Origin of the sequence: Actinacidiphila paucisporea (genome assembly GCF_900142575.1) — a bacterium.
Classification (GTDB): domain Bacteria; phylum Actinomycetota; class Actinomycetes; order Streptomycetales; family Streptomycetaceae; genus Actinacidiphila; species Actinacidiphila paucisporea.
In genome coordinates this window covers 55,581-155,350 of sequence record NZ_FRBI01000011.1, presented here as the reverse complement: position 1 = coordinate 155,350, position 99,770 = coordinate 55,581, and the positions used below count along the sequence as shown (strand labels likewise).

General features: G+C 72.2%; 84 protein-coding genes and 1 pseudogene (1 of these 85 only partly in view). 29 read left to right on the top strand and 56 right to left on the bottom strand.

The genetic code is table 11. The features are described 5' to 3' along the window. From BUE44_RS37520 to BUE44_RS37515, 3 genes are all read left to right on the top strand, one after another. A partial coding sequence (locus BUE44_RS37520) for a tetratricopeptide repeat protein (protein ID WP_159450271.1) occupies positions 1–564 on the top strand: 564 nt, incomplete at its 5' end. After that, positions 561–935: a hypothetical protein gene (locus BUE44_RS18360; RefSeq protein WP_073499737.1), complete on the top strand. Its 375-nt coding sequence runs from the start codon at positions 561–563 to the stop codon at positions 933–935. The genes BUE44_RS37520 and BUE44_RS18360, both read left to right, overlap by 4 nt. A gap of 29 nt (positions 936–964) precedes the next feature. Beyond that, positions 965–1,183, top strand: coding sequence for a hypothetical protein (locus BUE44_RS37515; protein ID WP_159450270.1), 219 nt, complete (start codon positions 965–967; stop codon positions 1,181–1,183). A 490-nt stretch (positions 1,184–1,673) separates the two neighbouring features. Here BUE44_RS37515 and BUE44_RS18350 read toward each other — a convergent pair whose 3' ends face one another. Further along, entirely contained in the window at positions 1,674–2,408 is a 735-nt protein-coding gene (locus tag BUE44_RS18350; RefSeq protein WP_073499735.1) for a DUF7873 family protein, read from the bottom strand. A 66-nt stretch (positions 2,409–2,474) separates the two neighbouring features. Beyond that, positions 2,475–3,743: a glycoside hydrolase family 10 protein gene (locus BUE44_RS18345; RefSeq protein ID WP_073499733.1), complete on the bottom strand. Its 1,269-nt coding sequence runs from the start codon at positions 3,741–3,743 to the stop codon at positions 2,475–2,477. Positions 3,744–4,134: 391 nt separating this feature from the next. Between BUE44_RS18345 and BUE44_RS18340 the strand changes: the two genes are divergently transcribed. Next, complete coding sequence (locus BUE44_RS18340) at positions 4,135–6,879, top strand: cellulose binding domain-containing protein (RefSeq protein ID WP_073499731.1); 2,745 nt, start codon at positions 4,135–4,137, stop codon at positions 6,877–6,879. Positions 6,880–7,013: 134 nt separating this feature from the next. Beyond that, positions 7,014–7,871 carry a 3-hydroxybutyryl-CoA dehydrogenase gene (locus tag BUE44_RS18335; protein WP_073499729.1) on the top strand — a complete coding sequence of 286 codons (858 nt, stop codon included), beginning with the start codon at positions 7,014–7,016 and terminating at the stop codon, positions 7,869–7,871. Between the two features lie 21 nt (positions 7,872–7,892). Here the strand turns inward: BUE44_RS18335 and BUE44_RS18330 are convergent, their stop codons facing one another. Next, positions 7,893–8,663, bottom strand: coding sequence for an ABC transporter ATP-binding protein (locus BUE44_RS18330; RefSeq protein ID WP_073499727.1), 771 nt, complete (start codon positions 8,661–8,663; stop codon positions 7,893–7,895). Positions 8,664–9,091: 428 nt separating this feature from the next. Between BUE44_RS18330 and BUE44_RS18325 the strand changes: the two genes are divergently transcribed. After that, positions 9,092–9,703: a TetR/AcrR family transcriptional regulator gene (locus tag BUE44_RS18325; protein WP_073499725.1), complete on the top strand. Its 612-nt coding sequence runs from the start codon at positions 9,092–9,094 to the stop codon at positions 9,701–9,703. Between the two features lie 14 nt (positions 9,704–9,717). On the opposite strand, the gene BUE44_RS18320 is transcribed toward BUE44_RS18325, so the two are convergent. The 8 genes from BUE44_RS18320 to infC form a co-directional block, all read right to left on the bottom strand. Next, positions 9,718–10,872, bottom strand: a complete 1,155-nt coding sequence (locus BUE44_RS18320) for a PP2C family protein-serine/threonine phosphatase (protein WP_079189851.1) — start codon at positions 10,870–10,872, stop codon at positions 9,718–9,720. A 526-nt stretch (positions 10,873–11,398) separates the two neighbouring features. Continuing rightward, on the bottom strand, positions 11,399–13,912 hold the full coding sequence (pheT, locus tag BUE44_RS18315) for a phenylalanine--tRNA ligase subunit beta (protein ID WP_073499720.1): 2,514 nt from the start codon (positions 13,910–13,912) through the stop codon (positions 11,399–11,401). Then, positions 13,912–15,033: a phenylalanine--tRNA ligase subunit alpha gene (pheS, locus tag BUE44_RS18310; protein ID WP_073499718.1), complete on the bottom strand. Its 1,122-nt coding sequence runs from the start codon at positions 15,031–15,033 to the stop codon at positions 13,912–13,914. The genes pheT and pheS overlap by 1 nt, the downstream gene beginning before the upstream one ends. A gap of 179 nt (positions 15,034–15,212) precedes the next feature. Continuing rightward, on the bottom strand, positions 15,213–16,415 hold the full coding sequence (locus BUE44_RS18305) for a sensor histidine kinase (RefSeq protein WP_073499716.1): 1,203 nt from the start codon (positions 16,413–16,415) through the stop codon (positions 15,213–15,215). Between the two features lie 42 nt (positions 16,416–16,457). Next, entirely contained in the window at positions 16,458–17,318 is an 861-nt protein-coding gene (locus BUE44_RS18300; protein ID WP_073499925.1) for a TrmH family RNA methyltransferase, read from the bottom strand. A 147-nt stretch (positions 17,319–17,465) separates the two neighbouring features. Next, on the bottom strand, positions 17,466–17,849 hold the full coding sequence (gene rplT / locus BUE44_RS18295) for a 50S ribosomal protein L20 (RefSeq protein WP_033178180.1): 384 nt from the start codon (positions 17,847–17,849) through the stop codon (positions 17,466–17,468). Between the two features lie 98 nt (positions 17,850–17,947). Then, positions 17,948–18,142, bottom strand: coding sequence for a 50S ribosomal protein L35 (gene rpmI / locus BUE44_RS18290; RefSeq protein WP_033178181.1), 195 nt, complete (start codon positions 18,140–18,142; stop codon positions 17,948–17,950). 109 nt (positions 18,143–18,251) lie between these two features. Beyond that, complete coding sequence (gene infC / locus BUE44_RS18285) at positions 18,252–18,923, bottom strand: translation initiation factor IF-3 (RefSeq protein WP_073499924.1); 672 nt, start codon at positions 18,921–18,923, stop codon at positions 18,252–18,254. A 355-nt stretch (positions 18,924–19,278) separates the two neighbouring features. On the opposite strand from infC, the gene BUE44_RS18280 reads away from it, so the two are divergent. Then, a complete protein-coding gene (locus BUE44_RS18280; protein ID WP_073499923.1) occupies positions 19,279–19,632 on the top strand; it encodes a DUF1844 domain-containing protein in 354 nt (117 codons plus the stop codon). A 58-nt stretch (positions 19,633–19,690) separates the two neighbouring features. Here BUE44_RS18280 and BUE44_RS18275 read toward each other — a convergent pair whose 3' ends face one another. The 4 genes from BUE44_RS18275 to BUE44_RS18260 form a co-directional block, all read right to left on the bottom strand. After that, the gene (locus BUE44_RS18275) at positions 19,691–20,473 is read right to left on the bottom strand and encodes an MIP family channel protein (protein WP_073499921.1); all 783 of its coding nucleotides are present in this window, start codon (positions 20,471–20,473) and stop codon (positions 19,691–19,693) included. A 150-nt stretch (positions 20,474–20,623) separates the two neighbouring features. Then, positions 20,624–21,358: an SseB family protein gene (locus tag BUE44_RS18270; RefSeq protein WP_073499714.1), complete on the bottom strand. Its 735-nt coding sequence runs from the start codon at positions 21,356–21,358 to the stop codon at positions 20,624–20,626. Further along, a complete protein-coding gene (gene mycP, locus BUE44_RS18265; protein WP_073499712.1) occupies positions 21,349–22,584 on the bottom strand; it encodes a type VII secretion-associated serine protease mycosin in 1,236 nt (411 codons plus the stop codon). Before mycP ends, BUE44_RS18270 begins: the two co-directional genes overlap by 10 nt. A gap of 214 nt (positions 22,585–22,798) precedes the next feature. Then, complete coding sequence (locus tag BUE44_RS18260) at positions 22,799–23,569, bottom strand: hypothetical protein (protein WP_200804456.1); 771 nt, start codon at positions 23,567–23,569, stop codon at positions 22,799–22,801. A 904-nt stretch (positions 23,570–24,473) separates the two neighbouring features. Here BUE44_RS18260 and BUE44_RS18255 point away from each other — a divergent pair. Further along, positions 24,474–25,676: an amino acid deaminase/aldolase gene (locus BUE44_RS18255; RefSeq protein WP_073499708.1), complete on the top strand. Its 1,203-nt coding sequence runs from the start codon at positions 24,474–24,476 to the stop codon at positions 25,674–25,676. A gap of 83 nt (positions 25,677–25,759) precedes the next feature. Here the strand turns inward: BUE44_RS18255 and BUE44_RS18250 are convergent, their stop codons facing one another. Next, positions 25,760–26,767: a DUF2510 domain-containing protein gene (locus tag BUE44_RS18250; RefSeq protein ID WP_073499919.1), complete on the bottom strand. Its 1,008-nt coding sequence runs from the start codon at positions 26,765–26,767 to the stop codon at positions 25,760–25,762. Positions 26,768–26,833: 66 nt separating this feature from the next. Then, positions 26,834–27,712, bottom strand: coding sequence for a LysR family transcriptional regulator (locus tag BUE44_RS18245; protein ID WP_235002239.1), 879 nt, complete (start codon positions 27,710–27,712; stop codon positions 26,834–26,836). 190 nt (positions 27,713–27,902) lie between these two features. On the opposite strand from BUE44_RS18245, the pseudogene BUE44_RS18240 reads away from it, so the two are divergent. After that, a pseudogene (locus BUE44_RS18240) lies at positions 27,903–29,027 on the top strand (TDT family transporter); the annotation flags it as partial. Here BUE44_RS18240 and BUE44_RS18235 read toward each other — a convergent pair. Then, on the bottom strand, positions 29,006–29,764 hold the full coding sequence (locus BUE44_RS18235; RefSeq protein WP_073499701.1) for a helical backbone metal receptor: 759 nt from the start codon (positions 29,762–29,764) through the stop codon (positions 29,006–29,008). The pseudogene BUE44_RS18240 and the gene BUE44_RS18235 overlap by 22 nt on opposite strands. Before the next feature lie 48 nt (positions 29,765–29,812). Here BUE44_RS18235 and BUE44_RS18230 point away from each other — a divergent pair, with 48 nt between their 5' ends. The 3 genes from BUE44_RS18230 to BUE44_RS18220 all read left to right on the top strand — a co-directional run bounded on the left by BUE44_RS18230 (position 29,813) and on the right by BUE44_RS18220 (position 32,570). Then, a complete protein-coding gene (locus tag BUE44_RS18230) occupies positions 29,813–30,751 on the top strand; it encodes a 5'-3' exonuclease (protein ID WP_073499699.1) in 939 nt (312 codons plus the stop codon). Between the two features lie 151 nt (positions 30,752–30,902). After that, positions 30,903–31,715: a polysaccharide deacetylase family protein gene (locus BUE44_RS18225; RefSeq protein WP_073499697.1), complete on the top strand. Its 813-nt coding sequence runs from the start codon at positions 30,903–30,905 to the stop codon at positions 31,713–31,715. A 135-nt stretch (positions 31,716–31,850) separates the two neighbouring features. Then, the gene (locus BUE44_RS18220) at positions 31,851–32,570 is read left to right on the top strand and encodes a FadR/GntR family transcriptional regulator (protein WP_200804455.1); all 720 of its coding nucleotides are present in this window, start codon (positions 31,851–31,853) and stop codon (positions 32,568–32,570) included. Positions 32,571–32,699: 129 nt separating this feature from the next. Here BUE44_RS18220 and BUE44_RS18215 read toward each other — a convergent pair whose 3' ends face one another. From BUE44_RS18215 to BUE44_RS18200, 4 genes are all read right to left on the bottom strand, one after another. Further along, positions 32,700–36,845 (bottom strand): carboxypeptidase regulatory-like domain-containing protein, encoded by a 4,146-nt coding sequence (locus BUE44_RS18215; protein WP_079189862.1) that lies wholly within the window; start codon positions 36,843–36,845, stop codon positions 32,700–32,702. 167 nt (positions 36,846–37,012) lie between these two features. Then, entirely contained in the window at positions 37,013–38,008 is a 996-nt protein-coding gene (locus BUE44_RS18210; protein ID WP_107415762.1) for a helix-turn-helix transcriptional regulator, read from the bottom strand. 112 nt (positions 38,009–38,120) lie between these two features. Next, positions 38,121–39,815 carry an MFS transporter gene (locus BUE44_RS18205; protein ID WP_073499691.1) on the bottom strand — a complete coding sequence of 565 codons (1,695 nt, stop codon included), beginning with the start codon at positions 39,813–39,815 and terminating at the stop codon, positions 38,121–38,123. Between the two features lie 176 nt (positions 39,816–39,991). Next, on the bottom strand, positions 39,992–41,650 hold the full coding sequence (locus tag BUE44_RS18200) for a cellulase family glycosylhydrolase (RefSeq protein WP_079189861.1): 1,659 nt from the start codon (positions 41,648–41,650) through the stop codon (positions 39,992–39,994). 356 nt (positions 41,651–42,006) lie between these two features. Between BUE44_RS18200 and BUE44_RS18195 the strand changes: the two genes are divergently transcribed. Then, positions 42,007–42,855, top strand: a complete 849-nt coding sequence (locus BUE44_RS18195; protein ID WP_073499689.1) for a siderophore-interacting protein — start codon at positions 42,007–42,009, stop codon at positions 42,853–42,855. 212 nt (positions 42,856–43,067) lie between these two features. Here BUE44_RS18195 and BUE44_RS18190 read toward each other — a convergent pair whose 3' ends face one another. The 3 genes from BUE44_RS18190 to BUE44_RS18180 form a co-directional block, all read right to left on the bottom strand. Then, positions 43,068–43,847 carry an ABC transporter permease gene (locus BUE44_RS18190; protein WP_073499687.1) on the bottom strand — a complete coding sequence of 260 codons (780 nt, stop codon included), beginning with the start codon at positions 43,845–43,847 and terminating at the stop codon, positions 43,068–43,070. Further along, on the bottom strand, positions 43,844–44,878 hold the full coding sequence (locus tag BUE44_RS18185) for an ATP-binding cassette domain-containing protein (protein ID WP_073499685.1): 1,035 nt from the start codon (positions 44,876–44,878) through the stop codon (positions 43,844–43,846). The genes BUE44_RS18190 and BUE44_RS18185 overlap by 4 nt, the downstream gene beginning before the upstream one ends. Positions 44,879–45,074: 196 nt before the next feature. Beyond that, positions 45,075–45,848: a PadR family transcriptional regulator gene (locus BUE44_RS18180; RefSeq protein WP_073499683.1), complete on the bottom strand. Its 774-nt coding sequence runs from the start codon at positions 45,846–45,848 to the stop codon at positions 45,075–45,077. A 266-nt stretch (positions 45,849–46,114) separates the two neighbouring features. On the opposite strand from BUE44_RS18180, the gene BUE44_RS18175 reads away from it, so the two are divergent. Further along, complete coding sequence (locus BUE44_RS18175) at positions 46,115–47,662, top strand: amino acid permease (protein ID WP_073499681.1); 1,548 nt, start codon at positions 46,115–46,117, stop codon at positions 47,660–47,662. Between the two features lie 209 nt (positions 47,663–47,871). On the opposite strand, the gene BUE44_RS18170 is transcribed toward BUE44_RS18175, so the two are convergent. Beyond that, entirely contained in the window at positions 47,872–48,396 is a 525-nt protein-coding gene (locus BUE44_RS18170) for a GNAT family N-acetyltransferase (protein WP_073499678.1), read from the bottom strand. Continuing rightward, positions 48,393–49,388, bottom strand: coding sequence for a hypothetical protein (locus BUE44_RS18165; protein ID WP_322940283.1), 996 nt, complete (start codon positions 49,386–49,388; stop codon positions 48,393–48,395). The genes BUE44_RS18170 and BUE44_RS18165 overlap by 4 nt, the downstream gene beginning before the upstream one ends. 424 nt (positions 49,389–49,812) lie before the next feature. Between BUE44_RS18165 and BUE44_RS18160 the strand changes: the two genes are divergently transcribed. Both BUE44_RS18160 and BUE44_RS18155 read left to right on the top strand, forming a co-directional pair. After that, positions 49,813–50,232 (top strand): ATP-binding protein, encoded by a 420-nt coding sequence (locus tag BUE44_RS18160; protein ID WP_073499674.1) that lies wholly within the window; start codon positions 49,813–49,815, stop codon positions 50,230–50,232. Continuing rightward, complete coding sequence (locus BUE44_RS18155; RefSeq protein WP_079189850.1) at positions 50,229–50,435, top strand: hypothetical protein; 207 nt, start codon at positions 50,229–50,231, stop codon at positions 50,433–50,435. Before BUE44_RS18160 ends, BUE44_RS18155 begins: the two co-directional genes overlap by 4 nt. 183 nt (positions 50,436–50,618) lie before the next feature. Here the strand turns inward: BUE44_RS18155 and BUE44_RS18150 are convergent, their stop codons facing one another. Next, positions 50,619–51,170, bottom strand: coding sequence for a TetR/AcrR family transcriptional regulator (locus BUE44_RS18150; protein ID WP_079189860.1), 552 nt, complete (start codon positions 51,168–51,170; stop codon positions 50,619–50,621). 203 nt (positions 51,171–51,373) lie between these two features. Here BUE44_RS18150 and BUE44_RS18145 point away from each other — a divergent pair, with 203 nt between their 5' ends. From BUE44_RS18145 to BUE44_RS18125, 5 genes are all read left to right on the top strand, one after another. Next, on the top strand, positions 51,374–52,168 hold the full coding sequence (locus tag BUE44_RS18145; RefSeq protein WP_073499669.1) for an urea amidolyase associated protein UAAP1: 795 nt from the start codon (positions 51,374–51,376) through the stop codon (positions 52,166–52,168). Then, positions 52,168–52,785: an urea amidolyase associated protein UAAP2 gene (locus tag BUE44_RS18140; protein WP_073499667.1), complete on the top strand. Its 618-nt coding sequence runs from the start codon at positions 52,168–52,170 to the stop codon at positions 52,783–52,785. Before BUE44_RS18145 ends, BUE44_RS18140 begins: the two co-directional genes overlap by 1 nt. After that, entirely contained in the window at positions 52,782–56,348 is a 3,567-nt protein-coding gene (uca, locus tag BUE44_RS18135) for an urea carboxylase (protein ID WP_073499665.1), read from the top strand. The genes BUE44_RS18140 and uca overlap by 4 nt, the downstream gene beginning before the upstream one ends. Before the next feature lie 291 nt (positions 56,349–56,639). Then, on the top strand, positions 56,640–58,271 hold the full coding sequence (locus BUE44_RS18130) for an allophanate hydrolase (protein ID WP_073499663.1): 1,632 nt from the start codon (positions 56,640–56,642) through the stop codon (positions 58,269–58,271). A 72-nt stretch (positions 58,272–58,343) separates the two neighbouring features. Next, entirely contained in the window at positions 58,344–58,928 is a 585-nt protein-coding gene (locus tag BUE44_RS18125; protein WP_073499650.1) for a hypothetical protein, read from the top strand. Positions 58,929–58,940: 12 nt separating this feature from the next. Here BUE44_RS18125 and BUE44_RS18120 read toward each other — a convergent pair whose 3' ends face one another. From BUE44_RS18120 to BUE44_RS18065, 12 genes are all read right to left on the bottom strand, one after another. Next, the gene (locus tag BUE44_RS18120; RefSeq protein ID WP_073499648.1) at positions 58,941–61,766 is read right to left on the bottom strand and encodes a DEAD/DEAH box helicase; all 2,826 of its coding nucleotides are present in this window, start codon (positions 61,764–61,766) and stop codon (positions 58,941–58,943) included. 85 nt (positions 61,767–61,851) lie between these two features. After that, the gene (locus BUE44_RS18115; RefSeq protein WP_073499645.1) at positions 61,852–62,739 is read right to left on the bottom strand and encodes a diacylglycerol kinase; all 888 of its coding nucleotides are present in this window, start codon (positions 62,737–62,739) and stop codon (positions 61,852–61,854) included. A gap of 19 nt (positions 62,740–62,758) precedes the next feature. Continuing rightward, the gene (gene tatC / locus BUE44_RS18110; RefSeq protein WP_073499643.1) at positions 62,759–63,682 is read right to left on the bottom strand and encodes a twin-arginine translocase subunit TatC; all 924 of its coding nucleotides are present in this window, start codon (positions 63,680–63,682) and stop codon (positions 62,759–62,761) included. Between the two features lie 104 nt (positions 63,683–63,786). Further along, the gene (gene tatA / locus BUE44_RS18105; protein WP_073499641.1) at positions 63,787–64,071 is read right to left on the bottom strand and encodes a Sec-independent protein translocase subunit TatA; all 285 of its coding nucleotides are present in this window, start codon (positions 64,069–64,071) and stop codon (positions 63,787–63,789) included. A 236-nt stretch (positions 64,072–64,307) separates the two neighbouring features. Then, a complete protein-coding gene (locus BUE44_RS18100) occupies positions 64,308–64,511 on the bottom strand; it encodes a hypothetical protein (RefSeq protein ID WP_073499639.1) in 204 nt (67 codons plus the stop codon). Positions 64,512–64,522: 11 nt separating this feature from the next. Beyond that, positions 64,523–64,768, bottom strand: coding sequence for a CpXC domain-containing protein (locus BUE44_RS18095; RefSeq protein ID WP_073499637.1), 246 nt, complete (start codon positions 64,766–64,768; stop codon positions 64,523–64,525). Between the two features lie 10 nt (positions 64,769–64,778). Beyond that, positions 64,779–65,735 carry a helix-turn-helix transcriptional regulator gene (locus BUE44_RS18090; RefSeq protein ID WP_073499635.1) on the bottom strand — a complete coding sequence of 319 codons (957 nt, stop codon included), beginning with the start codon at positions 65,733–65,735 and terminating at the stop codon, positions 64,779–64,781. An 81-nt stretch (positions 65,736–65,816) separates the two neighbouring features. Further along, positions 65,817–66,755 (bottom strand): helix-turn-helix transcriptional regulator, encoded by a 939-nt coding sequence (locus BUE44_RS18085; protein ID WP_073499632.1) that lies wholly within the window; start codon positions 66,753–66,755, stop codon positions 65,817–65,819. 81 nt (positions 66,756–66,836) lie between these two features. After that, positions 66,837–67,208 carry an FKBP-type peptidyl-prolyl cis-trans isomerase gene (locus BUE44_RS18080; protein WP_073499630.1) on the bottom strand — a complete coding sequence of 124 codons (372 nt, stop codon included), beginning with the start codon at positions 67,206–67,208 and terminating at the stop codon, positions 66,837–66,839. Between the two features lie 40 nt (positions 67,209–67,248). After that, entirely contained in the window at positions 67,249–68,277 is a 1,029-nt protein-coding gene (locus BUE44_RS18075; RefSeq protein ID WP_073499627.1) for an FKBP-type peptidyl-prolyl cis-trans isomerase, read from the bottom strand. Positions 68,278–68,441: 164 nt separating this feature from the next. Beyond that, complete coding sequence (gene pafA / locus BUE44_RS18070) at positions 68,442–69,803, bottom strand: Pup--protein ligase (RefSeq protein ID WP_033178209.1); 1,362 nt, start codon at positions 69,801–69,803, stop codon at positions 68,442–68,444. Between the two features lie 9 nt (positions 69,804–69,812). Further along, positions 69,813–71,060: an MFS transporter gene (locus BUE44_RS18065; protein WP_073499625.1), complete on the bottom strand. Its 1,248-nt coding sequence runs from the start codon at positions 71,058–71,060 to the stop codon at positions 69,813–69,815. A 116-nt stretch (positions 71,061–71,176) separates the two neighbouring features. Here BUE44_RS18065 and BUE44_RS18060 point away from each other — a divergent pair, with 116 nt between their 5' ends. Next, positions 71,177–72,232, top strand: coding sequence for a LacI family DNA-binding transcriptional regulator (locus tag BUE44_RS18060; RefSeq protein ID WP_073499623.1), 1,056 nt, complete (start codon positions 71,177–71,179; stop codon positions 72,230–72,232). Positions 72,233–72,468: 236 nt separating this feature from the next. Here the strand turns inward: BUE44_RS18060 and prcA are convergent, their stop codons facing one another. From prcA to arc, 5 genes are all read right to left on the bottom strand, one after another. Continuing rightward, positions 72,469–73,215, bottom strand: a complete 747-nt coding sequence (gene prcA / locus BUE44_RS18055; protein WP_073499620.1) for a proteasome subunit alpha — start codon at positions 73,213–73,215, stop codon at positions 72,469–72,471. A 65-nt stretch (positions 73,216–73,280) separates the two neighbouring features. Continuing rightward, positions 73,281–74,126 (bottom strand): proteasome subunit beta, encoded by an 846-nt coding sequence (prcB, locus tag BUE44_RS18050; protein ID WP_073499618.1) that lies wholly within the window; start codon positions 74,124–74,126, stop codon positions 73,281–73,283. A gap of 107 nt (positions 74,127–74,233) precedes the next feature. Next, positions 74,234–74,452, bottom strand: coding sequence for a ubiquitin-like protein Pup (locus BUE44_RS18045; protein WP_073499616.1), 219 nt, complete (start codon positions 74,450–74,452; stop codon positions 74,234–74,236). 122 nt (positions 74,453–74,574) lie between these two features. After that, positions 74,575–76,086: a depupylase/deamidase Dop gene (dop, locus tag BUE44_RS18040; protein WP_073499614.1), complete on the bottom strand. Its 1,512-nt coding sequence runs from the start codon at positions 76,084–76,086 to the stop codon at positions 74,575–74,577. A 93-nt stretch (positions 76,087–76,179) separates the two neighbouring features. Further along, entirely contained in the window at positions 76,180–77,946 is a 1,767-nt protein-coding gene (gene arc / locus BUE44_RS18035) for a proteasome ATPase (protein WP_073499612.1), read from the bottom strand. A gap of 241 nt (positions 77,947–78,187) precedes the next feature. Between arc and BUE44_RS18030 the strand changes: the two genes are divergently transcribed. Next, the gene (locus BUE44_RS18030) at positions 78,188–78,478 is read left to right on the top strand and encodes a ferredoxin (protein ID WP_073499610.1); all 291 of its coding nucleotides are present in this window, start codon (positions 78,188–78,190) and stop codon (positions 78,476–78,478) included. Positions 78,479–78,551: 73 nt separating this feature from the next. Here the strand turns inward: BUE44_RS18030 and BUE44_RS18025 are convergent, their stop codons facing one another. From BUE44_RS18025 to BUE44_RS18015, 3 genes are all read right to left on the bottom strand, one after another. Next, positions 78,552–79,148: a hypothetical protein gene (locus BUE44_RS18025; RefSeq protein WP_073499608.1), complete on the bottom strand. Its 597-nt coding sequence runs from the start codon at positions 79,146–79,148 to the stop codon at positions 78,552–78,554. A gap of 177 nt (positions 79,149–79,325) precedes the next feature. Beyond that, complete coding sequence (locus BUE44_RS18020) at positions 79,326–80,237, bottom strand: tRNA (adenine-N1)-methyltransferase (RefSeq protein WP_073499606.1); 912 nt, start codon at positions 80,235–80,237, stop codon at positions 79,326–79,328. Positions 80,238–80,321: 84 nt separating this feature from the next. After that, positions 80,322–81,542 carry a site-2 protease family protein gene (locus BUE44_RS18015; RefSeq protein ID WP_073499604.1) on the bottom strand — a complete coding sequence of 407 codons (1,221 nt, stop codon included), beginning with the start codon at positions 81,540–81,542 and terminating at the stop codon, positions 80,322–80,324. Between the two features lie 125 nt (positions 81,543–81,667). On the opposite strand from BUE44_RS18015, the gene BUE44_RS18010 reads away from it, so the two are divergent. Next, positions 81,668–82,540, top strand: a complete 873-nt coding sequence (locus BUE44_RS18010) for a RecB family exonuclease (RefSeq protein WP_073499602.1) — start codon at positions 81,668–81,670, stop codon at positions 82,538–82,540. A 20-nt stretch (positions 82,541–82,560) separates the two neighbouring features. Further along, positions 82,561–83,232, top strand: coding sequence for a response regulator (locus BUE44_RS18005; protein WP_073499599.1), 672 nt, complete (start codon positions 82,561–82,563; stop codon positions 83,230–83,232). An 88-nt stretch (positions 83,233–83,320) separates the two neighbouring features. Here BUE44_RS18005 and BUE44_RS18000 read toward each other — a convergent pair whose 3' ends face one another. The 8 genes from BUE44_RS18000 to metH form a co-directional block, all read right to left on the bottom strand. Next, entirely contained in the window at positions 83,321–84,916 is a 1,596-nt protein-coding gene (locus BUE44_RS18000) for an ABC transporter substrate-binding protein (protein WP_073499597.1), read from the bottom strand. A 26-nt stretch (positions 84,917–84,942) separates the two neighbouring features. Then, positions 84,943–86,298, bottom strand: coding sequence for an oligopeptide/dipeptide ABC transporter ATP-binding protein (locus tag BUE44_RS17995; protein ID WP_073499911.1), 1,356 nt, complete (start codon positions 86,296–86,298; stop codon positions 84,943–84,945). After that, complete coding sequence (locus BUE44_RS17990) at positions 86,282–87,343, bottom strand: ABC transporter ATP-binding protein (protein WP_073499595.1); 1,062 nt, start codon at positions 87,341–87,343, stop codon at positions 86,282–86,284. The genes BUE44_RS17995 and BUE44_RS17990 overlap by 17 nt, the downstream gene beginning before the upstream one ends. After that, positions 87,340–88,383, bottom strand: a complete 1,044-nt coding sequence (locus BUE44_RS17985) for an ABC transporter permease (RefSeq protein WP_079189848.1) — start codon at positions 88,381–88,383, stop codon at positions 87,340–87,342. The genes BUE44_RS17990 and BUE44_RS17985 overlap by 4 nt, the downstream gene beginning before the upstream one ends. Next, the gene (locus tag BUE44_RS17980; RefSeq protein WP_073499593.1) at positions 88,383–89,402 is read right to left on the bottom strand and encodes an ABC transporter permease; all 1,020 of its coding nucleotides are present in this window, start codon (positions 89,400–89,402) and stop codon (positions 88,383–88,385) included. Before BUE44_RS17980 ends, BUE44_RS17985 begins: the two co-directional genes overlap by 1 nt. 119 nt (positions 89,403–89,521) lie before the next feature. Beyond that, positions 89,522–91,102: an ABC transporter substrate-binding protein gene (locus tag BUE44_RS17975; protein ID WP_073499591.1), complete on the bottom strand. Its 1,581-nt coding sequence runs from the start codon at positions 91,100–91,102 to the stop codon at positions 89,522–89,524. A gap of 315 nt (positions 91,103–91,417) precedes the next feature. Beyond that, positions 91,418–92,134 carry an HAD family hydrolase gene (locus tag BUE44_RS17970; protein ID WP_073499588.1) on the bottom strand — a complete coding sequence of 239 codons (717 nt, stop codon included), beginning with the start codon at positions 92,132–92,134 and terminating at the stop codon, positions 91,418–91,420. Between the two features lie 224 nt (positions 92,135–92,358). Further along, positions 92,359–95,877, bottom strand: a complete 3,519-nt coding sequence (metH, locus tag BUE44_RS17965; RefSeq protein ID WP_073499586.1) for a methionine synthase — start codon at positions 95,875–95,877, stop codon at positions 92,359–92,361. 227 nt (positions 95,878–96,104) lie between these two features. Here metH and BUE44_RS17960 point away from each other — a divergent pair, with 227 nt between their 5' ends. From BUE44_RS17960 to BUE44_RS17945, 4 genes are all read left to right on the top strand, one after another. After that, positions 96,105–96,869 (top strand): IclR family transcriptional regulator, encoded by a 765-nt coding sequence (locus BUE44_RS17960; protein WP_073499583.1) that lies wholly within the window; start codon positions 96,105–96,107, stop codon positions 96,867–96,869. A gap of 193 nt (positions 96,870–97,062) precedes the next feature. Next, the gene (locus tag BUE44_RS17955) at positions 97,063–97,851 is read left to right on the top strand and encodes an MIP/aquaporin family protein (protein ID WP_073499580.1); all 789 of its coding nucleotides are present in this window, start codon (positions 97,063–97,065) and stop codon (positions 97,849–97,851) included. Between the two features lie 62 nt (positions 97,852–97,913). Beyond that, positions 97,914–99,470: a glycerol kinase GlpK gene (gene glpK, locus BUE44_RS17950; protein ID WP_073499578.1), complete on the top strand. Its 1,557-nt coding sequence runs from the start codon at positions 97,914–97,916 to the stop codon at positions 99,468–99,470. A gap of 15 nt (positions 99,471–99,485) precedes the next feature. Next, positions 99,486–99,770 carry the 5' portion of a glycerol-3-phosphate dehydrogenase/oxidase gene (locus BUE44_RS17945; protein ID WP_073499576.1) on the top strand. 1,326 nt of this gene lie beyond the right edge of the window, so the window shows 285 of its 1,611 coding nt (coding positions 1–285); its start codon is at positions 99,486–99,488; its stop codon lies beyond the right edge, outside the window.

The following is a 99,770-nucleotide window of genomic DNA, read 5'->3' as shown; positions in this document are numbered from 1 at the left end:
GAGCGGATCGGTGACGCCCGCTCGACGGCGATCACCTGGGGCCAGATCGCCGACATCCTCCAGCAGCGGGGGGAGGTCGACCAGGCACTGCGCATCCACCGCGAAATCACCCTGCCGGCGTTCGAACGGATCGGTGACACCCGCTCGACCGCGATCGCCTGGGGAAAGATCGCCTACATCCTCCAGCAGCGGGGCGAGGTCGACGAGGCCGTCGAATTACAGCGCAAGCGCTTGGAAGTCAATGAACGGCTTGGCGACATGGACGGCGTTGCGGCAGTCAACTGGGACCTTGCGCGCATCGATCTGAGTCGCCAGGATTTCGACGCGGCGGCGCCCAGACTGGTCGCCTCGTTCCAGCTCTTTCTGAAGCTTCAACGGCCGGACGGCATCGCGGTCGTCGGGACTGTCCTGGGGCAACTTCTGCTGGCCGCGGGTGACCTCGGGCAGGCCGGAGAGGTGTTTCGGACGAGCCGGGCCGCTGCTGCCAAGATCGGATTTGCAGACGCTGTTGACCACCTTGACGAGCTACTGAAAGCCACCGGCGACCGAAACGAGGAATCATGATCATCGAGTTCGTGGGAGTGGACGTCGAAGCCGCCGGGAAGAGCGTCGCTGCGTTGACCGCAGGCTGGGGCTATCAGCCCGCACCGACTCCGACAGCGGAAACGGCGACCGGTCCTGACACCAGGGGCGTCGATCCCGTCGCGGTGACGTCCCTGGTCGTGTCGATCCCATCCGCCATGCTCGCGGTCGCTGACATCGCCGACCGTATTCTCAAACGGCGCCGCGCCGGCGAACTCATCGAACGCGCCCGACAGCTCAACGCTCAGCAGGCGACGGTACGCCTCGTACGCGAAGACCGCTCCGTCGACCTTGCCGCTCTCACCCCCGACCAACTGCTGGACCTCATCGCCGACGAGCCTTCGGCAACCTGAAAGATGCCCGCCGTTGCAAGCCCCGCACGGTGACCATCGACGTCAGGCACCGCCGGGGCAACTCCCCCACGTCGAGCCCCGCCACCTCGGTCACCCCCGCACGGGCGAGTGCCGTGAACAAGTGCGAGGTGCCCGCGGGACCGTGGCACCAGGTGTACGTCACCGGCTCCACCTCCCGGCTCGACGGTGGCAGGGTGTGCGGGACGACGAAGCCGCCGTCCGCCAGCGAACCGACCGACAGCAGGTGATGGGCTCCCCGCACCGCGGCGCCGGACCGCTTCGCGGTCGGGAGCCGGTAGCACTACGCGTTGCGGGTATTTCGCCCGTCGGACGTCCTGGGAACGCGACGGGGCCCGGAGACATGTCCAGTCTCCGGGCCCCTGATGATGCCGCTTGCCTCACACGCCGGCACGCTTGAGGCCACAGGTCAGTTTGATGTCGTCTCGTCCTACCATTGAACTACCGGTGCGCGAAGAGCACCGGACCGGAGTCGAACCGGCACCTGACGACCCAGCCCATGGCCGGTTGATCCGGCGATAAGCGGCGAATGCTGAATCTGGAGCGAGAGTCTGAGATTGACTGCGGTCTGCCTCTGCCCTTGGGCTATCCCGGCCGGGAGTTGATGCCGGGAGAGGGATTCGAACCCCCACTGGAACCGCCTTCGTCACGACAAGGCTCAGCTTCAGCTCTGCGCTTTCCGCGCACCCTCCGCGCTCCCGCGGAGGGCATCTTGGGGGGTCACTGCGCGAACAGGTACCCGAACACGGCGTCACCGACCCGGCGGTCGACGACCTCCGAGGCGTTCGCCTCCTCGCGGGCGAACTTCACCGCCTGCTGCAACTTCTCGACGCGCTCCAGCAGTTCGTTCACCCGGCGCGCGGGCAACGCGCCGGAGAACTTGACGGTGGTCCAGTAACCGACCGGCACGTCCTCGTAGTACACCTCCACCTGAGCGGGGTGCTTCTCGGTCGCCTCGGCCTTCACGTGGTTGCGCGGGACCTTCTTGGTACGGATGGTGCGCACCGGCTCGGTCTTCCACGCGTCAGAAGAGGCGTCCAGGGCCCAGGACTCGGCGGCGTCCAGCACCGGCAGCTTGCGTACGAAGGTGTACAGGTCGGTGAGCGACTTCTCCAGGAACAGCAGGTACGAGACGGGTACCTCCCGCAGCAGCGCGTTCCCGTCGACCGTGACGTCAGCCCTGGCCTCGCAGTTGGCCCAGTCCTTGGTGGCCGTCACGTCGAACAGCCGGGTCAGCGCGGTGGCGGTCGCCCGCAGCACGCCTTCGGCCTGGATCTGCACCCGGGTGGCCTCGGGGGGCAGTTGCTCGCCCTCCTCGTCCTTGGGCTGGTAGGTCCGCGAGATCCCGGAGAGCAACGCCGGCTTCTGCAGGTCGTGATGGGCCGTGGTCAGCTCCTGCTGCGCCTTGGACTTGACGCCCTTCTCGACCGCGATGATCTGGTTCAGTTTTGCCACGGGCCGACCGTAACAGCACACCGCATACCCGTTCGACCGGTTTTCCCGGCTTCTCCGCGCCCGAACTCACGGTGTGCGCACCCGCGTCGGATAGTGGTCGGCTACCACCCGGCTCATCGCGCCGAGCGGGTCGGCGGCGACCTGGGTGGCGGAGAAGTAGACGTTGCCGCGCACCTGGGGGTGGTCGGCGTCGAAGCTGAGGTGCCGGGACAGCTCGGCCGGGTCCTGCCAGGCCGCGGGCTGGCCCGCGACCCCCACTTTGTAGAGCGCCTCGCCGACGTAGAGGCGCACCCGGGTGCCGGCGACGACGTCGGACCACCAGGGGACGAGCACGGCGTAGTCGGCGGCCGCGAAGCCGATGTTCCAGTACACCTGCGGGACGATGTAGTCGATCCACTCGCGCTGGACCCAGCCGCGGGTGTCGGCGTGCAGGTCGTCGTACGTCTGTACGCCCGCGGTCGTGGCCGAGCCGAGCGGGTCGGTGGCGGCGTTGCGCCAGACGCCGAAGGGGCTGATGCCGAACTGGGTGGTCGGGCGGATCGCCTTGATACGCAGGGCGGTCTCGTGCACCAGCAGGTCGGTGTTGCGGCGGCGCCACGCGTCGCGGTCAGGGAAGCCGGCGCCGTAGCGGGCGTAGGCGTCGTCGTCGTCGAAGACCTGGCCGGCGACCGGGTAGGGGTAGAAGTAGTCGTCCCAGTGGACGGCGTCGACCGGGTAGCGGCGGACCGCGTCCAGCATCGCGTCCTGCACGAAGCGGCGGACTTCCGGAAGGCCGGGGTTGTAGTAGAGCTTGCCGCCGTAGGCGACCGTCCACTCCGGGTGCAGCCGCGCCGGGTGGGTCGGGGCGAGCAGGGCCGGGTCCTCGCTGTTGGCCACCCGGTAGGGGTTGAACCACGCGTGCAGCTCAAGACCGCGGCGGTGGGCTTCGCGCACGGCCGTGCCCAGCGGGTCCCATCCGGGGTCGCGCCCCTGCGTCCCCGTCAGATACGCGGCCCACGGCTCGTACGGCGACGGCCAGAACGCGTCCGCTGTGGGCCGCACCTGCAACATGACGGCGTTCAACCGCCGCTCGACCGCCAGGTCGAGCAGCCCGAGCAACTCGCTGCGCTGGGCTTCGGGGGACAGGCCCGGGGCTGACGGCCAGTCCGTGTTCGCGACGGTCGCGATCCACATGCCCCGCAATTCCCTGCGGGGCATGTGGGGGTGGTGGGCCGCGGCCACGCCCGCGTCCGCGCCCGTCTCGGCGGTGACGGCGTGCGCCGCTGTCGGCAGCGCCGCCGACGCGGCCGTGGCGGCCGCGGCCAGTGTGAGCGTTCTCCGCGAGAGCCGTTCCATTCCTGTGCCTCCTGTGCTTGCGCCGTGCATCGACCCGAACCGTCCATCCCTGCCCGCCGGCTCTGCGGGGCAACCCACCGGACCCACGACAGGGCGCACGTCGCCACCGCCCCAACGGCCCATCCCGCACCACCCCGGACCACCGGCCGGCGGCCGGCCGAGCGCGCGGTTCCCCGCGCCCCCGGGGGCACCCCGGACCGCCCCGGACCCACCGGCCAGTGACCGGCCGAGCCCCAGCCGTAGGGGGTGCCGTCACCGCGGGCGGCGGGGAATGAGTGCAACGGGCGGGCTGCGCCCGACCGTTGGCAGCCAGGAATGCGAGCGCTATCATCGGACCTCTCGTGGGAGCGCTCCCACGACGTCCGCCCCCCACACCCGAGGACGTACCCCCATGCTTCGCAGACCCCTCGCCGCGCTCGTCGCGGCACTCTCCCTGATCGGCGGCGCCGTCACCGTCGCCTCGGCCACCGCGGCCGCCACGAGCGCGAACGCGAGGACCGGCGCCGTGGCGCCGGCCGCCGTCTCCGACACGTACAGCTGGAAGAACGTGCAGATCGGCGGCGGCGGCTTCATCCCCGGCATCGTCTTCAACCAGTCGGAGAAGAACCTCGCCTACGCGCGTACCGACATCGGCGGCGCCTACCGGTGGAACGAGTCGACCAAGTCCTGGACGCCGCTGCTGGACTCGGCGGGCTGGACCGACTGGAACAAGAACGGCGTGGTCAGCCTGGCCACCGACGCGCTGGCGCCGGACAAGGTCTATGCCGCGGTCGGGATGTACACCAACTCCTGGGACCCCGGCAACGGTTCGATCCTGCGCTCCTCGGACCGCGGCGCGACCTGGGCGGCGACCACGCTGCCGTTCAAGCTCGGCGGGAACATGCCGGGGCGCGGCATGGGTGAGCGGCTGGCGATCGACCCGAACAAGGACAGCGTGCTGTACTTCGCCGCGCCCAGCGGCAACGGGCTGTGGCGCAGCACGGACTCCGGCGTGACCTGGGCGAAGGTCACCTCCTTCCCCAACGCCGGGAACTACGTGGCCGACCCGTCGGACAGCACGGGCTACCAGAGCGACAACCAGGGCGACGTGTGGGTGACGTTCGACCCGCGCACCGGCACCAAGGGCGCCACCACGCAGACCGTCTACGTGGGCGTCGCCGACAAGGCCAACACCGTCTACCGCTCGACCGACGGCGGTGCCACCTGGTCCCGGCTGGCAGGGCAGCCCACCGGCTACATCGCGCACAAGGGTGTGCTGGACTCCGTCAACGGCTACCTCTACCTCGCCACCAGCGACACCGGCGGTCCGTACGACGGCGCCAAGGGCCAGGTCTGGCGGTACGCCACCGCGACGGGCACCTGGACCAACGTCAGCCCGATGTCGGACGCGGACACGTACTTCGGCTACAGCGGGCTGACCGTGGACCGGCAGCACCCGGGGACGGTGATGGTCACCGGGTACAGCTCCTGGTGGGCCGACACGCAGATCTTCCGCTCCACCGACAGCGGCGCCACCTGGACGCGGGCCTGGGACACGCCCAGCTACCCGACACGCAGCGACCGCTACACGATGGACGTCTCCGCCTCGCCGTGGCTGAGCTGGGGCGCCAATCCGGCGCCGCCGGAGGAGACGCCGAAGCTGGGCTGGATGACCGAGTCGCTGGAGATCGACCCGTTCAACTCCAACCGCATGTGGTACGGCACCGGCGCCACCCTCTACGGCACCGACAACCTCACCAACTGGGACACCGGCGCGAAGTTCGTGATCAAGCCGAACGCCAAGGGCCTGGAGGAGACCTCGGTCCAGGACCTGATCAGCCCGCCGACCGGCGCACCGCTGATCAGCGCCCTCGGTGACATCGGCGGCTTCCGGCACACCGACCTCACCGCCGTGCCGCCGATGATGTTCACCCAGCCGAACTTCACCACCACCACGAGCCTGGACTTCGCGGCCACCAACCCGAACACCATGGTCAGGGTCGGCAACCAGGACACCGGCGCGCATGTCGCCTTCTCCACCGACGACGGCGCCAACTGGTTCGCGGGCACCGACCCGTCCGGCGTCAGCGGCGGCGGTACGGTCGCGGCCGCGGCCGACGGCAGCGGCTTCCTGTGGAGCCCGCAAGGCACCGGCGTGCAGCGCACCACCGGCTTCGGCAACTCCTGGTCCGCCGCGAGCGGCATACCGACCGGCGCGGCGATCGGGTCCGACCGGGTGAATCCGAAGAAGTTCTACGGCCTGTCCGGCGGCAAGTTCTACGTGAGCACCGACGGCGGCGCGACCTTCGCCGCCACCGCCGCCACCGGGCTCCCGGCGGACAGCGGCAAGCTCAAGGCGCTGCCGGGCGCCGAAGGCGACGTATGGGTCGCGGGAGGCAGCGGCAGCACGTACGGGCTGTGGCACTCCACGAACTCCGGCGCGTCCTTCACCAAGCTGTCCAACGTGCAGGAGGCCGACAACATCGGCTTCGGCAAGGCCGCCCCCGGCGCGTCCTACCAGGCGCTCTACACCAGCGCGAAGATCGGCGGGGTACGCGGCATCTTCCGCTCCACCGACGCGGGCGCGAACTGGGTGCGGGTCAACGACAACGCCCACCAGTACGGGGTTACCAACAGCGCCATCACCGGCGACCCGCGGGTCTACGGCCGGGTGTACGTGGCGACCAACGGCCGCGGCATCATCTACGGCGACACCTCGGACAGCACCGGCGGCACCACCCCGCCCACCACTCCCCCGACCACCCCGCCCACCACTCCCCCGACCACCCCGCCCACCACTCCCCCGACCACCCCGCCCACCACTCCCCCCTCGACCGGGTCGTGCACGGTCGGCTACGCGATCACCAACCAGTGGCCCGGCGGCTTCCAGGCCTCCGTCACGGTCACCAACACCGGCAGCTCCGCGCTGAACAACTGGAAGCTCGGCTGGTCCTTCACCGCGGGCGAGAAGATCAGCTCGCTGTGGAGCGCGAACTACACGCAGAGCGGGGCGGCCGTGTCGGTCACCGCGCCGAGCTGGGCGACCTCGATACCGGCCGACGGCAACGCGGTCTTCGGCTTCGGCGGCACGGTCACCGGGTCCGCGGCGGTGCCCGCCTCGTTCACCCTGAACGGCGCAGCCTGCACCAGGGTCTGAGCGGCGGCCGGCCGGCGCGTACGGCCGGCGGCGCCGCGGGTGGGACCGGATCGCACGGTCCCACCCGCGGCGCCGGGTCCTGACACCGGTAACGTCTGTCCGGTAAACGTGAAGCTGCGCGAAGGGCTGGTCGAGTGAGTGACATCGAGCGCGTCGGAGTGGTCGGCGCGGGCCAGATGGGTTCCGGGATCGCCGAGGTCTGCGCGAAGGCGGGGCTCGACGTCCGGGTCGCGGAGACGACGGGCGAGGCGCTGGAACTGGGCCGGGCCCGGCTCACCCACTCGCTCGACAAGGCGGCGGAGCGCAACAAGATCAGCGGGGAGCAGCGGGACGCGGCCCTCGGCCGGCTGAGCTTCACCACGGACCTGGGCGAATTCGCCGACCGCGACCTGGTGATCGAGGCCGTCGTGGAGAACGAGCAGGTCAAGATGGACATCTTCCGGGTGCTCGACCAGGTGGTGACCCGGAAGGACGCGATCCTGGCGTCCAACACCTCCTCGATCCCGCTGGTCAGGCTGGCGGTGGCGACCTCGCGCCCCGAGCACGTGCTCGGCATCCACTTCTTCAACCCGGCGCCGGTGCAGGCGCTGGTCGAGCTGATCCCGGCGCTCACCACCGGCAGCGACACCCTCAAGCGGGCGGAACACCTGGTCACCGAGGTGCTGGGCAAGCACGCGATCCGAGCCCAGGACCGCTCGGGTTTCGTGGTGAACGCGCTGCTCGTGCCGTATCTGCTCTCCGCGATCCGGATGTTCGAGTCGGGCATCGCGACCCGCGAGGACATCGACAACGGCATGGAGATGGGCTGCGCGCACCCGATGGGCCCGCTGAAGCTGACCGACCTGATCGGCCTCGACACGGTCGCCGCCATCGCCGATTCGATGTACGCGGAATACAAGGAGCCGCTGTACGCGGCCCCGCCGATCCTCCAGCGGATGGTCGACGCCGGGCGGCTCGGCCGCAAGTCGGGCGCGGGCTTCTACCCGTACTGACGGCCGGCCTCCCCCTTCGTCTCAACTGCCGCCGGGGTGGGCCTCGTAGGCTTTGATGACCTCGTCGGTGGGCCCGTCCATCAGCAGTTCGCCCTTCTCCAGCCACAGCACCCGGTCGCAGGTGTCGCGGATGGAGGTGTTGTTGTGGCTGACCAGGAAGACCGTGCCGGCCTCCTTGCGCAGCTCCCGGATGCGTTCCTCGGAGCGGCGCTGGAAGGCCCGGTCACCGGTGGCCAGGGCCTCGTCGATCATCAGCACGTCGTGGTTCTTGGCCGCCGCGATGGAGAACCGCAGCCGGGCCGCCATACCTGAGGAGTAGGTGCGCATCGGCAGCGAGACGAAGTCGTCCTTCTCGTTGATCCCGGAGAAGTCGACGATGCCCTGGTAGCGCTCGTGCACCTCCTCCTGCGACATGCCCATCGCCAGGCCGCCGAGGATCACGTTGGTCGCGCCGGTCAGGTCGTTCATCAGCGCCGCGTTCACGCCCAGCAGCGACGGCTGGCCGTCGGTGTAGACCCGGCCGCGGTCCGGCGGGAGCAGGCCCGCGATGGCCTTGAGCAGGGTGGACTTGCCCGAGCCGTTGGAGCCGATGATGCCGATCGCCTCGCCGCGGTAGGCGGTGAAGGTCACGCCCTTGACGGCGTGCACGAGGTGGACGCTGGGCGCGCCCTGCCGCAGCAGGATGCGGCGCAGCGCCGCGGTGGCGTTGCCGTGGCCGGTGCCGGCGCCGTAGATCCGGTAGACCACGTGCAGGCCGTCGACCACGACGGTCGGTACTCCCGGCGGCGACACGGGTCGCGGACCGGTCGCCGGGCCCTCGCGTTCGGCTGGGCGCTCGGCTGCGTGCTCGGCTGTGCGCTCGGCCCCCCGGGGGACCTCCCGTGCGGCCTGCGGCCGCGCTGCGGACTTTCCTGCGGACTGTTCAGCCACGTCCGTACACCTCCTCGGACGACCGGAGGAACGCATATCCCGCACACCCCCGCCACACTCCCCCGACTCGGCACGAGCGGCCAGCGGCGGCCGGCCCCTGGGCGGTGCGGGGGCTGTGGCCGGCCTGACGTTGCCGGTCGAGGAGTGGAAATCGGCCGGTGCCGCCGACCGGGTGAGGAACCGGGCCTCGGGGTTCACGTTTCGCGAAGGAACGGTGCCGTTTCGTCGTCTCGACTGTAGGGCGCCCTACGGTCGGAACGCAACCGTTCCGTCGCGATACGCTCGCCCGTATGACCGCAGACTCCGCACCGCCCCGCAGGCCCCCCGCCGGTGCCGCCGTACTCCGGCCGGACGTCACCGAGGCGATCAGGGCCGCGGTCTTCGCGGAACTGGCCGAGACCGGCTACGCGCGGATGTCCATGGAACGCATCGCCCGGCGGGCGGGCGTCGGCAAGGCGGCGGTCTACCGGCGGTGGCGCTCCAAGCTGCCACTGGTCCTCGACGTCGTGCCCGCCGTCGCCGCCCAGGGCCTCCCGACGCCTGACACCGGGTCGCTGCGCGACGACATACGCGCCCTCCTCGACGTCAGCGCGCGGGCGCTGCGGCATCCCGCGGTCGCGCAGATCCTCCCCGACCTGCTGGCCGAGGCCGCCCGCAGCCCGGAACTGGCGGAATCGCTCCACGCCGCGCTGCGCGAGGCACACGGCGGCGTCGTCGCCGCCGTCGTCGCCCAGGCCGCCGCCCGCGGCGACATCCCCGCCGCGACCGACCCGGCTCTCGCCGTCGACCTGCTGGCCGGCCCCCTCTACTGGCGCCACGCCGTCCTCGGCACCGCCTACACCCCGCCCGAGCTCGACGCCCTGGCCGCGGCCACGGCGGCGGCGCTGGCCGCCGGGGCCTGAGCCACCCGCGCGGGCTAGCGCGGGGCGTCCACCTCGTGGTGGCACAGGGGAAGGGGTGTCAGAGGGACGGTGGTCCTGCGGGTCGGGGTCAGGACGACGAGTGCGATGTCGTCCGCGCGGTGTCCGCCCGTGTGGCGGACGATCTCCGCGCGTAGCCGGGCGATGACCTCGGTGCCATGGACGCGGCCGGCCCCCAGCGCGGCCAGGGTCTCCGGCAGCGGGAAGAAGCGGCCGGCGGTGTCGCGGGCGTCGGGGACGCCGTCGGTGTAGAGCAGCAGCCCCTCCCCCGGGGCCAGCCGGCCGCGGCACACGGTGACGTCCGTACGGAGCGGGTCGAACAGGCCCAGCGGCGGCAGCGGCTCGCCCAGCGCCAGCGGGCGGGGGTGCGGCCCCAGCACATACGGCGGTGGGTGGCCGCAGTTGACGGCGAGCAGCCCGCCGTCCTCCGCGAGCTGCACCAGCTGGACCGTCGCGAACTCCTCCGCCGTCGCCTCCTCGCCCGCCGCGCGCTCGCCCAGATGGCGGTGCATGGCGGCGTCGAGCCGGTGCACCACGCCGGCCAGGTCCGGCTCGTGGTGCGCGGCCTCGCGGAAACTCCCCAGCAGCGCTGCCACCAGGCCTATCGCCGGCAGGCCGTGCCCGCGCGCGTCCCCGATCAGCGCGCGCACGCCGAACGGGGTGGCCAGCACCTCGTAGAAGTCGCCGCCGACCCGGGCGCCGTGGCTGGCCGACAGGTAATCGCCGCTCACCGCCACGGCGCCGACCTGATGCGGCAGCGGACGCAGCAGTACGAGCTGGGCCGCCAGCGCGATCTCCCGGGTCCTGGCCAGCTCGGCATGCAGGAGGCTGCGGCGGCCCGCCGTCCACATGCCCACGGCTATCGCCGCCACCACGGTGCAGGCGGCTCCGGCCGCCGGGCCCGACACGGCCACGGAGTCGTCCACGAGGTCGGTGCCGAGTGCTGCCAGCGCGAGGGTGCCGCTCGCGAGGACCGCGCGGCGGCGCGCACCCGTCGCCACGCTCAGCGCCGGGGTCACCGCGAGCGCGGGCAGCACGTCGGTGCCCTGTGGCACCTGCCACGCCAGGACGCCCATCGCGGCGACCCAGGCCGCCGACAACGGCACCCAGGATGTGCGGCGCATGCCGCGGATGCTGCGCATCAAGCTCATGCGGCCGACCCCCTTGCGGCTCTTCGCTCCCCCGATTCTTGCGGGTGTCCGGGCGCCACGCCCGTCGTGTTCGGGGCGGTCACCCGATCGAGCGAATTCCCTCCGGGGGTTGGCCGAGGGGGGCTCGCCCTTGCGCTTTGCGTCGCCGCATTGCCCGTCCGGGGCTCGCTTCTTCCCCGCGGCCTCGGGGGGCGGGCCCCGTGCGGGGCTTGGCTGCCTGCCGGCGCGTCGCGGTTGGGCGCGCAGTTCCCCGCGCCCCTGGGCGGCTGCCCCCTGCGGGGCTCTTCCGCCTGCCGGCGCGTCGCGGTTGCGCGCGCAGTTCCCCGCGCCCCTGGGCGGCTGCCCCTTGCGGGGCTTGGCTACCTGCCGGCACGTGGTGGCTGGGCGCGCAGTTCCCCGCGCCCCTGGGCGGCTGCCCCGTGCGGTGCTCTTCCGCCTGCCGGCGCGTCGCGGCTGGGCGCGCAGTTCCCCGCGTCCCTGGGGGGCGCAGGAGGGGACCCGTGGGGGGGTCCCCTCCTGGGAGGGGTTAGGCGCCGCGGAGGGTGGCGTTGGTTTGGCGGGCTGCTGAGGCGACGGCGGAGTCGCGAGCCGCTGTGGCCTCGTCCGCGGTGAGGGTGCGGTCGGGGGCGCGGAAGCGGAGGGCGTACGCCAGGGACTTGCGGCCCTCGCCGATCTGCGGGCCGGTGAAGATGTCGAAGAGGCGGGCCGATTCGAGCAGCTCACCGGCTCCGGCGCGGAGCGCGGCCTCGACCGAGGCGGCCGGGACGTCGGCGTCGACCACGAGGGCGACGTCCTGCGTGGCGACCGGGAAGGTCGACACGCGCGGCCCGGTGGCGCGTACGCCGCCGGACGCCTCGACCAGGTCGAGGTTGATCTCCATCGCGCAGGTCCGCTCGGGCACCCCGAAGGCCTTGGTGACCCGGGGGTGCAGCTCGCCGGCGTGGCCGACGACCTGCTCGCCGGCCAGCAGGACGGCGCACCGGCCGGGGTGGAAGGGCGCGTAGCGACCGGCCTGCACGGTCAGCTCGACGCCCGCCTCGCGGGCGACCGTGCGGGCCGCCTCGATCGCGTCGGCCCAGGTCGCGGGGTGTCCTGGGCCCCACCAGCCGGGCCGTTCGCGCGCGCCGGCCAGCACGGTGCCGACGTGGCGGGGCTGGTCGGGCAGCGCGGCCTGCAGCGCGGCGATCTCCTCGTCGGTGGGCCGCCGGTCGACGGGCAGCCGCGGCGGCCGCACCTGCTCGGCGGCGGGCAGGAAGACCAGGCCGATCTCGAAGAGCGCCAGGTCGTGGGCGCCGCGCCCGGTGTTGCGCCGCAGCGTGGAGAGAAGGCCGGGCAGCAGCGTGGTGCGCAGCGCCGGCTCGGTGTCGTCCAGCGGGTTGGCGAGCCGTACCGTACGGCGCCGCTCGTCGTCCTCGTCGAGGCCGAGCTGGTCGAAGACCTCCGTGCCGATGAAGGGGTAGCTGAGCGCCTCGATGTAGCCGGCCCCGGCCAGCGCGCGGCCGACGCGGCGGCGCAGCAGCTGGGACTCGGTCAGGCCGCGGCCGGCGGGCGGCTGCGGCAGGGTCGAGGGCAGGTTCTCGTAGCCTTCGAGCCTGATGACCTCTTCGGCGAGGTCGTTGGGGTAGGACAGGTCGGGGCGCCAGGACGGCACGGTGACGGTCAGCTCGTCGCTGCCCAGGACGTCGCAGCCGATCTCCTGGAGGCGGCGTACGACGGTCTCCCTGCCGTAGTCGGTGCCGGCGACCCGGTCGGGGTGGTCGGCGGGCATCGTGATGACGCGCGGCTCGGTCGGCGCGGCGATCTCGGTGACGCCGGCTTCCGCGGTGCCGCCCGCCAGGCCGACCAGCAGGTCGACGGTGCGCTGGGCGGCGGCGGAGGTGGTGAGCGGGTCGGTGCCGCGCTCGAAGCGGCGGGACGCCTCGGAGCCGAGCTTGTGGCGGCGGGAGGTGCGGGCGATCGCGACCGGATCGAAGTGCGCGGCCTCGATGACGACGTCGCTGGAGCCGCCGTCGGCGATCTCGGTGTCCGCGCCGCCCATGACGCCGGCCAGGCCGATGGGGCCGGACTCGTCGGTGATGACCAGGTCCTCGGGGTCGAGGATCCGCTCGGCGCCGTCCAGGGTGGTCAGCTTCTCGCCGGGGTGCGCGCGGCGTACGCCGATGGGTCCGTTGATCCGGGACCGGTCGTAGGCGTGCAGCGGCTGGCCCAGCTCGAACATCACGTAGTTGGTGACGTCCACGGTGAGGGAGATCGGGCGCATGCCGACCTTCTGCAGCCGCCGCTGGAGCCAGATCGGGGAGACGGCCTCGGGGTCGAGGCCGGTGACCGTACGGGCGGTGAAGCGGTCGCAGCCGTCCTGGTCGGCGATCCGCACCGGGTAGCCCTCGCCGTTGTGCGCGGGCACGTCGAGCAGCGCGGGGTCGCGCAGCGGCACCCCGTAGGCGATGGCGGCCTCGCGGGCGACGCCGCGCAGCGACAGGCAGTAGCTGCGGTCGGGGGTGACGGCGATGTCCAGCACCTCGTCGACCAGTTCCAGCAGCTCGATCGCGTCGGCGCCGGTCTCGGACCCGGGCGGCAGCACGACGATGCCGTCGTGGTCGTCGCCCATGCCCAGCTCGCGGGCGGAGCAGATCATGCCGTGCGAGGTGTGGCCGTAGGTCTTGCGGGCGGAGATGTGGAAGTCGCCGGGCAGCACGCCGCCGGGCAGGATCACCACGACCTTGTCGCCGACGGCGAAGTTGCGGGCGCCGCAGACGATCTCCTGCGGCTCACCCGTCCCTCCCCCAGAGCCTCCGGCCTGGGAGGTACCCCCAGCGTCGCCGACGTCGACCGTGCAGAAGCGGATCGGCTTCTTGAAGCCTTCCAGCTCCTCGATGGTCAGCACCCGGCCGACGACCAGCGGGCCCTTGAGGCCGGCGCCGAGCTGCTCGACGGTCTCGACCTCCAGGCCGGCGGAAACGAGCTTGGCCTGGACGTCGCGGCCGGTGACTCCGGCGGGCAGGTCGACGTACTCCCGCAGCCAAGAAAGCGGGACCCGCATCAGATCTCCATCCCGAACGGGAGGGTGAAGCGCACGTCACCCTCGACGATGTCTCGCATGTCCTCGACGTTGTGGCGGAACATCATCATCCGCTCGATGCCGAAGCCGAAGGCGAAGCCGCTGTATTTCTCCGGGTCGACACCGCAGGCGGTGAGCACCCTGGGGTTGACGACACCGCAGCCGCCGAGTTCGATCCAGCCCTCGGAGGAGCAGGTGCGGCAGGGGCGGTCGGGATTGCCGACCGACTCGCCGCGGCAGACGTAACAGAGCATGTCCATCTCGGCGGACGGCTCGGTGAAGGGGAAGTGGTTGGGGCGCAGCCGGGTGGTCATGCCCTCGCCGAACAGCGAGACCACCATGTGGTCCAGGGTGCCCTTGAGGTCGGCCATGGTCAGGCCCTCGTCCACCGCGAGCAGTTCGACCTGCGCGAAGACCGGGGTGTGGGTGGCGTCCAGCTCGTCGGAGCGGTAGACGCGGCCCGGCGCGATCACGTAGACGGGCAGCTCGCGTTGCAGCAGGGCGCGGATCTGCACCGGCGAGGTGTGGGTGCGCAGGACGACGCCGGACTCGCTGCCGCCGTCGGGGCCCTCGACGAAGAAGGTGTCCTGGGTCTCGCGGGCCGGGTGGTCGGGCGGGAAGTTCAGCGCGTCGAAGTTGAACCACTCGGCTTCGACCTCGGGGCCCTCGGCGACCTCGTAGCCCATGGCCGTGAAGATGTCCTCGATACGGTCCGACAGCGTGGTGAGCGGGTGCCTCGCGCCGGCCGGGCGGCGGTCGTACGGCAGGGTGACGTCGACGGCCTCCTCGACGAGCACCCGGGCGTCGCGCTCGGCCTCCAGTTCCACCTGCCGGGCGGCCAGTGCCTGGTTGACCGCGCCGCGGGCCTGGCCCACCCGCTTGCCCGCCTCGGCCTTGGCCTGCGGAGGCAGGGCGCCGATCTCGCGGTTGGCGAGCGCCAGCGGCGAGCCGCCGCCGGTGTGCGCGGTCTTCACATGGGTGAGCGCTTCGAGGTCGCCGGCGGCCGCGATGGCGGCGAGCGCGTCAGCGCGCATCCGCTCGATCGCGTCGGGCTTGAGCGCCTCGACCTCGACAGGGTCGTACGACTTATTCGGTGCCGACATCTCTTCCCGTTCCGAAATGGATGATGTTGGGGGCGCCTCGCGTGCCGGCCTTCCGGTGGAGGCTCTGCCCGACCGGACACATGCCAGGGCACGAGTCTACTGGCGCCGCGGGGACCGGCGGTTTTCGCCCGCCCCGGGGGCAGCGTGCCCGACCGGGCCCGCGCCGGGGCGGTATCGCCTCAGGCCATGAAGGCGGGCGCCCCGACGGGCAGGACGAAGCGGAATTCGGCGCCGCCGCCCGCGGCCCTGCCCACGGCGATGGTGCCGCCGTGCGCCTCCACGATGCCCTTGACGATGTAGAGCCCCAGGCCCGTGCCGCCGCGTTTGCTGCCCCGCCAGAACCGGGTGAACACGCGGCTCATGGACTCCTCCGGAATGCCCGCTCCCTCGTCGCTCACGGTGACCGCCGTGCCGGTGGACCACCGGGCGCCGCTCGCGTAGGAAGCGCCGGCGTACGAGGGCCCCACCTCGATGGTGACAGTGCCCTCGCCGTGCCGCACCGCGTTTTCCAGCAGATTGCCGAGCACCTGGTCGATCTTGTCGGGGTCGGCCCACAGGGCGGGCAGCGGCTGCCCGACCCGCACGCTGAACCGGTCGGGCCGCTGGCCGGCCGCGACGTGCGCGTCGACGTGCCGCTGGACGGCGGCGGCCAGGTCGACGGGCTGGCGGCGCACTTCGAGGCGGCCGGAGTCGATGCGGGAGATGTCCAGGAGTTCGGCGATCAGCCGGGTGACGCGGTTGGCGTCGGCGTCGACGGTCTCCAGCATGAGCTTCTTCTGGTCGTCGCTGAAACGCTCCCACTTGGCGAGCAGCGTCGCGGTGAAGCCCTTGACGGACGTCAGTGGCGAGCGCAGCTCGTGGGCGACGGTGGCGATCAGCTCGGCGTGGCTGCGCTCGGTCCGCCGCCGGGCGTCGGTGCCGCGCAGCGTGACCACCAGGCGGCGCACCGGGCCGGTGGGGCGCTCGCGGACGTAGCGGGCGGCGACGAGCACTTCGCGGCCGCCGGGCAGCAGCAGATTGCGCTCGGGCTGGCCGGCCCTGATCGCCAGGCCGCCGTAGGGGTCGGTGAGGGCCCACCAGCGGCGGCCTTCGAGGTCTTCGAGCGGCAGCGCCCGCTCCACGGGCAGCCCCAGCACGTCCTGCGGGCGCAGCGCGGTGATCCGGGCCGCGGCGGCGTTGAAGCAGATCACCCGGCCTTCGTGGTCGGCGACCAGCAGCCCGTCGGGCAGGTCGTCGGGGTGCAGGCCGCACCAGTCGGCGGCGGTGGCGTACGCGTCCGCCGCCTGGTCCTGCTCGGGACCGGCCCCCGGCGACTCCCGTGAGCCCGCGGGCAGGACCGTCACCGCGCTGTGTGCGCCGTTCCTTCGCGCCGTGACACCCATGCGCGCCACCCCCCTCTCAGGGTCCCCCGGGCCGCCACCCTACTAGCTGGAGGTCACGCTGCGGCACCCTGCGGGCGCACGCTGCTCACGAGCGGACGCGTACAGGCACACGGCGGCGGCGGTGGCGAGGTTGAGGCTCTCCGCCCGCCCGTGGATGGGGACCCGCACGACCTCGTCGGCGAGCGCCCTGGTCTCCTCGGGCAGGCCCCAGGCCTCGTTGCCGAAGATCCAGGCGGTGGGACCCTGCATGGTGCCCTCGTCCAGCTCCGCGTCCAGGTCCCGCTGCCCGGCGCCGTCGGCGGCCAGTACGCGTACGCCCGCGGCGCGCAGCCCGGCGACGGCGTCCCGCACCGGCACGCCGACCGCGACGGGCAGGTGGAACAGGCTGCCCGCGGAGGCGCGTACCGCCTTGGGGTTGTACAGGTCGACCGAGGCGTCGGTGAGCACGACGGCTTCGGCGCCGGCCGCGTCGGCGCAGCGCAGCACGGTGCCGGCGTTGCCGGGGTCGCGGACGTGGGCCAGGACCGCGACGAGCCGGGGCCGGGCGCGCAGCACCTCGGCGAAGGGGGTGTCGAGGAAGCGGCACAGGCCGACGACGCCCTGCGGGGTGACGGTGTCGGAGATCTCGGCCATGACCTCGGGGGTCGCGGTCAGCACCGGCGCCCCCGCGGCCCGGGCGGCCTCGATGAGGTCGGCGTGCCGCTCGGCGGCCTCCGGCGTGGCGTACAGCTCGACCAGGGTGCGCCCCGCCGGTCCCCCGGGGTGCGCGACGGCCTCCCGTACGGCCTGCGGGCCCTCGGCCAGGAAGCGCCGCTCCTTGCCGCGGAAGCTCCGCCGGGCCAACCGGTGCGCGGCGGTGACCCGCGCGGAACGCAGCGAGGTCAGCTCGGGGGTGGTGCCCATGCCCATCAGGGTGCCTGCTCCTGGGTCGTTCCGCCGCCGCGGACGGCGGCCGGAACCGCGACCGCGGTCGCGGCGGACAGCGAAGGACCCGCGGGCGTCATGACAACCCGCGGGTCCGGTGAACCGCACTGCGCTCGGGGCGCAGCGTCACGCCGCCTTCGGGGCGTTCACATCCGCGGGCAGCGCCTTCTGCGCGACCTCGACCAGCGCCGCGAAGGCGTTGGCGTCGTTGACGGCCAGCTCAGCGAGGATCTTGCGGTCGACCTCGACGTTGGCGGCCTTGAGACCCTGGATGAAGCGGTTGTAGGTGATGCCGTTGGCGCGGGCAGCGGCGTTGATCCGCTGGATCCACAGCTGACGGAAGTCGCCCTTGCGCTTCTTGCGGTCGTTGTAGTTGTAGACCAGGGAGTGGGTGACCTGCTCCTTGGCCTTGCGGTACAGGCGCGAACGCTGCCCGCGGTAACCGCTGGCCTGCTCCAGGATCGCCCGGCGCTTCTTCTGGGCGTTGACTGCCCGCTTGACGCGTGCCACTTGATAACTCCTTCTAGGGGACCGCGGTCGTACTCACGCGATCCGAAAGCGAATGGACTCCCGACCCGGGACGCTGCGCCCCGGTGGGGGCACGGCCGTCACTTGCCGAGCAGCTTCTTGATCTTCTTGGCGTCGGGCTTGGCGACCTCGACAGTGCCGGTCAGGGCACGCGTCTTGCTGGACGGCTTGTGCTCGAGCAGGTGGCGCTTGCCGGCGCGCTCACGCAGCACCTTGCCGGAGCCGGTGATCTTGAAGCGCTTGCTCGCACCACTGTGCGTCTTGTTCTTCGGCATGGCGCCGTAGTCTCCTCGTCGGTGCCCTCCCGTCCGCCCGAGGGCGCACGGAGAGCGTCAGTCCTGCATTACCGGCCCGGAAGCCGGGGGCTCCGGGATGTCCTTGGTCTCAGCCGGCGTCGGCCGGGGCCTCGACCTGCTCGTCCGCGTCCACTTCAGCGTCCACGTCCACGTCCGCGTCGTCGCCCTGGGCGTCGTCGGCGGCGTCACCCTGGCGGCTCGCCTTGCGGGCGGCCTGGGCCTCGCGGGCCTCGGCCATGGCCTCGGTCTTCTTCTTGTGCGGACCGAGGACCATGATCATGTTCCGGCCGTCCTGCTTCGGGTTCGACTCGATGAAGCCGAGGTCCTGGACGTCCTCCGCGAGCCGCTGCAGCAGCCGGTAGCCCAGCTCCGGCCGGGACTGCTCGCGTCCGCGGAACATGATCGTGATCTTGACCTTGTCGCCCTGCTTGAGGAACCGGACGACGTGACCCTTTTTGGTGTCGTAGTCGTGCGGGTCGATCTTCGGCCGGAGCTTCATCTCCTTGATGACCGTGTGCGCCTGGTTCTTGCGCGCCTCACGGGCCTTCATGGCCGACTCGTACTTGAACTTCCCGTAATCCATGAGCTTGCACACGGGGGGACGTGCGTTCGCCGCTACCTCGACCAGGTCGAGGTCGTACTCCTGCGCAAGCTCCAGGGCCTTGGCAAGCGGCACAATGCCGACCTGCTCGCCACTGGGACCGACAAGTCGCACCTCGGGAACGCGAATCCGGTCGTTGATGCGGGGCTCGGCGCTGATGGGGCCTCCTCGGTTGCACCACGCGACTGACTGGCCGACAGCCGCGCTTGAGTCTGTCTTCGTCTGACCGACCCGTACCCAAGGCGCAGAAAACGCCCCGTACGGGACACAGGCGGGGCTCCTCACAACCGGGAGCACCGCCGCGTTATTCCGCGGGGCGCATCAACGGGGCCCACCGGCGTCCTACCGGTGATTGCCGTCTGACCGGGACCCATCGGCCTTCCGGCCGATCAGGTGGGAGATCGGAGCCTCCACTTGGTGGTCGGACATACTGATGTCCGACCGGTCGTTCACCCAGCATACCAGCGTGGGGCCGAGGGCCGTAATCGGCCGGACGGGGCATATCGTGGCGGACATGAACGACGCACCTGCCCCCGGCTTCGACGATATGACCCGCGACATCGCGGACGTGCCCGCGGTCGAGGTGATCACCACGGTGGCCGTCCACCTGATGAGTGCGGCGGCGGTGAATCTCGGCCTGGCCGAGGAGGGCGCGCAGCACAAGGACCTCGACGAGGCCCGCAAGCTCATCCAGGCGCTGGCCGGCCTGGTCACCGCGAGCGCCGGCGAGATCAGCACCTTCCACGCGGCCCCGCTGCGCGACGGGCTCAAGTCGCTGCAGCTGGCCTTCCGCGAGGCGTCGGTGGTGCAGGACGAGCCCGGCAAGGGACCCGGCGAGAAGTACACGGGCCCGGTCTTCACGCGCTGACCTCACGCGCTGAGCGGAGGTCCGCTCAGCCGTCCTCGCGCGCCGATCCGCCCTCCGCTCAGCCGTCCTCCCCCACCGCCCTGGCCGCGGTCTCCGACTCGGCGGCCGCCGCCCTGGCCGCGCGGACCGCGGCGAGCGCCGGGTGGGTGACCTCGTGGACGAGTGCGGCCAGGACCGCGCCGACCAGGGGCGCGACCAGGAAGAGCCATACCTGGGTCAGCGCCGGACTGCCCGCGAAGAGCGCGGGCGCCAGGCTGCGGGCCGGGTTCACGCCGGTGCCGGTCAGCGGGATGCCGATCAGGTGGATCACGGCGTACGCCATGCCGATGGGCAGCCCGGCGAAGCCGATCAGCGCGATCCGGTGGGTGACCGCGAGGTACATGAAGACCAGCAGGAAGGTCAGGATCACCTCGGTCACGAAGGACCCGAAGATGTTGATGCCGACCGCCGAGCGGTATCCGTAGCCGTTGGTGCCGAAGGCGCCGTGCGTCTGGAGCCCCGGCACCTGCTTGGCGACCAGCAGCAGCAGCGCGGCGCCCACGATGGCGCCGAGGACCTGGGCGATCCAGTACTCGACGGCGGTACGCACCGTGATCCGGCCCGCGACCAGCATGCCCAGGGTGACCGCCGGGTTCAGGTGGCTGCCCGAGATCGGGCCGACGGCGTAGGCGACGGCCAGCAGGATCAGGCCGAACGCGAGGGCGATGCCCAGGGTGCCGATGTACTGCCCGGAGAGCACGGCCGCGCCCACCGCGAAGAAGACCAGTACGAGGGTGCCGAGGAATTCGCAGATGAACGCCCGCTGGTCGTCGGGCGTCCGGCTCTCGGTGATCGTTCGCATGTCCATGCGGACCTCCACGAAGATGATCTCTTGCCTGCCCTCGTATTGTCGGCCTTCCGGGTGAAACGCACATCTCGATCGAATACGGTCGCAGCGTGAGAAATCGCCTTTACGGGTGCGGTTCGCAGGTCCGCGGGCCGTGGATGGCCGTCAGAGGGTGAAGAGCGGTTCCCCCGGCAGCGTGGCGTCCGGCGGCAGCAGGGCCAGGTCGATGCCCTGGCGCAGCCCCGCCCGCAGCGTGTCGTCCGCGGCGAGCGCGGCGGCGAGCGCCTGCCCGGTGCGTGCGACGTCCGCGCCGGGCGCGAGGACCAGGCCGAGGGTGCCGTCGCTGCCGGTGCCGGGAGTCAGGTGGGCGCGCACCACGCCGGGCTCCGCGGCCACCGCGGCTCGCAGCGCGGCACGTACCGCCGGATCCGCCAGCGGCTCGCCCCGCCCGGGGCCGAGGGCGGCGCTGCGCAGCGCGGCGCCCGTCAGCTCGTACGTGACCGGTCCGGCGAGGTCGATCAGCAGCGTGTCGGCCCCCTCCTGGGCCAGTGCCTGCAAAGCCTGGTGCAGCGGTACGGCGACCGGCCGCGCGTCCTGCCGCCAGCGGGCCAGCGCGGCGGTGGAGGTGAAGGCGGGCAGCGCCTTGCGCCCACCGGGTGCCTGGATGGTCGGCACCGCCATGTCGCTGCTCTTCTCCCGGCGCAGCCCGTCCTCGCCGGTCTCCGCCTCGCCCAGCACGGCGATCACCGGCACCAGCAGCCTGGCGGTCTGCAGCGCCTCGACCACCGCGGCCTCCTGGCCGCGGTCCGCGTCCCACGCGGCGAGTGCCGCGGTCAGGGCGGGGGCGGCGGAGCCGTCGTCGTCGGCGTAGCCGGGGTCGGGGATGTTCTTCAGCGCCACTCGGGCACTCTATCCGGCGGTGGTGCGCCGCCCGCGGGGGTGGACCCGCGCGGCCGGAACCACAGCAGCGCGGCCACCGCGATCAGGACGGCGCCGACAGCGCCGAAGGCGGCGGCGACGCCGTTGCCGAGGACGCTGGAGGCGGCGGCCGGGACCGGCACCGGGGCGGGGCCCGAGCCGAAGTAGCGGTACGGGGAGGCCACCGCGGCGGGCGCGACGGGTCCCGGCGTGAGCTTCGCGGCCGCCGCGAGCGCCGCGGGCGGGTCGATCTCGCCGGTGCCCATCGCGTCGCTCCTGCCGCCCGCGGGCTTGTGCCGGGTGGTGTCCTGGAGCACCTGCTTGACCTGCAACGGGCTCAGCCGGGGATACGCCGACCTGAGCAGGGCGGCGGCGCCCGACACGTAGGCGGAGGCGGCGCTCGTGCCCAGGCCGTCGTAATACTTGCGGTTCGGGTCGGCGATCACCACGTCCTCGCCCGGCGCGGCCACCGAGGCGTACCAGCGGTGGGTGGAGAAGGCCGGGTGGCCGCCACTCTGGTCTACCGCGGCCACGGCGATCACGCCCGGGTAGGCGGCCGGATAGGAGGAGCGGTCCGCCTTGTCACCGCTGTTGCCCGCGGAGGCGACCACGACGACGCCCTTGCCGAGGGCGTACTGGATGGCGTCGGCCTCGGCGGCGACCGGTGCGGCGGTCGCGCTGTCGTCCCCGAGCGAGAGGTTGATGACGTCCGCACCGTGGTCGACGGCCCACCGGATGCCTTCGGGCAGCGCGTCACCCCGGCTGTTCCTGGCCTTGTCGCGCTGCGGGTCCTTCTCCTCAAGGATCACCCGCACCGGGAGGATCTTCGCCTCGGGCGCGAGCCCGAGCACGCCCTTGCTGTCGCCCGCCCCGTGCCCGTGCCCGGCGATGATCGCGGCCATCCCGGTGCCGTGGTTGGCCCACGTCCTGTCCCCGCGGGAGGAGCCGAACCCGACCATGTCCTTGCCCGCCAGCACCTGGCCGGTGAGGTCGGGATGGGTGGCGTCGACCCCGGTGTCGAGCACGGCGACGGTCACTCCCGCGCCCTTGCTGGTCTCCCATGCCCTCTGCGCGTGCAGTGCCGCCAGCGGCCACTCCCGATCCCTTGCGGTGTCCGCGGCGGCGGGCCCGCCGCCCGCGGCGAGCAGCGCGCCCGCGACCGCGGCGACGGCGGCCGCCCTGACCGGCAGAGTGATGCGGCGGCTCATCGGGGCTGCTCCGTCCCGGGAGCCGGGCACATTGCCACGGCTGCGTACATTGCCGGCGCTGCGTACATTGCCACGGCTGCGTACATTGCCGGCGTCGGGCTGATTGCCACAGCGGCGTGCACGGCCGACGCCACGTGCGCTGCCGGCGCCGGGTCGATCGCCACGGCTGCGGGCATGGCCGGTCCCCGGCCGGCGGGGGCGGCGGTTCCGGCGGTCACCTGTGCTTCTCCGTCTCCGGGGTGGCGGTCGGGTGCAATTCCGCGTTCACCGTGGCGGTGAGCCGGCCGTTGACGGCCTTGGCCAGGCCGGCGGCGTCGTGGCCGAGTCCCGCTTGGGCGGGTGCGGTGGTGGCGCCCGCGGCCGTCGCGAGGGACGCCGGCTGCGGGCTCGCCACCTCGCGCCCGTCGGCGAAGCCGCTGACCGCGTAGACGACGAAGGGCAGGTCGGAGGAGACCTCCACGTCCCAACTGCCGCGCTGCGCCGTGCCGAAGCGGGCCGCGGGCGTGCCGGGGAAGGCCACGGGCCGAGGTATGAGGTCGATACGGTCGCCCAGGTGCTCGCCGCTCCAGCGCCGGCCGAGCGCCTGCATGCCGGCCCGGTCCGCCGACGTGACCAGCAGGCCCACGGTCGTGACCGTGGTCGTCGTGCTGTCCACGTACGTCGCCCGCAGCAGCCGCAGGCAGCCGGTGGGCGCCAGCACCCCGCTGAGGAGCGGGTCGAACGCCCCCGCGCAGTCCCCGGGCGCGGCGATCCCGACGCGCGTCCAGACCCGGTCGGCGCCGCCCGGTCCCGCGCCCTTGCCCGGGACGGTCGGCGGGAAGAGCGTGTCGACCGGCGCGCTGTGCCACACCTGCCGCGCCTGCCCGAACTCCGCGGCACTTCCCGGAGCGGCCTGCGGCGCCGCGTGCGGGCCGCGGTCGATCACGCCCCCGGCGATAGCGCCGCCGATCAGCCCGAGCCCGAGCACGACGCACACTGCTGCCACGGCTCCCCTGGCCCCGCGGCTGCGCCGGGGCGCGGCGGCCCGCGCGGGTGCGGGCGGCCCGAAAGCCGGCGCAATATACGCAGCCTGCGGAGGCTGCGCGGCCGCGGGCGGCGGCGTGACCGTCACCGGCCGCGGCGGGTGCACCGGCGGCGCCGGTATGGGCGGGGCGTCCGGTGCCGCCGCGTCCACGCGTGCCTCGGTCCGCGGCGGAGGCGGGGCGGAGGGGGACGGTGACGGCGCGGCAGTGTGCGATGTCCGGGGCGAGGGCTGGGCAATAGGCGCAGGCGGCACGGTCGGCCGGGGCGCCGCCCCCTCGCCCGCGTCCGGCGTGCCCGCAGCTGCGGGCACGCGGGGAGGGGAGGGCGGAGCCGGGGCGGCGGTCGGGACCGGCGCGTGCGCGGGAGCCCGAGGCGGCACAGGCGGCTCGGTCACCTGCGGCGCGTCCGGCCCACGCCCGGGAGGCGGTGCCTGCGGGCCCGACCCGGCCGGGGCGTCCCGCCCAGGACCGGGAGCCGGCACCTGCGGGCGGAATCCGGCCGCAGGCGGCTCGGTCACCGGCGGCGCGTCCCGCCCAGGCCCGGGGGCCGGCACCTGCCGGCGCGGCCCGGACGGCGTGTCGGGGTCGGTCAGGCGGGTGGCCGGGTGGGGAGGTGAGGGGGCCGGGCGGTGGCGCGGGGGTGGGGGGGCCGTGCCGCTGGGGGTGTCTTGGCGGGGGTGGGGGGTGGGGAACGGAGTTGCCGGGGGCTCCCCGTTGTCCACTCCCGTACTCACCCGGGCCCCCTCGTGTTGCCTGTATCCGCGCGGCTTGCCCGTCACTCTACGGGGTGGCTGGGGCCTACGTTTCCCACGGGCCGCGCGCCGCGGGCCTACCGTTCGGTAGCGCCGGTCTGGCAAGCTGCCCGACATGTCAGAGCGCACAGCCGACCGCACCCGGTACGACCGGGCCACCGCCCATCTCGACGCCCCGCTGGCCGTCGTGGACCTGGCCGCCTTCGACGCCAACGCCGCCGACCTGGCGCGGCGGGCGGCGGGCAAGCCGATCCGTATCGCGACGAAGTCGGTGCGGTGCCGGGCGCTGCTGGAACGCGCCCTGGAGCACGACGGCTTCGCGGGCCTGATGTCGTTCACCCTCGCCGAGTCGCTGTGGCTGGCCAGGGCCGGCCACACCGACGTCCTGCTGGCCTACCCGTCGGCGGACCGCGCCGCCTACGCCGAGCTGGCCGCCGACCCCAAACTCGCCGCCGCGGTCACCGTGATGGTGGACGACGCGGCGCAGCTCGACCTGATCGACGCGGCCCGCGGCTCCGGCACCGAGACGGTCAGGGTCTGCCTGGAGCTGGACACCAGCCTGCGCAAGCTGGCCGGGCGGCTGCGGATCGGTGCGCTGCGCTCCTCGCTGCACGACCCGGAGCCGCTGGCGGCGCTGGCCCGGACGATCACCACCCGGCCGGGTTTCCGGCTGGTCGGCATCATGGCGTACGAGGGGCACATCGCCGGCGTCGGCGACGCGGTGCGGGGGCGCCCGGCGCGGTCGTTGGCGATACGGCTGATGCAGTCCGCCGCCCGCAAGGAGCTGGCGGCGCGCAGGGCCGAGGCCGTACGGGCGGTGCGGGCCGTCGAGCCGGGCCTGGAGTTCGTCAACGGCGGCGGCACCGGGAGTGTGCAGTACACCGCCGAGGAGCCCGCGGTCACGGAGATCGCGGCGGGTTCCGGCCTCTATCTGCCGCGGCTCTTCGACAACTACACCTCTTTCCGCGGCCGCCCGGCCGCGCTCTTCGCGCAGCCCGTCGTACGCCGCCCGGGCGTCGGCGTGGTCACCGTCCTCGGCGGCGGCTACCCGGCCTCGGGGGCTCCCGGCGCCGACCGGCTGCCGGTCCCGTATCTGCCCGAGGGGCTGCGCTACGACCCGCAGGAGGGCGCCGGCGAGGTGCAGACCCCGCTGCTGGGGTCCGCCGCGGACGATCTGCTGATCGGCGACAAGGTGTGGTTCCGGCACGCGAAGGCCGGGGAGATGTGCGAGCGGTTCGCCGAGCTGCACCTGATAGACGGTGACGAGGTGACGGCCGTGGTACCGACCTACCGCGGCGAGGGCAAGACCTTCCTGTGACCTGAGGCCGCGCCCGCGCCCGGGTACGCCGCCACGGTCCGGCGGCGACGGACCCGGGCGCGGACCGGCGGCGACGGCGCGGCTCAGACGCCGGTGCCCCCGGCGCCCCCGGTGCTGCCGTTGCCCTGGCTGGTGTCGGTCTTGATGCCCTGGGTGATCTGGTCGATCACGTCGAGGCCTGGCGCCTTGTCGGTGATGTCGAAGCCGAAGCGGACCAGTACCAGCTGCTTGGTGGTCGGCGAGGGGAAGACCAGCGACTCGACGTAGCCCTTGGTCCCGGACGCGGTGACGACCTTCCAGCGCACCAGGTAGCCCTGCTGGCCCGCCACGGTCACCGGACCGGCCTTCAGCTGCTGGTGCGAGGTGGTCGTGCCGTAGGTGTCCTTGCTGTACGCGTTCGCGGCGTTCTTGGAGATGTCCTCCTTGGCCGCGGCCTCCGCCGTGGTGGCGGTGATCTCCTCGGCGATCGTCGGCTCCGCCGAGACCCCGCCGAGCGAGCAGGTGCCCGGGGTGGTGCCGGGGCACTTGTAACTGCCGGTCGACAGGCGGGCGACGACGTCACCCGAGGTGCCTGTCCAGCCGTCGAGCACCGGCAGGCTGATCGCGTCGTAGGCGTCGATGGCGGACTTGCCGTCACCGCGCGGCGAGTCGCCGGAGCCGCCGCTGCCCCCGGTCGCGCCGCCGCTGTCGCCGCCGTCGGACGGCTTCGGCGCGGGGCCTGGCACCTTGCCGCCGGTGGAGGTGGGCGTCGGCGTCTTGGCGTCGTTCTTGTTGTCGTCCTTGCCCAGGACGAGCACGCCGGCGACGATCGCGGCTATCAGGACCAGCGAGGCGACCAGGGCGATCACCACCGTCCCGGTGCGCTTGCCGCCGGTGCCGCCCGCACCCTCACTCGGATATCCCGGATAACCCGGGTATCCGGAGTCCGCCGGATAGCCGGGGTAGCCCGGGTACGCCTGCGGGGCCGCCGGGACCGGTGCGGTCCTGGTGTACTCCGTCCACGCGGATCCGTCCCACCAGCGTTCCATCGCCGGGCCGTTGCCTGTGTGCCCGGGTTCTGGATACCAGCCGGGCGGGGTCGTCGTCGTCACGGCGGTCACCCTATGGCCCCCGCATGAGAAATCCGTAAGTGGGCGGCCCCTCCCGCTGTGCGCGGGCTATCTGCGGGGCGCCGGACGGCGGGTCAGCGTGAGCAGGTCGCGGGCCGGGCCCGCGGGCCGGTGCCCGGCGGGCCACACCGCGCGCAGCGCCCTGCTCAGGTCGAGTCCGGCGACGGGCACGACGGCCAGCCGGTGGGCGGACAGCTCGTCGGCCACGGCCAGCTCGCTCAGCACGGCGGGCCCGGCGCCGCCGACGGCCGCGCTCTTCACGGCGGTGGTGGAGGCGAGTTCGAGCAGCGGTACGGCCGGGCCGCCGTGCGGGGCGAGCGCCGCGTCGAGCACCTGGCGGGTGCCCGAGCCCTCCTCGCGCAGCAGCAGCGGGGTGGCGGCCAGCTCGGCGGCGGGCAGCGGTCGGCGGCGGGCCGCCCACGGGTGGCCCGGGGCGACAACGACCAGCAGCCGGTCGTGGCCGATCACGGCGGCGTCCAGGGCGGCGGGCACGTCGAGGCCCTCCACGAAGCCGAGGTCCGCCTCGCCGGCGGTGACCTGCCGGGCGACGACCACGGAGTTGCCCGCGGCCAGCGAGACGGCGGTGCCGGGATGCCGCCCGTGCAGCGCGGTCAGCCACCCGGGCAGCAGGTATTCGGCGACGGTCAGGCTGGCCGCGACCCGCAGCCGCGAGTCCCGCTGCCCGCGCAGCGCCCGCGCCCCCGCGTCGAAGTCCTCCGCGGCCTCCAGGACCCGCCGCGCCCATTCGGTGACGAGCGCTCCCGACTCGGTCAGTGCCGACCCGCCCGTCGACCGCCGCACCAGCGCCACCCCCAGCTGCCGCTCAAGGCCCCGCATCCGCCCGCTGGCCGCCGGCTGGCTGATCCCCAGCTCCCGCGCGGCCCGTCCCAGGCTGCCCAGCCGCGCGACCGCGACCAGCAGCTCCATACCCGCGAGATCGGGCACCCGCCGCGCCACGGACGCGCCGCCGCCGCGAGGGCCGGTCGCAGCCGACGAGGCGGCCGGGCCGGTGCCTTCCGCGGGGTCGGCAGGGTCGGGGGTGGTCATAAGGCCAGCTTATGAGCTGATAGCCCCGCGGGTGCTACCGGTGCGACGGGCGCCGGGTGACCGTGGAGGCATGGTCACTGCTGTCCCCGCCCGGGTGGGCGTGCGCGCCGAGGGATTCCGGCACGTCGGACCGAACTGGTACGCCGCCGTCATGGGCACCGCGATCGTCGGGAACGCGGGGGCCGCACTGCCCGGGCGTCCCGGCTGGGTGCGGGACGGGTGTACGGGGGTGTGGGTGCTGGCCGCGGCCCTGCTGGTCCTGGTGCTCGCCGCGCGCGGGGTGCACTGGGCCCGGCACGCGGACGAGGCGCGGCGGCAGCTGCTCGACCCGGCGGTCGCGCCCTTCTACGGCTGCCTGCCGATGGCACTGCTCTCGGTCGGCGCGGGCGCGCCGGCGCTGGGGTCGCCGGTGATCGGCGGGCACGCCGCGGTGGCCGTGGACGCGGCGCTGTGGACAGTGGGCGCGGCGAGCGCGCTGCTGGTGGCGGCGGTGGTGCCGTATCTGATGGTGACGCGGCACCGGATCGGCGCGGCGGGCGCCTCGCCCGTATGGCTGCTGCCGGTGGTGGCGCCGATGGTCGCCGCCGCGCTCGGCCCCGCCCTGGTGCCGCGCCTGCCGCCCGGCGCCCGGCAGGCGCGTGAGGCGCTGCTGCTCGGCTGCTACGCGATGTTCGGCCTGAGCCTGCTGGCCACGCTGATGCTGCTGCCGCTGGTGTGGGGACGGCTGCTGCGGTACGGGCCGCTGCCGGTCGCGCTGACCCCGGCGCTCTTCCTGGTGCTCGGGCCGCTGGGCCAGTCCACGACGGCGGCCGGCGCCCTCGCCGACAACGCTCCGTACGCCGTCGCGCCGCCGTACGCCTCCGCGCTGGGCGCCTTCGCCGTCCTCTACGGCGTCCCCGTCATGGGCTTCGCGCTGCTGTGGCTGGCGCTGGCGTCGGCGATGGTGGCGCGGGCGGCCCGCAGGGGCCTGCGGTTCTCGATGACCTGGTGGGCCTTCACCTTCCCGGTCGGCACGTGCGCGACCGGCGCCACGGCACTGGCCAGGCACACCGGGCTGCACGCCGCGGCCTGGCTGGCGGCGGCCCTCTACGCGGTGCTGGTCACCGCCTGGGCCACCGCCGCCACGGGCACCGTGCGCGGCCTGCTGGCCGGCGGGCTTCCGGCGCCCGCCGCTCAGCCGGCGGTCGCCGCCGCCAGCGCGCCGCCCAGGACGGCCGGCGCCGTGGCCAGTGACGGGCCGTACCAGGTCAGGTGGCGGCCGCTCACCAGTGCCGCGGGGAGGCCGGGGAAGGACTCGGGGCCGTCGCCGGCCGTGAAGCGGTAGGGCTCGTCGGGGAGTACGACCAGGTCGGGGCGTGCGGCCAGCAGGTCGGGGAGGGGCACGCGCGGGTAGCGCTCGGTGTGGGCCGCGTAGGCGTTGGCCACGCCGAGGCGGGCGAGGAGGTCGCCCGCGAAGGTGTCGCGGCCCAGGACCATCCAGGGGCGGCGCCAGATCGGGACGACCGCGCGCGGCGGGCGCGGCCCCGGGGCGATGCCCCGCCAGGCGGCCTCGGCCGCGTCGAGCCAGTCGGGGCGGGGGAGGCCGCAGGCCCCGGTGAGCATCCGGTCGAGTTCGGTGAAGGCCTGGGGCAGCGAGCGCACTTCGGTGACCAGGACGGTCAGGCCGGCCGCGCGCAGCGCGTCCAGGTCGGCGGGGCGGTTCTCCTCCTCGTTGGCGAGCACGAGGTCGGGCGCGAGCGCGGCGACCGCCGCCACGTCGGGGTTCTTGGTGCCGCCGATCCTGGCCACCGGCAGGTCCGCCGGGTGGGTGCACCAGTCGGTGGCGCCGACCAGCAGCTCGGGCGCGGTCGCGGCGACGGCCTCGGTGAGGGACGGCACGAGCGACACGACGCGGCGTACGGCGCGGCCGCGCCCCCGGTTCAGGTGAGCCATCGGCCCACCGTACGGGCCGCTGTCGGTGGTGCGTGCGATGCTGGCGCGGTGACCGACCAGAAAACCGGCAAGCTGCTGCTGCTCGACACGGCGAGCCTGTACTTCCGCGCGTATTTCGGCGTGCCCGAATCGGTGAAGGCGCCCGACGGCACCCCGGTCAACGCGGTGCGCGGGCTGCTGGACTTCATCGCCCGGCTGGTCGCCGACCACTCCCCCACCGACCTGGTGGCCTGCATGGACGCGGACTGGCGCCCGCAGTGGCGGGTCGACCTGATCCCGTCGTACAAAGCGCATCGCGTCGCCGAGGAGGTGGAGGACGGCGGGGACGTCGAGGAGGTGCCCGACACGCTCTCGCCGCAGGTGCCGGTCATCGAGGCGGTGCTCGACGCGCTCGGCGTCGCCCGTGTCGGCGTGGCCGGTTACGAGGCGGACGACGTCATCGGCACCCTGGCGACCGCCGCCGCGGGACCCGTCGCGATCGTCACCGGGGACCGCGACCTCTTCCAGCTGGTGGACGACGCACGGGGGGTGCGCGTGCTGTATCCGCGCAAGGGCGTCGGGGACTGCGACGTGATCGACGAGGCGGCGATCGTGGAGCGCTATGGCGTAAGGGCGGGGCAGTATGCCGACTTCGCCGCTCTGCGCGGGGACCCGAGCGACGGCCTGCCCGGCGTGAAGGGGATCGGCGAGAAGACCGCGGCGCAGCTGGTGTCGGAGTACGGCGACCTCGCCGGGGTGCGGGCGGCGGCCGTCGACCCGTTCTCGCGCCTGACGCCCGCGCGGCGGCGCAACATCATCGCGGCCGCGGACTATCTCGACGTCGCCCCCGCGGTCGTCGCCGTCGCGAAGGACGTCCCGCTCCCGGCCTTCGCCCCGGCCCTCCCCCGCACCCCGGCGTCGCCCGCCGCGCTGGACGCGCTCGCCACCCGCTGGGGCCTGGGCGGCTCCCTCTCCCGCCTGGTGGGGACACTCGCCGCTCGCGGCTAGCCGCGGCAGACCTCGGAGCGCCGGAGCCTCGGACCCAGGCGCTGGTCACCCGCTATACGCCCTATGTATAGCGGGTGTGTAGTGTGACCAGCCGCGCCGCCCGGCGCACAGCGATCGCACAGCCGAGCACCCGACTTCCGGAGGATCCGCCATGCCGAAAACGTCCCGTACGGTCCGGCGGACCGGTCTGACCGCCGCGCTCGCGGCGGCGTCGCTGGCCCTGTCGCTGACCGGCTGCGCCCACTACGACGCGCAGTCGCCGAAGAGCGCCCGCGAGGCCGCGTACAAGGCGGCCGCGCACACCGACGGCAAGGCGGGAACGGGGACCCAGGGGGCGCTGCCGGCCGGGGCGGTGGACTGCCGTAAGGCCAAGTGCATAGCCCTGACCTTCGACGCCGGGCCGAGCGAGCACACCCCCGCGCTGCTCAAGGTGCTGGCAGAGAAGAAGGTACGGGTGACCTTCTTCCTCCTCGGCCACAACCATGTCGACAAATACCCTGACCTGGTCAAGCAGATGGCGCAGAACGGCAACGTGCTGGGCAACCACTCCTGGACCCACCCCCGGCTGACCGACCTCAGGCCGGCGCAGATACGCGCCGAACTCGACCACCTGGACGTCGAGGTGGAGAGGCTGACGGGCAAGCGGCCCACCCTGATGCGGCCGCCGCAGGGGCGTACCGACGCGAAGGTCTCCAAGGTCTGCAAGGAGCTGGGGCTCGCACAGGTGCTGTGGAACGACACCGCGAGCGACTACGCCACCACCGACTCGGCGCTGATACACCGGCGGATACTCAAGGACGCGAGCCGGGACGGCATCATCCTGCTGCACGACCTGTACGCGGGGACGGTGCCCGCCGTCCCCGGCATCATCGACGCGCTGCGGGCGCAGGGCTACACCTTCGTGACGGTGCCCGAACTGCTCGCGCCCGCGGCGCCGGAACCGGGGAAGGTCTACCGGCCCTGACCGCCCGCGGTCGACGGCGGCGGGGTGCCGGTCCTTCCCGGCCCCGCCACCGCATCCGGGAAGAGGCCCCGCCGCGTCACGGCCGGTACGCTTTGTCACGAAATGTGGTCAGGCGACCTGAGAGGTGAGACGGCCATGCCGCCCGGATCCCCGCGGCCGAGCCCGCTGGTCGAACAGGCCACGGAGCACCTGCGCGGGCAGATCCTCGGCGGGCAGTGGCCGGTGGGTACGAAGCTGCCCGGCGAGACCGCGCTCGCCGCGTCGCTCGGCGTCGGGCGGTCGACGGTACGCGAGGCGGTACGGGCGCTCGCCGAGGCCGGCCTGGTCAGGTCCCGGCAGGGCGCCGGGGTCTTCGTCGTCTCGACCGAGCCGCACGACGATCTCGGGACGCGGTTGCGGCGGGCCGCTGTCGCGGAGGTCCACGAGGTGCGGGCCGTGCTCGAGGTGCAGGCGGCACGGCTCGCCGCGGAGCGGCGCACCGGGGCGGACGTCGAGGCGATGGTCGCGGCGCTTTCCGCGCGGCGCCTCGCCGCGGACTCGGACGACGCGGCTCTCGTCGATGCCGCCCCCGTCGATGCCGCCCTTGTCGACGCGGACATCGCTCTGCACGCGGCCGTCGTGGCCGCGGCCGGTAATCCCGTCCTCACCGACCTCTTCGCCGAGTTCGCGCCGGCGCTGCGGGAGGCCCTGGCCGGCCTCGCCGACCCGCTCGGCCTGCGCGCCGCCGACCCCGCGACGGGGCACGCGGCGCACGCCGCCCTGGTCGCGGCGATCGCCTCCGGCGAGGTGGAGGAGGCGGCACGCATCCTCGACGCCGAGCTGTCCGCGACCCTCGCGCGCCTCCTGCGGGGCTGAGCCCCGGCTGCGTGGCGCTTGCGCGCCGGTATGGGGCAGCCCCGTTGCGGAACGGGGAGAGGTCGCGGGACGGGCCCGGCCGGGCAGGCGGGAAGCGCCTGCCCGGCCGGGGCGTGCCGGACCTTCGGGCTAGTCCTTCAGGAGGGTGAAGTCGGCAGTTGTCGTCGCCCCCTTGACGATGCGGATGGTCTTCGTCGTCGGCTGGTAGCCGTCCTTCGCGACGATCAGCTGCAAGGGGTTGTTGCGGACGTCGAGCCAGAGCGCGTACGTACCGTCCTTGGCGGTCTTGAGGGTGTAGTGGGTCGCCCACGTGTTGATCTGTACCGTCGCGCCGCTGAGCGGCGCACCGGCCGCGGAGATCGTTCCGGTGATCTTGCCCCAGGTGGCCGGGGGGTTGACGGTGAGGGAGACGCCCACCGGGGTGAGCGGGTAGGGCGTGTCGGAGCCGAGGCCGAGGGCCGCGGTGTAGGTGCCGGGCTGGCTGATGTCCGGCGCGGACGCGTCCAGCGTGACCGTGACGGTCGTGCTGGCACCTGGCTGCAGGGTGACCGTGTCGGTGCTCTCGCTCAGCCAGCTGACGTCTTCGGTGTCGGTCTGGTCGTAGCCCGGCAGGACTTCCGCGGTCTTCGCGGGGACCTGGCCGGCGAGGCCGCCGACGGCGTAGAAGCCGGTGGCGCCGCCGCCGCGGTAGAGGGAGGCGGTGGAGTTGGGCAGGGCGGTCCAGGTGTTGTCGTCGGGCTGGTAGGCCCAGGTCTGGTTGGTGAGCGCGGCGCCGCCGTTGACGGCGCCGCCCCTGACGAGCAGCAGGCCGTTGGCGGAGGTGTAGGCGGCGCCCCACGCGTCGGTCGGCTGGTCGGCGATCGGCGACCAGGCGTCGGACGCCGGGTCGTAGACGTAGCCGTGCGTGAGGGTGCCCGCGTCGATGGTGCCGCCGGCGCAGTAGAGCTTGCCGCTGACGGCGCCGCAGGACTCCCAGGCGACGTCCTCGGGGTAGGCGGCGGCGCTGGACCAGGTGTTGGTGGCCGGGTCGTACGCCGTCACGTCGGTGGTGCCGCAGGCGTCGGCGGTGCAGCCGCCGACGGAGTAGAGCTTGCCGTCCAGCACCGCGGTACCGGCGCCGGCGTAGGGCTTGGGCGAACTGGCCCCGGTGCTCCAGGTGTTGGAGGCGATGTCGTAGATCTCCAGCTTGGCGTCGGGGCTGCCGCTGGCGCCCCAGCCGCCGGATGCGTAGAACTTGCCGTTGATGATGCCGTGTGCCGGCGCCTCGCGGGTGTCGGCGGCGGAGGCGAGCTTCGTCCAGGCGCCGCTGTCGGCGCTGTACGCGTACAGGTCGCTGGTGTCGGCGGCCCCGGTGTAGCCGAAGGCCGAGTAGACGGTGCCCTGGTAGCTCGCGACCGCGTTGTCGCCGGTGCTGACCGGCAGGTCGGGCACCGGCTGCCAGGCGTCGCCCGCCGCGGCCTCGGCGGGCGTGGCGGCCTTGGAGGTGGCGCCGGCCTTCGCGCCGTGGGCGGCCAGGGACAGCGGCGAGTAGTGGCCCTTGACGAGGTTGAGCGGGGCGCCGGCCTTCGCGACGACGACGCCGCCCGGGGTCTCGCCCAGGGTCAGGGTGGCCGGCGCGGTGCCGGTGTTCTTGACCGTCAGGTTCTGCGAGGCGCTCTTGCCCCAGCCGACGGTCTTGGCGATCGAGGCGGGAGTGACCTTGAGCCGCCCGGCCTTGAGGGTCAGGTCGCGCTCGACGGTGCCGTCCGCCGGGATGTTGGCGATACCGGAGGCGGTGGCGTAGTGCGAGGCCGCCGCGCTGATCGGGTGCTTGCCGGTGAGGTGCGAGAAGGTCCAGTAGAAGCCGTCGCCCAGGTTCGGGTCGTCGGGCGTGGCGCTGGTGGTGGTGTGGTCGGCGGGCTGGTCGGTGCTGGTGACGGTGGCGCCGTTGACGCCGGCCTTGGTGTTGGCGTCGGTGACGGTGCCGACCACCAGGCCGCCGGGCACGGGGGCGTAGGTGCGCTTGCCGACGAAGACGTTGTCCAGCTGCCACCAGTACGCCCAGGTGCCGGTGTAGTGGAAGCGCAGCCGCACGTCGCTCTTGCCCGCGTAGTCGCCCAGCGGGATCTCGACGTGTGCGGGGCCGGCCACCGACGTGGTCGTTTTCTTCCACACCGTGGACCAGGTCGTGCCTCCGTCGGAGGAGACGTCCACGTCGGCGGTGGAGTTGGAGAATTCCTTGTAGTCGGTGTCGAAGCCGAGGATCGGCGCGGTGTCGGCGCTCAGGTCGTAGGACGGGGACAGCAGCGAGGTGTCCTGGTCCAGGCTCTGGCCGATGTCGTCGCTGTCGATGATGGCGAAGCCGCCGCTGCCGCCCGTGCGGTTGCCGCGGCCGCCCGGGTCGTCGAAGGTCCAACCGCCGCTGGTGCCCGCGGCGTTGACGACGCTCCAGCCGGTGGGCGGGGCGGTGGTGGAGGTGAAGGGCTCGGTGGCGCCGTCCAGGTGCACCGCGTAGCCGGGCGCCTTGGTGGAGGAACTGTCCACCGGTACGGCCACGTTGAGCGTCTGGTCGGCCGCCGCGACCTGCACGGTCTTGCTCACCGTCTGGTAGCCGGGGTAGTTGGCGGCGATGTGCAGCGTGTAGGTGGTGTTCTGCGGCAGCGTCAGGGTGTAGGCGCCGGTTGCCGGGTCGGTGAAAGCCGGTCCGCCGGGGACGCCGTCCGCGGTGATGGCGGCGTAGAGCGGCCAGCCGTGCCCCGAACCGTCGTTGACCCGCCCGGAGACGGTCCTGGTCGGCACCGCGTCCAGCGCGAAGGACTCGGTGACGGTGGCGCCGTCCGCGAGGTCGACCGCGGTCGCGGAAGCGGTGGCGTAGCCGTACGCGGCGGCGGTCAGGTCGTAACTGCCGGGCGGTACGTCCAGCTTGTAGGTGCCGTCGGCGGCGGTGGTGGCGCTGTGGTCGCCTGCCTTGACGACGGCGCCGGCGATCGGGGCGCCGGTGGCGTGGTCGGTGACCGTGCCGGAGAAGACGCCGTGCGGCCCGCTGGCGAAGGCGGCGGTCCCGTTGGGCGTGCCGAGGCCGGTGGGGCCGTCCCAGCCGGGGCCGGCGGTGCACAGTGCGCCGGGGTTGCAGGAGCCGTTGTCGCCCGCGGTCACGTCGTTGAGCGAACCGGGCTTGGCGTACGGGTAGGCGTTGGGGTAGGTGCCGGAGCCGGGGGTGCCGGCCGAGGCGTAGACGCCCGCGATCAGCGGCGACGAGGCGCTGGTGCCGCCGTAGACCGCCCAGCCGTCGTTCCCGTAGGTCTGGTAGACCGCGACGCCGGTGGCCGGGTCGGCGACCGCCGCGACGTCGGCCTCACCCCGCATGCCGCAGACGGTGTCGGTCTGGAAGGCGGGCTTGGGCTCGTAGAGCGAGCAGCCGGAACCGGGGCCGCCGTAGGCGTTGTTCCACACCGACTCGCGCCAGCCGCGGGCGCTGGAGTCCCGGGTGAGCGCGGTGCCGCCGACCGCGGTGACGTACGGCGAGACGGCGGGGTAGCTGACGCCGTAGCCGTCGTCGCCGGTCGACGCGACGACCGCGACGCCCGGGTGGTTGTAGTACGGGTCCATGCTGGTGGCCTCTGACGGGTCCTCGCCGCTGCCGGGAGTGGTGTCGTAGCCGGTGCCGTAGGAGTTGGAGACGTACTTCGCGCCCAGCGCGACCGCCTGGTCGACCGAGGCGCCCAGGTCGTCGAAGTAGGACGAGTCGGCCTCCACCAGCAGGATGTGGGCGTTGGGCGCCGCCGCCGAGACCATGTCGAGGTCGAGCGAGATCTCGCCCGACCAGTCGGGGTCGGGGTCGGGGAGGTCGCTGCCGCCGCGCTGGCTGACCTTGCTGAAGCAGCCGTTGGCCGTGGTGCACGCCGGCAGCCCGTACTGCTGGCGGTAGACCGCCAGGTCCGCCTCCGCGGTCGGGTCGTCGTAGGCGTCCACGATGGCCACGGTCTGTCCCGCGCCGCCGTCCGCCGGCAGTGCGTACGCGCTCTGCAGATCGGTGGCGCCGAAGCCGTCGGGGGTGGTCGCGGCGGGCTGCAGCCCGGCCTTGGCCGGGATGTCGGTCCTGCGCAGCGCGAAGCAGGAGAACTGCCCAGGCTTGGCGTCCGCGCACTGGCGTACGACGTCGGGCCGGTGCGAGGGCGTGGCCGACGCCGGTGCGGCGGCGGGGAGTTGCAGGCCCACGACGGCGAGGGCGGCCGACGCGAGCGAAGCCACCACACCGGCGGTGCGGCGGCTGTGTCTGGGAACGGGTATGCGCAAGGGGTTCTCCCTGAGGCAGTGGGACCGTTCCGCGGCGGCGGCCGCCGCGGTGGTCACGGTCGATCAGACCGCTGGCGTATACCTGTGCCTCACATGCACCAAGGATTCGTCAAACCCTTGTCGAATACCTGACACCGGGAGTCCCGCTGGGCGGAGTCGCCTTCCCGTCATCCGGACGGCCGGCGGGCGTCTCCCCCGGAATGACCGCCCGGTAACTCGCCCGGCAGATCGTCGAGCCAGCCGCGCCGGGCAGCATGCCACACCAGCTGGATGCGGTTGTCGACGCCGGCCTCGCGCTGCATCGCGGCGACGTGCCGCTGCACGGTGCGCACCGCCACGCCGAGCGAGCGGGCCATCGCCGCGTCGGTGCTGCCGCTCACCAGCATCGCCAGGATCCGCGACCGCAGGGCGCTGCGCGGCTGCCGGTCGTCCGGGCGGCGCACCAGCGGCACCCCGCCCGCCCACACCGCGTCGAACAGCGCGGTCAGCGTGTCGAGCAGCGGGCTGGGCAGCACCACCAGCATCACCGGGTCGGCATCGTCGGCGGCGGGCGGCGGCAGCAGGGCGACCTCGCGGTCGGCGATGCCGAGGCGGGCCGGCAGCCGGCCCGCGACCCTGGCCGACATCAGCGGGTCGCCGGGCGGCCCGAAGGCCCCGGCCGCTTCGAGCCCGGCCCGCTCGAACACCACCCGCCGCCTTACGCCGCCGGGCAGCGGTTCGCGCGGCGCCACCGCCGGGCCCGGCACGAACGAGGCGATCTCGCGCCGGGCAGAGGCGCGGAAGTCCTCGATCCTGCGCCGGATCGCGGCGTGGCCCGCCACCACCTGCACGGCCTCGTCGGCACGGTGGGCCTGGTGGACGCGCTGGTATTCGACGTCGAGCCGGTCGAGCAGTTCCGCGCCGAGCCGTAACTGCTCCTGCGCGCGCGACAGCAGCGGCCGGAAGCCGGCGTGCGGCGGGACGGGATACCACTGGCCGTCCCGACCGCGCCGGACCAGCCCCCGCCCCGCCAACTCCCCGCAGGCCGCCTGTCCCCGGTCCGCCGTGACGCCCATCTGGCGGGCCAGCTCGCCGCTTCCCATCCCCCGGGTCGACACCAGCAGGCTGTACGCCCGGTCCGCGTCCGGGCTCAACCCCAGGGCCTCAAACGGACGTTCGGTCATGTCGCCGCACTGTAGCGCCTCGCGCCGAAGTGCGCCCCGCGGTCACACAGTTGCGCGTGTGGCCCGGGGACGGTCCCGGGGAGACCGGGCGGCCCGCCCGGGACAGCAGCCCTCAGGTCAGGGCGGCGAGTTCGCGATCCACCGCCGCCTGGTGGAGGGCGGCGTCCTCGCGGGCGCGGCGCGGGCTCCAGCGGCCGGCCATCAGGAAGACGAACGGCAGGAAGAGGACCTGGCCGCCGACGCAGATCCACCACCAGGTCCGCCACTGCCCCGGCCCGTCGTGCGCGGCCTTCTGGACCTTCGTGCCGTACTTCTGCAGCACCGCCAGCTGCGGCTGGGCCTTCTGCACGGTGGCGAGGCCGGCGGGACCGACCTCCCGCACCGCGCGCGCGGTGACGTCGGCGGGCGCCTTGCCCGCGGGGTACCTGCCCAGCTCGGCGAAGACGGCGGGGTGCGCGCCGACGATCGCCAGCGCCGGCGCCGCCTGCGTCTGCGCGGCCGTGACCTGCGCCCCGTGGTCGACCAGCGGCGTCACCGAGGTGACCAGCACCGGGATGAAGGCCGCGGAGACCGCGACCACGATGCGTATCGTCCAGCCCCACACCGCGAGCCCGGTCGCCGTCGCGGCCGGGTTGTGCTTCTCCACCGTCTCGGTGAAGCCCGCCATCCACGGGCCGTAGGCCACCCCGCTGAAGACGCCGATGCCCACGAAGAGCCAGGCGAAGGTGTAGTAGTCGGTGGTCGGATGGGTGGCCCGGGTGGCGAAGATCGCGGTCATCACGATGGAGCCGGCCGCCCCGACGATCATGAACGGCTTGCGCACCTTGAGCCGGTCGGAGAGCAGGCCGACGACGACCAGGGCGATGGCGTTGGCGGCCCAGTACCAGTTGGCGACCGCATTGGCGCGCTGCTCGCTGTAGCCGTAGGTGGTGGCGAAGTAGACGACGAAGTTGCCGACGGCGGCGAAGTACAGCAGCAGGAAGAGGGCGATGGCCAGGCCCGAGCCCGCGATGTCCAGGCGCAGCATCTGCCGCCACTCGCCGCGCCTTGCGGCCTGCGGCTCGATGCCCTTGGCGCGGGCCTCGACCAGCGCGCGGTCCCGCAGGGTGACCATGATCTGGTCGCGCAGCCCGGGAGACAGCTCGCGCAGCGCGAAGATCGCCACGACGAAGACGACCAGGCCGGCGATCGCGGAGTAGCGCAGTTCGTCCTGCCAGCCGGAGGTGTCCAGGGTCTGGCTGGTGACGGTCGTGACGACCAGGCTGCCGACGACCGGGCCCATCGTCCAGGCGCCCATCGCGGTGGCCCGGCCCAGCTGCGGCGAGAAGTCCCTGATCAACGCAGGGGTCGCGACGAGCACGATGCCCTCGACGACGCTGACCAGCGCGAACAGTACGAGATACGTCGCCTTGCCGCCGGCGTTCGGCAGCCCGAAGAAGACCAGCAGCGAGGCGATCAGCAGCCCGTAGACCACCATGTTGGCCCGGCCCCAGCGGTCGGCGAGGCCCGCCACCAGGGAGGCGAAGGCGCCGACCGCGTTGCCGATCACCGAGACCCACACGAAGTAGCGGTAGGTCATGTCGAAGTGGGTGATGATCGACGTGGCGACCGCGTACTGGATGTAGAGCATGTAGTAGAGCACGACCGTGGTGACCACCACGATGGCCAGATACGCCATCCGGGGCCCGGTGGCCGGGTACGCCGCGAGGTCGCGGCGGTAGAGCCGCTGCAGCACGGTACGGGTGTCGCCGCCCGCAGCCTGTGGTCCGGGTCTGTTGGCGTCGAACGACGTCGGTGTTGCGGACATGCGGCTCCTCCTGGAGGTACGGGAAAAAACCGGGTGAAGTGACGGAGTGTGGCCAGAGGCTAGTACCGACCAGTCGGTATGCCTAGGGGTCTGCACGAGGTCATTCACACGGACGCCGGCGGGCCCCCCGAAGGGAGCCCGCCGGCGTCGTACCGCGGGGGAACCGCGTGCGGGCGTCAGCTCGCGGTGCAGGTCAGCGTCGGCGTGCCGACCGTTCCCGTCGAGGTGCCCTGGAAGCCGAAGCTGGTCGAGGCCGCGGGGGCGACCGCTCCGTTGTAGGAGAGGTTCACGGCGCTGACCGCGGCGCCCGTCTGGGTGATGGTGGCGCTCCAGCCAGAGGTCTCCTGCTGGTTGCCCGGCCAGGTCCAGTTGACCTTCCAGCCGGTGGTCGCGGCGGTGCCGGTGTTGGTCACGGTGACGGTGGCGGTGAAGCCGGCGTCCCACTGGTTGTCCACGTGCAGGGCGGCGGTGCAGCCCTTGTTCCCGCCGGTACCGCCGGTGGTCCCGGTGGTTCCGGTGGACGTGCCCGTCGACGTACCGGTGCTGGTGCCGGTGCTCGTACCCGTGCTGGTGCCGGTGGACGTACCGGTGGAGGTGCCGGTGGAGGTGCCGGTGCTGGTGCCGGTGGAGGTGCCGGTGCTGGTGCCGGTCGACGTGCCGGTCGACGTACCACTCGACGTACCGCCCGTCGTGCCCGTGCCGCCGAAGGTCGGGGCCTTGATGGTGCTCAGGTAGCCGTCCTTGACGGTGTCGACGCTCTGCCAGTCGTCCTTGAGGATGCCGCCGGTGTCACCGGAGTCGGGGTTCCACGACCAGAAGGTCCAGCTGAAGCTGTCACCGCCGTTGCCGGAGGTGGGCAGCATGTAGCTGACCAGGGCCTTGAGCCACTGCTGGTCGACGGTCGACTGCAGCGTGGTGCCGAACTCGCCGACCCACACCGGGGCGATGTTCTGCTTGAAGAGGTACCCCCAGTATTTGTCCCAGATCGCCGGCATGTTCGCCGGGAAGGCCGGGTCGGTGAACCAGGTCTGCTGGGCGACGCTGGTGGCGTAGTCGTGGGCCGAGTAGACGACCCGGTTGGCCACGCTCAGCTGCACCGGGTACTGCCCGGCGCCCATCAGGTTGCCGCCCCACCAGCCCGAGACGCCGTTGAAGGTCTGGATGCCCTCGACGAAGATCAGCAGGTTGGGGTTGACGCCGAGGATCGCGTTGCCCGCCCGCTGGGCCGCGAGCCGCCAGTCGATCGTGGTGTCGCCGCAGCCCCAGCAGGCCGGGTCGTGCGGCTCGTTGTGCAGGTCGATGCCGACGACGGCGGTGTTGCCCTGGTAACGGGTCGCCAGCGCCTTGAGGTTGGTGATCCAGGTCGACTCCGGGACGGCGCTGGTGTACCAGAGCGCGGACTGCTGGCTGGAGTCCGGGCGGTGCCGGTCCAGGATCACCCGCAGGCCGATCGAGCCCGCGTAGTTGACGATCTTGTCCATGATCTGCAGCGGGCTGAGGCCCTGCAGGTCGGTGTTCATGTTGTAGAACGTGATGCTGTTGGCGGCCGCGCCCGGCTTGAAGATGTCGTCGCTGTAGGGCAGTCGGATGGTGTTGTAGCCCAGCGTCTTCATCTGGTCGATCATGCTCTTGTAGTCGCGCGACCAGAGGCCGTGCACCACTTCGTTGCTGGTCTCGAAGCCGAACCAGTTGATGCCCGCGATACGCACCGGCTGGTTGCTGGAGTCCAGGATCTGCCGGCCGCTGGTGTGCCAGTAGCCCGCGCCCGCGGCGGCCGCCGGGGCGGGCGCCGCCGAGGCATGGGTCTGCCCGGCGAGCGACAGCAGCGCGAGCATCGCCGCGGCGACGACGGCGGCGAGCACCACCCGCAGCCGGGTCAGGCTCAGGCTTCTCAGCGGACTTCGGATGTCCGGAGTGGGGACCACGGTGCGCTTCCTCTCGGTGGGGGGATGGAACGCTTCAGTTCGTGGCGTGAGGGGTCGTCAGGAAGCGTGTGGGAGCGCTCCCATTGGCAACTGTATGGAAGCGACGACACCCGAGGGCCGTCAAGGGGTCGCGCAGCCTTCAAGTTGTGAAGCGAAGGAAATCGGTGGCACGCGACGGTCGATTAGGCTTGCCTAAGCACCATCGAGACGCGGACGGCAGGGCGTACGCCCGTACGACCCAGGCGACAGAGAGCGGGGCCCGATTCATGGCGGACCGACCGGCACGCAGGACCCCCACACCCCGGCACGCCACCGTGGTGCACACCGAGCGGCTGACCCCGCACATGATCCGGGTGGTGCTGGTGGTCGACCCGGCCGACCGGCCGGAGATCGGCGCCTACACCGACCACTACGTCAAGCTGGTCTTCGCGCCCGAGGGCGTGGTCTATCCCGAGCCGCTCGACATCGAAGCGGTGCGCCGCGACCTGCCGCGCGAGCAGTGGCCGCGGACGCGCACGTACACGGTACGCGCCTGGGACCCGGCGGCCGGCGAGATGGCGCTGGACTTCGTCCACCACGGCGACGAGGGCCTGGCCGGCCCGTGGGCGGCGGCCGCACGGCCGGGCGACGGCATCTATTTCATGGGCCCCGGCGGCGGTTACGCCCCCGACCCGGCGGCCGACTGGCACCTGCTCGCCGGTGACGAGAGCGCGCTGCCCGCCGTCGCGGCGGCCGTGGAGCACCTGCCGCCCGGCGCGGTCGCGAAGGTCTTCGTGGAGGTCGCGGGTCCGGCGGACGAGCAGAAGCTGCTGGTCCGCGGTGACGTGGAGGTCGTCTGGCTGCACCGGGGCGACCGGCCGGTCGGCGAGGCGCTGGTGGCCGCGGTCACCGCGCTGGACTTCCCGCCCGGTGACGTGCAGGTCTTCGTCCACGGCGAGGCGGGCTTCGTCAAGGAGCTGCGCCGCTTCGTGCGGCTGGAGCGCGGTGTCGCGCGCGAGCGCCTGTCGGTGTCCGGCTACTGGCGGCGCGGCGCCGACGAGGACGGCTGGCAGTCGTCCAAGCGGGAGTGGAATGCCGAGGTGGAGCGCGAGCAGGAGGCCGGCGAGCGGCCGTAGGTCGGCGCCTGTGCCGGCGCCGGTACGGACGCGGCGGCCCGCCCGTCCTGGCACGGCCCCCGGCGGCCGGTCACCGTACGCGCGCGTGGCGGTGACCGGCCGCCGGGTCGGACGGACTGCCGGGCAGGAGCGGGCCGCCGGGTCAGACGGACCGCCGGGCAGGAGCGGGCCGCCGGGTCGGACGGACTGCTGGGCAGGAGCGGGCCGCTGGGTCAGACGGACTGCTGGTAGGAGTGGAAGGTGCGGGTGGACAGCCACACCGCGGCCACCGCGAGGGCCAGCAGAGCGCCGCCGCGGCTGAGCACGTCGCCCCAGTCCGGGTCCGCCGACATCGCGGAACGTCCGGCGACCAGAGCCCAGTTGACCGGGTTGAAGTCGGCGATGTGCCGCATCCAGGACGGCATCAGGCCGGGCGCCATGAAGGCCGAGGACAGGAAGGTCAGCGGGAGCAGCAGGAAGGAGTTGATCCCGATGATGCTCTCGCGCTGCCTGACCAGCATGCCCACCGCGTTGGACCCGGCCCCGAAGATCGTTCCGAGCAGCACCGAGGCGAGCAGCAACAGCAGCAACCCGCCGATTCCGCCCGGGTAGTCGGCTCCGCCGAGCTTGCCGAGCAGCACGATCAGCACCGACTGGACGGCCGTACTGCAGCCCTGCTGCACCACGTTGGCGTTCATCAGCGCGGTGCGGCTGACCGGGGTGGTCAGGAAGCGGTTGAGGGTGCCGCGCTCGATCTCCTCCAACGTGCCCATCCCGGCCCACATGTTGGAGGACACCGCGCTCATCACGACGACGCCCGGTACGAGGTAGTCCAGATACGACCCGGCTCCGAAGCCGGGGAGCTCGACCACCTTGCGGAAGAGCGAGCCGAACAGGAAGAGCCAGATGACCGGCTGGACCAGGGTGATGACCAGGAAGACCGGCTGGCGCAGGATGGCCATCAGCTGGCGCTGCGTCATGTACCAGGTCTGGTAGAGGGTTTCGGTGCTCATCGGGCGCCTCCCGCGCTGGTCGCCGGGACCGCGGCCTTCGCCGCGCTCCCGCCCGTGCCGGTGTCCGCGTCGGCGAACCGCCGCCCCGCGTACCGCAGGTAGACGTCGTCCAGCGACGGCCTGGCCACGGTGACGGTCGCCACGGCGGCGCCCTGCCGGTCGAGGACGGCCAGTACGTGCGGTACGGCGGCGGGCCCGTCGTCGGCGCGGGCGCTGAGCCGGCGGCCGTCCACCGTCACCTCGCGCACCGCGGCGAACTCGCCCAGCGCGGTGGCCAGCAGGCGGGCGTCGACCTCGTCGGGGGTGTCGCGCAGCTCCACGTGGACGGCGTCGCCGCGCAGTTCGCCCTTGAGCTCGTCGGGGGTGCCCTCGGCGACCACCCGGCCGCGGTCGACGATCGCGATGCGCTCGGCGAGCCGGTCGGCCTCCTCCAGGTAGTGCGTGGTGAGCAGGATCGTCAGGCCCTCCTCGCCGGCCAGCCGGGATATCTCCTCCCACATCGCGGTGCGCGCCTCCGGGTCCAGCCCGGTGGTCGGCTCGTCGAGGAAGAGCACCTGCGGGCGGTGCATCAGGCCGAGCGCCACGTCGAGGCGGCGCTGCATGCCGCCCGAGTACGTACGCACCAGCCGGCCGCCGGCCGCTGCCAGGTCGAAGCGCTCCAGCAACTCGTCGGCCCGGCGGCCGAGTTCGGCACCGCGCCGGCCGTACAGCCGCCCCTGGAGCAGCAGGTTCTCGCGCCCGGTGGCGACCGGGTCGGCGCCGGACTTCTGGGCGACGACGCCGATCGCGCGGCGGACCCGGTCGGGGTGCCGCAGCGCGTCGTGCCCGGCGACCAGGGCGGTGCCGGAGTCCGGGCGAGCCAGGGTGGTGAGGATCTTGACGGTGGTGGACTTGCCGGCGCCGTTGGGGCCGAGCAGCCCGAAGACGGTGCCCGCGGCGACGGTGATGCCCATGCCGTCGAGGGCGGTCACCCCGCCGGGATAGGTCTTGATCAGCCCGTCCGCCTCGACGGCGGGCGCTGCGGTGGTCATGGTCGGTGATCCTCCGGGTGTGTCGTGCGTGCGGGTCGGGTTGCACGGGGTCACCGGAACGCCTGCGGGGAGGGGCCGGGCTATCGTGGGTGTGCCGCACCTCGATCGCCCGACGTCCGCTGCCGCGGATGTCCGGTCGGTGGTTCGCGTTCCGGCGTCCGCTGTTGCAGCAGCGGGCGCCGGGGGCCGCTCCGGGTCAGGTGGTGTCGTCGGGGCGCTCCCTCTCGGCGGCAGGGGTCCCGGACCGGGGCGCGCGCGTGCCCTGGGCGCCGGGCGCCGCGTGCGAGGCACCCGCCGGGCTCATGGCGCCCCTCGCGTCCGCCGCGTCGAGGTCGCGGAACTGCTCCTCCAGCTCCGACCACCCGTCCGGCATGGCGCCGGTCTCGTGCCAGCTGCGCCATTCCCCGGCGCCGGTCAGCTCGCCCGCGGCGATCTCGGCGAGCAGTTCGCGGATCCAGTCCGCCTGCGCTTCGAGCATGCGGGCCTTGTAGTCGGTCTCCAGCAGGAACAGCCGCGGCAGTTCCTCGCCGAGCTTGGCCAGCACCCCGCGGAAGGCGGCGGCCTGGACCTTCACGGCGGCGATCCGTTCGGTGAGCAACTCCACGGCCTCGTCCGGGTGCAGGGCCGCGATCAGCGACAGCCCGGCCTCGAACGCCGGATACTCCCTGGCCGGTACGGCGACCGTGTCGGCGAGCCAGTCGTGCATCTCGACGCGGCCCTCCTCGGTGAGCCCGTAGAGGGTGCGCTCGGGGCGGTTGCCCTGCCGCTGGACGTCGGCGACGGTCACGAAGCCGTGCTTCTCCAGGTTCTGGACCACGGTGTAGAGCGAGCCGTAGTTGATCTTGATGCTGTGCTCCTTGCCGCGCTGCCGCATCACCCGGGCCATCTCGTACGGGTGCATCGGGCGCTCGGCGAGCAGCACCATGACCGCCAGGGCCAGCGGGTTGGAGAGTTTGCGCCGTGCCGCCATCGTTCTCACCTCGCCATGCTCGCTACCGTATATCCGTAGCCGAACATATCGCGTTTGCGGGAATCAGGCAACCGCGATGTATCGCGAATTTCGGCGCCAGCGTACAGCGCACGCGAGGGGCCGCGGGGACGTAAGGGCAAGCAGGGAGGCCGTACGGGCCACGTGAGCACTTCGGCCCGTGCCGGACACGGTCACGTCATTCGACTGAAACACCGGCTCCCTAATTTCTGTCGATCGACAGGAATACCGACCTAAGGGGCCGGCCCATGACCGCCACCGCACCATCGGACGCCCGTTCGCAACCGCCGGACCAGCACGGCACCGAGGACACCGCGGGACTCGCGGACTTCGGCTACCGCCAGGAACTGCACCGCAGCCTCGGCCGCTACGCGTCCTTCGCGGCCGGCTTCTCCTTCATCTCGGTGCTGACCACCGTCTTCCAGTTCTTCGCCTTCGGCTACTCCTTCGGCGGCCCGCGCTTCTTCTGGACCTGGCCCGCCGTCCTGATCGGCCAGCTGCTGGTCGCCGCGTGCTTCGCCGAACTCGCCGCCCGCTACCCGATCTCGGGGGCCATCTACCAGTGGTCCAGCCGGCTCAGCAACGCCGTCTTCGGCTGGTACGCCGGCTGGATCATGGTGCTCGGCCAGATCGTGGTCGTCGCCGCGGCGGCGCTGGCGCTCCAGGTGGTGCTGCCCGCGGTCTGGTCCGGCTTCCAGCTGATCGGCACCGACACCTCACCGGTCTCCTCGGACGGCGCGGCCAACGCGGCACTGCTCGGCATCGTGCTGCTGGTGCTCACCACGGTGGTGAACCTGCTGGACAACAAGGTCATGTCGCTGGTCAACCGGATCGGCGTGACCGCGGAGATCGCCGGCGCCGTCCTCATCATCGTGCTGCTGTTCACCCACGCCGACCGCTCCCCCGCGGTCACCGTGCACACCGGGGGCGGCGGATCGGCCCTGCTGGTCGGCTCGTTCGCCGCGGCCTACGTCATGATCGGCTTCGACAGCGCCGGCGAGATGAGCGAGGAGACCCGCCACCCGCGGCGGGTCGCCCCGCGCACCATCCTCACCGCCCTGACCGCGGCCGGCCTGCTGGCCTCCCTGCTCGTGCTGGCCGCGCTGCTGGCCGCCCCCAGCCTGACCGACGGCCGGCTCGGCACGGACGGCCTGTCCTACGTGCTCACCAGCCGGCTCGGCAGCGGCGTCGGGCGCGCCCTGCTCTGCGACGTGGCCGTCGCGGTCGCGGTCGCCACCCTGGCGATCCAGACGTCGGCGACCCGGATGCTCTTCTCCATGGCCCGCGACCGCGCGCTCCCCTTCTCCCCGACCCTCTCCCGCGTCTCCCCCCGCACCGGCCAGCCCTACGCCCCCGCCCTGGCCGTCGGCGTGCTGTCCGCGGCGCTGCTGCTGATCGCCTTCGCCTCGCCCGAGGCGTGGCTGGCCATCGGCACCACCTGCATCGTGATGCTCTACCTCGCCTACTCCATGGTCACCGGCCCGCTCCTGCTCCGCCGCCTGCGCGCGCCCCTTCCCCCCGCGACGGACGAGTCCGGCGCCCCCGTCTTCTCCCTCGGCCGCTGGGGCGTCCCGGTCAACGCGGCCGCCCTCCTCTACGGCCTGGTGATGACCGTCAACCTCGCCTGGCCCCGCGCCGCGGTGTACGACCCCTCGGGCACGCACTGGTACTTCCAGTGGTTCACCCTGCTCTTCCTGGGCGCGGCACTGGTGGCGGGCTTCTCCTGGCGGGCGCTGCGAGGGCGCTCGGCCTCGCAGGAGGCGGCGCCATCGGCGGTCGCGTCGCCGACGCCGTAGCGCCTGCTTCGCGGACACCCGCTCGTTGTCCACTTCGCCGCGGCGGGCAGCTTGTCCGCGTGGTCCCGGATCCTCTTCCGGACCCGGGACCACGTCGACGCCGGATCAGGCGGCCGTTTTCGAAGTCCAGCCGCACCCCGGCCGAAACGGCGAAGCGCGCCAGGGCGAAGCACGTACCGGCGGTCGCCGCGTGAGCCGCATGGCAGCAATCACGGCAACGGCAGCTCGACCAGCATCACGGCGTACACCGGTGAGTCGGGGAACGGTTGACGCTCGCCGACCTTCCGATACCCCCAGGACTCGTACAGGGCCTGGACCCGGGGGTGCTCGACGTCCACAAGCAGCACCGCCAAGTCTTCGTCCCGACCGTCCATCAGTACGCGGGAGAGGCGGTCTGCGACGCCCTTCTTCCGCCAGTACGGGTGGACGGCCAGCTCGGAGTACGAGAACGTCCGTTGCTTTTCCGGCGCGGGGTCGAGGTGCTCGCGCCACCACTCACGCCCAGGGGTCGCCGGGGCTCCGTACGCGAAGCCGACCGCCTGCTCCCCGTCATACGCGATCACGCAGGCGAAGCCGGGGTTGCCGCCCCAGTGGTCCACGAACCAGGGGAACCGTTCATCGAACTCGGTCATGTTCTCCGCGTAGGCGTCGGCATGGATGTCGAGGATCGTCTGCCGTATCAATGCCAGGTCGTCGTGGGTGTAATGACGCACGTCGAGGATGGGGGTCGTCATGCACGCCTCCATTCGAGTCGGTAGCGGTCGCCCCACTCTCGCGCGGTCGGGGACTTCGGCGCCAGGGTGATCAAGTCGCGGTAAAAGTCGCCGAGCAGTGACCTCATCCTGCCGGGGATCGGGCTACCGGTCATCAGGGTGAAGGCGGAGGCCGCCGTGTCGCAGGCCAGGTCAGCCTCCCGCTGGTGGAGCTGCGACAGCGCGAGTCGCGTGGTTGCCAGTGCCCGATTCCTGCGGAAATGCTCGGGGATCGCGGAGAGCGCCCGATGCGAGGCGGCTTCGGCCCCCGCCGGGTCTCCGATCCGGTCTCGGACGATGGCGGTGACGGCGTTCAGCTCAGCCAGGCCGTAGAAGGCGATCCAGCTCGGACGGGGCTGGGTGGAGTCGGCCTTCGCCAGAGCCTCCTGGGCGTACCCCAGAGACCGCAGGGCCGCCTGCCGATCATCAAGGTTCGAGTGTCCTACGGCCGTCCTGGCATGGGCCAGAGACGCGAACAGCGGGTCCCTACGGGCGACTGCCGTGGCCTGAGCGGCCTGGGCGGAGTCCACCGCGTGGACGTAGTGCTGACGCTGATGCGCGAGCATCGCGTAGGAATTCCAGACCCTCAGTTCGACCACCGAGTCCTGGGCCATGCCTGCCAGATACAGCGCCCGATGGAGGTGCTGCTCGGCACGGTCGGAGTGCCGGGCGTCCAGAGCGGACCAGGCCGCCGTGGCGGTGAAGTCGGCCGCCACGCTGAAGAGCCGCCGTCGGATGCGCTGGGAGGCCGCCTGGCTCTGCATTCTCAGGGCCTCTGCCGCCCCGGACAGAGCGGACTGCTCAAGGGACTCGTGGCCGCCCCGGGTGTCGTCGAGGGCCATCAGATCGTCGAGGCCGGTGCGGAGCCGAACCACATCGGTGATGCCGACCTGGTGCGGCCGGCTCACGATGCCCGGCGTGGCGACGGCCGCCGCCGTACCGGTGGTTGCGGTGATGAAGTCGCGTCGCCTCACGGGTGGCTCCGGGGATGCGTCGGGAGTGCGGGGCCTCGCCGGAGGGCTGAATCCCAACTCCTCCGCAGCGCAACCGAATACTGCCCCCAACGCCTCCCGTTGACGTGGGTGAGGCCAGCGGGTCCTTCCGGTCAGCCAGTGCCGAACGGTCCGGTCGCTGACGGTCCCCGCGTGGCCGCGCCGTCGTAACCAGTCGTTCACCGCCTCGGCCAACTCGGCCTGGGTGAAGCCCGCCTCGTCGAAGGCGCTGATGAGGTCCCGGTTCGGCTCCACTGACCCAAAGTAGCCATTCAGTACGCCTCCGTAGTAGCGAACGACCGGAATTTCCGGTGGCGCCGACTGCGGACCGGAGCCATATTTCCTCCCCAGCACAGGTCAGGACTCGTTCACTGGATCAGGCCCATCCATACCGACCGAGGTCCTGATGCCCGTGAGCACCGTCGCACATCCCCAAGGACATCCCGGATACACGCAGACTCTGCCGTGCGCCGTCGAGAGCGCCGAGAAGGCCCGGCAACTGGTGCGCATCGCTTTATGCGCCTGGGGACTTGAGGGCTTGGAAGATGACAGCGCCCTTGTCGTCACAGAGCTGGTCGCCAATGCCGCACAACACACCCCGGGTCACTTCATCCGGGTGTCCATCAGCCGCCCGACACCGGGCCTCGTACGCATCGACGTCGTGGACCGCTCAACGATCCGCCCCGAACGCCGAAACGCGGACGAATACGCGGAACGCGGACGCGGCCTGGCGCTCGTTGAGGTCCTGACCGAGCAGTGGGGTACCGACGAGATGCCATTCGGCAAGCGGGTGTGGGGCGTCCTGAAGAGCGGGGAGCCGGCGTGACCCACGAGGAATCCATACCAGCGCGACCGTGGGTCGGCGATCTGGTCCACGACCCCGCCACCGGGCGCAACGCGACCCTCTCCGACGTACGCAGCGACGGCACGTACCTGCTCCGTCCGCTGCGTGGCCCGGGTGAGTGGAAGGCCCTCGACCCGGCGAGGCTCCGGCTCATCACGAAGCGAGCCGACCGAACTGACCGGTAGGAGAAGGGATCCCGTGGTCGGGATTCCCACACGCGTGGCCCTGCCTCAGGGCGAGGCCTTCGCCGCGATACCCGGCGTCGGCGGCGCTGGTCGATCACCCGCGGCCCTGGTGGCCCGTCCCCGCGGCAGAGCCGAGCACCCCGAGGTGCGGGGAAACACGCGTGCGGCCCGGCAGGGGCGCGGTCAGCAGCCGGCCACGCGGAGGGCGGCGTCGGCCGTGGCGGTGGCGAGCGTCGGAGCCGGGGGGCGGGGGATGAGGATGACGCCCTCGATCAGGGCGAAGAGCAGGTCGGCGCGCACGGCGAGCTCGTCCGGGGGGAGGGCCGCGCCGGCCGACGTGGCGGCGAGCAGGGCGGCGTAGGCCGACTTGAGGTCGGCGCGCGCCTCGCGGAAGGGGGCGAAGCGGGGGGCCCGCACCTCGGGGAGGAGGTAGAGGGCGCCGAGGTTGTACGGTCCTGCGCAGAGGAGTTCGACGTCCGCGCCGGCCAGTTCCCACAGGCGGCGCTCGGCGGGGCGGGACCGGTCGGCCAGCAGGGCGCGGGCGAGGGCCAGGGACGGGGTCACCGTGCCTTCGAGCAGGTCGGCGAGCAGGTCCTCCTTGCCGCCGACGTAGTGGTACATCGACGCCTGCCGCATCCCGGCGCGTTCGGCGACCGCCCGGGTGGTGGTGGCGGTGTAGCCGCGGGTGGTGAACAGTTCGGCGGCCGCCGCGAGGAGTTCCTGCTTGGGGCTCATCCCGTTGTCGGGCCGCGGCTGCGCCCTGGGCCGTCCGACACGGCGTCCGCTGATGGTCACCTCGTGATCGTCGCACAGCGGCCGACCGTACGAGCAGGGGCGGCGGCCGTGAGCGGCCGGTAACCCGGGCGCAACACGCGGGCAACGGACCGGAATTCGCCGCCGCCTAATTTCTGTCGCACGACAGAAATGGGAGGTGCACCGTGGCGACAGGGACGACGTACGGCGCCAGGGACCATGCCCGGGCGCAGGGCGGCAAGCGGGCGGCCGCGATGCCGCTGGTGCCGGCGCCCGACGGGCTGGTGTGGGCCGAGACGGTGGCGGGCGGCAACTACACGCACAAGGTGCTGGCCCGCGGCACCGAGTTGCGGCTCGCCGACCCGACCGGCACCGCGTGCGCGCATCTGCTGCTGTTCGCCGAGGGCCGCCCGTGGGAGCGGCTGAACGTCGCCGACACGGTGAAGGTGCAGTGGAACGCCTACCTGGGCGCGGGCCGGCTGCTGCTGTCCGACCAGGGCCGGGTGCTCGCCTCGCTGATCGCCGACACCAGCGGCCGGCACGACACGCTGTGCGGTACGTCGTCGGCGGCGCGCAACACCGCGCGCTACGGGGACGGTTCGCCGCAGGGCGCGTCCCCCGCCGGGCGCGAGCTGTTCAAACTGGCCGGGGCCAAGCAGGGGTTGGAGCCGCGCGACCTGCCACCGTCGCTGTCGTTCTTCCAGGGCGTGCGGGTCGACACCGACGGTTCGCTGGAGTTCATCGGCTCCGCGGGGCCGGGAGCCGCGGTGACCCTGCGCGCCGAGCAGCCGCTGACCGTGCTGCTGGCGAACGTGCCGCACCCGCTGGACCCGCGTGAGGCCTACGTGTGCGGGCCGTTGGAGGTACGGGCCAAGCCCGGCGCGCCGACCGGCCCCGGGGACCCGCTGTGGGACGCCACGCCCGAGAGCGGCAGGGCGTTCGCCAACACCGCCGACCACCTCACCGCCAGGGGGCTGTGATGACGACCGCGACCGTACCCGCACGCGCGCCCTGGTCCGCGGTGATCCCGGCCGGAGGCCTGCTCACCATCACCGACCTGCACGGCAACCAGGCGGTGGACTTCCTCGTCTACGACGCCCACGACACCGCCGTGCGCTACAGCGCCCCCGACACCATCCAGGCGCAGGGCAACATCTTCCTGACCGCCGGCAGCGTGCTGCTGTCCGACGAGCACACGGCACTGATGACGGTCGTCGCCGACGGCTGCGGCGGGCACGACACCATCGCCGGCGCCTGCTCCAAGGAGTCCAACACCCTCCGCTACGGCCACCACACCTGGTCGCAGCACGCCTGCGTAGACAACTTCCTAGCCGAAGGCGCCCGTTGGGGCCTCGGCAAGCGCGACCTGGTGAGCAACGTCAACTGGTACATGAACGTCCCCGTGGAGGACGACGGCACCCTCGGCATCGTGGACGGCCGCTCCGCGCCCGGCCTCGAAGTGACCCTGCGGGCCGAGACCGACGTACTGGTCCTGGTCTCCAACTGCCCGCAGATCAACAACCCCTGCAACGGCTTCGACCCGACCCCGGTACGGATGACGGTCACCGCGCCCGAGGCTGCGGAGGCCCGCGGATGACCTTCGACACGCTGCTGGTCGCCAACCGGGGCGAGATCGCCGCCCGGATCATCCGCACCGCCGGGCGCATGGGCCTGCGGACGGTCGCCGTCTTCTCCGACCCCGACCGCGGCGCCCCGCACGTCCATCTCGCCGACACCGCGGTGCGGCTGGGTCCGGCGCCGGCGAAGTCCAGCTACCTGGACGTCGACGCGGTGCTGGCCGCGGCCGCGGACACCGGCGCCGGGGCGATCCACCCGGGCTACGGGTTCCTGTCCGAGGACGCGGGCTTCGCCCGCCGCTGCGAGGCCGCCGGCCTGGCCTTCGTCGGCCCCGAGCCCCGGCATCTCGACGTCTTCGGCGCCAAGCACACCGCGCGGGCCGCCGCCGAGGCGGCCGGCGTCCCCCTGCTGCCCGGCACCGGGCTGCTCCCCGACCTGGACGCCGCGCTCGCCGCGGCCGGCCGGCTCGGCTACCCGGTGATGCTGAAGGCCACTGGCGGCGGTGGCGGCATCGGCATGCGCGCCTGCCACTCGGCCGCCGAACTGGCCGCCGCCTGGGAGCCGGTGCAGCGCGCGGCGGCCGCCGGGTTCTCCTCCGCCGGGGTCTTCCTGGAACGGCTGGTGCAGCGCGCCCGGCACGTCGAGGTGCAGGTCTTCGGCGACGGCCGCGGCAAGGTCGTGACCCTCGGCGACCGCGACTGCTCGCTCCAGCGCCGCCACCAGAAGGTGCTCGAAGAGGCCCCCGCACCCGGCCTGCCCGCGGCAGTACGGCGGCAACTCGGCGAGAGCGCGCGGGCCTTGTGCGCGTCGGTCGGCTACCGCTCCGCGGGCACGGTCGAGTTCGTCTACGACGCGGAGCGCGCCGAGGCCTACTTCCTGGAGGTCAACACCCGGCTCCAGGTGGAGCACCCGGTCACCGAGGAGACGCACGGCGTCGACCTGGTCGAGTGGATGCTGCGGCTCGCCATGGACGGCACGGGCCCGGGCGAACCGCCCGAGCCCGCCGGGCACGCCGTCGAGGCGCGGATCTACGCGGAGGACCCGGCACGCGGGCACCGGCCGAGCGCCGGGGTCCTCACCCGGGTCGCCTTCCCGCCCGGCGTGCGCGTCGACACCTGGGTCGAGACCGGCACCGAGGTCACCACCTCCTACGACCCGATGCTCGCCAAGGTCATCGCGTACGGCGCCGACCGGGACGAGGCACTCGACCGGCTCGCCGACGCGCTGGCCGAGACCCGCGTCGACGGCATCGAGACCAACCTCGGGCTGCTGCGGGCCGCTCTCACCGACCCCGACCTGCGGGCCGCCACCCACAGCACCGCCACCCTGGACGCTGTCAGCGACGGCTCGCGGCGGATCGACGTGGTCCGCGCCGGCACGATGACCACCGTCCAGGACTGGCCGGGCCGCACCGGCCTGTGGCACGTCGGAGTGCCGCCGTGCGGGCCGATGGACGACCTGTCCTTCCGGCTCGGCAACGAGGCGCTGGGCAACGGCGAAGGGGCCGCCGGGCTCGAATGCACCCTGCAGGGGCCGGCGTTGCGGTTCAGCCACGCCACCACCGTCTGCGTGACCGGGGCGCCCGCACCGGTCACCGTCGACGGGCGGCCGGTCCCGCAGTGGGAACCCGTGACCGTGCCGGCCGGGGCGGTGCTCGACGTCGGTGCGCCGCAGGAGGCCGGCCTGCGCACGTACGTCCTGCTGGCCGGCGGTCTCGACGTGCCCGAATTCCTCGGCAGCACCGCCACGTTCACGCTCGGCCGCTTCGGCGGGCACGGCGGCCGGGCACTGCGGGCCGCGGACGTCCTGCACGGTGGCGGCACCGCGGACGGGCGGCCGGTACCGGTCGGGCTGCGCCCCGCGATCGGCACCGAATGGGCGATCGGCGCGGTCGAAGGGCCCCACGCGGCACCGGAGTTCTTCACCGAGGACGACATCGAGGACTTCTACGCCGCCGCGTGGAGCGTCCACTTCAACTCGGCCCGCACCGGCGTACGGCTCGTCGGACCCAAGCCGCGCTGGGCCCGCGGCGACGGCGGCGAGGCCGGCCTGCACCCCTCCAACATCCACGACACGCCGTATTCGGTCGGGGCCGTCGACTACACCGGCGACATGCCGGTGCTGCTCGGCCCCGACGGCCCCTCGCTGGGCGGCTTCGTCTGCCCGGCCACCGTCGTCACCGGACAGCGGTGGAAGCTGGGCCAGTTGCGGCCCGGCGACACCGTACGCTTCGTGCCCGTCACTGAGGACGCGGCCGCGGCGCTGCGGTCGTCCCCCGCGACGCCCCCGGCGCCGTCGCGGCCGGTGCTGGGCGACGGCGGCGTATTGGGCCGCGCCGAACCGACCGCCGGCCGCCCCGCGGTGACCTACCGGCGCAGCGGCGACGACAACCTGCTGGTCGAATACGGCCCGATGCAACTCGACCTCGCGCTGCGGATGCGGGTGCACGCGCTCGCCGAACACCTCGCCGCGCAGCGGCTGCCCGGCGTCGTGGACCTCACGCCCGGCATCCGCTCGCTGCAGATCCACGTCGACCCGGACGAACTGCCGACGGCCAAACTGCTCGACCTGGTCCGCGAGGCCGAGGACGCGCTGCCGCCGACCGACGAGCTGGTCGTGCCCAGCCGCACCGTCCACCTCCCGCTGTCCTGGGACGACCCGGCGACCCGGGAGGCCATCGCCCGCTACATGGCCGGCGTCCGCGACGACGCGCCCTGGTGCCCGTGGAACATCGAGTTCATCCGCCGTGTCAACGGGCTCGACTCCGTCGAGGACGTCTACCGCACGGTCTTCGACGCGGAATACCTCGTGCTGGGCCTCGGCGACGTGTACTTGGGGGCACCCGTCGCCACACCGCTCGACCCGCGGCACCGGCTCGTCACGACGAAGTACAACCCGGCACGCACCTGGACCGCGGAGAATTCCGTCGGCATCGGCGGGGCGTACCTGTGCATCTACGGCATGGAGGGGCCGGGCGGCTACCAGTTCGTCGGCCGCACCGTGCAGGTCTGGTCGCGGCGGGCCGCGGACCGGCAGCCGCCGTGGCTGCTGCGGTTCTTCGACCGGATCCGGTGGTATCCGGTCGGCGCGGAGGAACTCCTCGACCTGCGGGCCGACATGGCCGCCGGGCGCCTGCAGCTGCGGGTGGAGGAAGGGCACTTCGCGCTCGCCGAGCACCAGCGCTTCCTCGCGGAGAACGCGGGGCCGATCGAGTCCTTCCGCCGGCGGCAGGCGTCCGCCTTCGCGGCGGAGCGCTCCGCGTGGGAGGAGGCCGGGGAATTCGCCCGGGCCGAGGCCGTCGCGGCGCCGGCCCCCGCGGGTTCCACGATCCCGGTCCCTCCCGGCGGCTGCGCCGTCGAGGCGGAATTCGCCGCCGGCGTCTGGCGGCTCGCCGTCCGCCCCGGCGACACGGTGACCGCCGGACAGCACCTCCTCACCCTGGAGGCGATGAAGATGGAGTCCCCGGTGACCGCCCCCGTCGCCGGCCGCGTCGCCTCCGTCCACGTCACCCCCGGCGACCAGGTCTCCCCCGGCACGGTCCTGCTGACCCTGGCCCCACCACCCACCTCCGGTGCGTCTTAGCCCGTCGGGGGGTGCCCTCCCCCTGCGGGGTGCTGTTACGGACTCCACGGTGCCGCTGCGTGGGTGGCTGGTCGCGCAGTTCCCCGCGCCTCTTTGGGGCTCGGGTCTTCCGGCGGCGGGCGTTGGGCCCTGGAGGGTGAGCGTTTTTCAGGGGCGCGGGGAACTGCGCGACCAGCCGACGGGGCGGGAAAGAAAGCAACGCCACCGCAAGGGGCAACCACCCGGGGGGCGCGGGGAACTGCGCGACCAGCCACAGCGGGTAGGAAGTGTCAACGAAAGGGAGCCCACCGTATGGGCAACGCACAGCGCCGCGTCACGGCGGCGTACGAGGGGATCGAACGGGCCGGAAGGCCGGAGGTGTGGATCGGGCTGCGGCCCGAGGAGGAGGTGCGGGCCGAGGCGAAGGACGTCGACGCCCGGGTGGCGGCCGGGGAGGCGCTGCCGCTCGCCGGGACGCTGCTGGGCGTCAAGGGCAACATCGACGTCCGGGGGCTGCCGACCACCGCGGGATGCCCCTCGTACGGGTACGAGCCGGCGGCCGACGCCCCGGCCGTGGCGGCCTTGCGCGCGGCGGGTGCGATCGTGCTCGGGACGACGAACATGGACCAGTTCGCGACCGGTCTGGTCGGGACCAGGAGCCCCTACGGCCCGGTGAGCAGCGCGCTGGCGCCGGAGAGGGTGGCGGGCGGGTCGAGTTCCGGGTCGGCCGTCGCCGTGGCGCTGGGCTTCGTGGACCTGGCGCTGGGCACGGACACCGCGGGCTCGGGCCGCGTGCCCGCGGCCTTCAACGGGATCGTCGGGCTCAAGCCGACCCGCGGCCTGGTGTCGACGGACGGCGTCGTGCCGGCCTGCGCGAGCCTGGACTGCGTGAGCGTCTTCGCCCGCACCCTGCCCGAGGCCCGCAGGGCCCTGGCGCTGCTGGCGAGCCCGGTGCCGCCGCCGCGCCGCCCGGGGCCGTGGCGGGTCGCGGTCGCGGCGACCGCGCAGCTCGGCGAGCTGGACGACGGCTGGGCGGCGGCCTACGAGGCCGCGCAGGAGCGGCTGGCGCGGGCCGGCGCCCAGCTGCGGACGATCGACCTGACCCCGTTCGGCGAGGCGGCCGCGCTGCTCTACGAGGGCGCCTTCGTCGCCGAGCGCTACACGGCCGTGGGCGAGTTCGTGGAGCGCGGCGGCGCGGATCTCGATCCGACCGTGGCCCGTATCATCCGCGCGGCCCGTGACCTGCCGGCGCACCGGCTGTTCGCGGACCGAGAGCGGCTGGCCGTGCTGCGGCGGCGGGCGGCCGCGGAGCTGGGCGACGCCGACGCGCTGCTGCTGCCGACCGCGCCGGGCCATCCGACGTCGGCTCAGGTCGCCGCCGACCCGGTCGGCGCGAACACCCGGCTCGGGCGCTTCACGAACTCGGCGAACCTGCTGGACCTGTGCGCGGTCGCGGTGCCGGCGGGCGAGGTGGCGGGGCGGCCGTTCGGGGTGATGCTGCTCGGCGCGGCGGGCTGCGACGAGCGCGTCGCGCAGGTCGCGGAACTGCTGGAGCCACCGCTGCGGCTCGCGGTGGTGGGCGCGCACCTGTCGGGCCAGCCGCTGAATCCGCAGCTGCTCGCGCTCGGCGCCCGCCTCGCGGCGACGACCGCGACGGCGCCCGCCTACCGGCTGCACGCCCTGGACACGGTGCCGCCCAAGCCGGGCCTGGTGCGGGTGGCGGAGGGCGGGGCCGCGATCGAGACGGAGGTGTGGGAGCTGGCGCCCGCCGCGCTGGGCGCGCTGGTGGCCGGGCTCCCCCGGCCGATGGCGCTGGGCCGGGTGACGCTTCGCGACGGCTCCGAGGTGACCGGCTTCCTGTGCGAGCCCGCCGCGCTGGCCGGCGCCGAGGACATCACCGCGCACGGCGGCTGGCGGGGCTACCTGGGCCGGGCCCGTACCTGAAACGGGGTGTTCGTACCGCGGGTACGTACACTGTGCGGCACCACAGACCCACGGGGAGAGGAACACGGCCGCATGCGCCACCGCACCATACTCACCGCAGGCGCGCTCGCTGCCGCGCTGGCAGCGACCGCGCTGGCCGGCTGCTCGTCGTCGGACGGCAAGAAGTCCGACGGCGCGAAGTCGAGCACGTCCGCCCCGGCCGCGGGCGGCCCCGCCACCGACGGTACGGCCGCCGGCGGCGCCGCCCCGAGCAGCAGCGCCGCCGCGCCCTCCAAACCCGCGGGCAAGACGGAGGGCCACCTGGACTTCACCGGCGACGACACCGGTGGCGCCGACTTCACCGGCGGCGTCAAGTGCGAGATCAAGGGCGGCAAGCTGATCGGCGTGACCACGCCCGACGTGTTCACCAAGACGCAGATCTTCCCGTCCTTCATCGCGACCACGTCCGACAGCCCCACCCAGGTGGCGCTCTTCGCCGCCCCGGACAAGAAGACATACTCGGGGCGGGTCTCCAAGGCCGAGGCGGTGACCGCGCAGAAGAGCGGCGGCACCTGGACGGTGAAGGTGCAGAACCTGAAGATCGCCCAGGCCTACGGCGGCACGGGCGGCGTGGTCACCCTCAACGGCTCGTTGACCTGCACGAACCTGCACGGGTGACCGCGCCCCCGCTCACCCCACCGACGAGTAGGCCACGACGCCCCGCAGCAGCCCGTCCACGGCCTTGCGGGCGTTGCGCCTGACCGGTCCGGCGTCGGGCGCCGCATTGCCGATCTGCCCGAGGACGTCGATGAGCTGCTTGCACCAGCGCACGAAGTCGCCGGCGGGCATGTCGGCGTCGTTGAGGACCGCGTCCAGTGGGTGCCCGGACGCCCAGCGGTAGGCGGCCCAGGCGAAGCCCAGGTCCGGTTCCCGCTGGCCGACGCCCTCGGTCTGGTTGATCTTGTGGTCCTCCTCCAGGGCGTCGAGCCGGCCCCAGATGCGTACCATCTCGCCCAGCGCCGCCCGCGCGTTGCCGCTGGGCAGCTTCGGGGTGGTCGCGTCGTCGGCCTGCCGGGACTCGTAGACCAGCGCGGAGGCGCAGGCGGCCAGCTCGGCGGGGCCGAGGCCGTCCCACACCCCGTCGCGCAGGCACTCGCTGGCCAGCAGGTCCAGTTCGCCGTAGAGCCTGGCCAGCCGGCGGCCCTCCGGGGTGACCTGGTCGCCCTTGAGGTAGCCCAGCTCGGTCAGGACGGCGCAGACCCGGTCGAAGGTCCTGGCGATGGTGTTGGTGCGGCCCTCGATACGCCGTTCCAGCTGCTGGGTGTCGCGGCGCAGCCGGTGGTAGCGCTCGGCCCAGCGGGCGTGGTCCTCGCGGTCGTCGCAGCCGTGGCAGGGGTGCGTGCGGATCGCGCTGCGCAGCCGGGCGATCTCGGTGTCGTCGGCCGCCGCGGAGCGCTCCTTGCGGTGCCTGGAGGGCGCCGCCCAGCCCGCGGTGCCGGCCTTGCTGCGCATCGCGGAGGCGAGGTCTCGCCGGGACTGTGGGCTGCGCGGGTTGAACGACTTGGGGATGCGCATCCGGTCGAGCGCCTCGACGGGCACCGGGAAGTCCATCTGCGCCAGCCGCTTGACCTGGCGCTCGGCGGTGAGCACCAGCGGGCGCGGCCCGTCGTGGTATTCGCCGTCGCGCGGGTGGTATCCGGCGGTGCGGCCGGCCGGCACGCCGGGTTCGAGCACCAGGGCGAGCCCGGCGTACTTGCCGGCGGGGACGTGGATGATGTCGCCGGGCTTGAGCTTCTCCAACGCGTCGGAGGCGGCGGCCCTGCGCTGCACGGCGCCCTGCCGCGACAGGTCGGCCTCGCGGTCCTTGAGCTCCCTGCGCAGCCGCATGTACTCGTCGAAGTCGCCGAGGTGGCAGGTCATCGACTGCTGGTAGCCCTCCAGGCCCTCCTCGTTGCGCTGCACCTGCTTGGAGATGCCGACGACGGAGCGGTCGGCCTGGAACTGCGCGAAGGACGTCTCCAGCAGCTCGCGGGAGCGGTGCCTGCCGAACTGGCCGACGAGGTTGACCGCCATGTTGTACGACGGCTTGAAGGACGAGCGCAGCGGATACGTACGGGTGCCGGCCAGGCCCGCGACGGCGCCCGGGTCGAAGCCTCGCTGCCACAGCACCACGGCGTGGCCCTCGACGTCGATGCCGCGGCGCCCGGCACGGCCGGTGAGCTGGGTGTATTCGCCGGGGGTGATGTCGGCGTGCATCTCGCCGTTCCACTTGACGAGCTTTTCCAGCACCACGGAGCGGGCCGGCATGTTGATGCCCAGGGCCAGCGTCTCGGTCGCGAAGACCGCCTTGACCAGGCCCTTGACGAACAGCTCCTCCACGACCTCCTTGAAGGCGGGCAGCATCCCGGCGTGGTGGGCGGCGATGCCGCGCTCCAGGCCCTCCAGCCATTCGAAGTAGCCGAGGACGTGCAGGTCCTCGTCGGGGATGGAGCGGGTGCGCTCCTCGACGATGGACCGGACCCGGGCCCGGGCCTCCTCGTTGTTCAGCCGCAGGCCCGCGTAGAGGCACTGCTGGACGGCGGCCTCGCAGCCGGCCCGGCTGAAGATGAAGGTGATGGCGGGCAGCAGGCCCTCGGAGTCCAGCCGGTCGATGACCTCGGCGCGGCTGGGCGTCCAGACCCGGCTGCGGGCCCTGCGCTCGCGCTCCCGGTCGGCTTCCTTGCCGCGCTTGGCCCGCGGGTGGTAGCTGCGCTGGTTCTCCATCCGGGCGAGCCGTTCGAGGTCGGCGTTGACCTCGCGGCGGCCGCGGTTGTCGGTGGCGCCGGCCTTCTCCTCGAACAGGTCGTACATCCGGCGGCCGGCCAGCACGTGCTGCCACAGCGGGACCGGGCGGTGCTCGGAGACGATCACCCGGGTGTCGCCCCGCACGGTGTCCAGCCAATCGCCGAACTCCTCGGCGTTGGAGACCGTCGCGGACAGCGAGACCAGCGTGACGGACTGCGGGAGGTGGATGATCACCTCCTCCCAGACGGCGCCCCGGAAGCGGTCGGACAGGTAGTGCACCTCGTCCATGACCACGTAGCCGAGGCCGTCGAGGGCGGCGGAGCCGGCGTAGAGCATGTTGCGCAGCACTTCGGTGGTCATGACGATCACCGGTGCGTCGCCGTTGACGCTGTTGTCCCCGGTGAGCAGGCCGACCTTCTCGGCGCCGTACCGCTTGGCCAGGTCGTTGTACTTCTGGTTGGACAGGGCCTTGATCGGGGTGGTGTAGAAGCACTTGCGGCCCTCGGCGAGGGCGAGGTGGACGGCGAACTCGCCGACGATGGTCTTGCCCGAGCCGGTCGGGGCGGCGACGAGGACGCCACTGCCGGCTTCCAGGGCCTGGCAGGCCTCTATCTGAAACGGGTCGAGGCCGAACTCGTACAGCTCGCGGAACTGTGCGAGTGCGGTGGCGTTCTCTGCGGCGCGGCGACGGCTGGCGGCGTAGCGCTCGGCTGGCGACATGTCTTCTGTCATCTCGCTACGAGCCTACCCGGCAGCACCGACACACCGCGTGATCTTTGTTCTCTTCGGGGGCAGGGTTGCCGTGCGGCTGCCCTGCTCAGACCAGCAGCCGCAGCGCCCCCGGCACGGTCCTGGCCTCCAGCGGCAGCGGGCCGATCCGCTCCCCGTCGGCGTATCCGGTGACGTTCTCGGCGGCGAGCCGGACCCGGGCGGCGCGGTGGACGGTGACGACCGGGTGCCGGGGGTGGGAGCCGCTGTAGACCAGCGGGAAGACCCGCAGCAGGGTGCGGCGGGAGCACGGGCCGACCACGCAGACGTCGAAGAGGCCGTCGTCCATCTCGGCGTCGGCGCACATCCGCATGCCGCCGCCGTAGGAGGAGCCGTTGCCGACCGCGATCAAGGTGGCGTCCAGCTCGCGTTCCGGGGCGTCGTCGAACTGCACGCGGTAGCGGATCGGACGCAGCGCGGCCAACTCGGCGAGCATCGCCACGTCGTAGCGGAAGCGGCCCTTGGGCCAGCGCATCCGGTTGCCGCGGTCGTTGACCCGGGAGTCGAAGCCGGAGGCCAGGACGGTGCCGAACCAGCGCTCGCCGATCCTGCCGAGGTCCAGCGACCGGGTGCGGCCGTCCCGCAGCGCCTCGGCGATGGTGGTGCCCGCGGCGGCGGGCTCGCGGACCGGCAGCCCGCTGACCCGGGCGAAGTCGTTGCCGGTGCCCGCCGCGACGATGCCGAGCGGCGTGCCGGTGCCGGCCACCGCCTGCAGGGCGAGGGAGACCATGCCGTCGCCGCCGACCGCGACCAGGGCGCCGGTACCGCCGTCGACGGCCTTGTGCGCCCGGTCCAGGGCGTCGGCGGCGTCCACGCCGACAACGGTGCGGACGGTCAGGCCGACCGCGCGCATGGCCTCGGCGGCGGGTCTCGCCGCCCGCGCACCGCGGCCGCGGCCGGAGGTGGGGTTGACGAGCAGGGTGATGTCGCTGGTCACGGGTGTGGGGCCGGCGGCGTCAGGTCGCGTCGTCGTAGCCGTCGCCGCGCCCGTCGTCCGGCGAGGAGTCGGCGTCGACCTGCTCGGGGATGTGGTCGAGGCTGGAGGCCTGGTCCGGGTCGAGCGCGAAGTCCGGGTCGGCGGCGCGGCGGCGGGCCCGGCGGGAGTCGTTGAAGAAGCAGACGCCCATCGCCATGAAGTACAGCAGCACGATCGGCGCGGCCAGCAGCGTCATGGTCAGCGGGTCGCCGGTGGGGGTGGCGACTGCGGCGAAGACGGTGATGCCCACGACCATGCCGCGCCACCAGCCGAGCATGCGCTTGCCGCTGACGATGCCGGTGAAATTCAGCAGCACCAGCACCAGTGGCAGCTCGAAGGCGAGCCCGAAGACGATGATCATCCGGACGACGAGGTCGAGGAAGTCGTCCAGCGGCAGCAGGTTGGTGGTGTCCTTCGGCACGAAGCCGATCATGATCCTGGCGGTCTGCGGCAGGATCTCGTACGCCAGGACCGCGCCGCCGAGGAAGAGCGGCACGCCGGCGCCGACGAAGCCGAGGGTGTAGCGCTTCTCGTTCCTGTGCAGGCCGGGCGCGAGGAAGCCCCACAGCTGGTAGAGCCAGATCGGTGACGCGCCGACCACGCCCGCCATCAGCGAGACCTTCAGCGCGATGGAGAAGCCGCCCATCAGGCCGCTGACGGTCATCTGGGCGCAGGCCTCGCCGTCGGTGGCGGTCTTCGAGGCGTTGGTGCGGCACTGCACCCCGTCGGGGATGCGCTGCTGGAGCAGATGGATGATCTGCTTGTAGAAGAACGCCGCCACGATGGTGATGACGATGATCGCCAGCACCGACTTGAACAGCCGGTTGCGCAGCTCTCGCAGGTGGTCCGCGAGCGGCATCCGCCCCTCGGGGTCCTTCTCCTGCTTGCGGGCAGTCTTGAGCACCCACGTCCTCGTCTCGTACGGGCAGCCGTCGGCAGCGTGTCTCGGCTCGGGTCGTTCGCCTGGGGCCCGGGTCTACCGGCGGGCCGCCGGTAACCGGTGGCCGGTCAGCCGGTGGTCGTGGTGCGGTCCTGCTCGGTGACCGGGCGCGCGCTCGCGGTGTCGCCGGGGGCGGCCTGGATCGTCCGGGCCGGCGCCTGCTCCTGGGCGGCGGTGCCGGACTTGGCCGGGGGCTTCGGGTCGTCGTCCTTCATCGCCTTGGCCTCGCTCTTGAGGATGCGGGCCGACTTGCCGATCGACCGCGCCACGTCGGGCAGCTTCTTGGCGCCGAAGAGGACGACGATGACGAGAAGGATCAGGACGAGTTCAAAGGGCTTGAGATTGCCGAGCATGACAGGTCTACCTTCTCACCGGGTTGACGGCGTGGTCCGTGCGGTACGTCTGCGGCGACCGGTCGTCGGACGTTTCCGGCCGTCGCCTACGCATGGATCGTAGCGTGCGCCGGTGAACGCCGGAATATGCGCCGGAATCCACCGGGTTGCGGCCCTGCCGCGTCCGCAGCCGGGGGTGCCGGGCCAGGTCGGGTCGCCCGGGTCAGCGTACCTTCACCTGCTGTCCGGTGGCAGGCTCAGCGGCGGCTGATCTCGCCGGCCCGCTCCGCCACCGGGGCCGCGGCCCGCTGCAACCGGTCGCCCGCGGCGGTCAGGGCGTCGGTGCTCGCGGCCACCTGGGCGGCCAGTTCGCGCACCGCGGTGAAGACCCGGGCGGCGAAGACCGCGAGCACCACGAGTCCCGCTGCCGCCAGGCCGACGCTGACAAAGAGCCACCACATGGTCCGGCAGCCTACCCTTCCAGCCGCATCGTACGGACGCCGCCGACGGTCAGCAGCTCCACGATCCGCTCCCCCGCCGGTTTGCGCACCGCCTCGCCGCACCCGGGGCAGGTGAAGGAGTAGAAGGTGGTCCGCGCGCTGCCGCCGATGGCCAGCCGCAGCGCGTCCGCGCCCAGTTCGAAGCTGGTCCTGCAGTGCGGGCAGCCGGCCCGGAAGACGGCCGGTCCCGCGGCGGGCGGTGGGCAGGTCGCCGTCATCGCCGGTCCCTCACTCCCCGTAGCCGGCCAGGGCGAGTACGGCGGCGTCGCGGGCGTCGCCGGCCAGCTCGGCGGGCGACACGATCCGGCCGTCCCGCCCGAGCCGCAGCGCCAGCCGGCGCAGCGAACCGGGGTCGGGGGTGCGCAGGGTGATCCGCAGGCCGCCGTCGGGCAGCTCGTCGGCGCTGTCGTGCGGGTAGTACTCCGCGACCCAGCGCCCGCCGGGGCCCACCTCGATGACCACCTCGGGGTCGTCGCCCGCGGGCTGCACCAGTCCCTGCGACAGGTCGCGCGGCTCGATCCGCGGCGGGTCCGACGGCTCGTCGAGCAGGCGGATCTCGGCGACCCGGTCGAGCCGGAAGGTCCGCCGGTCCTCGGACAGGCGGCACCAGCCCTCGACGTAGGTGTGGCCGACCGCGAACAGCCGGATGGGGTCGACCTCGCGCTCGGTCAGCGCGTCGCGGGCCGGCGAGTAGTACCGCATCCACAGCCGGCGCCGCTCGGTGATGGCCCGGTCGACGGTGGCGAAGACGCTGCCCTCGGACTCGAAGGTCACCGACAGCTGCGCGCTGCCGCCGGCCGCCTCGCCCGCCGCCGCCTCCAGCTTGGTGCCGGCCCGCAGCAGCGCCTGCCGGTCGCTGTCGCGCAGGCCGGGAAGGTTCGCCACCGCGCGGGCGGCGACCAGCAGCGCGGTCGCCTCGTCGGCGGCCAACCGCAGCGGCTGGGCCACGTCGTCGGCGGTGCCGGGGTTGTGCCACCAGATGCGCTCGCCGTCGGTGTCGATGTCCAGCAGGTCGCCGCCGCGGAAGCTGGTGCCGCACAGCGGCAGCACGTTGAGGTCGCCGATCAGCTCGGCCTCGCTGACCCCGAAGGCCCGCGCCACCTCGCTGACCCGGGCGCCGGGCCGCTCGCGCAGATAGGTGACCAGCGACAGCATCCTGCGGGTCTGGTCGATCGCGTTGCTCATCCGGTGTCCCGCCTGCCGTCCTGCCCGCTCCTCCGGCCGCCCGTACGGCGGTCCGCTCCCCCGCTCATCGCCGCCCCCCGCTCAGCCCTTGGCCACCGCGCGCAGCCGGTCGAGCACCTCGGTACGCAGCTCCTGCGGTGCCAGCACGACCACGTCGGGCCCGAACTCGGCGAGCCAGGCGTCAAGACCGTGCCCGTAGGGCACCTCCAGCTCGTCCCAGTCCGCGTCGACCGGGGTGGTGGCCACCGCCCTGGCCCGCAGCGGATAGCCGCTGTCGCGGCGCAGCCGGATCGTGGCGGTGGTGGTGGCACCCTCGCCGGCCCACCGCGCCACGGCCTCGCGTACGTCCACATGCGCGGGCACCTCGACGGTGAAGGCGCCGCGCGCCTTGACCCGGCCGCTGATCCGCGACAGCCGGAAGACCCGGACCGCGCCGCGGTCGCGGTCGTAGCCGGCCAGGTACCAGTGGCCGCGCCAGCACTCCAGCGCCCACGGCTCGACCTGCCGCGGCTCGGGGCGCACCGCGTTGGCCTTGCGGTAGTCGAAGGCGACGGCCCGCCGCTCGCGGGTGGCCAGCATCAGCGCCTCGAAGGCCGGCTCGGGGGTGGGGATCCGCGGCTCCAGCGCGCTGTGGGTGTCCTCGTACGGCACCCCGGCCGCGCGCAGCTTCTGCAGCGCCCCGCTGGCGGCCTCGGCGAGCCTGGCCTGCTGCCAGACCTTCGCGGCCAGTGCCAGGGCGGCGGCCTCCTCGGGGTCCAGCGCGATGTCGGGCAGCCGGTTGCGGTCGCTGCGGGCCAGATAGCCGTACTCGCCGTCGAGGTTCTCCACGGTGTCGATGACCAGGCCCAGCTCGCGCAGGTCGTCCTTGTCCCGCTCGAACATCCGGTTGAAGGAGTCGTCCGAGGTGACCTCGTGGTAGGCCTCGATGGAGGCCCGCAACTCGCGCTTGCTGACCGGGCGACGGGTGTTCATCAGGCACAGTGCCAGATTCATCAGCCGCTCGGCCTTGGCGATAGCCATCCCGGTCCCCCTTCTGTGCGTCCGCTCGGCGAACCGTATCGAAAAGCGGTCCCCCCGGTGGTGTCCGGGGGGACCACCTTGTCAGACAGCGACGAGGTCGCAGACGAAGATCAGCGTCTCGCCCGGCTTGATGGCGTCGCCGGCGCCGCGCTCGCCGTAGGCGAGGCGGGACGGGATGGTCAGCTGGCGGCGGCCGCCGACCTTCATGCCCTGCACGCCCTGGTCCCAGCCGGCGATGACCTGGCCGACGCCCAGCTGGAACTTCAGCGGTGCGCCGCGGTTCCAGCTCGCGTCGAACTCCTCGCCGGAGGAGAACGCCACGCCGACGTAGTGGACGGAGACGGTGTCCCCGGCCTTGGCGACCGGCCCGTCGCCCTCCCAGATGTCCTTGATCTCCAGGTCGGCCGGCGGCTCGCCGCCCGGGAAGTCGATCTCGGGCTTCTCGATGCTCACTTCGATGCTCCTTGTACGGTTGCGGGCAACCGGGACAGTCTTACAGAACCGCGATGATGTCCACCGAGAAGACCAGCGTGGCGTTCGCCGGCACCGGTCCGTTGGCCTGGTCCTTGTAGGCCAGGGCCGGCGGCGTCACCAGCATCACCCGGCTGCCGACCTTCTTGCCGGTCAGGCCCTGCGTCCAGCCCGGGATGACGTTGGCCAGCGGGAACTGCGTGACCTGGTGGCGGGAGTAGCTGGAGTCGAACTCCTTGCCGGTGTCCCACAGCACGCCCTTGTACTGCACCACCAGGGTGTCGGACGCCTTGACGGTCTTGCCGTCGCCCTCCAGCACGTAGGTGGAGACCAGCTTGGTGGGCGCCTTGGTCTTGGGCACGGTGAGGGACGGCGCCTTGCCGTCGGTGTTCGTGCCGACCTTGGGCAGGTTCGCGTCGGTCTGCGGTACGACCTTGCCCTTGGCGGAGTCCTTGCCCGTGTAGACGTTGAGCACGTCGATGACGAAGACCAGGGTGTCGGTGCCCTTGATGCCCGCCTGCGCGTTGCCCGAGGTGCCGTAGCCGAGGGCCGGCGGGATGGCCGTGATGACCCGGCCGCCCTGCTTGGCGCCGATGACGGCCTTCTCGAAGCCCGGGATGACCGCCTGGCTGCCGGTCTGGAAGGCGTAGGGCGTCTTCCCGAAGTTGGTGTCGAACACCTTGGCGGTGCTCCACACCTGGCCCAGGTAGTTCACCTGAACGATGTCGCCGGAAGCCACCGCGGTGCCGTCGCCGGGGATCAGCGTCTTGACGGCGAGGTCGGTGGACGGGGTGCCGGTGCCCTTGGCCACGGTCGGCTTGGTGTTGAAGGCGGTGCCGCTGGTGACCTTCGGCACCGGGCCGCTGACGATCTTGGTGCTCGGCGTCGCGCTCGGGGTCGCGCTGGGCGTGGCGCTCGCGGAGGTGCTCGGCGAGCCCGAGGCCGAAGGCGAGTCGGACGCCGCTGAATCGCTCTTCTTGGAGTCGTTCCCACAGCCGGCGGCGGTGAGCATGAGCGCGGGCACGGCGAGCAATACGGAGCGTCGGCGCACGGATTCCCTCGGTTCGGGTCGGAGTCGGGGTCGGAGGTGTCTTGATACCGCCCCACACCCTACGGCGTACCGCAGGCCCCGTACGAGTTCCGCACGGGGCCTGTGGGTGCGCTGTGACGACCGTTGCCTTGACGGCGGGGCCGCTGCCGCGCCCGGGACGCGGGCTACATCCCGGCGATGAGCTTCTCCACCCGGTCGTCCACCGACCGGAAGGGGTCCTTGCACAGCACGGTCCGCTGCGCCTGGTCGTTGAGCTTGAGATGCACCCAGTCGACGGTGAAGTCGCGGCGCTGCTCCTGGGCGCGGCGGATGAAGTCCCCGCGCAGCCTGGCCCTGGTGGTCTGCGGGGGCACCGACTTGGCCTCGAAGATCTTGAGGTCGTTGCAGATCCTGGCCGCCTGCCCCTTGCGCTCCAGCAGGTAGTACAGACCGCGGCGGCGGTGGATGTCGTGGTACGCGAGGTCTATCTGCGCGACCCGGGGGTGCGACATGGTGATGTTGTCGCGGTTCCGGTAGCGCTCGATGAGCTGGTACTTCATGACCCAGTCGATCTCGGTGCCGATCCTGGACAGGTCGCCGCTGCCGATCGACTCCAGGGTGCGGCCCCACAGCTCAAGCACCTGCTCGATCACGCCGCTGCGGATGCCGCGGCGCTCGCAGAACTCGACGGCCTTGGAGTAATACTCCTGCTGGATGTCCAGCGCGGAGGCCTCGCGCCCCGAGGCCAGCCGCACCTTGCGGCGGCCGGTGATGTCGTGGCTGACCTCGCGGATGGCCCTGATGGGATTCTCCAGGGTCAGGTCCCGCATCACGGTGCCGGCCTCGATCATCCGCAGCACCAGGTCGGTGGCGCCGACCTTGAGCAGCATCGTGGTCTCGGACATGTTGGAGTCGCCGACGATGACGTGCAGCCTGCGGTAGCGCTCGGCGTCGGCGTGCGGCTCGTCCCTGGTGTTGATGATCGGCCGGGAGCGGGTGGTGGCCGAGCTGACCCCCTCCCAGATGTGCTCGGCGCGCTGGCTCACGCAGAACACGGCGCCCCGCGGGGTCTGCAGCACCTTGCCCGCGCCGCACAGCAGCTGCCGGGTGACGAGGAAGGGAATGAGGATGTCGGCGAGGCGGGAGAATTCCCCGTGCCTGGCCACGAGGTAATTCTCGTGGCATCCGTAGGAGTTGCCCGCCGAGTCCGTGTTGTTCTTGAACAGGTACACATCCCCGGCGATGCCCTCTTCGTGCAGCCGGCGCTCCGCGTCGACCAGAAGGCCTTCGAGGATGCGCTCGCCGGCCTTGTCGTGGGTGACCAGTTCGGTGACGTTGTCGCACTCGGGAGTGGCGTACTCCGGGTGCGAGCCGACGTCGAGATAGAGGCGGGCGCCATTGCGGAGGAAAACATTGCTGCTCCGGCCCCATGACACGACACGGCGGAAGAGGTACCGCGCCACCTCGTCAGGGGACAGACGCCGCTGTCCCCTGAACGTGCATGTGACGCCGTACTCGTTCTCCAGCCCGAAAATGCGGCGGTCCATGTCTGAACATTACGCCTGATGCGTTGAGCTGAAACGGGGTTCGACGGCACGGTTTGGATCTTTTTCCTGCCGGGTGTCGAGGTTTGGGGCCGTCAGGAATCGGCCGGTCGAGAGCAGTACGGCCGTCGCGACGACCGCGCCGGTGCCCGCCACGCCGAATCCGGCGACCGCCCCGCCCTGTTGCGCGGCCACTCCCGCGGCCGCGGTGCCCAGTGCCGCGCCGACGCCGACCGCGGTCACCACCCAGGAGAAGGCCTCGGTCACCGTGCCGGCCGGGGCGTGCCGGTCGACCACCAGGAAGCCGCAGGCCAGCGCGGGCGCCAGAAAGAGCCCGGACAGCGCGGCGAGCAGCAGCATCCAGGGCACCGCCGGCACGAGCATCAGCGGCGGGTAGCAGAGCGCGAGCGCCACGCTCAGCACCCGCAGTCGCCGCTCCGGCTGCCCCGGCCAGCCCCTGGCCCCGTACGTCAGCCCGCCGGCCAGCGCGCCCACCCCGTTGGCGGCCAGGACGTACGCGGCCACCGGGCCGCCGCCGTGCGCGTCGCCGTAGACCACCGCGGCCAGCGAGATCGCGCCCAGCGTGACGCCGACGAAGAAGAAGGCGCCGAGCAGCACCGCCAGGCCCACCGAGCGCAGCGCGCCGAGCCAGTGCGCCTCGCGCTCCGCGGCCCGCCAGCGCCGCGAGGGCCCGGAGGTGACCACCACCAGGGTCCCGGCGACCCCGAGCAGCCCGGTCACGACCACCGCCGCGGCCTGGGAGGCGGCCGCGATGATCAGCGTCACCAGCAGCGGCCCGGCCGCGAACAGCACCTCCTGCGCGGCCGCGTCCAGCGCGTACGCCCGCTGCACCCGGTCCTCGCGCCCCAGCACGTCGGGCCACAGCGCCCGCAGCCCGCCCTCCAGCGGCGGCGTGGCGACCCCCGCGAGCACCACCGCCGCGGTCGCCAGCGGCAGCGGCTCGGGCCCGACGACGGCCAGCAGCCCGAACCCGGCCGCCGACAGCAGCGCTGCCCCCGCCATCACCCGCGGCTGCCCCCGCCGGTCCACCGCCCGCCCCAGCAGCGGCTGCCCCACGGCGACGGCGCACCCGTAGACCGCGGACAGCGCGCCCGCCAGCCCGTACCCGGCACCCTCCGAGCGCAGGTAGAGAACGATGGCGAGCGCGGCCATGGCGTTGGGCAGCCGGCCCAGCAGGGTCCCGCCCAGCAGCCTGGCGGCATGCGGTGTCCGCAGCAGGTCCCCGTAACCGGTGGCCATCCCGCCCCTTCCCGCCGCCTGGTGTTACGTATAACGTCCGGCCCATACGTACCATGGCGCCAGCTGCGCGGTCCACCCGCGCGACAGCGGCGATCAGCGCGGAGAGGGGGCCCCGGGTGCCTGAACCCGACACGGACGCGGGGTCCGGTCCCCGTCCGGGGGCGGGCGGTACGCGGCCCACGTCGCGGGACGTGGCGCGGGCCGCCGGGGTATCGCAGGCGACGGTGTCGCTGGTGCTCGGGGACAAGTGGCGCGGGCGGGTCTCGGAGCGCACCGCCAGGGCGGTGCGGGTTGCCGCCGGGGACCTCGGCTACCGCCCCAACCTGGCCGCGCGCAGCCTGCGGCTCGGGGCGACCAGGACGGCGCTGCTCGTCGTCCCCGCCCTCACCCACGAATACTTCGCGCGGGTCTACGCCGGCGCCGCCGAAGTGGCCGACGCGCACGGCTTCGGCGTCGTGCTCTACCCCTCACCCGCCGGCGTCGGCCCGGCCCGCGACCCCTTCGGCTCGGCACGGACCGCGATCGACGGCGTCATCGCCTCGTCCATGGCCGCGGACGCGCTCGCCGCCATCGGCGACGGCGGGCTGCCGCTGGTGATGCTCGACAGCGATCCCGACGTGCCGGGCGGCCCGCCCACCGTCAACCTCGCCGTCGCGGACGGCCTGCGCCAGGTCACCAGGCACCTGCTGGGCCTCGGCCACCGGCGTGTCGCCCATATCGCGGCCGACGTGGACACCTGGACCTTCCGGGTCCGCACGGAGGCCGTCACGGCCGAACTGGCCGCGGCCGGACTGCCGCCGGCCCCGCGCCGGCTCTCCGCGCTCGACGTGACGGCGGCCAGGGACGCGGCGGTGGCCGCCCTGACCGCGCCCGGGCCCCGGCCGACGGCACTGCTGTGCGACGACGACATCCTCGCGGCCGGCGCCTGCAAGGGCGCTCGGGCGCTGGGCCTGCGGATCCCGCAGGACGTGTCCGTCTCCGGCTTCGACGACCTCGCGCTGTCCAGCGCGCTCGACCCGGAGCTGACGACGGTCCGGCTCCCCGCGGAGTCCATCGGCCGCCACGGCATGACGGCCCTGCTGGCCCTCCTCGCGGGCCGCCCCGCCCCTCCGGTCGAACTCCCCCTCACGCTCGTCCCCCGCGCATCGACTGCGTCGGCGCCGCGCGGTTGAGGTCCTGCCCCTTGCGGTGCGTTGCTTGACCGCGGCCCGGTGGGGGCTGGTCGCGCACCTCGGTGATTGCCCCTTGCGGTGCGTTGCTTTCTTCCCCGCCTCTTCGGCGGGGCGCGCAGTTCCCCGCGCCCCTTTGGGCCCTGCGTCCTCCTACGCGCAGGCGTTGGCCCCTGGCGGGGGCCGGCCTTTGCGCAGGGGGCACGCGTTTTTCGGGGGCGCGTGGGGGGGTCGGGGGGCTACTCCTCCTCGTCGGAGGGGTCGTCCGTCGTGGTCGTGGCGGCGCTCTCCGCCTCAAGGAGGCGGGTGAGCTGGCGCCCGAGGATGCGCTTGAACTTGCGCGCCTGCGGCCTGGTGCGGTCCAGGACCGCGACCTCCAGCTGCTCGGCCGTCAGCTGGCGGTCACTGCCGTTGGTGTCGCGGCTGAGGGACTCCACGGCCAGTGCCAGCGCTTCGGCCAGCGTCATGCCGTCACGGTGGCGCTGGTCGAGGTAGCTGCCGATCTGGTCGGAGTTGCCGCCGACCGCGACCGCGCCGTGCTCGTCGACGATGGAGCCGTCGTGGGGCAGCCGGTAGATCTGGTCGTCCTCGGGGGCGGCGCCCACCTCCGCGACGATCAGCTCGACCTCGTACGGCTTCTCGCCGACGCTGGAGAAGATCGTGCCCAGCGTCTGGGCGTAGACGTTGGCGAGGCCGCGGGCCGTCACGTCGTCCCGGTCGTAGGTGTATCCGCGGAGGTCGGCGTAGCGCACCCCGCCGATCCGCAGGTTCTCGAACTCGTTGTACTTCCCGACCGCGGCGAAGGCGATCCGGTCGTAGATCTCGCTGACCTTGTGCAGCGCGCGGGACGGGTTCTCCGCGACGAAGACGATGCCGTCGGTGTACTGCAGCACGACGACGCTGCGGCCACGCGCGATGCCCTTGCGGGCGTATTCGGCGCGGTCCGCCATGGCCTGCTGGGGTGAGACGTAAAAGGGCGTGGACACCGGCTAACCGTGCCTTTCTGCAGTCGGCGCTGGGACAGTGCGGAGGGGGATCGGCTGACCTGGGGTCACAGCACCTGGGCCTGCGGCCCGTCGGGACGCTCCAGGCGGCCGTCGATCACCTCGCGGGCGAGCGCGGCGACCTCGGAGTCGGGCACCCGGCGGAAGCCGTCCTCGGTCATCACGGTGATGAGCGGGTAGACCCGCCGGGCGATGTCGGGGCCGCCGGTGGCCGAGTCCTCGTCGGCAGCGTCGTAGAGGGCCTGGATGACCGCGGTGGACAGCTGGCGCTCGGTCAGATCCTTGCGGTAGATCTTCTTGAGGGTGCCCCGCGCGTAGACCGAGCCCGAGCCGGTGGCGGCGAAGCCCGTCTCCTCGCTGCGGCCGCCGGTGACGTCGTAGGAGAAGATCCGGCCCTTCTCCCGGTCGGTGTCGTAGCCGGCGAAGAGCGGCACGACGGCCAGGCCCTGCAGGGCCATGCTGAGGTTGCCCCTGATCATGGTGGACAGCCGGTTGGCCTTGCCCTCCAGGGACAGGGTGGCGCCTTCGATCTTCTCGTAGTGCTCCAGCTCCAGCTGGAAGAGCCTGACCATCTCGACCGCCAGGCCGGCGGTGCCCGCGATGCCGACCGCCGAGTACTCGTCGGCGGGGAAGACCTTCTCCATGTCGCGCTGCGCGATGACGTTCCCCATCGTGGCGCGCCGGTCGCCGGCGAGGATGACCCCGCCGTCGAAGACCGCGGACACGATCGTGGTGCCGTGGGGCAGCTCGACCGCTCCCTTGAGCGCCGGGAGCGTCCGGTTGCCCGGCAGCAGCTCGGGCGAGTGCGCTCCGAGGAAGTCGAGGAACGACGACGAGCCGGGCGTCAGGAAGGCGGCCGGCAGACGCCCGGTGCTGCGAGAGTTGGCTTCCACGCGATTCCTTCCACACGATCTTGGGGTCGGTACGGACCCTACCCGCCGGTCCGGAAATCCATCCGCCCCACGGCCCGGATAACGGCCGCGGGGCGGGACGGGAGCGGCTACTCGCCGCCCTTCTGCACAAAAGAGCGCACGAAGTCCTCGGCGTTCTCCTCGAGCACGTCGTCGATCTCGTCGAGGACGGAGTCCACGTCGTCCGAGAGCTTCTCGTGGCGTTCCTTGAGGTCGTCGGCGGCCTGGGCGTCCTCCTGGACCTCCTCGACCTCGTCCGTGGAACGCGTCGCCTTCTGCTGTCCGCCGTCGGTGTCCTTGGTTGCCATGTCCCTCACCCCGCTCGGTTGCGTGCCCTACAAGATCAGACCCTACAAGGAGGGCCCGTCCCCGGCTCTCGAATACGTCAACGTCCGAGTGCTACCCGGTTGATTCCCGGTTCTGGCCCGTTTCAGCCGCCGGACAGGATGCGAACCAGGTCTTCGGCCGTGCGGCAGCGGTCGAGGAGCTCCTTGACGTGCTTGCGGGTGCCGCGCAGGGGTTCCAGGGTGGGCACCCGCTGCAGGGAGTCACGGCCCGGCAGGTCGAAGATGACCGAGTCCCAGGAGGCGGCGGCGACATCGTCCGCGTACTGTTCGAGACAGCGGCCGCGGAAGTACGCCCTGGTGTCCTCAGGGGGCTTGGTGGCGGCCCTGACGGTCTCCTGCTCGTCCAGCAGCCGCTGGATGCGGCCGCGGGCCACCAGGCGGTTGTAGAGGCCCTTGTCGGGGCGCACGTCGGCGTACTGCAGGTCGACCAGCTGGAGGCGGGCCGCGTCCCAGCCCAGGTTGTCGCGGCGCCGGTAGCCCTCCAGGACCTCCAGCTTGGCGACCCAGTCCAGTTCGCCCGACAGGCTCATCGGGTTGCTCTCCAGCCGGTTGAGCACGTCCTCCCAGCGGGCCAGTACGTCCTTGGTCTGCGGGTCGGCGTCCGAGCCGTAGCGCTCCTCGGTGTACTTGCGGGCCAGCTCGTAGTACTCCATCTGAAGCTGGACGGCGGTCAGCGTGCGCCCGTTGCGCAGCGTGATGAGGCGTTGCAGGCCGGGGTCGTGCGAGACGTCGTGCAGGGTGCGGACCGGCTGGTCCACGGCCAGGTCCACCTTGATGAAGCCGTCCTCGATCATCGACAGCACCAGGGCGGTGGTGCCGAGCTTGAGGTAGGTGGAGATCTCCGAGAGGTTGGCGTCGCCGATGATCACGTGCAGCCGGCGGTACTTCTCGGCGTCGGAGTGGGGTTCGTCGCGGGTGTTGATGATGGGGCGCTTGAGGGTGGTCTCCAGGCCGACCTCGACCTCGAAGTAGTCCGCGCGCTGGCTGAGCTGGAAGCCGTGCTCGCGGCCGTCCTGGCCGATGCCGACGCGCCCCGCGCCGGTCACCACCTGCCGGGAGACGAAGAACGGCGTCAGGTGCCTGACGATCTCGGAGAACGGCGTCTCGCGCTTCATCAGGTAGTTCTCGTGGGTGCCGTAGGAGGCGCCCTTGTTGTCGGTGTTGTTCTTGTACAGGTGGATCGGCTGCGCGCCGGGCAGCTGGGCGGCGCGCACCGCGGCCTCGGCCATGATCCGCTCGCCGGCCTTGTCCCACAGCACCGCGTCGCGCGGGTTGGTGATCTCGGGCGACGAGTACTCGGGGTGGGCGTGGTCCACGTAGAGCCGGGCACCGTTGGTGAGGATGACATTGGCCAGGCCGATGTCCTCGTCGGTGAGCTGGGTGGTGTCCGCCGCGTCCCGTGCGAGATCGAAACCACGGGCGTCCCGCAGCGGGTTCTCCTCCTCGAAGTCCCAGCGGGCGCGGCGCGCCCGGTGCATCGCCGCCGCGTACGCGTTGACGATCTGGGACGAGGTGAGCATGGCATTGGCGTTCGGGTGGCCGGGGACGGAGATCCCGTACTCCGTCTCGATGCCCATTACTCGCCGTACGGTCATGCGGCCCTCCTTGCCCGGCTCCGGCCCGTGCGGGCCGGAAAACACACCGGCTGCGGGTACCCGCTGTCGGGACCCGCAGCCGGAGGGTAGTGCTTACAGATACTGTCCGGTGTTCGCCACGGTGTCGATGGAGCGTCCCGTGTCGGCGCCCTGCTTTCCGGTCACCAGGGTGCGGATGAACACGATCCGCTCGCCCTTCTTCCCGGAGATGCGGGCCCAGTCGTCGGGGTTGGTGGTGTTCGGCAGGTCCTCGTTCTCCTTGAACTCGTCCACGCAGGCCGCGAGCAGGTGGGAGACGCGCAGGCCGCGCTGTTCGTGGTCCAGGAAGTCCTTGATCGCCATCTTCTTGGCCCGGTCCACGATGTTCTGGATCATCGCGCCGGAGTTGAAGTCCTTGAAGTACAGGACCTCCTTGTCACCGTTGGCGTAGGTGACCTCCAGGAAGCGGTTCTCCTCGGTCTCGGAGTACATCCGCTCGACCACGGACTGGATCATGGCGTCCACGGTGGCCGCCTTCGATCCGCCGTGCTCGGAGAGGTCCTCGCCGTGCAGCGGGAGGGTGTCGACCAGGTACTTCGAGAAGATGTCCTTGGCCGCCTCGGCGTCGGGACGCTCGATCTTGATCTTCACGTCCAGCCGGCCGGGGCGCAGGATCGCCGGGTCGATCATGTCCTCTCGGTTGGAGGCGCCGATCACGATGACGTTCTCCAGGCCCTCGACACCGTCGATCTCGGCGAGCAGCTGCGGGACGATGGTGTTCTCCACGTCCGAGCTGACGCCGCTGCCGCGGGTGCGGAAGAGCGATTCCATCTCGTCGAAGAAGACGATGACCGGGGTGCCCTCGCTCGCCTTCTCCCTGGCGCGCTGGAAGACCAGGCGGATCTGCCGCTCGGTCTCGCCGACGTACTTGTTCAGCAGCTCGGGGCCCTTGATGTTCAGGAAGTAGCTCTTGCCCTGCGGCTGCCCGGTGACCTCGGCGACCTTCTTGGCCAGCGAGTTGGCGACCGCCTTGGCGATGAGCGTCTTGCCGCACCCGGGCGGGCCGTAGAGCAGCACGCCCTTGGGCGGGCGCAGTTCGTACTCCTTGAACAGGTCGGCGTGCAGGTAGGGCAGCTCCACAGCGTCGCGGATCTGCTCGATCTGGTTGCCCAGGCCGCCGATCTGGCGGTAGTCGATGTCGGGTACCTCTTCGAGGACGAGCTCCTCGACCTCGCTCTTGGGCACCCTTTCGTAGACGTATCCGGACCGGGGTTCGAGCAGCAGGGCGTCGCCGGCGCGCAGGGCGCCGTCGAGCAGCGGTTCGGCGAGCCGGACCACCCGCTCCTCGTCGGTGTGCCCGATCACCAGGGCGCGCTCGCCGTCCTCCAGGATCTCCTTGAGGGTGACGATGTCGCCGACCCGCTCGAATGCCATCGCCTCGACCACGTTGAGCGCTTCGTTGAGCATCAGCTCCTGTCCGCGCCTGAGGTCGTCGAGGTCGACCGACGGGCTGACGTTCACCCGGAGCTTGCGCCCGCCGGTGAAGATGTCCGCCGTGCCGTCGTCGTTGACCTGCAGGAAGACGCCGAAGCCCGCCGGTGGCTGCGCGAGCCGGTCGACCTCCTCCTTGAGGGCCACGATCTGGTCGCGGGCCTCGCGAAGGGTGCTCGCCAGCCGTTCGTTCTGCCCGGACACGCCGGACAGATTGGTCTGCAGCTCGACGATCCGCTCTTCGAGAATCCTCGTGTGCCGCGGAGAGTCGGCGAGCTTGCGTCGCAGGACGGCGATCTCCTGCTCAAGAAAGGCGACCTGGCTCATGGGGTCTTCCGAACCACGAGCGGGTCGGCCGCCACGGTTGATGTCGTCGTCATGGGCCGCCACGGTCCTCACCTCCTCCAAGGGGAGCTGGACGTTTCCAGACCCTACCTGGGCCGGTGGGGGTTGAAACCCCTAGATCACAAAGACGATCGCGGTGTGTCCGATCTTCACCCTTGCGTACGTCCCTCCGCCACTGAGATACCCACCGAGCACGCCCGGAAAGCCGCCGGTTGTATCGTCGATTCGGTCAACAGCCGGACAGGGCGGTTGCTTCCCGAACGACCGACGGCAGGGATGAGTTTCCGTGAGCAACGAGACGGCCGAAGCACTCGAGGTCTGGATCGACCAGGATCTGTGCACGGGCGACGGGATCTGTGTGCAATATGCGCCAGAGGTCTTCGAGCTGGACATCGACGGCCTCGCCTACGTGAAGGGTGAGGACGACGAGCTCCGGCAGGCCGCCGGTGCCACCGTACCCGTACCGGTGGCTTTGCTGCGGGATGTGGTGGATTCGGCCAAGGAGTGCCCCGGCGACTGCATCCATGTGCGGCGCGCGGCCGACCGGGTCGAGGTCTACGGGCCCGACGCGGAATGAACCCGGGGTGGTCCCCGGCCGGGCGCGGTCCCGGCGCCGGCCACCGGCGCACCAGGGTCGGGGCGGCCCGTCCTCAGACGCTGGTGCCGGCGGGGCCCGGAAGGGCCACGTAGCGGCCGTCGCGCCACTCCCAGGAGTAGTCGCGGCGCAGGTCCGGGCAGCACTGCGGGACGCTGTCCGAGGAGAAGCCCAGCACGGTGGCCCGGACGGTCCTGCCCTCCAGGCGGAAGCCGGTGACCTGCCGGTTGTCCTGCGGCTTGACCAGCGTGACGGCAATCCGCGGCGGGCCACCCGCGGTTCTGGGCGCGCTCAGGACGTAGACGCCGCTGGGCGGGGTGCCGGTGTCGGTGTGGCAGCGCACCACCACGGCGGTCTCGGGGCGGCCGTCGCCGTCGAGGTCGCCGGAGACCTTGGCGACCACGTCGGTCCGCGCGCCGTCCGGACAGCTCAGCGGGTAGGTGGCCGCGGCCGGGTCGGGGGGTGCGACCGGTGCGGCCGCGGCCGGCTTGGCGGTGGCCTTGCCGGCGGCGGCCGGCTTGCCGGACGAGGCGTCGGCGGGCTGGACCAGGGCCACCGCGGCGACCACGGCGCCGAGGACGGCGGCCGTACTGATCCAGTGGACACCGCGGGCGCGGGTGTGCGGGAGCTCCTGGCCTGCGGACGGCTGCACTCGCCTGTCTCCTGGGGTCGTTCTGCGGGGGTGGCCAGCATGGTGCCACACGTCACACCGCGCCGCCACGGCGGGGGCGGCCAAGCCGCGCCCAGGCCCCGAAAATACCGCCGCCGGCTCGTCCGGAACGGACAAACCGGCGGCGGCGCGGCGAAGTTGGCCGAAAACCCACGTGTCCTAGCGCTCGGTGCCGGAGCCGCCGCTCGTGCTGCCGGGACCGGTGTAGTCCTCGCCGTAGGCGCCCTTGGCGGGCCGGCGGCGGCGCAGCGGGGGCTCCACGCCGTCGGCGAGCCGGCGGGCGGTGAGCAGGAAGCCGGTGTGCCCGATCATCCGGTGGTCGGGCCGGACGGCGAGGCCCTCGACGTGCCAGGTGCGGACCATGGTCTCCCAGGCGGCCGGCTCGTTGAAGCTGCCGTGCTCCCTGATCGCCTCGACGGTACGTGCCAGCTGCGTCGTGGTGGCCACGTAGGCGCACAGGATGCCGCCGGGCACCAGGGCCTTGGAGACGGGCTCCAGGCACTCCCAGGGCGCCAGCATGTCCAGGATGACGCGGTCCACGTCGGTGTCGGACAGGTGGTCCTGGAGGTCGCCGACGGTGAGCTGCCAGGCGGGGTGCGGGCCGCCGAAGTAGCGCTCGACGTTCTGGGTGGCGATCTCGGCGAAGTCCGCGCGGCGCTCGTAGCTGTGCAGCATCCCGTGGTCGCCGATCGCCCGCAGCAGGAAGCTGCTCAGCGATCCGGAGCCGACGCCGGCCTCGACCACGCGGGCGCCGGCGAAGATGTCGGCCATCGCCAGGATCTGCCCCGCGTCCTTGGGGTAGACCACGGCGGCCCCGCGGGGCATGGACAGGACGTAGTCGGGGAGCAGCGGGCGCAGCGCGAGATAGGCGACGTTTCCCGTGGTACGGACCACGCTGCCCTCGGGAGCACCGATCAGCTCGTCGTGCGGGAAGGCACCCTTGTGGGTGTGGAACTGCTTCCCGGCTTCGAGCGTGAAGGTGTAGTGGCGTCCCTTGGGGTCGGTGAGCTGGACCTGGTCCCCGACTTTGAAGGGCCCGCGTCGGCGGGCGGCACCGGTCGGTTCGGACATGGGGATCACCTTATCGGGCTTTTCCGCCGCCCCTGACCGGCGAGTCCGCCGCCCGGGGGCCGGCCGGGCGCCCGGGCGGGCCGGTCAGGAGGGGCGCGACATGGCGGCGAGGAAGGCCTTCTCGACGTCGGAGGTGGCCAGCACGCCGAAGATCTCACCGGTCGGCTCGACCACCAGGTATTCGGTGGAGGGGGTGGCCCGCAGGGTGTCGAGCAGGGCTTCGCCCGCCAGTTCCGCGGAGACCCGCATGCCCGGGGTGAGGTCCTGGGCGAGGCCGCTGACCGCGACCCAGGGGCGGCGGTGCTCGGGGATGGTGACGATCGCGGACTCGCGCACCAGCGCGGTGGGGGCGCCGCGGCCGTCGACCACGACCAGGGCCCTGGCGCCGGCCTCGTTGGCCTGGCGCAGCGCCTCGGACAGGGGGGTGTCCGAGGAGACCGGGACGGCCCTGCGGGTCAGCGTGCGGGCGCGCAGGTCGGGCAGTCGCTCGCGGAGCCTGGCCATCCGCAGGCTGTTGCCGGCACCGGTCCAGATGATCGCGGCCAGGATCGCGGCGAGCAGCGCGTCGGTGAGCGAGTCGAGGCCGGAGCCGCCGCTGTCGCCGCCGCGGGCGTAGGAGAGCATCGGCAGCCCGACGAGCACCGCGAGGGCAAGCCCGCGGCCGACCCAGGCCGCGGCGACCGTGCCGGTCATGGCCTTGCCGCTGATCTTCCAGACCACGGCCCGCAGCATGCGGCCGCCGTCGAGCGGCAGGCCCGGCAGGAAGTTGAAGATGGCAACGATCAGGTTGCTGATCATCAGCCCGGCGAGCAGCACGCCGGGCACCGTCCCGGACTCGACCAGCTGCATGCCGCCGAAGAAGGCGCCGGCCAGGATCAGCGAGAGCAGCGGCCCGACGAAGGCCAGCACGAACTCCCTGCCCGGTGTGTCGGACTCCTTCTCGATCTCCGAGACGCCGCCGAAGAACTGCAGCTGGATACGCCGTACGGGCAGCTTGAACCGCAGCGCGGCCACGGTGTGCGCCAGCTCGTGCACCAGCACCGAGCCGTAGAAGGCCACCGCGAAGAACAGCGACACCAGGTAGCGGACCCCGCCCAGGTCGGGCAGCACGGTGTCGAGCTGGTCGCCGAAGACCCAGGTGATCAGGGCCGCGACCAGGAACCAGCTGGGCGCCACGTAGATGGGCACGCCGAAGAAGCGGCCCATCAGGATCCCGCCGCCGGGCCCTCGCGCGGACGTGCCGGGGTCGGCGTCCTGGCCAGGGGCGTCGCTCTTCCGGGACGGCGGCCGACCGCTCTCGCTCACTGCTTCCCCTCGTTCGGAACCGACCTCGTACCGATCGCGCGGATCGAGGCCTCGCTGCCATGCTATTGCGCCGTTACGCCCCGCGGGCACCGGCTTGTCGGTGGCAGGCCGTAGGGTCGTGCCCCATGGGGACCAGCACCGAGAGCATTCCGCCGCGACCGCCGACGTCGCTGTCACCGTCGCGCGCGGCCGACTTCATGCGCTGCCCGCTGCTGTACCGGCTGCGGGTGATCGACCGGCTGCCCGAGCAGCCGACCCAGGCCGCCACCCGCGGCACGGTCGTGCACGCCGTGCTGGAGCGGCTCTTCGACGCCCCGGCGGCGGACCGCACCGCCGAGCGGGCCAGGGACCTGGTGCCGGGCGAGTGGCAGCGACTGCTGGCGGCCAGGCCCGAGCTGTCGGTGCTGTTCGACGCGGCGGAGCCGGCCGCGCTGGCCGGCTGGCTGGACAGCGCCCGCGCCCTGGTGGACCGCTGGTTCACCCTGGAGGACCCGACCCGCCTCGAACCGGCGGAGCGCGAGCTGTACGTGGAGACGGTGCTGGAGTCGGGGCTGACGCTGCGCGGCTACGTCGACCGGCTGGACGTCGCGCCGGCCACCGGCGACCTGCGGGTGGTGGACTACAAGACCGGCAAGGCCCCGCGCCCGGAGTATGCCGACGAGCCGATGTTCCAGATGTCGTTCTACGCGCTGGTGCTCTGGCGGCTGCGCGGGGTGGTGCCGCGGCGGCTCCAGCTGGTCTATCTGGGCAGCGGGGACGTGCTGACGTACGACCCGTCGGAGGCGGACCTGCTGCGCACCGAGCGCAAGCTGCTGGCGCTGTGGGAGGCGATCAGGGCGGCGACGGAGAGCGGCGACTGGCGGCCGCGCCGCACCCCGCTGTGCGGTTGGTGCGACCATCAGGCGTTCTGCCCGGAATTCGGCGGAACCCCCCCGCCCTATCCGCTGGCGGTGGCAGCGGGTGCGCCGTCCCTGGTGGGCGAGAATGGTCCGGTCTAGCGAAGACGGAGGAGTTACCTGTGGCGATCCGCGTCCTGCTGGTGGACGATCAGCCCCTGCTGCGTACCGGTTTCCGGATGATCCTGGAGGCCGAGCCCGACCTGGCTGTGGTCGGTGAGGCCGGGGACGGCCAGCAGGCGCTGGACCAGGTGCGGGCGCTGCAGCCCGATGTGGTGCTGATGGACATCCGGATGCCCCGGATGGACGGGGTGGAGGCCACCCGGCAGATCACCGGGCCCGACCGGTCGGGGCCGGCGAAGGTGCTGGTGCTGACCACCTTCGATCTCGACGAGTACGTGATCGAGGCGCTGCGGGCGGGTGCCAGCGGCTTCCTGCTCAAGGACGCCCCGGCGGCCGAACTGGTGCAGGCGATCAGGGTGGTGGCCGCGGGCGAGGCGATGCTCGCGCCGAGCATCACCCGGCGGCTGCTGGACAAGTACGCGGGCCGGCTGCCGTCGGGTGACGAGTCGGTGCCGCAGCCGCTGCACACCCTGACCGAGCGCGAGGTCGAGGTGCTCAGGCTGGTGGCCCGGGGGCTGTCCAACGCGGAGATCGCCGCCGAGCTGTTCGTCTCGGAGACCACCGTGAAGACCCATGTCGGGCACGTGCTGACCAAGTTGGGGCTGCGCGACCGGGTGCAGGCCGCGGTCTACGCCTACGAGAGCGGCCTGGTGCGCCCCGGCGCGAGCTGAGTACGCCCCGGCGCGAGCCGGCGAGCCCGGAAAGGCGGCGGGCCGCGGTCGGTCGACCGCGGCCCGCCGCCCTGGGTTCCGGACGGCGTCAGCCGCTCTGGCCCCGGCCCAGCTCCCAGAACTGGGTGGTGGTCGAGGAGTTCAGCGCCCACTCGACGCCGGTGATGTTGCTGCGGGCGGCGATGTACTGCTTGCCCTGCCACAGCGGCAGCATCGGCACGTCAGCGGCGATCAGGTTCTGCGCCCTGGTGAAGTCCATGGTGGTCGCCCCGCGCTGGGCCTGCTTGCGGGTGGCCGGCAGCAACTGGTCCTGGATCGTCTTGTTGTTGTAGGCGAGGTCGAGGAAGTTGTCCTTGTCGAAGAACGGCGCGATGTAGTTGTCCGGGTCCGGGAAGTCCGGCAGCCAGCTGAGGGCGAAGACGTCGTACTCGTGCCTGGTGGCCTTCTTGAGGAAGGTGTTCCACTGCTCGCTCTTGGTCGTGACGGCGAACAGCCCGCTGGCGTTGAGCTGCTGGGCGATCGTCTTGGCCTCGGCCTCGTTCGACGTGCCGCCGACGTCGCGGCGGTAGTTGATGGTCAGCGGGACCTTGTCGGTGACGCCGGCGCCGCGCAGCAGGGCCTTGGCCGCCGGGACCGAGGGGTCCTTGTAGGTGTTGTAGAACGAGTTGGTGTGGGTGGTGATGCCCTGCGGGATCACCGAGTACAGCGGGTCGGCGGTCCGCTTGTAGACGTCGCGGGTGATCGCCTGCCGGTCGATGATCTGGGCCATCGCCTTGCGCACGGCGACGTTCTTCAGCGCGGGCGCGTCGGTGTTGAGGAACAGGAAGCGCGCCTCGCCGCCGGGTGACTCGGTGAGCTTGACGTCCGGGTCGTTGCCGCTGAGCAGGGTGCCGACCTGGTCGGGGCTCAGGGTGCGGGCCATCACGTCGATGGTGCCGGCGCGCAGCGCGGACTCCATCTTGTGGGGGTCGGCGAACAGCTTCAGCTGGATCGCGCTGTTGTTGACCTTCAGGGCGCCGCTGTAGTGCGGGTTCTTGGAGAACTGGCCCTGCTTGGCCTGCACGAAGGAATTGAGCGTGTAGGGGCCGGAGCCGATCAGCCGGAAGCCGGTGTAGGGCTTGTCGGCGGCATAGACGTTCTTGTCGACGATCGCCGCGGCGGGCGTGGCGAGCTTGGCGGGGAAGGTCGCGTCCGGCGCCTTGAGGTGGAAGACCACCGTCTTGTCGTCGGGCGCGTCCACCGACTTGACGCCGGATATCAGCGTGGCCGGACCGGCCGCCCAGTTGATCTTCTGCATCCGGTCGATGGAGAACTTCACGTCCTGCGCGGTCATCGGGTCGCCGTTGGAGAACTTCTGGTCCCCGCGCATCGTGCACTGGTACGTCAGCACGCTGACGTCCGTGTAGTGGCAGTCCTTGGCGGCGTCCGGGCTCGGCGTGGTGCTGCCGCGCTGGTAGGTCAGCAGCATCTGGAAGGTGTTGTAGAAGATGTTCCAGGTGGCGCTGTCGTACGAGGTCGCGGGGTCGAGCGGCGCCGGGTTGTCCTTGCTCAGCTCGATGGTGTCGGTGGTGCCGACGACGATGGCCTTGCCGCCACCGCTCCCCCCGCCGGAACCGCCGCACCCGGTGAGCAGGGGTGTCATCACGCCCAGCAGGGCGGGCAGCACCAGAAGCTTGCGGTTCATCGTCGTCGTTCTCCTCTTTATCCTGCTCATGTACCTGTGGTGCTCCCGACGGGCTCACGCAGATGGCAGGCCACCTGCACGCCGGTGGCCGGAATCAGGCTGAGGCGCGGATCCCGCGGAGGCGCGAACTCCACCACGGCCCGGCCGCTTTCGGCGTGCATCGACACCACGCCGCGCCAGAACGGCTCACGCGGCTCGGCTTGCGATGCCTCCTCGCGCAGATGCCGGAGGTATTCCAACACATCTTCGGGTGAGTGGCCTCGGCCGGGTGCTATAGCGACGGTGCTCAGGCCGTCGACGGCCAGTGACTCGACGTCGGCGAAGAGGGATTTCTCCCGTGTTGCCGCTTCGGGGGCGAGTTCCAGCCACCTGTTCTCCAGCAGGGTGCGCAGATCGCGCGCCTCCCAGCCGCACGCCTCAACCGCGACGGGGCAGCGCGGGTGGAAGGCGCAGCCCATCGGCGGCCTGGCGGCGTCGGGGATCTCGCCGCGCGGCAGCTCGCGGGGCAGCGCGCGCTCCGGGTCGGGCTCGGGGATCGCGGCGAGCAGCGCCTCGGTGTACGGGTGCTGCGGGTTGGCGAAGACCTCCGCGGTGGGCCCGTACTCCACGATCCGGCCCAGGTACATGATCGCGATGGTGTCGCAGAAGAACTTCGCGCTGGCCAGGTCGTGGGTGACGTAGACGTAGGTGAGGTCCAGATCGCGCTTGAGGTCCAGCATCAGCTGGAGGATCTTGGCGCGGACGCTCATGTCCAGCATGGAGATCGGCTCGTCGGCGACCAGCAGTTCGGGTTCCGCGATGATCGCCCTGGCGAGGACCGCACGCTGCTTCTGGCCGCCGGACAGGTCACCGGGGAATTTGCCGAGGTAGCGCTCCGGCGGGGTCAGGCCGACCCGCTCCAGCGCGTCGACGACCCTGGCCTCGTACTCCTGCTCGTCGGCGACCAGCTGGTGGATGCGCAGCGGGTGGCCGACGGCGGTGCGGATGTCCATCGCCGGATTGAGCGAGGCGTGCGGGTCCTGGAAGACCATCTGGAGCCGGCGGCGCAGCGGGCGCAGCCCGCGCTCACCGAGTGCGGTGATGTCCTGGCCCCGGTAGCGGACGGTGCCCGCGGTGGCCTTGGTCAGGCCGATCAGGGTGCGGCCCAGGGTGGTCTTGCCGGAGCCGGACTCGCCGACCAGGCCGAGCACCTCGCCCTTGCGCAGGGTCAGGTCGATGCCGTCGACGGCGCGGACCGCGCCGGCGGCGCGGCCGGAGAAACGGCCGAGCAGGCCGCCGCGCAGGCCGAAGTGCACTTCGAGGCCGCTCGCCTCGACCAGCGCCTCGCCGACGTCGCCGGCGGCTCCCTCGCCGGACTCTTCGATGTCAGGCTTCGTCAGCAACGCTGATCTCCTTCACAGCGGCGAGCGGTTCGCGCCCGCCCGGTCCGAGCTCGTCCGCCAGTGCGGGGTCCGCCTCGATCGCCTGCTGCCAGCAGGCGCTGACCACGCCGGTCGGCAGGACCACCTCGGGCGGCTCCACGGTGGCGCAGCCGCGCATGGCGACCGGGCAGCGGGGGTGGAAGCGGCAGCCCTGCGGCGGTTCCACCAGATCGGGCGGACTGCCGGGGATGAAGTGCAGCCCGGTGGTGGACAGCGAGATGGTCGAGCGGAGCAGTTCCCTGGTGTACGGGTGCTGCGGGTTGGCGAACACCTCGCGGGCGTCGCCCTGTTCCACGATGTGACCGGCGTACATCACCGCGACCCGGTCGCACGCCTCGGCGACGATACCGAGGTTGTGGGTGATGAGCACCAGCGACGTGTCGAAGTTCTTCCGCAGGTCGGCGAGGATCTTGATGATCTGCGCCTCGACCAGCACGTCGAGCGCGGTGGTGGGCTCGTCGGCGACGATGAACGCCGGCCGCAGCACCAGGGCGAGCGCGATCATGATGCGCTGCCGCATGCCGCCGGAGAATTCGTGCGGGTAGCTGCCGTAGCGGCTCTCCGGGATACCCATGCCGCGCAGCGCCGCCAGCGCGCGGGCCTTGATCTCCTGCTTGGGCAGGCCCTTGTGGTGGGCGCGCAGCGCTTCCTCGAAGTGCTGCGATATCCGCATCAGCGGGTTGAGCCGGGTCATCGGCTCCTGGAAGATCAGGCCGAGTTCGGGGCCGCGCAGCCGCTGGATCTCCTTGGCGGGCAGGCCGACCAGGTTGCGGCCGGCGCCGCCGGGGCTGCGCAGCACGACCTCGCCGTCGACGGCGGCGGCCGGCGGGGTCAGGCCGAGCACGCCGCGGCCCAGGGTGGACTTGCCGCAGCCGGACTCGCCGACCAGGCCGAGGGTCTCGCCGGGCCGTACGTCGAAGGTGACGCCGTCCACGGCTCGTACCGGGCCGCGGTCGGTGCCGTACCAGACACGCAGGTCGCGGACGGACAGGACGGGTTCGGTCACTTGACGGCCTCACCTTCGGGAACATCGGGCAGTGCGGGAGCCGTGACGGTACGGCGCCGGGTGTGGGCGGGCAGCAGCACCTTGCTGATCCGGCGGCGCCGCATGGTCGGGTTGAGCACGTCGTTGAGGCCTTCGCCGAGCAGGGTGAAGCCGAGGATGGCGATGACCATGGCCAGGCCCGGGTAGAGGCTGGTCCACCACATGCCGGCGTTGGCGTCGTCGATGGCGCGGTCCAGGTCGTAGCCCCATTCGGCGGCCTGGGTGGGCTGGATGCCCAGGCCCAGGAAGCCCAGGCCCGCCAGGGTGCCGATGCCGTCGGCGGCGTTCATGGTGGTGATGACCGGGACGGACTGGATGACGTTGCCGAACAGGTACTTGCGGATCACCACCGACGGCTTGGCGCCCATCGCGCGGGCGGCCTCCACGAAGGTGGCCTCCCTGGCGGACAGCGCCGAGGCCCTGACGACCCGGAAGTACTGCGGGATGTAGACCACCGTGATGGACAGCGCCGCGGTGACCACGCCGCCGCCGGCGATGCCGGAGAAGACGAAGCCGGCCACGATGGCGAGCAGCAGGTAGGGGAAGGCGAACAGCGCGTCCATCACCAGCACCAGGATGCGGTCGAGCCAGCCGCCGAAGTAGCCGGCGACCAGGCCGAGCAGCACGCCGAGGATCAGCGAGAAGACCACCGCGAGCAGCATCACCTCCAGGGCGGTGCGGGCGCCGTAGACGGTGCGGGAGAGCACGTCGAGGCTCTGCACGGTGGTGCCGAACCAGTGGTCCCCGTCGGGGGAGCCCTGCTTGGGGAAGTTGTGCCCGCCGGACCTGTAGGTGTCGAAGCTGTAGGGCGCGATGAGCGGCGCGAAGACCGCGGTGATCACGAACAGCGCGGAGATGACCGCGCCGGCCCACAGCATGAACCTCGGTACGCCGCGGGCCTCGCGGATCGCCGCGGTGATCCGGCGCAGGCCGCCGAAGCGGGTGCCCTTGGCGGACGCGTCGGGCTCGATCGGCCCGGTGGGGAGAGTCGTCGTGGCCATCAGTAGCGCACCCTCGGGTCGATCAGCGCGTTGACGAAGTCGATCAGCAGGCTGATCACGACGACGACCAGGGCGAAGACGGTGACGATGCCCTGCACGGCGACGTAGTCGCGCTGGTTGATGTAGTCGATCAACTGGCGGCCGATGCCCGGCCAGTTGAAGTACTTCTCGGTGAGCACCGCGCCGCCGAGGAGCATGGCGACCTGGAGCCCGAGCACGGTGATGACCGGCACCAGGGCGTTGCGGAAGCCGTGCCGGGCCACCACATGGCGTTCCTTGACGCCGCGGGCGCGGGCCGCCTCGATGTAGTCGCCTTGCAGCGACTGGATGAGGTTGATCCTGATCATCCTGATGAAGACGCCGACGATGAGCAGGCCCAGCGCGATGGACGGCAGCAGCAGGTGCTGGAGGATGTCGTTCACCGCCCCCCAGTCGCCGTCCAGCGCCGCGTCCAGGATCAGGATGTGCGTCTGGGTGGGCACGTTGAGCTGGGTCAGCGGTGAGGCCTGCCCCGAGGTGGAGCCGAAGGCGAGCGTGAGCAGCGGGGCGGTGACGAAGACCGGGGCCGCGTAGCTGATGGTGCTGGCCAGCCGGGCGATCACGTCGACCGGGCGGTCGCGGTAGCGGCCTGCCAGCAGGCCGACCGGGATGCCGATGACGGTCGCGAAGACCAGGGCGCCCGCGGTGAGGGTCAGCGTCGCGCCGCCGTTCTCGATGATGATGTCGCGCACGCTGCGGCGGTCGGAGAAGGTGGTGCCGAAGTTCAGCGTGACCACCGACTTCAGGTAGTCCCAGAACTGCTGGTACAGCGGCGCGTCGAAGCCCGCCGCGTGCCGTCTCGCGGCGAGTTCCGTGGCGTTCAGCTTGCCGCCCTGCGACGCCGAGATCGGGTCACCGGGTGCCACCCGCATCATGACGAAGACCAGGATCAGCAGGATCAGGACCATGGGCACGGCGAGCGCGATCCGGGTGAGGACGTAGCGCCGCAGCGAGCCCGACTGCTTGCTCGTGTTGCTCATGCGGTGACTTTCCGGTGGCTGTCCGGTCTGGCCCGGACAGTGGACGACGGGGTGCGCGTGGGGGTGCCGCGTGCCGGGGCCGGCCCGCGGGGGTCACTCCCCCGCGGGCCGGCCGTCGGTCACTTCGAGCCGAGCTCGTAGAACCGGAACATCGTCGGGTCGAGGGCCTTGTCGGCGCCCGTGACGCCGTCGCGGATGACGACCGTCTGCTTGCCCTGCCACAGCGGGATGATCGGGACGTCCTCCGCCACGATCTTCTGGATGTCGGCGAAGGCCTGGTCGCGCACGGTCTTGTCGTCCGTGCCCTGCTCCTTGCTGAGCAGGGTGAGGATCTGCGGGTTGACGTAGCCGGTGCCCAGGAAGGGCTCCTTGGTCAGGAACGGCGCGACGTCGTTGTCGGGGTCGGGCAGGTCCGGGTACCAGCCGATCATGTACGAGGCGTACGTGTCGGACTTCTCGTCCTTCTGGTACTGCTGCCACTCGGTGGAGCTGAGGGTGACCTTGAACAGGCCGGTGGCCTCCAGCTGCCGCTTGATCGCGGTGGCCTCGTCGGCGGACGCGGCACCGTAGTGGCTGGGCGTCCAGGCGTACGCCAGCTGCACCGGGGTGGTGATGCCGGCGGCGCTGAGCAGCGCCTTGGCCTTGTTGGTGTCGGGGGCGCCGTACTTGTCCTTGAAGGCGTCCGTGTGGCCCTCGATGCCGTTGCCGACCATCGAGTAGAGCGGGGCCACGGTGTTGTTGTAGGCGTCCTTGGCGATGCCGGCCCGGTCGATGACCTGGGCGACGGCCTGCCGCACGGCCTTCTGGTCGGCGGGCTTCACCTTGGCGTCGAAGACCAGGTAGCGCTTCTCGGTACCGGTGCCTTCGAGCACCTGGATGCCCGAGGTCTTCTTCAGGTCCTGGGTGTCGGTGGGCGACAGGCTGCGGAAGGCGGCAGTGACCGTGCCGTCCTTGACGGCCTGCTTGAGCGCCGAGGCCTCGGAGAAGTACTGCAGCACGACCTGGCTGTTGTTCAGCTTGTTGGTGCCCTTGTACTTCGGGTTCGCCTTCAGCGACGCCTGCTGCTTTGCGGTGTACTTGTCCAGCGTGTACGGGCCGGAGCCGATGATGTGGGAGCCGTCGAGCAGCTTGTCGGCCGGGAAGACCTTCTCGTCGACGATGGCGCCGGCGTCGGTGGCGAGCACCGAGGGGAAGGTCGAGTCGGGGTTCTTGAGGTGGAAGACCACCTTGTCGGGACCGGTCGTGGTGGTGCTGTCAAGGTTGGCCAGCAGGCTCGACGGGCCGTTGGGGGCCGCGATCTTGAGCATCCGGTCGAAGGTGAACTTCACCGACGTCGACGTCAGGGCGTCGCCGTTGGAGAACGTCAGACCGGTCTGCAGGTCGCAGGAGTAGGTCTTGGGGTCGGTGAAGGTGCAGGCCTTGGCCGCGTCCGGGGACGGCGTGGTGGCGCCGGTCGGGAAGTGCATCACCTTCTGGTAGACGCTGTCGACGACCTCCCACGAGCCGTAGTCGTACGCGCCCGCGGGGTCCAGCGAGGACACCGAGTCGGTGGTCCCGACGATCACGGCGCCCTTGCCGCCGCCGCTGCTGCTGCTTTCCCCGTTGCTGGAGGAATTGTCCTTCTTGCCACCGCACGCGGAGGCGCCGATGGCCAGGAAGGCCACGGCGGCTGCGGCGACGACACGCTTGTTTCGTGACATCCAGTGAATCCCCTTGCTCACATGCCGGTCGGTTGAGTCGGCATCGACCGTCGAGGACATTAGCGGGGCGGCCTTGGCTCACCGGGACACGGAGTGATTGAGGGGACATTACATACCGGTAACAGGACGTTCACCTCCGATATGCGGACGTGTGGGCTATCGACCCGCGGTACGTCAAAACGGACAGTTCGCCCGGGTAAAGATGCGGTAAGTGAAATCTCATCCAGTCGGGGGACCCGCTGTCGATGGGGTGTCGTGTGACAATCATCACACGCTCCGGATTCCACTCCGTGAGATTTTATTCAGACTTCACGCTCAGTGAAGATCCGCGTTCACAGAGCGCCGGACCAGGGACCGCAGAAAAGGGACATTCACCTGGTCGAGCGAGGTGACCACGGTACGCCCCGGGGCCGGTTCGATCGGCACCACTGACGGCACCGCGACCACCTGGCAGCCGGCCGCCTCCGCGGCGGCGACCCCGGTGAGGGTGTCCTCGACCACCACGCAGGCCGCCGGGTCGGCGCCCAGCCGGGCCGCGGCGGCCAGATAGGGGTCCGGATACGGCTTGGTGCGGGCGATCTCGTCCCCGGCAAGGGTGAAGGCGAAGTTCTCCGCGCCCAGGGTGTGCAGCATCGCGTCGATCGTGCGCCGGTGCGAGGCGGACACCAGCGCGGTGGGCACCCGGTGCGCCGCCAGTTCGGTCAGCAGCCGCCTGGCACCGGGCATCAGCGGGGCGCCGCGGACGATCAGCTCCTCGAAGCGGGTGTCGATCGCCACCATCAGCTCCGCCAGCGTCGCCGTCGTGCCGGTCACCTCCATGAGGTGGCCGACGCTGCGGGCCATCGGCCCGCCCACCACGACCGCCTTGTGCACCTCGTCCAGCACGTGGCCGAGGTCGGCGAAGACCCCGGTCTCCGCCGCCCACCAGATGCCCTCGGTGTCCACCAGGGTGCCGTCCATGTCCAGCAGCACGGCCTGCAGACCGCGGCCGTCCGCCGGACGGGTGTCGACGACGGGGATGCTGCTGGTCATAGGCTCACTCCTCGGCCGGGGATGCTGACCGGGCGCCGCAGTGGTGCCGACGTGCCCTTTCGTGGGGGACACAAAGGCCGGTCGCCGCATCCCGCGTACGGGAAGGCGACCGGCCTCTGCCGGACCGACCAGTCTACGTCCCCCCGCCACGGCACGCCCGACGGGCACGCGACGCGCGGGCGACGGCCCGGCGACGTCCAGGTGCGGGCCGCCGTGCCGCCGCCTCAGCGGGCGTTGAAGTACTTCGCCTCCGGATGGTGGATGACGATCGCGTCGGTGGACTGCTCGGGGTGCAGCTGGAACTCCTCGGACAGCTTCACGCCGATCCGCTCCGGCTCCAGCAGCGCCGCGATCTTGGCCCGGTCCTCCAGGTCGGGGCAGGCACCGTAGCCCAGCGAGAAGCGGGCGCCGCGGTACTTCAGCGCGAACATGTCCTCGACGTCGCCCGGGTCCTCGCCCGCGAAGCCCAGCTCCGCGCGCACCCTGGCGTGCCAGTACTCGGCCAGCGCCTCGGCGAGCTGCACCGACAGGCCGTGCAGCTCCAGGTAGTCGCGGTAGGAGTCGGCGGCGAACAGCTCGGCGGCGGCCTCCGAGACGCGGCTGCCGACGGTGACCACCTGGAAGCCGACCACGTCGGTCTCGCCGGAGTCCTCCGGCCGGAAGAAGTCGGCCAGGCACAGCCGCCGCCCCCTGCGCTGCCGGGGGAAGGTGAAGCGGGTGCGCTCGGTGCCGTCCTCGTGCAGCACGATCAGGTCGTCGCCCTTGGACACGCACGGGAAGTAGCCGTAGGTGACCGCGGCCTCCAGCAGGCTCTCGGACTGCAACCGGGTCAGCAGCCCGCGCAGCCGCGGCCGCCCCTCGGTCTCCACCAGCTCCTCGTACGTCGGCCCGGTGGAGCGGGCCTGCTTCAGCCCCCACTGGCCCTTGAAGAGCGCGCCCTCGTCCAGCCAGGCGGAGTAGTCGGCGAGCTGGATGCCCTTGACGACCCGGCTGCCCCAGAAGGGCGGGGCGGGCACCGGGTTGTCGGTCGCGACGTCGGACCTGACCTGGCCGAGGTTGACCTCCTCGGCCGGCTCCGGCTGCTCGCGCTTGGCCACCCGGCGCTGCTTCAGCTCCGGCAGCGCGGCACCGGCCACGCCGCGCTTGACGCCGATCAGCGCGTCCATCAGCCGCAGGCCCTCGAACGCGTCGCGGGCGTAGCGGACCTCGCCCTGGTAGATCTCGTGCAGGTCCTGCTCGACGTAGGCACGGGTCAGGGCGGCGCCGCCGAGGATCACCGGGAAGTCGGCGGACAGGCCGCGCTGGTTCAGCTCCTCCAGGTTCTCCTTCATGATCACCGTGGACTTCACCAGCAGCCCCGACATGCCGATCACGTCGGCCCGGTGCTCCTGCGCGGCCTCCAGGATCGCCGACACCGGCTGCTTGATGCCGAGGTTGACGACGGTGTAGCCGTTGTTGGACAGGATGATGTCGACCAGGTTCTTGCCGATGTCGTGGACGTCGCCGCGGACGGTGGCCAGCACGATGGTGCCCTTGCCCTCGTCGTCCGACTTCTCCATGTGCGGTTCCAGGTAGGCCACCGCGATCTTCATGACCTCGGCGGACTGGAGCACGAACGGCAGCTGCATCTGCCCCGAGCCGAACAGCTCGCCGACCACCTTCATGCCGGCCAGCAGCGTGTCGTTGACGATCTCCAGGGCCGGGCGCTCGGTCAGCGCCTCGTCCAGGTCCGCCTCCAGGCCGTTCTTCTCGCCGTCGATGATCCGGCGCTGGAGCCGCTCCTCCAGCGGCAGCGCGAGGAGTTCCTCGGCGCGGCCCGCCTTCAGCGACTTGTTGTCGACGCCCTCGAACAGCTCCATCAGCCGCTGGAGCGGGTCGTAGCCCTCGGCGCGCCGGTCGTAGACCAGGTCGAGCGCGGTCTTGACCTGCTCCTCGTCCAGCCGGGCGATCGGCAGGATCTTGCTGGCGTGCACGATCGCCGAGTCCAGGCCGGCCTTCACGCACTCGTCGAGGAAGACCGAGTTGAGGACCACGCGGGCGGCCGGGTTGAGGCCGAAGGAGATGTTGGACAGGCCGAGGGTGGTCTGCACGTCGGGATGGCGGCGCTTGAGCTCGCGGATCGCCTCGATGGTGGCCACGCCGTCGCCCCGGGACTCCTCCTGGCCGGTGCAGATGGTGAAGGTCAGGCAGTCGATGAGGATGTCCGACTCGTGGATGCCGTAGTTGCCGGTGAGGTCCGCGATCAGCCGCTCGGCGATGGCGACCTTCTTCTCGACGGTACGGGCCTGGCCCTCCTCGTCGATGGTGAGCGCGATCAGCGCGGCCCCGTGCTCCTGGGCGAGCGCGGTGACCTTGGCGAACCGGGACTCCGGGCCGTCGCCGTCCTCGTAGTTGACCGAGTTCAGCACCGCGCGGCCGCCGAGCTTCTCCAGGCCCGCCCGCAGCACCGGGACCTCGGTGGAGTCCAGCACGATCGGGAGGGTGGAGGCGGTGGCGAAGCGGCCGGCGATCTCGGCCATGTCGGCGGCGCCGTCCCGGCCGACGTAGTCCACACACAGGTCGAGCAGGTGGGCGCCCTCGCGGATCTGGTCGCGGGCCATCTCCACGCAGTCGTCCCAGCGGCCTTCGAGCATCGCGTCGCGGAATCTCTTCGACCCGTTGGCGTTCGTCCGCTCGCCGATCGCCAGGTAGGAGGTGTCCTGGCGGAAGGGGACGGTCTGGTAGAGCGAGGCGGCGCCCGGCTCGGGGCGGGCGGTGCGCGGGCGCAGGTCCTGGCCGCCGACCCGCTCCACGAGCTGCCGCAGGTGCTCCGGCGTGGTGCCGCAGCAGCCGCCGACCAGCGAGAGGCCGTACTCGCGGGTGAAGAGCTCGTGGGCGTCGGCCAGTTCGCCCGGGGTGAGCGGGTAGTGGGCGCCGTCCTTGGTGAGCACCGGCAGGCCCGCGTTGGGCATGCACGACAGCGGGATGCGCGAGTGCCGGGCGAGATAGCGCAGGTGCTCGCTCATCTCGGAGGGGCCCGTGGCGCAGTTCAGGCCGATCATGTCGATGCCGAGCGGTTCCAGCGCGGTGAGCGCGGCGCCGATCTCCGAGCCGAGCAGCATGGTGCCGGTGGTCTCCACGGTCACCGAGCAGATCAGCGGCAGGCTCACCCCGGCCGACCTCATGGCGCGATGGGCCGCGATCACCGCCGCCTTGGTCTGGAGCAGGTCCTGGGTGGTCTCCACCAGCAGCGCGTCCGCACCGCCGGCGATCAGGCCCGCGGCGTTCGCCTCGTAGCCGTCGCGCAGGACACCGTAGGGGGCGTGGCCCAGGGTCGGCAGCTTGGTGCCGGGGCCCATCGAACCGAGGACCCAGCGGGGGCGGCCGTCGGCGGCGAAGCCGTCGGCGACCTCGCGGGCGATGCGGGCGCCGGCCTCGGACAGCTCGTGGATCCGCTCGGGGATGTCGTACTCGCCCAGGGCGGAGTGGTTGGCGCCGAAGGTGTTCGTCTCGACGCTGTCGACGCCGGCCTCGAAGTAGGCCTCGTGCACCGATCGGACGATGTCCGGACGGGTGATGTTGAGTACCTCGTTGCAGCCTTCGAGCTGCTGGAAGTCGTCGAGGGTGGGCTCCTGCGCCTGGAGCATGGTGCCCATGGCGCCGTCGGCGACCACGACGCGGGTGGCGAGGGCCTGGCGCAGGGCGGCGGCGCGGGCGTTGCTCGCGGCGGCGGGGGCGGCGGACGAAGGGGACGGCGAGGCCATGGAACTGCTCCCTGGGATGCGACGGCTGTCGGCTATGCGCCGCCCGCCCGCGGGGGACGGAACGCACACCTGGCCAGAGTAGCCGCCGAGGGGGCCGCGTCTCGAAGGCATTCCGAAGAGCGGACGGGTGGTGCCAGACTCATCTCTGCGATGATGAGGGTCGACAATGCCGACCAACCGCCGTTTCCCCGATGTCCGCCCATTTCCGTCCCTGTGGAGTGCATGCGATGCCCGGTTCGATCCAGTCGCTGGAGCGCGCGGCCGCGGTTCTGCGGCTGCTGGCCGGGGGTGAGCGGCGGCTGGGCCTGTCGGACGTGGCGTCGTCGCTGGGGCTGGCCAAGGGCACCACGCACGGCATCCTGCGCACCTTGCAGCAGGAGGGCTTCGTGGAGCAGGAGCCGGTGTCGGGCAAGTACCAGCTGGGCGCGGAGCTGCTGCGCCTCGGCAACAGCTACCTGGACGTGCACGAGCTGCGGGCCCGCGCGCTGGTGTGGACCGACGACCTGGCCAGGTCCAGCGGCGAGGCGGCGTATCTGGGGGTGCTGCACCAGCACGGGGTGCTCATCGTGCACCACGTCTTCCGGCCCGACGACGGCCGGCAGGTCCTGGAGGTCGGGGCGATGCAGCCGCTGCACAGCACCGCGCTGGGCAAGGTGCTCTCCGCCTTCGATCCGGTGGCGCGCAACGAGGTCGCCGAGGGCGAGCTGGCGGCGCTGACCTCCCGTACGGTGACCGGCGCCGACGACTTCGAGTCGGTGCTCGACCTGACCCGGGCCCGTGGCTGGGGCTCGGACCTGGAGGAGACCTGGGACGGCGTGGCGTCGGTCGCCGCGCCCGTCTACGACCGGCGGCGGATGCCGGTGGGCGCGGTGGGCCTGACCGGCGCGGTGGAGCGGGTCTGCGACGCGGACGGCATCCAGGCCCGCCTGGTGGCGGCGGTACGCGACTGCGCCCGCGCGGTCTCCCGCGACCTGGGCGCCGGGCGCTTCTAGCCCCGCTCCTTCCCGCTTGCCGCCTCTTCCTGCCCGGCCGGCAGTGCCGGCTGCCCCGCCTCGGGCGAGGAACGGCGAGGAATGGCGAGGAATGGGTCACATCCCTCTTGACCTGCGCAACCCAAGGGGAGAACACTCTCGTCCTGCGATCGACAATGTCGAACACCGGACGGATTGTGACAAGGGAGTCGCTGTGTCCAACGGCCATATCGTCATCGGCGAGATCTTCGGTACCGCCGTCCTCATCCTGCTCGGCGGCGGCGTCTGCGCCGCCGTGACACTCAAACGGTCCAAGGCCAGGGACGCCGGTTGGCTGGCGATCACCTTCGGCTGGGGATTCGGCGTCCTGGGCGGCGCCTACATCGCCAACGGCTACTCCGGCGGCCATCTGAACCCCGCGGTCACGCTCGGTGTCGCGATCAAGACCGGCGAGTGGTCGAAGGTGCCGTACTACCTGCTCGGTCAGCTGATCGGCGCATTGATCGGCGCTTTTCTGGTCTGGGTGGCCTACCTGGGGCAGTTCCAGGCCCATCTGACCGACCCGGAGGTCCTCGCGGGCCTCGACGCGGACCCGGCGGGCCCCACGACCGGGAACAAGGCCCAGCCCGGCGGCCCGGTGCTCGGGGTCTTCGCCACCGGCCCGGAGATCCGCAACCCGCTGCAGAACCTGCTCACCGAGGCCATCGCCACCGCGGTCCTGGTGCTCTTCATCCTCACGCAGGGCATGACGGCCGGACTGGCGGAGAATGGAATGGGCATCCTGCTCACCGCGCTGATCGTGGTCGGACTCGGCCTGTCACTCGGAGGGCCCACCGGCTACGCGATCAACCCGTTCCGGGATCTCGGCCCGCGGATCGTGCACAGCCTGCTGCCGCTGCCGAACAAGGGCGGCTCCGACTGGGGCTACGCGTGGATCCCGGTCGTCGGCCCGCTGGCCGGCGCAGCTATCGCGGGCGGACTTTACCGGCTCGCGTTCACATAGAGCCGTACGGGACCACTGTCGTCAGCCGGACCACCGAGCGCAGACCCGACGAGGAGCACACCATGACCGACACGCCCACCAGCAGCCACGGCACGGGACCCTTCATCGCGGCGATCGACCAGGGCACCACATCGAGCCGCTGCATCATCTTCGACCGCGACGGCCGGATCGTCGCCGTCGACCAGAAGGAGCACGAGCAGATCTTCCCGAAGCCGGGCTGGGTCGAACACGACGCCGCCGAGATCTGGACGAACGTCCAGGAGGTGGTCGCCGGCGCCATCACCAAGGCCGGCCAGGACATCGCCGGCTTCACCCCGTCCGACGTCAAGGCCATCGGCATCACCAACCAGCGCGAGACCACGATGCTGTGGGACAAGAACACCGGCGAGCCGGTGCACAACGCGCTGGTCTGGCAGGACACCCGCACCGACGCGCTGTGCAGGGAGCTGGGCCGCAACGTCGGCCAGGACCGCTTCCGGCGGCAGACCGGACTGCCGCTGGCGTCGTACTTCGCCGGGCCCAAGGTCCGCTGGCTCCTCGACAACGTCGACGGGCTGCGGGAGCGCGCCGAGCGCGGCGAGATCCTGTTCGGCACCATGGACTCCTGGGTGATCTGGAACCTCACCGGCGGCGTCGACGGCGGCAAGCATGTCACCGACGTCACCAACGCCTCCCGGACCCTGCTGATGGACCTCAAGACCCTCCAGTGGGACGCGAAGATCTGCGACTCCATCGGCGTCCCGATGTCCGTCCTGCCCGAGATCAGGTCGTCATCCGAGGTCTACGGCACCACCGACATCGGCGGCCTGGACGCCGTCCCGGTGGCCTCCGCGCTCGGCGACCAGCAGGCCGCGCTGTTCGGACAGACCTGCTTCGCCGTGGGCGAGGCGAAGTCCACCTACGGCACCGGCACGTTCATGCTGATGAACACCGGTGAGACCCCGGTGAACTCCTACGCGGGCCTGATCACCACCGTCGGCTACCGGATCGGCGACGCCAAGCCGGTCTACGCCCTCGAAGGCTCCATCGCGGTCACCGGCGCGCTGGTGCAGTGGATGCGGGACCAGATGGGCCTGATCAGCACCGCCGCCGAGATCGAGACGCTGGCCTCCTCCGTGGAGGACAACGGCGGCGCCTACTTCGTACCGGCCTTCTCCGGCCTGTTCGCCCCCTACTGGCGCTCCGACGCGCGCGGGGTGATCGCCGGTCTGACCAGGTACGTGACCAAGGCGCACATCGCCCGGGCCGTGCTGGAGGCGACCGCCTGGCAGACCAGGGAGATCGCCGACGCGATGTTCAAGGACTCCAGCACCGAGGTCACCACCTTGAAGGTGGACGGCGGCATGACGTCCAACAACCTGCTCATGCAGACCCTCTCCGACTTCCTCGACGTGCCCGTGGTGCGCCCGATGGTCGCCGAGACCACCTGTCTGGGCGCGGCCTACGCGGCGGGGCTGGCGATCGGCTTCTGGCCGGACACCGAGGCGCTGCGGGCCAACTGGAAGCGCGCCGCCGAGTGGACCCCGCAGATGGACGCCGGCGAGCGCGACAAGGAATACAAGCAGTGGCTCAAGGCCGTGCAGGCGACCATGGGCTGGCTGGACGACGAGCAGGACTGAAGGGTCGAGGGAACCATGACCACTCCGCAGAGCGCCCCCGCACCGGGGACGCATCCGACTGCCGGCGCCAACCCCGGCCGGGCCGAGACCCGGGACGAGCTCGGGCGTGCCACGTACGACCTGCTGGTGATCGGCGGCGGGATCCTGGGCATCACCACCGCCTGGCACGCCGCGCAGTCGGGTCTGCGGGTGGCGATGGTGGACGCCGGCGACTTCGCCGGCGCCACCTCCTCGGCGTCCTCCAAGCTGCTGCACGGCGGTCTGCGCTACCTGCAGACCGGCGCGGTGCGGCTGGTCGCC

Excerpts from the sequence above, each read along its gene's own strand:
- BUE44_RS18185 (WP_073499685.1), bottom strand. The coding sequence starts at position 44,878 with ATGACCACCGCAGCGCCCGCCGTCGAGGCGGACGGGCTGATCAAGACC.
- BUE44_RS18000 (WP_073499597.1), bottom strand. The coding sequence starts at position 84,916 with ATGAACCGCAAGCTTCTGGTGCTGCCCGCCCTGCTGGGCGTGATGACA.
- BUE44_RS18320 (WP_079189851.1), bottom strand. The coding sequence starts at position 10,872 with ATGAGCTTGATGCGCAGCATCCGCGGCATGCGCCGCACATCCTGGGTG.
- BUE44_RS18140 (WP_073499667.1), top strand. The coding sequence starts at position 52,168 with ATGACGACCGCGACCGTACCCGCACGCGCGCCCTGGTCCGCGGTGATC.
- BUE44_RS18010 (WP_073499602.1), top strand. The coding sequence starts at position 81,668 with ATGGGGACCAGCACCGAGAGCATTCCGCCGCGACCGCCGACGTCGCTG.
- BUE44_RS18360 (WP_073499737.1), top strand. The coding sequence starts at position 561 with ATGATCATCGAGTTCGTGGGAGTGGACGTCGAAGCCGCCGGGAAGAGC.
- pafA (WP_033178209.1), bottom strand. The coding sequence starts at position 69,803 with ATGGACCGCCGCATTTTCGGGCTGGAGAACGAGTACGGCGTCACATGC.
- BUE44_RS18340 (WP_073499731.1), top strand. The coding sequence starts at position 4,135 with ATGCTTCGCAGACCCCTCGCCGCGCTCGTCGCGGCACTCTCCCTGATC.
- BUE44_RS18220 (WP_200804455.1), top strand. The coding sequence starts at position 31,851 with ATGCCGCCCGGATCCCCGCGGCCGAGCCCGCTGGTCGAACAGGCCACG.
- BUE44_RS18090 (WP_073499635.1), bottom strand. The coding sequence starts at position 65,735 with ATGAGCAACGCGATCGACCAGACCCGCAGGATGCTGTCGCTGGTCACC.
- tatA (WP_073499641.1), bottom strand. The coding sequence starts at position 64,071 with ATGCTCGGCAATCTCAAGCCCTTTGAACTCGTCCTGATCCTTCTCGTC.
- BUE44_RS18345 (WP_073499733.1), bottom strand. The coding sequence starts at position 3,743 with ATGGAACGGCTCTCGCGGAGAACGCTCACACTGGCCGCGGCCGCCACG.
- BUE44_RS18225 (WP_073499697.1), top strand. The coding sequence starts at position 30,903 with ATGCCGAAAACGTCCCGTACGGTCCGGCGGACCGGTCTGACCGCCGCG.
- BUE44_RS18045 (WP_073499616.1), bottom strand. The coding sequence starts at position 74,452 with ATGGCAACCAAGGACACCGACGGCGGACAGCAGAAGGCGACGCGTTCC.
- BUE44_RS17970 (WP_073499588.1), bottom strand. The coding sequence starts at position 92,134 with ATGACCAGCAGCATCCCCGTCGTCGACACCCGTCCGGCGGACGGCCGC.
- mycP (WP_073499712.1), bottom strand. The coding sequence starts at position 22,584 with ATGAGCCGCCGCATCACTCTGCCGGTCAGGGCGGCCGCCGTCGCCGCG.
- BUE44_RS18300 (WP_073499925.1), bottom strand. The coding sequence starts at position 17,318 with ATGGGCACCACCCCCGAGCTGACCTCGCTGCGTTCCGCGCGGGTCACC.
- BUE44_RS18150 (WP_079189860.1), bottom strand. The coding sequence starts at position 51,170 with ATGAGCCCCAAGCAGGAACTCCTCGCGGCGGCCGCCGAACTGTTCACC.
- dop (WP_073499614.1), bottom strand. The coding sequence starts at position 76,086 with ATGACCGTACGGCGAGTAATGGGCATCGAGACGGAGTACGGGATCTCC.
- BUE44_RS18175 (WP_073499681.1), top strand. The coding sequence starts at position 46,115 with ATGACCGCCACCGCACCATCGGACGCCCGTTCGCAACCGCCGGACCAG.
- pheT (WP_073499720.1), bottom strand. The coding sequence starts at position 13,912 with ATGCGGGTCCCGCTTTCTTGGCTGCGGGAGTACGTCGACCTGCCCGCC.
- rpmI (WP_033178181.1), bottom strand. The coding sequence starts at position 18,142 with ATGCCGAAGAACAAGACGCACAGTGGTGCGAGCAAGCGCTTCAAGATC.
- BUE44_RS18195 (WP_073499689.1), top strand. The coding sequence starts at position 42,007 with ATGGCGGACCGACCGGCACGCAGGACCCCCACACCCCGGCACGCCACC.
- BUE44_RS18280 (WP_073499923.1), top strand. The coding sequence starts at position 19,279 with ATGAACGACGCACCTGCCCCCGGCTTCGACGATATGACCCGCGACATC.
- BUE44_RS18200 (WP_079189861.1), bottom strand. The coding sequence starts at position 41,650 with ATGCTCGCGCTGCTGTCGCTCGCCGGGCAGACCCATGCCTCGGCGGCG.
- uca (WP_073499665.1), top strand. The coding sequence starts at position 52,782 with ATGACCTTCGACACGCTGCTGGTCGCCAACCGGGGCGAGATCGCCGCC.
- BUE44_RS18305 (WP_073499716.1), bottom strand. The coding sequence starts at position 16,415 with ATGGGTGTCACGGCGCGAAGGAACGGCGCACACAGCGCGGTGACGGTC.
- BUE44_RS17960 (WP_073499583.1), top strand. The coding sequence starts at position 96,105 with ATGCCCGGTTCGATCCAGTCGCTGGAGCGCGCGGCCGCGGTTCTGCGG.
- BUE44_RS17975 (WP_073499591.1), bottom strand. The coding sequence starts at position 91,102 with ATGTCACGAAACAAGCGTGTCGTCGCCGCAGCCGCCGTGGCCTTCCTG.
- BUE44_RS18180 (WP_073499683.1), bottom strand. The coding sequence starts at position 45,848 with ATGGCGGCACGGCGCAAACTCTCCAACCCGCTGGCCCTGGCGGTCATG.
- BUE44_RS17985 (WP_079189848.1), bottom strand. The coding sequence starts at position 88,383 with ATGGCCACGACGACTCTCCCCACCGGGCCGATCGAGCCCGACGCGTCC.
- BUE44_RS18170 (WP_073499678.1), bottom strand. The coding sequence starts at position 48,396 with ATGACGACCCCCATCCTCGACGTGCGTCATTACACCCACGACGACCTG.
- BUE44_RS18255 (WP_073499708.1), top strand. The coding sequence starts at position 24,474 with ATGTCAGAGCGCACAGCCGACCGCACCCGGTACGACCGGGCCACCGCC.
- BUE44_RS18085 (WP_073499632.1), bottom strand. The coding sequence starts at position 66,755 with ATGGCTATCGCCAAGGCCGAGCGGCTGATGAATCTGGCACTGTGCCTG.
- BUE44_RS18210 (WP_107415762.1), bottom strand. The coding sequence starts at position 38,008 with ATGACCGAACGTCCGTTTGAGGCCCTGGGGTTGAGCCCGGACGCGGAC.
- BUE44_RS18160 (WP_073499674.1), top strand. The coding sequence starts at position 49,813 with ATGCCCGTGAGCACCGTCGCACATCCCCAAGGACATCCCGGATACACG.
- BUE44_RS18190 (WP_073499687.1), bottom strand. The coding sequence starts at position 43,847 with ATGAGCACCGAAACCCTCTACCAGACCTGGTACATGACGCAGCGCCAG.
- BUE44_RS18130 (WP_073499663.1), top strand. The coding sequence starts at position 56,640 with ATGGGCAACGCACAGCGCCGCGTCACGGCGGCGTACGAGGGGATCGAA.
- metH (WP_073499586.1), bottom strand. The coding sequence starts at position 95,877 with ATGGCCTCGCCGTCCCCTTCGTCCGCCGCCCCCGCCGCCGCGAGCAAC.
- BUE44_RS18235 (WP_073499701.1), bottom strand. The coding sequence starts at position 29,764 with ATGGCTCACCTGAACCGGGGGCGCGGCCGCGCCGTACGCCGCGTCGTG.
- BUE44_RS17980 (WP_073499593.1), bottom strand. The coding sequence starts at position 89,402 with ATGAGCAACACGAGCAAGCAGTCGGGCTCGCTGCGGCGCTACGTCCTC.
- BUE44_RS18020 (WP_073499606.1), bottom strand. The coding sequence starts at position 80,237 with ATGTCCGAACCGACCGGTGCCGCCCGCCGACGCGGGCCCTTCAAAGTC.
- glpK (WP_073499578.1), top strand. The coding sequence starts at position 97,914 with ATGACCGACACGCCCACCAGCAGCCACGGCACGGGACCCTTCATCGCG.
- BUE44_RS18275 (WP_073499921.1), bottom strand. The coding sequence starts at position 20,473 with ATGCGAACGATCACCGAGAGCCGGACGCCCGACGACCAGCGGGCGTTC.
- BUE44_RS18205 (WP_073499691.1), bottom strand. The coding sequence starts at position 39,815 with ATGTCCGCAACACCGACGTCGTTCGACGCCAACAGACCCGGACCACAG.
- BUE44_RS18120 (WP_073499648.1), bottom strand. The coding sequence starts at position 61,766 with ATGACAGAAGACATGTCGCCAGCCGAGCGCTACGCCGCCAGCCGTCGC.
- BUE44_RS18245 (WP_235002239.1), bottom strand. The coding sequence starts at position 27,712 with ATGGAGCTGCTGGTCGCGGTCGCGCGGCTGGGCAGCCTGGGACGGGCC.
- BUE44_RS18100 (WP_073499639.1), bottom strand. The coding sequence starts at position 64,511 with ATGTGGTGGCTCTTTGTCAGCGTCGGCCTGGCGGCAGCGGGACTCGTG.
- BUE44_RS18065 (WP_073499625.1), bottom strand. The coding sequence starts at position 71,060 with ATGGCCACCGGTTACGGGGACCTGCTGCGGACACCGCATGCCGCCAGG.
- pheS (WP_073499718.1), bottom strand. The coding sequence starts at position 15,033 with ATGTCGGCACCGAATAAGTCGTACGACCCTGTCGAGGTCGAGGCGCTC.
- BUE44_RS18125 (WP_073499650.1), top strand. The coding sequence starts at position 58,344 with ATGCGCCACCGCACCATACTCACCGCAGGCGCGCTCGCTGCCGCGCTG.
- BUE44_RS18325 (WP_073499725.1), top strand. The coding sequence starts at position 9,092 with ATGACCGCAGACTCCGCACCGCCCCGCAGGCCCCCCGCCGGTGCCGCC.
- BUE44_RS18095 (WP_073499637.1), bottom strand. The coding sequence starts at position 64,768 with ATGACGGCGACCTGCCCACCGCCCGCCGCGGGACCGGCCGTCTTCCGG.